This is a genomic window from Pseudomonas germanica (assembly GCF_019614655.1).
GTDB lineage: Bacteria > Pseudomonadota > Gammaproteobacteria > Pseudomonadales > Pseudomonadaceae > Aquipseudomonas > Aquipseudomonas neuropathica.
This window is the reverse complement of sequence record NZ_CP071586.1, coordinates 1,067,501-1,182,843: the sequence shown is the minus strand read 5'-3', so window position 1 is coordinate 1,182,843 and position 115,343 is coordinate 1,067,501. Positions and strand designations below refer to the sequence as shown.

Below are 115,343 nucleotides of genomic sequence, written 5' to 3'. Positions count from 1 at the left end.
TACATTACCTACAACTCTGGCAGGCGCCGTCTGTAACCCTTTGTGAAACACTTTCTACACAATATTCGCTTATGCACGCGGAGCGAAATACGAAAAACCTATCACCCCACCAAAAAACCTCGTTTTACTCGCTACGCCCGCGATAACCCCAAGCCAGCATGTATTGCTCGCGGGAGCTGCCACGAGAGGAGTCCGGCTTGATCATCTGGATCTTGTCGAACTTCTTGCGAGCATCCTTCAGGTAAACATCAAACCCTTCGCCCTGAAAAATCTTGATCACGAAATTACCGCCCGGCTTGAGGATCCGTTCGGCCAGATCAAGCGCCAGCTCGCAAAGAAACATGGCTTTGGGCATATCCACTTCAGGCGTACCACTCATATTGGGGGCCATATCGGAAATCACAAGGTCCACCTGCGAATTACCCACGGCTTCTAGAATCCGCCCGAGCACTTCGTCCTCGGTGAAATCGCCCTGAATGAAAGTCACGTCCGGAATGCTGTCCATTTCCAGGATGTCCGAGGCGATCAGACGTCCCTGACCACCGATCAGCCGGCTAGTCACCTGCGACCAGCCACCGGGCGCCGCACCCAGGTCGACAACGCTCATACCGGGACGGATCAGCTTGTATTTCTCCTGGATCTCCAGAAGTTTGTAACTCGCACGCGAGCGGTAGCCATCCTTCTGTGCTTGCTTCACATAGGGATCGTTGACATGTCGTTTCAGCCAACCAAGGCTTGTCTTGGAACGCGCCATTGGGCACCTCGATGATTAGGGTCGTGATTAATTGGGCGGATCCACGAGCCCTCGGGTAAAATGGCCGCCATTTTACAGAATCCAGACGAAAGGGTCAGATTATGCCGCTCACTCCAGAGCAGAAGAAACAGTACAAATCCATTGGCCACCACCTGAAACCGGTTTTGACGGTGGCTGACAACGGTTTGACTGAAGGTGTTTTAGCCGAACTTGAACGCGCTTTGGCGGACCACGAGCTGATCAAGATCAAGCTCAACATCCTCGATCGCGAGTCGCGCCTGGCGCATATCGCAGAACTGTGCAAGGTCGGCAAAGCGGACCTGGTACAGGTCATCGGCAAGATGGCACTGGTTTACCGCAAGAACTTCAGCGTCAACAAGCAGCTGTCGAACGTTCATCGCTTCAAGTGATGACAAGGGTCAAGGGTGTGCTTCGCGCACCCTGCCACTCCATCCCGGCACCGGCTGCATCACCAGCACCAGCCCGGAAAAGCCCAGAACCAGATAACTGAAGACCTGCCAGCGCTGCGCATCCGGCCAGCCGACACGCACTGCGACAAACATCGCACACGCATACAACGCCATCAGCAACACCTGCCCGCGAAAATCCCGCCATAGACTGGCAAGACCCTCAGCTTGAACCAGCACCAGCGCCTGAAAGATCACGCATGCGGCGGCGAATCCCACCACCAGCACTTCGAATGCACTGGCCACCTCATCGATCAGCAGCGGTGCCAGGCCAATCTTGCCCAACGCCGGCTGCAAACCGAGATGAATCAGCCATAGACCGCCAACCCAAAGCATCTGGGTCAGCTGCCAAAGCATGGCGCCCGCATGCAGCGGGCGCCCTTTTTCAGATGTGACGGACTTCGACAATCTCGTACTCGATCACGCCGCTTGGCGTTTTCACGGCGACCACATCGCCCTCTTCCTTGCCAATCAAGGCACGGGCCAAAGGCGAGCCGACCGAAATCTTGCCAAGTTTGAAGTCAGCCTCATCCTCACCCACGATGTGGTAAGTGACGCTTTCGTCAGTCTCGACGTTGGCGATTTCGACGGTGGTACCGAAAATCACTTTGCCAGTATGCGGAATGGTCGTGACATCGATGATGACCTGATTCTGAATCCGGCCTTCGATATCACGAATCCGCGCCTCGACCATGCCTTGCTGTTCGCGGGCAGCATGGTATTCAGCGTTTTCCTTCAAGTCACCCAACTCGCGAGCCGTACCAATGTCCTGGCTGAGCTTCGGACGGACGACCTTGGTCAGGTGAGCGTGTTCTTCTTCCAGGGCTTTGGCGCCCTGGACGGTCATTGGGTATTTGATCATGCCTTCAATCCTGCGTGTAGATCCTGCAAGCGGCGCACGGTTTTTTCAGGACCGAACTTCAGCGCTTCACAGATAGCTTCGCCAGCAGCAATAGTGGTTGTGCAGTAAATCTTGTGCTGCAAGGCATTACGACGAATGGAGTACGAATCAGCGATCGACTGACGACCTTCAGTGGTGTTGATGATCAGGGTGACTTCGTCATTCTTGATCATGTCGACCACGTGCGGACGACCCTCGGTCACTTTGTTCACACGGCGCACTTTCAGACCTGCGGCCTCGATCAGCTTGGCAGTGCCGGCAGTGGCTACCACTTCGAAGCCCAAGTTGATCAGATCGCGGGCCACGCCTGCAACCAGTGGCTTGTCGTCGTCACGCACGCTGATGAACGCAGTGCCGCCGGTCGGCAGCACTTCGCTGGCGCCCATCTGGGCTTTGGCGAATGCTTCACCGAAGGTGTCGCCGACGCCCATCACTTCACCGGTCGACTTCATCTCTGGGCCGAGAATCGGGTCAACGCCAGGGAACTTGGCGAACGGGAACACCGCCTCTTTCACGCTGTAGAAGTTCGGGATGATTTCTTTGGTGAAGCCGATTTCTTTCAGGGTCTTACCGGCCATCACGCGGGCAGCGATCATCGCCAGGGAGACACCGATACACTTCGACACGAACGGTACGGTACGGGAAGCGCGCGGGTTGACTTCGATGACGTAGATGTCTTCGCCTTGCAGCGCCAACTGCACGTTCATCAGGCCGACAACGCCGAGTTCCAGAGCCATTTTCTTGACCTGTTCGCGCATCTCGTCCTGGATGTGCGCCGGCAGCGAGTACGGCGGCAGCGAGCACGCGGAGTCACCGGAGTGAACGCCAGCCTGTTCGATGTGCTGCATGATCGCGCCGATCACCACATCTTTGCCGTCACAGACCGCATCCACGTCCATTTCGATGGCGCAGTTGAGGAAGTGGTCGAGCAGCACAGGGCTGTCGTTGGACACTTGCACCGCGTCACGCAGGTAACGCTTGAGCTCGTCTTCCTTGTAAACGATTTCCATCGCACGGCCGCCCAGTACATAAGACGGGCGCACCACCAGCGGATAACCGATCTTCGCGGCAGCACGAACAGCTTCGTCTTCGCTGCGCACGGTGGCGTTTGGCGGCTGACGCAGGTTCAGGCGCTCAACCATTTGCTGGAAACGCTCACGGTCTTCAGCGCGGTCGATGGCGTCCGGGCTGGTGCCGATGATCGGCACGCCAGCGGCTTCCAGGGCACGAGCCAGTTTCAGCGGAGTCTGACCGCCGTACTGGACGATCACGCCTTTTGGCTTCTCGACGCGGCAGATTTCCAGCACGTCTTCCAGAGTTACCGGTTCGAAGTACAGACGGTCGGAAGTGTCGTAGTCGGTGGAAACGGTTTCCGGGTTGCAGTTGACCATGATGGTTTCGTAGCCGTCTTCGCGCAGGGCGAGAGCAGCGTGAACGCAGCAGTAGTCGAACTCGATGCCCTGGCCGATACGGTTCGGACCACCGCCCAGAATCATGATCTTGTCGCGACCCGACGGCGCAGCTTCGCACTCTTCCTCGTAGGTGGAGTAGAGGTAAGCGGTGTCAGTGGCGAACTCGGCGGCGCAGGTGTCAACGCGCTTGTAGACCGGGAACACTTCCAGCTTCTGGCGATGAGTGCGCAGGTTCTTCTCGGTCACGCCCAACAGTTTGGCCAGACGCTGATCGGAGAAGCCTTTACGCTTGAGCTTGAACATCAGGTCGCGGTCGATAGCGGACAGACCGAGGGTCTTGACCTTCTCTTCTTCCTTGATCAGATCTTCGATCTGCACCAGGAACCACGGGTCGATCATGTTCATGCCGAAGATGTCTTCGACCGACAGGCCAGCGCGGAAAGCGTCTGCCACGTACCAGATACGCTCGGCGCCCGGCACGGTCAGTTCGCGCTTGAGCACGCTCATGCTTTCCGGGTTGCTCAGGTCGAGCTTCTCGTCCAGACCGCAAACGCCGACTTCCAGACCGCGCAGAGCTTTCTGCAGGGACTCCTGGAATGTACGGCCGATGGCCATGACTTCACCGACCGACTTCATTTGCGTGGTCAGGCGTGCGTCAGCCTTGGCGAACTTCTCGAAGGCGAAGCGTGGCAACTTGGTGACGACGTAGTCGATCGACGGCTCGAAGGACGCCGGGGTCTTGCCGCCGGTGATGTCGTTCGACAGTTCGTCGAGGGTATAACCCACAGCCAGTTTGGCCGCGACTTTGGCGATCGGGAAACCGGTGGCTTTCGAAGCCAGTGCCGAGGAACGCGATACGCGCGGGTTCATTTCGATCACGACCATACGGCCAGTGTTCGGGCAGATACCGAATTGAACGTTGGAACCGCCAGTCTCGACGCCGATCTCGCGCAGTACCGCCAGGGAGGCGTTACGCAGGATCTGGTATTCCTTGTCGGTCAGGGTTTGTGCTGGAGCCACGGTGATCGAGTCACCGGTGTGCACGCCCATCGGGTCGAAGTTTTCGATCGAGCAGACGATGATGCAGTTGTCCTTTTTGTCGCGGACAACTTCCATTTCATATTCTTTCCAGCCGATCAGCGATTCGTCGATCAGCAGCTCTTTGGTCGGCGACAGGTCCAGACCACGGGCGCAGATTTCTTCGAACTCTTCACGGTTGTACGCGATACCGCCACCGGTGCCGCCCATGGTGAAGGACGGACGGATGATGCACGGGAAGCCCAGGGTTTCGAGAACCGCGTTGGCTTCTTCCATGCTGTGGGCGATACCGGAACGCGGGCACGCCAGGCCGATGGACTTCATCGCCTTGTCGAAACGCGAACGGTCTTCAGCCTTGTCGATGGTGTCAGCGTTGGCGCCGATCATTTCCACGCCGAACTTCTCCAGAACGCCTTCGCGCTCCAGATCCAGGGCGCAGTTCAGAGCAGTCTGGCCGCCCATGGTTGGCAGCACCGCGTCCGGGCGTTCTTTTTCGATGATCTTGGCAACGGTCTGCCACTTGATCGGCTCGATGTAGGTAGCGTCCGCCATGTCCGGGTCGGTCATGATGGTGGCCGGGTTGGAGTTCACCAGGATGACGCGGTAACCCTCTTCGCGCAGGGCTTTACAGGCCTGGGCGCCGGAGTAGTCGAATTCGCAGGCCTGGCCGATAACGATCGGGCCAGCGCCGAGAATCAGGATGCTTTTAATGTCTGTACGTTTTGGCATGGGTTTGTCACTCAAATCCGCAGGTCAGTCGGCAAGCCGTCTTGATCGATTTCTGAAGTCCCGAGGGGGCCGCCGGTGTCGGGGCCGCCCTCGAGGGCTTCTCTCTACAGTCTCAAGGCGAACGCTTAGCGTCGCTTGGCCATCTCGTTGATGAAGCGGTCGAACAGTGGCGCGACATCGTTCGGGCCCGGGCTCGCTTCAGGGTGGCCCTGGAAGCTGAACGCGCTCTTGTCGGTGCGCTCGATGCCTTGCAGGGTGCCGTCGAACAGCGATTTGTGGATCGCACGCACGTTGGCTGGCAGGGTTTCTTCGTCTACCGCAAAACCGTGGTTCTGGCTGGTGATCATCACGACGCCAGTGTCCAGATCCTGCACCGGGTGGTTAGCACCGTGGTGGCCGTGGCCCATTTTCAGGGTCTTGGCGCCGGAGGCCAGAGCCAGCAGTTGGTGACCGAGGCAGATGCCGAATACCGGAATTTCGGTTTCCAGCACTTCCTTGATCGCCTTGATCGCGTAGTCGCATGGCTCTGGATCACCAGGGCCGTTGGACAGGAACACGCCGTCCGGCTTCAGTGCCAGCACATCAGCGGCAGGCGTCTGCGCAGGTACGACGGTGACGCGGCAGCCGCGCTCAACCAGCATGCGCAGGATGTTGACCTTGACGCCGTAGTCGTAGGCAACCACGTGGTAAGGCAGCTCGGAAGCGTCGATGGTCGCGTGGCTGTCGGTTTTCAGATCCCAGACAGTCGAGCGCCACTCGTATTGAGTCTTGGTGCTGACGACTTTCGCCAGATCCATGCCTTTCAGGCCCGGGAAGCCTTGCGCAGCGGCGATGGCCGCTTCTTCGGAGATGTTGTCGCCGGCCATGATGCAGCCGTTCTGTGCGCCTTTTTCACGCAGGATGCGGGTCAGGCGACGGGTGTCGATACCGGCGATTGCCACAACGTTGTTGGCTTTCAGGTAGTCGGACAGGGACATCGTGTTACGCCAGTTGCTCGCTACCAGCGGCAGGTCACGAATGACCAGGCCAGCGGACCAGACGCGGTCGGACTCGGCATCTTCCGGCGTGGTGCCGGTGTTGCCGATGTGCGGGTAAGTCAGGGTAACGATCTGTTGGGCGTAGGAAGGATCGGTAAGGATTTCCTGATAGCCGGTCATTGCGGTGTTGAACACCACCTCACCAACGGTTTGACCGTCGGCACCAATGGCTTCGCCGCGAAAAATGCTGCCATCAGCAAGGGCAAGTATGGCTGGCTTAGTCAAGAAGACCTCCCGTAAATAACGCATGAAAGGGCGATCGCAGGTTGTAAAAAAGCGGAGTGACGTATGGACACGTCACCCCGCTTCTTCACTGAATTATTCTGCGCGCTTTTAGTGGACACACTAAAGCTGTAGCTTACAGAAAAAGGCTTTTTTGGTCCACCGCTAAAGAGCCTAAAAGGCCGGAGAATGCGACAGGTCGTCGCCGAGCGGAGAAAAACCAGCGCAAACAGGGCGTTTGCGCCGGGTTCAGCAGTGTATCAACGCAGGTCAAGCACGTCTTGCATGTCGTACAGACCCGGCTCGCGACCATCCAGCCACAGCGCGGCACGCACCGCGCCCTTGGCGAACGTCATACGGCTAGACGCCTTGTGCGTGATCTCCAGGCGCTCACCTTCGCAGGCGAACAACACGGTGTGATCACCCACCACATCACCACCACGCACGGTGGCGAAGCCGATGGTTTCACGCTCACGAGCGCCGGTATGACCCTCACGACCGTACACCGCGACTTTCTGTAAATCACGATCAAGCGCACTGGCAATCACTTCACCCATGCGCAACGCCGTACCCGACGGCGCATCGATCTTGTGCCGGTGATGGGCTTCGATGATTTCGATATCCGCCTCATCACCCAGCACGCGCGCCGCCATGTCGAGCAGTTTCAGCGACAGATTGACACCGACACTGAAGTTGGCCGCGAACACGATCGGAATATCTTTGCCCGCGTCGGCCAGCAACTGCTTCTGCGCCGCGTCCAGCCCGGTGGTGCCAATGACCATGGCCTTGCCGGCCTTGCGGCAGAACGCGAGGTTTTTCAGCATCACTTCCGGCAGCGTGAAGTCGATCAACACATCGAACTCTTCAGCCACAGCTTCGATATGCCCGGACAGCGGCACACCGATACGCCCCAGCGAGGCCAGCTCCCCCGCATCGACGCCGATCAGCGTGCTGCCAGGACGAACCACGGCGGCGGTCAAACCGGTCAGCGGCGCGCGCTGCTGCACGGCCTCGACCAGAATCTTACCCATGCGCCCAGCAGCGCCCATCACAGCTATACGTCGCATGCCGACTCCTTACAGATCGCCGAAGAAGCGCTTCACACCGTCGAACCAACCGGTGGTTTTCGGCGAGTGGCTATTGTCGTCGGCCAGCGAGCTGCGGAATTCTTCCAGCAGTTCGCGCTGACGACGATTCAGATTGACCGGAGTTTCCACCGCAACGCGGCACATCAAATCGCCCGCACCGCCGCCACGTACCGGCGCCACGCCTTTACCGCGTACGCGGAACTGCTTGCCGGTCTGGGTGCCTTCAGGGATTTTCAGTTTGACGCGACCGTCGAGGGTCGGAATTTCCAGCTCGCCGCCCAGCGCCGCATCAACGAAGCTGATCGGCACTTCGCAGAACAGATGCTTGCCATCGCGCTGGAAGATGTCGTGCTCGCGGACATTGATAACCACATACAGGTCGCCCGTCGGGCCGCCCTGCGTACCCGCTTCGCCTTCGCCGGACAGGCGAATGCGGTCACCGGTATCGACGCCAGCCGGCACTTTGACCGACAGGGTTTTGTACTCTTCAACACGGCCGTCACCGTGGCAGGAGTCGCACGGATCAGAAATGATCTTGCCCTGGCCATGGCAACGCGGGCAGGTTTGCTGCACCGAGAAGAAGCCCTGCTGCATGCGCACCTGACCGATGCCGCCGCAGGTCGGGCAGGTCGATGGCGACGAGCCTTTCTTAGCGCCGGAACCATCGCACGGCTTGCAGTTGACCAGTGTCGGAACGCGGATATTCACCGACGTGCCGCGCACCGCTTCTTCCAGATTCAGCTCCAGGGTGTAGCGCAAGTCGCTGCCACGCTGAGCGCCGCCACGGGAACCACCGCGACCGCCACCGAAGAAATCACTGAAAACATCACCAAAGATGTCCGAGAAGTTCTGACCGCCGAAACCGGCGCCACCGCCACCCATGCTCGGGTCGACGCCGGCATGGCCGTACTGATCGTACGCCGCACGCTTGCTCGAGTCGGACAGCACTTCATAGGCCTCGTTGGCCTCTTTGAACATTTCTTCCGACGCTTTGTCATCGGGATTACGGTCCGGGTGGTGCTTCATCGCCAGACGACGGTAAGCCTTCTTGAGGTCCGCATCGCTTGAGCCGCGCTCAACACCCAACACTTCGTAATAGTCACGCTTTGCCATAAGTCTTCTGCACTCTTGAGGACGTTCGGCAAACCCCTCCTGAGGATGGCCAAACTCGTTGAGCCCCAATACAGGCCCGGACCCAACTCACGTCAATTCAACGATCCTGGTCTTTGTTTCTTGCGGTACTTGCGGCGCGAAAAGCAGGAGCATTCCCGGCCATACCGCCAACATCCGAACCTTGTCGCATGCTGTAAAAATTCGCGTATTCCAGATACGCCAACGCGGGAGCTAGCTCCCGCGCGGCGACATCCTACCAGTCACTGCCTAAAGGCAGTCAACCGGCCGACCAACAACTTACTTGTGGTCTTTGACTTCTTCGAACTCTGCATCGACAACGTCGTCAGCCTTCTCAGCCGATTCGCCTTGCGGGGCTGCGCCATCAGCTGGCTGCGCCTGTTCGGCGTACATCTTCTGAGCAACCGGAGCGGAGACTTTCGACAGCTCTTCCACCTTGGCTTCGATAGCGGCCTTGTCGTCGCCTTTGACAGCGGCTTCCAGAGCAACCACAGCAGCCTCGATCGCAGTCTTCTCTTCGGCGGTGACTTTGTCGCCCGCGTCAGCAATCATTTTGCGCGTCGAGTGAACCAGTGCGTCACCCTGGTTACGGGCAGCGGCCAGCTCTTCGAACTTGCGGTCTTCCTCAGCGTTGGCTTCGGCGTCACGCACCATGCGCTCGATTTCTTCGTCGGACAGACCGGAGTTGGCCTTGATCACGATCGACTGGGTCTTGCCGGTAGCCTTGTCTTTCGCACCAACGTGCAGGATGCCGTTAGCGTCGATGTCGAAGGTCACTTCGATCTGCGGCACGCCACGTGGAGCAGGTGGAATGTCGGCCAGGTCGAACTTGCCCAGGGACTTGTTCTGAGTGGCTTGCTTACGCTCGCCCTGCAGCACGTGAATGGTCACAGCGCCCTGGTTGTCGTCGGCAGTCGAGAACACTTGCGATTTCTTGGTAGGAATCGTGGTGTTTTTCTCGATCAGCGCGGTCATCACGCCACCCATGGTTTCGATACCCAGGGTCAGCGGGCTAACGTCGAGCAGCAGAACGTCTTTCACGTCACCAGCCAGAACGGCGCCCTGAATCGCAGCACCCATGGCAACGGCTTCGTCCGGGTTAACGTCTTTACGAGCTTCTTTACCGAAGAAATCGGTAACCAGCTTCTGTACCAGCGGCATACGGGTCTGACCACCGACCAGAATCACGTCGTTGATCGCGCCAACGTCCAGACCGGCGTCTTTCATGGCGATGCGGCAAGGTTCGATGGTGCGCTGAACCAGGTCTTCAACCAGTGCTTCGAGCTTGGCACGCGAGATCTTCACGTTCAGGTGCTTAGGACCGGTCGCGTCTGCAGTGATGTACGGCAGGTTGACGTCGGTCGACTGAGCGGACGACAGCTCGATCTTGGCTTTCTCAGCGGCTTCTTTCAGGCGCTGCATGGCCAGCGGGTCACCTTTGAGGTTCATGCCGCTTTCTTTCTTGAATTCGTCAACGAGGTAGTCGATCAGACGAATGTCGAAGTCTTCACCGCCGAGGAACGTGTCACCGTTGGTGGCCAGAACTTCGAACTGGTGCTCGCCATCAACTTCAGCGATCTCGATCACGGAAACGTCGAAAGTACCGCCACCCAGGTCATAAACGATCACGGTGTGATCGCCCTTAGCCTTGTCCATACCGTAAGCCAGAGCAGCTGCGGTCGGTTCGTTGATGATGCGCTTTACGTCCAGACCCGCGATGCGGCCGGCGTCTTTGGTCGCCTGACGCTGACTGTCGTTGAAGTAGGCCGGAACGGTGATCACCGCTTCGGTCACGGTCTCGCCGAGATAGTCTTCGGCGGTCTTCTTCATCTTTTTCAGGATTTCAGCCGAGATTTGTGGCGGCGCCATTTTCTGGCCGTTCACTTCAACCCAGGCGTCGTTGTTGTCAGCCTTGACGATCTTGTAAGGGACCATCTGGATGTCTTTCTGCACAACTTCTTCGTCGAAACGACGACCGATCAGACGCTTTACTGCGTACAGGGTGTTGTGCGGGTTGGTCACAGCCTGACGCTTGGCCGACTGACCTACCAGGATTTCGCCATCGTTGGCGTAAGCGATGATCGACGGCGTGGTACGCGCGCCTTCAGCGTTTTCAATAACTTTTGCTTTGCCGTTTTCCAGCACGGAGACGCAGGAGTTGGTGGTCCCCAGGTCGATACCGATAATTTTGCCCATGTTAACTCTCCCGAAACTTTGGATTTTTTTGCCGCAGCAGTGGTGGCTGACTGCGGTAATACTTAAACGCTTGACTTCTAAATGGGGGCCTTGCGGCTAATTTCAAGCCTTCTCGTCAATCGAAGGCGAAATTGGCGCAGGCGCCTTGCTGACCACAACCATGGCCGGACGCAGCAGGCGACCGTTGAGCTGGTAGCCCTTCTGGAACACCTTCAGAACGCTGTTCGGTTCTACGTCGGCGCTTTCTTGCATGGCCATCGCTTGATGCTGAACGGCGTTGAACGGTTCGCCGTGCGGATCGATCGCTTCCAGCTGATAACGCTTGAGGGTGTCGTGGAACATTTTCAGCGTCAGCTCGATGCCTTCGCGCATCGGACGAATGCTTTCGTCGTCCGGGTTCGACAGCTCGAGGCCGCGCTCCAGGCTGTCGACGATCGGCAACAGGTCGCCGGCAAATTTTTCCAGGGCAAACTTGTGCGCCTTCTCGACGTCCTGCTCGGCACGGCGACGGACGTTCTGCAGATCAGCAGCAACACGCAGAGATTGATCCTGCGCGGCGGCCAATTGCTCTTCGAGCACTTGTACACGGGTCGCCAGGTCATCACCCGAACCTTCGGGCGCCTGATTGGCTTCTGGGTTTTGCGTATCTACTGTCTGTTCGTCAGCCATAGAATTCTCCTTTCAATTTCGTCCGCGAGCCTGACTCGCGCTTCTGCCCCGATATATGGGGCCGCAAAATCAGGCTTCAAGGGCCTTCAAACATTAACCCTACAAAAAAGTGCCGAATCCTCATTCCTCGATGCACTAAGCAGATTTGTGGTTCAAGCAAATCGAGCTAAGGGAGGGCATTGTCAGCGCGAAACAAAACACTGTATAAATAACCAGACCTTTAGCTTGGGAGCGGCCTTTATGCTGGTGCACCTGTCCGTACATAACTACGCCATCGTTGAACATCTCGATCTCGAACTTGATCGCGGGATGAGCGTGATCACGGGTGAAACCGGCGCCGGCAAGTCGATCATGCTCGACGCACTGGGCCTGACCCTCGGCGATCGCGCCGACAGCGGCGTGGTGCGCCCCGGCGCCGACAAGGCCGACATCCTCGCGACCTTCGATCTGGCGGACATCCCTGAAGCCAGCGCATGGCTGGCAGAGCGTGACCTGGAGACCGACGGCCCGTGCATTCTGCGCCGGGTGATCACCTCCGAAGGTCGTTCACGCGGCTACATCAACGGCACTCCCTGCCCGCTCGGCGACCTCAAGTCATTGGGCGAGTTGTTGATCGATATCCACAGCCAGCATGAACACCAGTCCCTGCTGAAAACCGATACTCACCGCCGCTTGCTGGACGAGTACGCCGGCGCTACCGACCTGGCCCGCCAGGTTCAGCTCGCCGCCCAGCGCTGGCGCCAGACTCGCCAGGAGCTGGAGCGCCTCTCCAATTCTGGCGACGAACAACGCGCACGCCATCAATTGCTCAGCTATCAGCTTGAAGAGCTGGAAAACCTCGGCCTCGGTGATAACGAGCTGGAGCAACTGGAGCAGGAACACAAAAACCTGACCAACGCCGAAACCTTGCTGGGCATTTGTCGGCAAGTGGTCGAACAATGCAGCGAAAGCGATTCCGGCAATGTATTGAATGCACTGACCGCCAGCCTTAATCGCCTGTCGAGCGTGAACAATTCCGTTGGCGCATTGGGCGAAGCAAGCAGTTTGCTCACCAGCGCACAGATTCAGGTCGAAGAAGCCGTTGGCGAACTCAATCGCTTCCTCGATAACTTCGATGCCGATCCGGCGCGCCTGCAATATCTGGAAGAACGTCTCGACGCTATTTATACCCTGGCGCGCAAACACCGGATTCAACCCACCGAAGTCGGCGAAATGCAGCAGAAATTGCTGGATGAGATCGAAACCCTCAACGCCAATGACGAATCCATTGAGCGCCTGGGTGAAGAACTGGCCTCCTACGCCCGCCACTATCAGGAGAAAGCCCGAGAACTGAGCGATTTGCGTCATCAGGCTGCCGGCAGTCTCGCCAGTGCTGTTGAGCAGGAAATTCAGCGACTGGGCATGCCGGGGGGACGATTCACCATCGAATTGAAGGCCAACAGCAGCGACGAGTTATTGCCCAACGGGCTGGAGCAGGTCGAATTGCTGGTCAGCGCCAACCCGGGCCAGCCGCTGAAGGCGCTGGCGAAAGTCGCTTCCGGCGGTGAGCTGTCACGGATCAGCCTGGCGATTCAGGTCATCACCGCACAGACATCCCGTGTTCCGACGCTGGTATTCGACGAAGTGGACGTCGGCATCGGTGGCCCGACCGCAGAAATTGTCGGCCAACTGTTGCGCCGTCTCGGCGATCGCGGCCAGGTACTGACTGTCACGCACTTGCCGCAAGTGGCCGCGCAAGGCCATCAGCATCTGTTCGTGCACAAGGTGCGCGGTGAAGAGGCGACGCACACTGCCGTTTCCAAACTGAGCAAGAATGACCGTATAGAAGAAGTGGCACGGATGCTCGGCGGCATCGATCTGACCAAGGAATCCCTGGCCCACGCGAAAAAAATGGTGGTCACTGCCAAGGTTTAGCAATGACAGAAAGCACGAAGGCGACCCTTGGGTCGCCTTCGTTCGTTTCGCGAATGTGAAATTCGCGCGACATGCTTACTTTTTCTTGCGCACGTACAGCACCAGATTGTGATCTACCAGATCAACACCGTGCTCCTCGGCAATTGCCTTCTGGAGCTTTTCGATTTCCGGGCTGACGAATTCGACGACTTCACCGGTTTCCACGTTGACCATATGGTCGTGGTGACCACCGTCGGCCAATTCGAATACCGCATGGCCGCCGTCGAAGTTGTGACGGACCACGAGGCCAGCCGCTTCGAACTGGGTCAGAACACGGTAAACCGTGGCCAGACCGACGTCCTCGCCAGCTTCCATCAACGCCTTGTAGACGTCCTCGGCACTCATGTGACGCTGCTCGGTGGAGTCGAGCATTTGCAGGATCTTGACCCGTGGCAGGGTCACTTTGAGGCCGGCTTTGCGTAGTTCGCTATTTTCAACCATGGTCAGCTTTCTCGCGATGCTGCTTCGCAGCTTCTCTTAATGCGGGTATGATCGGCGTTTACGTTGTCCCAGCCAAGATAGTGGAAGTCGCCCACCGATGCAAAACACCAAGCTCTTGCTAACCAGTTTCACCTTTGTGGGACTGCTCGCACTCGCCGGTTGTTCATTCCCCGGGGTTTACAAAATCGACATCCAGCAGGGCAATGTCGTCACGCAGGACATGATAGACCAGTTACGCCCGGGAATGACCCGGCCGCAAGTACGGTTTATCATGGGTAACCCTCTGCTTGTCGACACGTTCCATGCCGATCGCTGGGATTATCTGTACAGCCTGCAACCGGGTGGCGGTGAACGCCAACAGGAACGCATCAGCGTTATTTTCAACTCAAACGACCAGCTTGTCAGCCTGTCCGGTGACTTTATGCCGGGCGTAAGCCGTGACGAAGCCATTCTCGGCAAGGACAGTGGCACGACCGTGTCTGCTCCTGCTGAAAACGCCGAGAAGCCAGAACCGGAAAAACCGGTCAAGCCAGGTTCCTTGCTGGATCAGATCCAGAAGGACGTCGATGGTGTGGAAACCGTTCCGGTTCCGACACCTGAGCCGCTGGACACCTCGCCGCAATAATTGGCGAGGCAATAAAAAACCCGGAAATTCCGGGTTTTTTATTGCCTGCAATTTGGCTTTTTACGCGTTTCGAGCCTTGGCTTCGGCAGCCTTGGCTGCTCGCAAGCGTCGAACCTCTTTCGGATCGGCAAGCAATGGGCGATAAATCTCGATGCGCTCCCCTGCCTGAATAACCCGCAAGTCCGGGTCAGCAACCACTTTGCCAAAGATGCCCAGCGGGCACTCCGCCAGATTCAACTCGGGAAACTCGCTAGCGATACCCGATGCAAGCACCGCAGCCCGCACCGTCGCGCCTTCATTGACGCTGAATGAGCGCAATACCTGACGATCCACGGCCGCGTATACCACCTCTATCTCGATCACCGGCTCAACCATGCATCTGCTTGGCGCGCTGGCAGAACGCGTCCACTAGCGTATTCGCAGCCTGATTGAACAGCGGCCCCAACGTCGCGCGCACTAGCGGCCCGGCGTAATCGAACGACAGATCCAGACTGATCTTGCAGGCCTTCTCGTTCAAAGCCTTGAACACCCAGACGCCGTGCAACTGATTGAACGGGCCTTCTTCCAGGTTCATTTCAATCGACTGCCCCGGCACCAGCGTATTACGCGTCACGAAATGCTGACTGAGCCCGCCCTTGGCTACGCCAACACTGGCGCGCATATGCTCCGGCGAGCTTTCCAGCACTTCCGCCGAGGAGCACCACGGCAGAAATTCCGGGTAGCGCGCCACGTCGTTGACCAAGTCATAGAGAAATTGCGCCGGGTACGGCAGCAACGCCGATCGTTGAATATGTGTCGTCATGTGAGCGTTACTTCCAGAGCTGAGCGGCAAACACTACAAGAATGCCGATGGGCGCCACGTAGCGCATCAAGAACAAAGACAGGGCGAACAGTAGCGGATTGCGGATCGACAACTCGTCGCGTACCGCTTCACGCCCCATCACCCATCCGGCAAACAGCACGAAACACAGGCCACCGAGCGGCAGCATGATCCGTGAGGTGAAGAAATCGATCACACCAAAGAAGTCCAGACCGCTCTGCGCACCCCATTGGTAGAGATGGAACATCCCGCCTTCGTTCACGAAAAATTTGGCTTCCTTCCAGATATTGAAGGAGAACACCGTGCCCAGACCGACGAACCAGCAAGTGAAGGCAAGCCAGAAAGTCACCCACGCGCGGCTGACTTTTGTGCGCTCAACCAAGTAGGCAACCATCGGTTCCAGAAGGGAGATCGCCGAGCTCCAGGCAGCAATCGCCACCAGCACAAAGAACACCACGCCCATCAACTGACCGAACGCCACGTTACCAAAGGCAAATGGCAGACTGACGAACATCAGCCCCGGCCCTTCGCTAGGGTTCAGGCCTCCGGCAAATACAATCGGGAACAAGGCCAGACCGGCGATCAGCGAAACAAAGGTATCGAGCAGTGCCACGCCGACAACGGTGCCCGACAACGATGAGCTCTTCGGCATATAAGCACCGTAGATCATGATCGAACCGACACCGACGCTCAGCGAGAAGAACGCGTGCCCCATGGCCGGCAACAAGCCGTCGAGGACTTTTTCCGGGTGGAAGTCGAACATGAAATGCACGCCTTCCATGAAATGCCCGGTGGTCATGCTGTAACCCAGCAACACCAGAATCATCACGAACAGCAGCGGCATCATGATGCGCAGGCTGCGCTCAAGCCCGGCGACCACGCCCTTGGCGATGACGAAGGCCGACAGCAGCATGAAAATCGTATGCCAAAGTGTCAGACGCCATGGATTGGAGATGACATTGCCGAAATAAGCGCCGACTTGATCGGCTGTGGCGCCCTGGAAGTCGCCGCGGCCCATATCGACAATGTAGTCGAGCGACCAGCCGCCGACCACACTATAGAAAGACAGGATCAACAATGCCGTGATCATCCCGGCAAATGCGCCCCACGACCATTTGCCCGAGTGCCCGGCTTCCAGTGCCAGCACCTTCAAGGCGTTCGCCGGACTTTGCCGGGCGCGCCGGCCGATCAGGGTTTCAGCGAGCATGACCGGGATGCCGATCAGCGCGATGCACGCCAGAAACATCAGCACAAAGGCGCCGCCGCCGTAGACCCCGACCATGTAGGGGAACTTCCAGATACTACCCAGTCCCACGGCCGAACCGGTCGCGGCGAGTATGAATACCCAGCGGCTAGCCCAACTGCCGTGGACAGAAACCTTGTCTGTCGACATCGTTTATCACGCCCAAGCGTTAGAAAAAGAGGCCGCATTGTCCGGGATTCACTCAACCTGCTCAAGCACGCAGCATCACCGTAGCCGACGGCGGTTTATCTCCATATAATGCCGCCCCTATGGCTAAACAGAAGAAACACCCAACAGGGACCATCGCGCAGAACAAAAAGGCGCGACACGATTACTTCATCGAGCACAAGTTCGAGGCTGGTCTGGTCCTGGCCGGCTGGGAAGTAAAAAGTCTGCGGGCAAGCAAGCTACAGCTGGTCGACAGCTACGTTCTGCTCAAGGATGGCGAAGCATGGTTGCTCGGCAGCCACATCACGCCTCTGATGACCGCAAGTACCCACGTCATCGCTGACCCGGTGCGCACACGCAAATTGCTGCTCAACCGCCGCGAGCTGGAAAAGCTCGCCGCCGCTGTGCAGCAAAAGGGTTACGCCTGCGTCTGCCTGTCCTGGTACTGGAGCAAGCACATGGTCAAGTGCGAAATTGCTCTGGGCAAGGGCAAGAAGGAATACGACAAGCGTGATACCGAGCGCGAGCGCGACGCCGGTCGCGAACTGCAGCGTGCCGTGCGCAACAAGGGCAAGGAAGACTAGTCTTCCCCCCCTTTAAAGCAAAGATCGCAGCCTGCGGCAACTCCTACAGGGAAATACATATTCCTGTGTAGGAGCTGCCGCAGGCTGCGATCTTTTGCTTTAAAGAATTACATCCCCTTGCGCCGCTCCGCTCGAGCCATGCGCTGAACCTCCTGCCGCACCTCTTCCAGCACTTCCTGCACATACAAAATATGTCGGCTGGAAACCTCACGTGCCTGCTCCGCACGACCTTCAATAATCGCCAGATACAATTCCCGATGCTGGGTGATCAGCATGTCGCGGGTTTCCGTGCGCTGCTTATACATGCCGCCGATGTTGGTAACGACGTTACGCTTGAGCAGATCAAACAAGCCACGAATGGTGTGCAGCAACACCGCGTTATGGCTGGCTTCGGCAATCGCCAGGTGGAATTTCGCATCCGCCGCGCCCTCCTCCGCCCGACTGACTTCATCGTGACGCGAATAGCAGTCCTGCAGCTCTTCAAACGCGGCGGTCAGCCGCTCACGATCGACATCGGTGGCGCGCAATGCGGCGTAATAGGCGCACGATGCCTCCAAAGTATGCCGAAACTCCAGTAGATCGCGCTGTGCTTCAGGATTGCTTTCGAGCAACTGCAGCAGCGGATCACTGAACGTCGAGCCGAGGCTTTCCACGACATAGTTGCCGCCGCCCTGACGACTGACCAGCAGACCTTTGGCCGCCAGTTTCTGGATCGCTTCACGCAGCGAAGGCCGTGATACGCCAAATTGTTCTGCCAGCGTGCGCTCCGCCGGCAACCGCTCACCGGACTTCAGCGTGCCCTCAAGGATCATCCCCTCAAGTCGCTCGACAATATCGTCAGACAAACGGCGCTGACGTATCTGATCAAACCCCATAACTCATTTCTCCACGATCCCGACCGCTCGCCGGGCTCTCTATTCTGGCCTATCGGCGCCTTGCCGACACCTACCAGACACCACTTGCCCAAACCAGATCAGATGCGATCTGCACCGCTTGTTCGACAAAAGTTTCAGGGCGACAAATTGACACACCGACACCAAGGCTTTTACCCTAGCCAACAGCGATTGTAAATTGGTCTTACCAATTATCCAAGAACGCTGACAGTGCCTGACCAACAACAATTAGGGGCCACCCCATATGCAAACCTGGCAACAGCTTTACAGCCCGCTCGGCAGTCTCGGCGTGTCCGCACTCGCGGCCGTCATCCCCATCGTGTTTTTTTTCCTCGCATTGGCGGTGTTCCGCCTCAAAGGCCATGTGGCCGGGAGCATCACCCTCGCCCTGTCGATTGCCGTGGCGATCTTCGCGTTCCAGATGCCGGTCGATATGGCCTTCGCCGCCGCCGGGTATGGTTTCGCCTACGGTCTGTGGCCGATTGCATGGATCATTGTCGCGGCGGTGTTCCTCTACAAACTGACGGTCAAAAGTGGTCAGTTCGAGGTCATTCGCAGCTCGGTGTTATCGATTACTGACGACCAGCGCCTGCAAGTGCTGCTGATCGGTTTCTGCTTCGGAGCGTTCCTGGAAGGTGCCGCCGGTTTCGGCGCACCCGTGGCGATTACTGCCGCGTTGCTGGTCGGACTGGGCTTCAACCCCCTGTACGCCGCTGGCCTGTGCCTGATCGCCAACACCGCACCGGTAGCGTTCGGTGCACTGGGGATCCCGATCATCGTCGCCGGCCAAGTCACCGGTATCGACGCGTTCAAGATCGGCGCCATGACCGGTCGCCAACTGCCGCTGCTGTCGCTGTTCGTGCCGTTCTGGCTGGTGTTCATGATGGACGGCCTGCGCGGCGTACGTGAAACCTGGCCAGCGGCGTTGGTTGCGGGCCTGAGCTTCGCCATCACCCAATACTTCACCTCGAACTTCATTGGGCCAGAACTGCCGGACATCACCTCGGCGCTGGCCAGCCTGATATCGCTGACCCTGTTCCTGAAAATCTGGCAGCCAAAACGCACCGCAGGCGCGCAAATCGCCGGCGCCACGTCGAGCGCAGCGATCACCGCCAGCGTCGGCGGTTTCGGCCAGAAGCGCACCACCGTGGCGTCGCCTTACAGCCTCGGGGAAATTTTCAAAGCCTGGTCACCGTTCCTGATCCTCACCGTGCTGGTAACGATCTGGACGCTGAAGCCTTTCAAGGCGATGTTCGCCGCTGGCGGTTCGATGTACAGCTGGGTGTTCAACTTCGCGATCCCACACCTTGATCAATTAGTGATCAAAACCGCACCGATCGTAGCCGTCCCGACTGCCATTCCAGCGGTGTTCAAACTCGATCCGATTTCCGCGACCGGCACGGCGATTTTCTTCTCCGCGCTGATCTCGATGCTGGTCTTGAAGATCAATTTCAAAACTGGTCTGACCACTTTGAAAGAGACCTTCTACGAACTGCGCTGGCCAATCCTGTCGATCGGCATGGTGCTGGCGTTCGCCTTCGTCACCAACTACTCCGGCATGTCTTCGACCATGGCGCTGGTGCTGGCCGGTACGGGCGCAGCGTTCCCGTTCTTCTCGCCATTCCTCGGCTGGCTGGGCGTATTCCTCACCGGTTCGGATACTTCGTCCAACGCCCTGTTCAGTTCGTTGCAAGCAACCACTGCGCACCAGATCGGCGTCAACGACACCTTGCTCGTGGCGGCGAACACCAGTGGCGGCGTGACCGGCAAGATGATCTCGCCACAATCGATCGCCGTGGCCTGCGCCGCGACCGGTCTGGTGGGCAAGGAGTCGGATCTGTTCCGCTTCACCCTCAAGCACAGCCTATTCTTTGCAACGATTGTCGGCTTGATCACCCTGGCCCAGGCCTACTGGTTCACTGGCATGCTGGTGCACTAAACCTACAAGAAACACAGAAAAAACCGACGCCGGCTCGTGATGCCGGCGTCAGCAATTCACAACCCGGTCTGTAAGGCTGCTGAAAGCAACGCTCTTTATATTCAGCAGCCGCCACAGACGGATAACCGGGCCCACCCGGAGACACGCCTGATGAGCGAGCTTTTTTACAACGCTGTGCCAAACGCGACGCGCGTGGCACCGCCACTGCCCGAACCTCGGCAATACCCCAGCGAGAAACCGTCGCGGGTCTACCTGTTCGGCACGTGTGTGGTCGACCTGTTCTACCCCGAAGCCGGGATGGACGCGATCCACTTGCTGGAGCGCGAAGGGATCCGGGTCGAGTATCCGCAAGGGCAGAGTTGCTGCGGCCAACCGGCCTACACCTCGGGTTACACCGAGCAGGCGCGGACGGTGGCGCGCTCGCAACTGGCGCTGTTTGCCGGGGATTATCCGGTAGTGGTGCCGTCGGGTTCCTGCGCCGGCATGCTGCGCGAGCATTACGCCGACTTGTTCAAGGACGAGCCGGAGACGTTGAAACAGGTTCAGGCCCTCGCGGCCCGCACCTATGAACTGGCCGAATTTCTGCTGTTCGTCTGCAAGGTGCAACTCAAGGACAGCGGTGAACCGGTCAAAGTCGCGCTGCACACTTCGTGTTCGGCACGCCGCGAAATGAACACCCACCTGCACGGCCGCGAGTTGTTGGCGCAGTTGAGCAACGTGGAACGGGTCAACCATGACCACGAAAGCGAATGCTGTGGCTTCGGTGGGACATTCAGCGTCCGTATGCCAGACATTTCCGGCGCGATGGTGGCTGACAAGACCCAAGCGTTGAAGGATTCAGGCGCGCACAAGGTGTTGAGCGCCGACTGTGGCTGTTTGATGAACATCAACGGCGCATTGGAGAAACAAAAAGAAGCGCTGCGCGGGCAACATCTCGCGAGCTTCTTGTGGCAGCGAACCGGAGGTGCGCAATGAGCACTTCCGCGATTATTCCTACGGTCGCCGTAGAAGAAGATTTCCGCGCCCGGGCACACAATGCCTTGGGCGATCAGCAGCTACGGAACAATTTCCGCACTGCCATGGACTCACTGATGGTCAAGCGGGCAGCCGCTTTCAGTGATGCCCACGAAAGAGAACATTTGCGCGCACTGGGCAATTCGATCAAGGCCCGCGCGCTGTCCAAGCTGCCCGACCTGCTCGAGCAACTGGAACAGAACCTGACCCGCAACGGTGTGACAGTGCACTGGGCGGAAACGGTGGACGAGGCCAATGGCATCGTCTTATCGATCATCCGCGCTCACGAGGCGCGGCAAGTGATCAAGGGCAAATCGATGGTCAGCGAAGAGATGGAGATGAACCATTTCCTCGAGGCTCGGGACATTGAATGTCTGGAGTCCGATATGGGGGAATACATCGTCCAGCTCGACCACGAGAAGCCTTCACACATCATTATGCCGGCGATCCACAAGAATGCCGGTCAGGTCGCGTCCTTGTTCCACGACAAACTTGGCGTGGAATACACCAAGGACGTTGACCAACTCATTCAGATCGGTCGCAGAGTCCTGCGGCAGAAATTCTTCGAAGCGGACATCGGCGTCTCCGGTGTCAACTTCGCCGTCGCCGAAACCGGCACCCTGCTGCTGGTGGAAAACGAAGGCAACGGCCGCATGACCACCACCGTGCCGCCGGTGCACATCGCCGTCACCGGCATCGAAAAAGTCGTGGAAAACCTGCGTGACGTGGTGCCGCTGCTGTCACTGCTGACGCGCTCGGCGCTGGGCATTCCGATCACCACCTACGTCAACATGATCTCCGGCCCGCGCAAGGAGCACGAACTCGACGGCCCGCAGGAAGTGCACCTGGTGCTGCTCGACAACGGTCGCAGTCAGGCCTTCGCCGACAGTGAATTGCGTCAGACCTTGAACTGCATCCGCTGCGGCGCCTGCATGAACCATTGCCCGGTCTACACCCGCGTCGGTGGCCACACCTATGGCGAGGTGTACCCGGGACCGATCGGCAAAATCATCACCCCGCACATGGTCGGTCTGGCCAAAGTCCCCGATCACCCGAGCGCTTCGTCGCTGTGCGGTGCCTGCGGTGAAGTGTGCCCAGTAAAAATTCCGATCCCGGCAATCCTGCGGCGCCTGCGCGAAGAGAACGTCAAAGCCCCGGACAGCCCGAATCAAGTGATGCGCGGCCAGGGCAGCAAGTATTCGCGCAAGGAACGTTTCATCTGGAACGCCTGGGCCAAGCTCAACAGCTCTCCGACCTTGTATCGATTGTTCGGCTTCTTCGCCACGCGCCTGCGTGCCCTGACCCCGAGCAATGTCGGCCCATGGACACAAAATCACAGCGCGCCGAAACCCGCTGCCCGCTCACTGCACGACATGGCCCGCGAGCATCTGGCCAAACAGGGAGACCGCTGATGAGCGCCAAGCAAAATATCCTCGGCAAACTGCGGAAAAGTCTGACTGGCGCCACACCGATTGCCGACAACTTCGATGTCGATCTGGTGACGCAGCCTTACACCTACAGCGCCGAACAACGCATCCCGCAACTGCGCAAATTGATGGAAGCGGTGCACACCGAAATCCACCTGACCTCGGGCGAAGAATGGCCGGCACTGCTTGCGCAATTGTTGCGCGACCGCCAGTTGCCGAGTCTGTTGATCGCACCGACGACAGCGCACGGGCAGAAAATCACACAGCATTGGGCGAACAATCCTGATCTGCCGACACTGAAATCCTACGACCGGCCAATGGAAGAGTGGAAAGCCGAACTGTTCAACGACACCCCGGCCAGCCTCACCGGCACCCTCGGTGCAATCGCCGCCACCGGCAGCCTGATCCTCTGGCCAACCCGCGAAGAACCGCGTTTGATGAGCCTGGTCCCGCCGGTGCATTTCGCCCTGCTCAAGGCCAGCGAAATCCGTGACAACTTCTATCAGGTGCAAGAGGAATTCGCGTGGGCCCAGGGCATGCCGACCAATGCTCTACTGGTCTCCGGTCCATCGAAAACTGCCGACATTGAGCAAGTACTGGCTTACGGCGCCCACGGCCCGAAAGACCTCGTAGTTCTCATCCTGGAGGACCAATGACGCTTCCGGTGAATTTCCTGCGTGATGCGCAACAACTGATTCCGGCCGAGCGCCGTTTTGATGACCCGTTATCGACCCTGGCCTTTGGTACGGATGCCAGTTTTTATCGACTGATCCCGCAACTGGTAATCCGCGTCGAGTCCGAAGATGAAGTGGTGGCGCTGCTAAAACTGGCTCAGCGCGACCATGTTCCAGTGACCTTCCGTGCGGCGGGCACCAGCCTTTCCGGTCAGGCGATCAGCGATTCCGTTTTGATCGTGCTTGGGGATAACTGGAACGCTCGCGAGATTCGCGGCCAAGGCACGCAAATACGCCTGCAACCCGGGGTGATCGGCGCACAGGCCAACGCATGGCTGGCACCGTTCGGGCGCAAGATCGGCCCGGATCCGGCGTCGATCAACGCCTGCAAAATCGGCGGCATCGTCGCTAACAATGCCAGCGGCATGTGCTGCGGCACCGCGCAAAACACCTACCACACGCTGGCCGGGATTCGCCTGGTGCTGGCCGATGGCACGCGCCTGGATACCGAAGACGCTACAAGTGTCGCGGCATTCCGCGTAAGCCACGGCGATCTGCTCGAACGCTTGGCGACATTGGGCCGCGAGACCCGCGCCAACGCCGAACTGGCTGCACGAATCCGCCACAAATACCGTCTGAAAAATACCACCGGCCTGTCACTCAACGCCTTGGTGGATTTCGATGAGCCTGTGGATATCTTGAGCCACTTGCTGGTCGGTTCCGAAGGCACCCTCGGCTTCATCAGCGCGGTGACTTACGACACCGTGATCGATCATCCGAACAAGGCGTCGGCACTGATCGTGTTCCCGGATGTGGAGACTTGCTGCAACGCGGTCACCGTGTTGAAAAGCCAACCGGTGTCCGCCGTAGAGCTGCTCGATCGGCGTAGCCTGCGCTCGGTGCAAGACAAACCGGGCATGCCTGCTTTCGTACAACAGCTGTCGAACAATGCCTGCGCACTGCTGATCGAATCCCGCGCCGCATCTTCCACTTTGCTGCAGGAGCAGCTGGGGCAGATCATGGCGTCGCTCAGCGACTTCCCAGTGGAGAAGCAGGTCGACTTTACCGAAGACCCTGCCGAGAACGCCAAGCTCTGGGCGATCCGCAAGGACACCTTCCCCGCCGTAGGCGCAGTGCGCAAAACCGGCACCACGGTGATCATCGAAGACGTGACCTTCCCGGTCGAACAACTGGCGATCGGCGTCAATCGCTTGATCGAGTTGTTCGACAAACATGCCTACGACGAAGCGATCCTTTTCGGACACGCACTGGAAGGCAATCTGCACTTTGTCTTCACCCAAGGCTTCAACAACCCAGAAGAAGTCGCACGCTATCAAGCGTTCATGGATGACGTCGCGCAACTGGTCGCAGTGGAATTCGGCGGCTCGCTGAAAGCCGAACACGGCACCGGTCGCAACATGGCGCCGTTCGTGGAACTGGAATGGGGCAGCGACGCCTATCAGTTGATGTGGCAGCTCAAACGTCTGCTCGACCCGAATAGCATTCTCAATCCCGACGTGGTGCTCAGCGAAGATCCGCAGATCCACCTCAAGCACCTGAAGCCGCTGCCGGCGGCGGATGAGATTGTCGATAAGTGCATAGAGTGCGGCTTCTGCGAACCTGTCTGCCCGTCAAAAGGCCTGACCCTCAGCCCGCGCCAGCGCATTGTCATCTGGCGCGATATTCAGGCGAAAAAACGTGCAGGTGTCGACACCACCGAACTGGAAAAAGCCTACGAGTACCAAGGCATCGAAACCTGCGCCGCCACTGGTCTGTGCGCGCAACGTTGCCCTGTAGGCATCAATACCGGTGAGCTGGTGAAAAAGCTGCGTGGCCGACACGCCACGCATCAGAAAACCGCTGACTGGATCGAAGGAAATTTCGCCAAGACCCTGCAAGGCGCACGCTTCACCCTACACGTGGCCAACGGCGCACGAATGATGCTCGGCGCACCGCGTCTGGCGAAACTTTCGGCAACCATTACGCGCCTGTCCAAAGGTCAGGTGCCGTTGTGGACGAATGCGATGCCGCAACCGGAGAAAGCCATTCGCTTCAGCCCCAGCGTGTCGGACGAGCGCCCGCGCGTTGTCTATCTGGCCGCGTGTGTGTCGCGAGTGATGGGCCCGGCGGCGGGTGACAAAGAGCAAATGTCGCTCTACGACAAAACCCGTGGCTTGCTGGAGAAGGCCGGCTACCAAGTGGTCTTCCCGGACAATCAGGACAATCTCTGCTGCGGCCAGCCCTTCGCCTCAAAAGGCTACGCCGAACAGGCCGAACACAAACGCCAAGAGTTGATCAGCGCACTGCTGCATGCGAGTCGCGGCGGACTCGATCCGATCTACTGCGACACCAGTCCGTGCACGTTGCGCCTGGTGCAGGATGTCGGTGATGTTCGTCTTGATCTGTACGATCCGGTGCGCTTCATCCGAACGCACCTTCTTGATCGACTCGACTTCACCCCGCAAGAGGCACCGATTGCCGTACACGTGACCTGCAGCACGCAGCATCTGGGCGAAAGCCAGGCGTTGATCGATCTGGCGCGCAAGTGCAGCAACAACGTGGTGATCCCGGAAGGCATTCATTGCTGTGGGTTTGCCGGGGACAAAGGCTTCACCACGCCGGAGCTGAACAGCCATTCGCTGCGCACGCTCAAGGACGCGGTGCAGCATTGCAGCGAGGGGATTTCCACCAGCCGCACCTGTGAGATCGGTCTGACGCAATATGGCGGAATTGACTACCACGGACTGGTCTATCTGGTGGATCGAGTGACCCGGGCGAAGGCTCGCTGAAGAAAAATAGAACCCTTGAGTTCGACTGTAGTCCACAGAATAACCCCGACTGATCGGGGTTTTTCTTCCATACGGTTGCCCGTCCTGACGGCCAGCGAAGTCTGGACCCACTCGGTTCAAGGAGATACACATGAAACGTTCTGTACTGTTAGGTCTGTTCGTTACTGCATCGATGATGGCGTCCACTTCGTTTGCTGACGGCAAGCCTGCTGACCTGTGTGATGCCAATATTCAGACCATCAACAATGCCAAGGGCCAGCTGTCAGCGAACCCGGAACTGAGTCAGCGTGCTAACGCCAGTGTGAGCAAGGCCGAGGCGCTCAAGGCTCAAGGCAAAATCGACGATTGCATTGCGGAAACGTCGCAAACCATCGTGGAATTGCGCAAGTCCACCGGTACCAACAACTGATCAGCGTCCCGGCCAACCTTCGGGTTGGCCTTGTGGGCCGATTGGCGTACACTGCACACGCTTGTTGCTCAAACAGATGTACTGAGCAATGAGTTCGGGGCCGTTTAGGATTCGACGCCGGTTGCGAAACTTTAGGTGCATGCCGACTTGGTAACAGAAGTCGTAAATCCACTGTTGCAACTACTTATAGTTGCCAATGACGACCAATACGGTGTTGCTCTCGCTGCTTAATTGCAGCTGACAATGCTCCTGGTACCTTCGGGTCCAGCAATCATCAGGGGATGTCTGTAAACCCAAAATGATTGTCATATAGAACAGAATCGCCGTGCAGTACGTTGTGGACGAAGCGGCTAAAACTTACACAACTCGCCCAAAGCACCCTGCCCTTCGGGTCGCTGAGGGTTAACTTAATAGAAACGGCTACGCATGTAGTACCGACAGCGGAGTACTGGCGGACGGGGGTTCAAATCCCCCCGGCTCCACCAAATAGCTGTTTAGACCTGTCTCGGACAGTCTACGAAACACCTCAAGAAGCCCGCCTAGTGCGGGCTTCCTTGTTTCTGGCTGTATCTCCTCATCTACCCCTATACGTACTGCCCGTGTATCCTGCCGTGTATCTTCTGTAGAAATTGAAACTAGGGGGTACAAGGAATGAAGCGCAGCGAAATCAAGCGCCGCCCGCTGGCCGACACAGTGCTCTCGACACTTGAGCCTGAAGAGAAGGAGTACCGTGAGCATGACGGCGACAGCTTGTATCTGCGCGTCCGCCCGGACGGAAACAAGTCATGGCAGCTGCGCTACAAAAAAGCTGACGGCAAATGGTCGTGGCTGGGTTTGGGCAGCTATCCCACGGTCAGCGGCGCCATGGCTCGCAAGAAAGCGGCAGAGTTGCGAGCAGACGCGGCGCAAGGCAGAAATCCACTTGCGACCAAGCGCTCCAGAAAAGCGGCTGAAGACGAGGCCGCCGGCCACACATTTGAGTCACTTGCTCGTGAGTGGTACGCGGCCAAGCGCAAGAGCTGGACTGACGGCACCGCGGTACGAACCATTGGAGCTCTGGAGCTTCATGTTTTCCCGGTCTTTGGCAAACGCATCTATCGCGAGATCCTGCCAATGGAATGGATGGAGTTTCTGCGGGCGATGGAGCAGAAAGGGATCATCGAGCAGACAAGCCGTGTCCGCGGTATGTGCCGTGAGATTTACGACTTGGCACGCGTCACTGGTCGCGCAACACACAACCCTTTGGAGGGACTGCACAAATTCCTCCAGACCAAAGCCGCCGAGAACTATGCCCATGTATCTCCAGAGGAGTTACCACCCCTCCTAAGGGCGATTCGAGCGTATCCAAGCGCAACCGATATCCGCATAGGTCTTCACCTACTCTCCATGCTCGCTTGCCGCCCTTCAGAGTTACGCGAAGCACGCTGGTCCGAATTCGACCTAGATAAAGCCCTGTGGTCGATCCCGGCCGAACGCATGAAGCGCCGACGGGAACACGTGGTGCCACTGCCAACTCAAGCTATCGAGTTGCTGCGTAATTTGCAGGCGCTCACCGGTGCCTACCCGATGCTGTTCCCAGGCCGGAGCGATACAACCAAAGCTCGCTCCAATACGGTATTCCTGATGGCGTTGCGTAGGCTCGGATATGAGGGCCGGCAAACTGGACACGGCTTCCGCCATATTGCTTCGACGATTCTGAACGAGCACGGGTTTGACGAAAATCACATCGAGGCCCAACTATCTCACGTCAAGGAAGGCATTGCCGGTGAGTACAACAAAGCGATCTATCTGCCTCAGCGTACGACCATGATGCAATGGTATGCCGACTACCTTGATAGCCTCGCGTGCGGCAGTGTCATCCTGGGCAACTTTGGCAAGCGTGCTTAATTGGAGTGACGAATGAAGCCCATTGATACACAAATGCTCACTCCTGCAATGCGACAGTTGCTCAGAGCCAACGAAAGTCGGAAGAAGGTCAATCGCGATCATAGCCACCCTGTGGACATGGCCGATCTGCAATGCTTGGCATCACATAACTTAGCGTGCGCTCAGAGAGAAAAGGACGCTCGCAAAACGGCGTCGCACTACGACACCACCTTGACCGAGATCGCAGTTTTGGTGAAAGAACATCCAGATGCGTCACAGAAGATTCTAGATATCGCATTCAACCTGCTCGGGCTTGATTCAGTCTTGCTCGGAGGGAATCTGTTGGCGAGACATGACCAGCAGCTTGCGTCAATGAGGCCACTGGCGGCACAGCACGCCGCGAAAGCCTCGACCATAGAGAGAGCCCGAACGATTGCTTCGAAGCTTTGGGGAGACGATACGGAAAGGAAAATTCGAATAGGAGATATGGCTGAAAGCGCCTATAGGACGCTGGCGGCCGAAGGCTATTCGGAGACACTTCCTGAAACAGTGGAAAGAGTTAAGGAGTGGATTAAGCCCATCGCTCCAGAGTACGCGCGCAAGGGTGGGCGCCGCAAAAAAAACCCTTAACCGTTCCATCTACTACCTTTTCAGCAACGGATACCTGGTTATCCGTTGCTGCCGGCAACTTTTTAAGCTGTCGACTTCTTAGCACTGTGTCTCCCGTCATCTACAGCTATTACGGGAAGCACAAAATGCACACCATTCACACACCGCACCAACCCTCTGCCGCGCATAATTTCGACCCAGCAATCACCCTGATTCGCATGCCAGATCTGGAGGCCATCACCGGCCTCGCCCGCCCCACTGTGTACAAACGCCTCAAAGACGATCCGACCTTTCCCCGCCCGGTGCCGCTGAGCAACAGCAGGTCGCGCGGCTCGCCGGTGGGCTTTGTGCTGGCCGAGGTACAAGCCTGGGTACGCCAACGCATCGCCCTGCGTGGAGAGGCTGCATAAATGACCGACCAAAAAAAAGGCCAACCCATTAAGGCCGGCCCGGAAAAATCTCTCGCCGATAGTATCACCGCCAACACCGGGAAAGCGCCTACAAAGATCAGTCGCGTCCTAGGCTATATGCTTCAGGATCGTAGCCTCAACCGCTTCGAGGCTGAGCGCCTGGGCGACCATTGCCTTCACAGCACAATCAGCAGCCTGACCCATAGCTACGGCTTGAAGTTTGCCCGCCAGTCGGAGCGCGTGCCAAATCACTGGGGGCTGCCTTGCCTTGTGACTCGGTACAGCTTGCCGCTCACCGAGTACAAGCGCGCCAAGAGCGTGCTGGCTTTGCTTAAAGGGGCAGGAGCATCTCGCCGTCAGGTGGCCGCATGAACGCCTTGCTCATGACCGGCGATGAACAGTCCATAAGTTTTCTTGCCAGCAGTCGTTCCCGTCGGTATGGTTCATCTGTCGCTGCAAATTCAGCGACCGGGCGTAGGAACCCGAGAAGCAAAAGGCGCAACAGCGCCCAGATCACTTCTGCAGGCGTTTTTTTTCGCTTGCAGTTCCGTGTTATGGCGGCTGTGTGCGGGCAGGCTTCGGCCTGGCCGGGCTCCTTTTGCCCCGGTATTCCTACCCCGCGCACAGCTGCCACCCAATCCCGTAGGAAGGATCGTGGCAGCTCCTCGTTAGCAGAAGGAGCTTTACAGATGCCGGCCCTCATTCCGTCCGCAATTCGCGCCTTTGCTCACCGCCGTATGGCCTTGAGCGCCCTCCGCGCAAACTCGTCCCTCTCCGTCCGTCTCGCCCGCTACAACGCTCACATGACCATCGTCCGCACTTTGGAAACATCGGGGAACGTGCAATGAGCCAGCCAACCGCTCGCATCGCCGACGATGCCCTTGAGCTGCTGCGCGCCACACACGAACGCATCAGCAATATGCGGGTGTTGTTCAACGCGATCACGAAGGACCTGAAGCACGGCAAGTCGCACGATATCGAAGAGCTGGCCAGCCTGGGCAGCTTCCTCGGGTACGACTGGGCAAACTATGTGGACAGCGAAGTCGAGCAGATGCAGAAGGTGCTGGACGGCGCGGAGGTGGCCAAATGAGTGCCTCAATCCGATCACGGGAGCACCTGAGTTTCACGAAGCGCGATCCCGAAGGACGACTGATCAACTGGCCTCGGAATAATCCCGGCGTAGCGGCCGACTGGCAGAAGGGTATCGAGTTCTTCGAACGCGAAGTATTCGAGCTTGCCGCCCACGATGAGACCGAAGCGTTCAACGCTATTCAGTTTGCCATTGCCGGAATGGGCGGGCGCACCACCAATCTTGAAATCGGATTTATAGATCGCGTGTCGCGTGCTGCGGTACTTGGTTTGCGCGTGATTCGCGGCGGCGCAGCGCGGTTCGAGCCGAAAGACTTCGAAGAGATTTAAAACATGAAAATTCAAAATGGCGCATCAGCGTCGACGGGATCGGCTTGCCTGAAGAAAGCCACCGAACTGTTTTACGTCACTCACCCGAAGGTGCCCAAGGCACTGCTGGGGCCATTTTTGAACGAGGCCGACGCAGAGTGCGGGCGCGTAGTTATGCGTAATGCTGATGCTCAGGTGACGGCCTGTCTGGTTGACTTAATAGACGACATCACCCGCTGGCACGGTGTGAACAACGGCCAAGTTTGCCGGGCCTTTGCTGGCGCTGATCGCCGGGAGGTCAGCCATGGGTGATGTGACCCCAATCAAGCGCAAAGGGAGTGGCGGCCCACCCGCTGCTGGCGCTCATATCGACAGCGCCAGCTATGTGCTGCTGGTGGAAACGCTGGTCGGCTTTCTGGAACTGCGAATCTCGGAAGGCGACCAGGGCCGCCACTGCGATGAGCTGGAGCGCCTGACGCAGAAACTGGAGAACTTGGCCAAGCGGTTTACCCCGCCGAAGGGGGCCGCATGACTGACGCAGCGATTCTTTTCCGTGATGCGCTTCAGGCTTTCTATGGCCAGCTCGACTGGCTTCCCGTGGCCGACGGCACTATCCACCGGTTCCGTGTACCGGAGGACAAGCCCGGCTCACTCAACGGCTGGTACGTGCTGTATCTGGATGGCATCGCGTCCGGAGCGTTCGGCAGTTGGAAGGCCGGAGGCGCCAGTACCTGGTGTAGTCGCGAACCGGTGGACGCTCGCGAAGCGGCCCAGATCCGCGAACGTGTTGAGCTGGCCAGGCGCCAGCGAGAGGCCGACCAGCGCCAGCGCCATGAGCGAGCGGCGGCAAAGGCCAATCACTGGTGGCGCAACGCGCGCCGCGCATCACCAGACCATTCGTATCTGGTGGCGAAGGGCGTTCGCTCCTACGGCTTGCGCCAGCGTGGGGCTGAACTACTCGTTCCGCTGTACCTGGACGGTCAGTTGGTCAACCTGCAACGAATTGCTCCGGACGGCGAAAAGCGCTTCCTGTTCGGCGGCCGGATCAAGGGCACCTATTCGCCGCTGGGCATCATCGAGCCAGATTCTGTGCTTTGCATCTGCGAAGGGTGGGCGACGGCCGCCAGCCTCCACCAGCACGGCGGCTATGTCGTTGCTGCGGCTATGAACGCGGGTAACTTGCTCCCGGCGGCGACTGCCCTTCGTGCTCGCTACCCGGACCAGCCAATCGTAATCGCCGGCGACGACGACCGGCTCACCGATGGCAACCCGGGGCGCGCAGTGGCAAACGCAGCGGCCGCAGCCGTGGGTGGTCAAGTGGCTTTTCCTGAGTGGCCGGAAGGCGCCCCCGATGACCTCACCGACTTCAACGACCTCGCCAACTGGAAGCTCGCCCATGTCCAAGCCTGACACCAACGTGATCAACCTTCGGCCGGACGCCGCGACCATTGCGCCAGATCGCCCCTGCTGGGCGGTGTATGAGCATTGGGTGATCAACGAGAAGGGCCGCAAGCTTCGCCCAGGCGTTTACTGGCATAGCTTCAAGCGCGCTGCCGCTGACCAGGACGACGCCGAGAGCGATACCGGCGACCGGCCTATCACCGATGAGTGGATATCCAGCCCCGTCACAGTCATCGCTCGCACCACAAACAGCGACGATGGCAGCGAAGGTCGATTGCTGCGTCTGGTCACCGAGGGCGGCATCAAGGAGTGGATCATCGCCATGGAGGTGTTCGGCGGCAGCGGCGAGGACGCCCGGCGCGCCTTGTTCGGGATGGGCGTCATTATTGCCCTCAAGAAACGCGGCACGTTTATGGAGTACCTGCTCGACCAGCATCCTGCAGAAGTGTTCGCCACCACAAGCCGGCCGGGTTGGCATGAATCGGGGGCGTTCGTGCTGCCCGGGAGGACAATCGGCAGCGACAAAGTGCGATACCAAGCCAGCAACAAGGCGCAGGTTCTTTTCAGTCGCCGCGGTGAGCTGGCTCTATGGCAAACAGAGGTGGCCGCGAAGTGTGCCGGCAACCCGGTGCTGACACTAGCGATTGGTTGCTCACTGGCTGGCCCACTGCTGAGTTTGGTGGGCGTGCTGGGCGGTGGTGTTCACCTGGTGGGCGATAGCTCGAGCGGTAAGTCGCTGGCGCAACTGATCGGATCGTCGGTATGGGGCGACCCGGGCGTGTTCGCCGCCAGTTGGGACATGACCAAAGGCGGCCTGGAGATCGAAGCGTCGAGCCGCAATGACACCATCCTGCCCTTGGATGAGATCAAGCGCGCCGACCCCAAGCGCGTACAGGAAATGGCCTACTCCCTCGCCAACGGACAGGGCAAAGGCACCATGACGCGTGAGCGTGAGGGACGGGCCAAACTGAGCTGGCGCCTGCTGACCCTTTCCAGCGGTGAGCGCTCACTCTCTGAGCACGCGGCCATATCCGGCAATGCCGCTCACGCCGGCGCTGAGTTGCGCATGGTCGACGTTAACGCCGGCACCCGCACGCATCGTGCCTTTGACGAATTGCACGGGCTTGAGGGTGCGGACTTTCACCGCCAGCTCACCGTGGCCGTCGGCGCCCACCATGGCCACCTCGGGCCAGCGTTCGTCGAGAAGCTGCTCGCCAGTGACGACCGTACCGGACTGCTCGAAGACTTCGCCGGAGTACGAGCCAGCTTTGTGGAGGACAACGCCCAAGCGGGACGCGTGGCCGATCGGTTCGCCGTTATTGCCTTGGCGGGTGAGATGGCCATCGCCTACGGGCTGCTCCCATGGAAGCCGGGGATTGCTCTTGCCGACTGCCGTTTGCTCTATGGCGAATGGCTTAGTCGGGTGGGTAGCGGTAATGCAGAAGACCGCCAGATCCTCGCCGGAATTCTCGACTTCATCGATCGCCATGGCAGTAGCCGCTTTTCCGATGTCGACGACGTGACGCCTGACACCAAGGTCTTCAACCGGGCCGGCTATTGGGAGCTGACGGGCAATAACCGCCTGTACCTGTTCAACAAGCCGGCACTGATCGAGGCCGCTCACGGCTACGGCCTGTCTCGCATCATCAAAGCGCTGGAGGGCGCGAACGTCCTCACCCGCCGCGACAACGAACGTAAAACCAAAAACTACCGGCTCCCCGGCGGTGGCCAGGCGCGCCTGTACGTGGTCGATCCCGAGGCAATGGACCGCGAAGGGGGTGGTGTATGACTCCTCCACTCGGACAATTTAGCATTGCCCAAATCCACAGGAACCTAGAATCACTGGCAACAGTGGCAACACCGGCAACGGCCTTGTGGGACGTGGCTTGCAGCTGTTGCCACCCAATAAAAAAAGTGGCAACAACTGGCAACGCACACCTAATTTTCGACATAAGGGACCGGCTTGCTCCCTCTGTTTGGTTATCACTGTTGCCGGTAAAAATCCGGTGGCAACAATTTGGAAGCATCGGCAACGCTTGGAGGCCACGGTTTACGCGACTGTTGCCATTGTTGCCGCTGTTGCCGGCGTTTTTGAATTCACAGGAACATTGGATTACGAGTAATCAGGGCGAGGGGGCGTTATGAGTCTCCTTTCCGCCCTGCTCGATCACACGCCGCCGGCCATTGCTGGGACCGACTCACCAAAAGTGGCAAGTCATCCTCAACCTCGCACCCGCCAAGTGCTGGCCAACCGCGAGCGCCCTGCCCAGTTCGTTTCCGGCCCACACTCCAGTGCCACCACAGCCACAAACGAGTGGCGACAGGCCCGCGACCACTACTTCAACCACATCATGGTTTGCCGTTCCTGCTACGCGCCCACCGGCCGCCATTGCACGGCTGGCACTCACCTGCGCGCCAGCTACGACAACACCCCCATGGAAGCGCACCGATGACGCCCAGCCTTGTCACCCGCCTATGCAACATCGCTTTGAAGCCTGGCATCAGCGCCGCCACACAGCTCACCACCACCCGACGGATCTGCCGCGCCATTGCTGACCAGCTCGACGTTATCCGCTCTGACCGGCGAGCAATTCGCCGCGAAGCCCGCAAGTTGAAAGCGTTCCAGCCCTTCACCCGGCGAGCGATCGAGGAGCTGGAGGAAAGGGCGCGGGAACACCAAGAGGCTATCCACGCCGGAGCACAGGATGCGCTCGCCGGGTTCGGCCAATCGCTAATGTTCGACCGGGAAGGGCTGGCGCAGGCGTTGGGATTCGACCGGATGTGCGATTTGCTGGGCGTCAACCCAATACATCGCCAGCAGGCTAGCGCAGACGGTGACACCAGCCTTCGTGGAGTGGCCTACCTGTCCCAGCTCGAGGACAGCGCCGCCCGCAAGAGTGATAACTGGGGCACCGGTGGCCCGCTGTATCGCGCCTGCCACGCCGCCATGATCCGGTTCATCAGGGAATGCCCAGAAAACCAGTTGCCCGACCCATTCGCCCCTGGTGCTCCGTTCGGCCCGAAGCTCCCGCCCACGCTGAGCATCGTCGGCAAGTAGGCAACCCATTACGCGACACGTTTTGCGAATCACCAAAACGTGTCGCGACACCGAGCAGCACAAGCGGGCAGCGGCCCATCAATGGCGCTAAGGCGCCGAAGGAGGAAACACATGTCACACCACATCCGCTTCGCCGAAGCGTGTAAGGACACAGATTTCAACGCTGACCCCAGCACGATCGGCGGGTACATCGTCTGGACCGTACAGCATGTGCGCGATGGGGAGCGGGTAGAGATCGAGGGGCCTTTCTTCACTGAGGAAGAGGCCAGGATCTCCGCCGAACTGATGCGCATCGAATACCGGGGAGCTCGGGCGTACAAATCGACTCACTGTTCGGCCTGGAATCCCGACGAGAAACGTGAGATCGCAATTCGAGACGACGCAATGGCCACCCGCATGATCCTTGCCGGCCAGCTCGGCATGCAAATCCACGAACACAGCGCTCAGAGCGCCCAGGAGTAAGAAATGGCAATGGCAACCAACCTTGGCAACAAAACCTTGATCCTGCTGGGCGGCAGTGCTGGCAAGCTCTTTGGTCGAGAACACCTCTACGAACTCTCAACGGGGGACGTTCGCGAAGCGGTGAAGGCCGTCGACGTAAATCACCCTGGCTTTGTGAAGTACCTGGCTAACGCCAAGAGCAAAGGCTTGGAGTTCGTCGTTTTCCGTAATCGGAGAAACGTTGGCGAGCGCGACTTAAAGCTGGGTGGGGCACAGGAAATTCGAATTGTTCCTGTAATAGCAGGCAGTAAGCGCGCCGGCGCTCTGCAGACAGTGATCGGAGTTGCGCTTATCGTCATAGCATCGTTCATGACCGCTGGCGCCGCGGCGACGGCGGTCATGGGGGCGGGGATTGGCACAGCCGCCGGCGGCGTTATCCAGATGCTCAGCCCGCAAGTATCAGGCTTGAAGCAAAGCGCTTCCCCCGAAAACTCACCGAGCTACAGCTTCGGATCTGCGCGTAACACCACCGCTTCCGGCAACCCGGTACCGATCTGCATCGGCGAACGCCGGTGGGGTGGGATGATCATCTCGGCCTCAATCTACGCCGAAGACAAGGCGTAACGCGGTTATTGGGCTTTCAGCGAGCGCATGGTAGCGTCACGGATTTATCAGTTACGGATGACGCCACCATGCGCTTTCTTGAAGCAGCCGTTCTCGCCACTTCGACCCTTACTTTGGCTGGGTGCTACTCGCCGAGCGCACTCATTGAAAAAGGGCCTGCGCTTTCAGAATCCTCCACCAAAACACCTAAGAACTTCGCTCTATGTGTTTTCCCTCAATGGCAGGAGTATCGACCAGACGCCACTATGTCCGAAACAGAAACGGGTTATCGAATAATCAGCGGCAACGACATGAACACCAATGAGATCTTGAGCATCAGCAAAACCGCCTCGGGCAGCTCGGTGAAATTTTACCAACGCGCCTACCTCGACTTCGGTTCAGGCAAAGAGAGCGCATTGCGATCGACTAAAGCGTGTCTTTGAATAGATGCCTGGGCGCGGACATAGACCAGACTGCCGCACTGGGACCATATAGTCTGTCTCGCCCGGTGGTAACCAAGCGTGGTAACAACTTTCGGTAACCATCCCCAGCGTCGCCTCACAGACCTGCCGGTTTCGGTGACACGTCCGCGCGATGTCAGGTTTTGGCTTTGGTCGAATACACGCAACTCGACGCCTGTATTAGGAGAGTTTCATGGAACGAACGAAATTCGAATTCGCGCTCTGCGGCATTTGGGCGAGATTCAAACAATCCGACCAAAACCAAGTGAAGCTAGAAGACATTGAAAGCTGGGCGGTAGCGAAAGGGTTAGCAGTATCCAAAGTCGAGCGCAAAGACGTTGGCAGGTTCGGAAAAACGGATTGCGTGGTAATTCACACTGAGCAAGGCAGCGCGTGTCTGCCGGTGGATTCCGAGGAAAACCGATTAACTTGGAACAAGAGGAACGAGGCATATTTAAAGATCGCAGAAACTTGGGCAAAGCTAGAGTGGTTCTCGCCATTTTGGGTTTGCGGAAAAGATGTCACAACGATCCTCGCGGACTGCCAGCATCGACCTGCTGAAGATGCGATTAAGTTATTTAACTACCATACGTCCACCATTTATACGCTTTCCTATGAGGCCGTATGCATAGAACAGATAATGGGCGGCTCTCCGTGTCTTGCTGACATACAGCCACTGGCTCGAGAAGCGTATTTGGCATTTTACGCCGGTTACAAGTCGGCGAGTATTGCTGCGTTAATCCCTGCCATTGAGGGCGGAATATCTGCGATGCTTCCTAAGGACACGCAATCTTTAGCCACCATGGAGCGAGTGAACAGAGCCATCGCTGGAGCTATCAAGACAGCCGCAGAGCTTCACTTTGAGGGCATGTGGACTCCTAGCACGTACAAAACAACTGCATATCTTTTCGGCTTGGACGAGATGGTTTTCGCATTTGAAACGTTCCGCCGATGGTTACAGGACTCGTTCTTCCAAAATTCCGACGCCTACAAGGGGGCTGCTCGTCTGAACAGACACCACTTTGCACATGGGTTGTCCCCCGAATGGCAGCAAGCCAATCTATCGAGGTTGATAGTCGCTATCGCCACCATCGGTCTTGTCGAATCGTGGTATCACCAAAATAGCTCCACGTCAGTTTTTTTCCCGACTGTGAACAAAGAAAGCACGCTTTTATGGGAGCAGGCGCTTCTTCATGGATCGGCACAGATGGTGATCAAGCTGCTGGAAGAAAAGCAGTATCAACAAAACGGATTATTGGTCCCCAAACTGCCAACCGATGACGGATCTACACTACGAAAAGCCTTACTGATGAATGATTGTATAGCGGACTTGGTGCGTCCTCTGGGAAACGCCGGATGGGCCGTTGAGTTTATTGATGATTCAAGTGATCTATTTCTGAAAGTTAAAGCGACAAGCGGAACCCGCTCATTCAACGTGGCGCTCCTATACAGCTGTGGGAGCGATAACAGTTTGTACAGGGAGCTGGAAAAGGATTGCGCAGCCATCCTGTATAGAGGCGGCCCATACCTCCAAGAGTATTTCGCCAGAGATATGAAGGTCCACGTTGGCCCAGTCACAGGCTGGCAACCGCCGTCCACGGTCGATCATGGAGAGGAAGATTTGGGCACCGAATCTCAATAACTCAAACCGTCACGGCCGATCCGTTGGGCAACGGTGCCAGCCTCGTGGAGGCGCCCTTTTCGTTCAAGTGGACATATGCGCGCGGTCTACGCTCAGGACCTCTCATCCTCGCTGAGAATATGAGCCTCGAGGTTGTGAAGCGTATACGAGAGATCCCCAACGGGGTCGTACAGCTCGCGCCCCCACTTATCACTCTTTGGATTCGCATTAACGGCGAGCCTGAAATTGGCCGACGCGGAACGGAGCCCTGGACCAAAGTACATTTCCTCCAAACGGGTTTGTTCTTGTTTTCGCCGGGACATGGTTCCGTGCTTAGCGGCGTTTTTTATTTCTTCCTTGATCGACTTCAGCCGAGACTGAAGGGAGGCAATCTCAGTTGAGGAGAATAACTTTCCAGCATCTCCCTCCCGCATGAGAGCCTCCAACTGATCGTGCAAACGGCGAATCTCATCAGCCATTTTCCGAGCTTCAACAAGATCGATAGTTTCTGTAGACATGCGCCGCTTCCTGCTTGGGTTGAAGGTAACCAATAGCGGCATCCCTCACAGATTTCAACCATCGAGCAGCAGATCGGCCGGTATCCAATTTGGTATCCACCATCTGTTAGCAAAGTCTTGTACGCGGAGCATCGCTGGCAGGGCACCATCGAGCCACGTATCCAGCCAGTGACCAGTCGCGGTGACCACTAGTAGTGACCACACCCCACGCCCACCGACGCATTCAAAGCTGATTGTGAAAAACCACCCCATGAATGACCTTTCGCGCACGTCTTCACGCACGATCTTCACGCACTCAGGAGCCCGCGAAGTCCCTGTGGGAGCGAACTGTTTGACGTCGGTACGCAGCCAGGTACGCACGATGGGCACGCACTCGCAGATGCATGCCGGCCGCAAGTTCGCACTACTGGTTCGCACCCTCCTACGCGAAGCTGGTGCGAACCTGGCTGGCGGTTACCAGCGCGGTTACCAGCAGCCAACAGATCGAACATTTTCAAAACGCTATGTTTCCACTGCGATATCTAATAAAAACAGGTCTTTTATACCGAAAACATTGAGCGAGGAAGGCATATCATCTGGCTATGCGGCGCCCCATGAAAAATGCACGTGACCTATTCAGCTACATTGATTGACATCATCAAAGGGAGTCGACTATGCCTTCCATGGAAGTAGCGCTTGTGAACGGAGAGCGCGCAGCGCCAGCGCCAGCCCTGAAAGGCGAATGTCCGTTATGCGGAAAGCCCACACAGGCGAAATGCGGACCAATTATCCGCTGGCACTGGGCGCACGCAGGCCGGCGGCACTGCGACCCGTGGATGGAGAACGAAGGCCCATGGCACCGCGCCTGGAAGGCACTGTTTCCATTTGAATGGCAGGAGGTCGTTGCCCACGACGCCAAGGGTGAGAAACATATCGCCGACGTGAAGCGGCCTGACGGGACGGTGGTAGAATTTCAAAACTCTCCGATGGGCATCGAGGAAATGAATAGTCGCGAGACGTTCTATGGAGAGCGGATGATCTGGATCGTGAACGGGGAGAAGTTCAAGGAGAACATCCGAATCGGTGACGCTCTACCTGATCGTGATCATCCGAAAGTCAGAGAATTCAAACTGGCCATGCCGGTATACGCTCCATGGACAAACGTATGGCGGAAACCCTGCCTAGATGGGGGCGCCTTCGCATACTTTCGTAGAAGCGATATCGCTGCCGCTACTACATCACGGCCGATGCTGGAGCTCCTCCACGGCAAAGACTTTGAGGGAGCAGTCCAGGAGTCGTATCGCGGGCAACACACATGGTCCTGGCGGAAACCACGCGAAGGCTGGTTGTTATCCCAACGAAACGTAATATTTGATCTCGGCGAGAGTGGGATGTGGGCGATCGGGGAATATGACCAAGTTCCATGCCTTCAGCGAATCTCTCGCCGCGCCCTCATGAAGTCGCTGCTGTCTGGCGCAGCGCCCGACCTCACCTGGTCACTCGCCCCTTATACCGACTGGATGATGCCCGAACATCTTTGACCACGCTTTGACGGAATCTGAGACAGGCATGAGACGGAATCCGCGCAGCGCAACTGTCTGAGGCTTATTCCGCGCGCGTGGCGTCAAAGGTCTCATACCCATGACAGACCCCAGACAGATTCTGGACAGGCTCTGGACGGATTGATCGTGCACATTTCGGTATATGCCGGCTGGACGCAGCAATCATCAACGGCGGGGCAATACGGAAGGCTTACGGTTAGCGGAGCTGTCCAGAAGGGGTGGGCGGATATCAGTGAAGGAGCGACCATCAACCTTGACCACCCTTGACAGGGCCTTGACGAAACATCGAGCAGATATTGACGGTTTTCGCCAGCGCCGCCAACCACCGATACTGTCAAACCCACGCACAATAACGCTTCCAGCCATTCCCGTTGCTCTATATGCGCGAGTCTCGTCAATAATTAATGGCCATGGCCGTCAAGGGCGAAGGCAAGGTGGATGACTAGGTGATAGCGCCCGATCGCTACTGAAATAGGTAGCTACGCTGGTGACCGAAAAATTTCCGAAAACGTCATTTGACATTTACAGCCCTAGGTGTAAATTTAGTACTCTTACTAAGTTTACAGCTGGAGCTAATCATGGCCGCACTTCAAAACCCTTTCAAGCCAGGAGCGGGGCACATGCCTCCCTACCTCGCAGGTCGGGAGGATGAAAAAAAGGAATTTGCGCGCCTTCTACATCAAAAGACGATTCTCGAGAACTTGGTTCTCACAGGTCTGCGAGGTACAGGGAAGACGGTATTACTAGAAACATTTAAACCCATGGCCCAGCAAAGTAAATGGCTGTGGGTAGGCACCGATTTATCAGAAAGCGCAAGCTTGAACGAAAGTAGCATTGCTACTCGCCTTCTCACGGATTTATCTGTTGTTACTTCCGGCGTGAAGGTTGGAGAGTTTCAAATTTCCGAAGGAATAGGGTTCTCCCGTAGAGAGTCAACAGTTGACCAAACGTTAAACTATCAGACTTTGCAAAGTATCTATGAGACAACACCAGGCCTCGTAGAAGATAAGGTAAAGCGAGTCTTAGAAATCGTATGGAACTCTATTAAAGACTTAGGCGTATCAGGGATAATTTTTGCATACGACGAGGCTCAAAACTTATCTGACCACGCACAGAAAGACCAGTTTCCACTGTCGATGCTACTGGATGTTTTCCAGTCTATCCAGCGTAAGGGCGTTCCTTTCATGCTAGCGTTGACAGGCTTGCCGACCCTATTCCCTAAGCTCGTTGAGGCTAGGACTTATGCTGAGCGTATGTTCCGAGTAGTGATGCTAGATAAGCTGAGTGAAAAGGCAGTACATGACGCGATTAGCATCCCACTAAAAGACTACCCTATTCAATTATCCAAACCCTCTATGCAGCAAATTGCCTCCCTATCTGGCGGATACCCTTACTTTGTTCAATTTATATGTAGAGAAGTATACGATGTCTTCATACAACAAATTGGCAACGGTAAAACTCCTGGGGTACCCTCAGATGAGATTCTTCGAAAGCTGGATAGTGATTTTTTTGTAGGTCGATGGGCAAGAGCAACAGATCGGCAGCGAGAACTTCTTGGAGTTATCGCGGAACTTGACCACTGTGATGGGGAGTTCTCTGTTCAGGACGTGACAGTAAAATCGAAAGAAGTACTAGAGAAACCTTTCGGAAGCAGTCACGTCAATCAAATGCTATCTAGCTTGGCTGAATCAGGTTTGATATATAAAAACAGACATGGCAAATACTCATTTGCGGTTCCTTTGCTGGGTCAATTCATTAGACGCCAAAAAGAGTACCTTTAAATTATCTGGCTGCGAGCTGACGACTAGCCAAAAGCCAGAAGCGACCTCCCCTCCCCCCTCGGAAGGAGGGGGGGCCTCAAATACCAGGTGGCAGTTGTGGAGGAGCCCATGGAAAAGCACCACCCTGATACGGGGTAGTGCTGGCTGAGGAGATTTATGAAGCTTGATACAAAAAAAAGCCCCTAAAAAGGGACCTTTTTTTTGCACAGGACCGCATCAGCCGAATACGCGAGCCATTGCGTCCTTTAGACGGTGCTCATCCTCAGGTGTTGGGCGATTGAACATCGCGTCACATGGTGCGTTGAGGGTGATCTGCCCGCTGGCGATCTTGTCGCATAGATCCTTGACGCGTGCGTCGTTGGCCGCGGCTTCTTTAACGGGCACAGGAGTCTGACTATTAGGCTTAAACATAACCATTCCCTTCTCTATGAATGCCTTGCTCATGTCCGAGAGGTCAATCTGTGCATTCAGATTGTGTTCTCCAGACAAAAGTTCGAAATATTTGATCTCGCCGCCGCTAAAAGTATCCAAGCTCTTCGCGGAATCCACGGCCTTGCGGGCGCATTGATTGCTTTCCCAGCACAGAGCAGCGTGTATTGAGCCAGACCCTGCAAAACTTATAGTCGGCTGAATCGAATCTGGCAATCGAATATCCTGACCGTATTCAAAAACAATCTCACCAGTGCTCACAACGACGACCAAAAGCGCGATCCCGTCACAAGAAGGGCTCGCCGTGCCAGGCGCTGGATTGGAACGGATGAACGTTTTCCATTGCTGGATCACTCCAGAATTACCAGCGAACAAAAAAACGTAGCCTATGCCATGCATCCCCGGCGCCGCCTCGATTTTGTCAAATCCGATGTCGTCGACGTACAAGACACCGAAGTCACGGTCATAAGACCATCGAGAATCACTGGTCAGGAGCTTGTTGGTTTTATCGTACACCGTCGTGGTCATAGACTTTTCTCATTCCCTTGCCATCATCACCCTAGGCTAACGGCCATCATTTGGCCTCCATTAACCGGGTCGCGCATTATAGAGATATGCATCGAAATAACATCTTGTTTATTTGTCCAGTCATCTCTGCGCCACCACAGGTGCTTTTTGAGGCTAATTCGCCATATACGCGGCGCCTAGCACTCCTTTGCAACGGAATGCACAAATAGATCCGGTTACCGTTCGTCGGGGATGGAGCGCCTACCCCTGATCGCTTTTGAGGAGATGCAAAAGGGCCAAAAATTGCTCTAGCAAGGAGCACCGTGTATCCCCTCCTGTATCCCTACAACAGCAGAAACATACAACACCCAACGTTTACAGGGGTTAAAACTTCAAGTTCAAACGACCCCGGCCCACCAACTCTCAACGACAAAGCCCGCCAAGTGCGGGCTTTGTCGCATCAGGGCATAAGCCAAACCGGGCACGCAAGACCGTAGTCTGCAATTGATCAGGCTCGACTACCTCGAAAACGCTACGAAAAAGGACGACCTAATGTCGTCCTTTTCCATACCCGCATTCCTTAACAATCAACGAGCAACACTAACCAAATCCGGACGACTGGACTTAAGCATCGCCTCATTAACCTTGCCCTGAATCGAGCAAGTAAACATCCCCTTACTCCCAGCACTCAGCTCTTCCGGAGCCGGTTCAATCAAGAACACCCGCTCGGCACTGTCGACCACCAGCTTACCGGCAGTGGCGGCAGGATCTTCCGGCTGCCAGCTGGATTTGCCATGAGACCAGATTTCCGCGCGAGCGTAGAGTCCCTGCGACATGTCCAAGCGTGGGCCGCCCGCTTTTTCCAGTTGAGTGTGGAGTTCGTTCGGCGTCTGTTTGGCGTAGAAGCCCCAACTGATGATGCGCGTGCCCATCAGGTCCATGTCTTCGGCGTAAAAACCGGTCAACGACATGCCATCGATCTCGACCGGCTTGGCAAACATCCAGCGCTGGCCCATGTCGCTCTTGGTGCCGCCGGACAATTTGATCTGGCCATTTTCGACGGAGCTTGGCACCAGATCCTTGATCAGAGGTGATTGCACAACGGCCAGTGAGTGATCGTCACAAGCGGCAAACGACGCCACCGGTGAGGGTGCAGCGGCAACGCTGAAAGCAGAAAACAGGGTGACAAGGGGCAGCAGGAAAAAGGGTTTCATGGAATGACTCGAATGAAAGACTGAAGACAAAAAATGATATCACAATGATATCAATCACCAGACTTCAGACATTCAATCAATGCTCATGCCGATGATGCACATCCGGAAAATGCGCATGGCTATGCCGCATCGGCGTATGCACATGCGGATGACTGTGCGGCTCCGTCCCATCCCATTCAAACCCGTGCGTATGCTGGTGATGCTCGTCGTGGGTATGGCGATGATCATGCTCGAGCCGTTCGTGCTGATGCTCATGACTATGGTTCTCCATAAGATGAATCCACACCCCCACGGCCATTAACGCTGCTGCGAGCAGGAACATCAGCGATACCGACTCGCCCAGCAGCAGAATCGAGATAGCTGCGCCCAGAAACGGTGCGGTGGAAAAGTATGCGCCGGTGCGCGCACTGCCCAGCCCGCGCAGGGCGAGGACGAACATCACCAGGCTGACGCCGTAGCCGAGAAATCCGACCAGCAGGATGGGCACCAGCGTGGTGGCCGCAGGCATTTGCGTGCCGATGAGCAAGGCCAGGCCGCAGTTGACCAGACCGGCGACCAGGCCTTTGCTGCCGGCGATGAACAGTGCGTCCGAGGCAGAGACTTTCCGCGTGAGGTTATTGTCGATGGCCCAGCAAAAGCAGGCGAAGGCGACGGCCAGCGGGCCTGTCCAGTCCTGCGCCGACACGGTCTCTTGCGGCCAGGACAACACGACACCGCCGGCCACGATGGCGAGCATGCCGATCACGATTCGTCGATCAGCGTTTTCCTTGAACACGACCCACGCCAGCAGTGCCGTGAGCACTGATTCCAGGTTGAGCATCAGTGACGCGCTCGCACCGGACGTTCTGGTCAAACCGAACATCAATGCCACTGGCGCCAGCACGCCGCCGAAGCCAATCGCTCCGACCAGCCACGGCCATTCGCCGGTGCCCAGTCCGGAACGCTGCCAGCCCCGATCTCGGGCGAAACGCAGGACGGTCAAGCCCAGACCGCTACCCAGATAGAGCAATCCGGCCAATAGAATCGGTGAAATCTGTACCCCCAGCAGCTTGGCGAGTGGCGTGCTGGCGCCAAACAACGCTGCCGCAACCAAAGCATAGAGAACGCTCACATTCATGACGGGATCACTCGCTCGGGCCGATGGAATACCGGTAATGATCATGGCAAAACTGAGGTGAGAATTATGTGAACAGCTGATTCGTGTCAGAAACATCACCTCAAGCACGTGCTCAAATCCAGCAACATTTAATCCGCGTAATCACTGGGTGCCTGCTCGACGCAGCCTCTATGCTGCGTACATCGAGATGCAATGGAGTTGAAGATGAAAACCTGGATTGCCGCCGCGTTGGCCGCACTGATTTCTCTGCCGGTCCTCGCAGCAGATACTGGCGCTGTGCGCGTCGAACCGATCGATTTCACAACCAGCGCCGACAGTGTTCAGCGCAAACAGTCGATCAAGGGCGACCAGACGGCGGAGTACAGATTCAACGCCAAGGCCGGCCAGTTGATCACCGTCGATTTCAAACCGTCCAACACCTCCGCTTACTTCAACATCACCGCCAAGGGCGCGGATTACGCGCTGTTCAACGGTTCGATCATGGGCAATCATTTCCTCGGAACACTGCCGGCCGATGGCGAGTACACGGTTCAGGTCTATCTCATGCGCAATGCCGCACGGCGCAACGAAGTGGCCAACTACGAGCTGTCTCTGAGACGGGTCAATGGCGACGCCACCAGCGGGAGACAGCCATTCGAGCAGACGCTGGAATTGCAGGGCATTGCCTTTCACGCCAGCACCGAACAGGTCGATGGCAAACCGACGCTGCGCATCACCCCCAAAGGTCTGGAGATCGATAACGCGGTCATCAGCCGGGCGCTCACCGGTGAGGTCGTGCGTGCCGAGGTTGCTGACCTCAATAACGACGGCTCCCCCGAACTCTACGTGTTTACCCGCTCGCCCGGACGCGGCATGCCGGGCGAGCTGATCGCCTATTCCGCCAACAACAAGAAATCCCTGAGCGAAATCTACCTGCCGCCGGTCAGCGACAATCCGAAAATCGCTGAGGGTTATCAGGGCGAGGATTCGTTTGCAGTGGTGGAAAACGCGCTGGTGCAGCGCTTCCCGGTGTATGACAGCACTGACGCAGGCGCAGGCCGCACGGGGAAGATGCGCCAGGTTCAATACACGTTGATGGCGGGCGAGGCCGGGTGGGTTTTGCGCGAAGATAAGGTGGCGGAGTATTGAGTTGACGTCACCGGGCTCACGCCAACGGATAAACCCCAAAAGCGCTTCTACACTCACAGCGCCCCTTCCGCCGGACCGAGCCCAATGACCTCACTCAAAGACCGTATGCAACAAGGCAAGGACGCCCGCAAGCAGTGCTCGCGCAGCGCTCAGGCGGCCACCGGCAAGATGAACCGTGACCCGATTCCGTTGATCAAGGCCTCCAGCCAGGGCCGCGTCGCGTCGCTGGTCGAACTGCGTTACGGGCGCATGCTGGTGTCGCCGTTCACGTTCTTTCGCGCCAATGCCTTGTTGCAGGCGCACGATCTGGCGGGCACGGCGAACATGGGCCTGAATTTGCCCATCTGTGGTGACAGCCATCTGATGAATTTCGGCGGTTTCGCCACGCCTGAGCGCAATCTGCTGTTCAGCGTCAACGATTTCGACGAAGCACATCCCGGGCCGTGGGAGTGGGATCTGAAGCGTCTGGCGGCAAGTTGCGTGGTGGCCGCCCGCGACCTGCGCCACGGTGAGTCGGTCGAGGAACAGGTGTGTCGTGAAATGGTCGGCGCCTATCAGACCACGCTTCTGGAGTGCGCCGAGCAGAGCACGCTGGAAAACTGGTACGAGTCGATCAGCTACAACGACCTGCTGGCGCAGGCACGCAAAAGTACCCTTGAACATGTGGAGCGCGCCATCGAGAAGGCCGAACGGCGCACACACGCCGAGCTGCTGCCGAAAATCAGCGAGCGCGATACCCACGGGCGTCTGATCATTCGCGATGACCTGCCGGAAATTTTTCACCTGCACAAAAACACCACGCTGCTGGATGCCGAGGATGACTGGCTGCGGCTCGCGGACTGGCGGCCGCTCTTCGGCACCTTCATGCGCGAGTATCGCAGCACGTTGCAACCCGACCGCCGCGAGTTGTTGTCGCGGTTTCACGTGCAGGATCTGGCGTTCAAAGTGGTGGGCGTCGGCAGTGTCGGCACGCGTTGTCTGGTGGCGCTGCTGACGGACGATCAGGAGTTCCCGCTGTTCCTGCAATTCAAGGAAGCCCGGCGTTCGGTGCTCGCCGACTACGTCAAAAGCAAAGCGCGGGTGCGCCATGAAGGGCAGCGCGTGGTCGAGGGGCAGCGCCTGATGCAGGCGGCCAGCGACCTGTTTCTGGGCTGGACGACCGGCCCCAGTGGTCGGCAATTCTACGTGCGGCAATTACGCGACATGAAGATCTCCGCCGAACTGGAAAACTTCGACGGTGAAACCTTTGCTGCCTACGGTCGCGTTTGCGGCCGCGCCCTCGCCCGGGCACATGCCAAGGCCTCCGGTCTCGCTGCGCAGATCAGCGGTTACATCGGCAAAGGCGATGCGCTGGCGGATGCGCTGTTGAAGTACGCGCAACATTACACCGCGCAGAACGAGCGTGACTTCGAACGCTTCCAGACGGCGTGTCGCAAGGGGCAGTTGCGTGCCCGGTCAGAGGCTGACTTTGCTGCTGACCACCTGCCTTGAAATGACGTCCGTGATCACCGCGACTGCCATTGGTTTTGTCGCCACGCCCTCCTTCCCACATCGAACGTCCTAGGAAAATTCCCGCAACACGCGTCGACTTTGATGAACTGGTGCACAGTTCCTCAGGGCGTTACGCTCCACGACCACTGCCATCCAGCGGACGGTTTGGCAGCCGCAATTGCAGTGAATGTTCACTCCACGGAGCTACGTCATGAAGAAAATCCCCCGCCTTTCGCTGGTTGGCCCGGCACCGTCCGATGCGCCAACGTCCAGCACCCAACCGCCATCGAATACCAGCGAAGCGCACAAGCGGCGCCGTAGCATCCCGCTCAATCAGCTCATCAGGGTGCGCGACGATGTCGACACCCTGACCCTGCTCACCCACGCCAGTGAGATCCTCGATTCCCTCGCGGCCATCAGCGCAACCTTTGCCGATGAGTTCGACGGCTCGAAACGCCATGTGGCGGTGGCCATGAAGCAATTGAGCGCACTGGCCGAGATCCTGATTTGTCGGGCACGGGACAATCTTGATCCGCAGAAACCGCTGAACACTACCGGGCCTGAAACCCGCCATTGACGGGCGAAACCCCGGCGCTCGGTTGCGCATCGGACTGCATTGGAGCCGCCCATCGAGATGAATTTTTCTTCACTGCAGCTGCGCGGCCAAGCCTTGTACAGTCCGCTCGCTCATTCAAGAAACTACGGTTCGCCCGCGCTCCTGCGGGCTTTTTTTTGCCTGAAACAAAACCCCTTCTTCGTCACAACTTGCCGTAACCCCAGTGATTGCGCGACTCTGCGAGCAGATCCCACAAGCCGGAGCGCCCGATGCCGCTGTTGACCCTGCCCTGCCAACGCCTGACGCTCGCGATACTTGCACCGGAGCAGGCCGAGCTTGAAAGCGAGTTCTACCGACGCAACCTGCGCCACCTGGCGCCATGGTCGCCGATCCGCACCACTGAATATTTTTCCACCGAGCAAATTCGCCGGCGCCTTGACGTGCAGGCCAGCGCATTCGAGGCCGGGCTGGCCATGCATTTCGCGCTGCTGACCCCGGACGGCCAGCAGATGATCGGCGCCTGCAACTTCAGCGGCATTATTCGCGGGGCCTTTCAGGCGTGTTATCTGGGTTATCACATCGACGAGGCCCAACAGGGTCAAGGTTTGATGCAGGAAGCGCTGGAGGCTGGCATCGCTTACATGTTCGATACCCAGAACCTGCACCGGATCATGGCTAACTACATTCCCGGCAACGAACGCAGTGCGCGCTTGCTGGAGCGCCTGGGCTTCGAACGTGAGGGTTACGCCAAGGCGTATCTGAACATTGCCGGGCGCTGGCAGGATCACGTGCTGACGGCGCTGGTCAATTCAAGGTTCGAGACACCGGAAAAGCGCTGGTCGAAACCTTTGGCGTGAGTTTCACAATTTGTTAAGGATTGCCGACGTATGCTCAGGCCTCCCGCCCCTTTCGGTTGCCTGAACCCTATGTCGCGTGCCGTCACTTCGCTGTTTCTGCTTGCCGCCCTGCTGTTTTTCTTCGCACTGGGCAACCATCAATTGCAAGGTTCCACCGAGGCCCGCGTCGCCGGCATCGCTATGGAGATGCACCTGGACGACGACTGGGTGACACCTCGTTTGTTCGGCGAACCGTTTCTGGAAAAACCACCGCTGAGCCTGTGGCTGGATGCGGGCGCCATGCGTGTGTTTGGCGTTTCACCGTGGGCCGTGCGGCTGGCGTCGGCGGTGGCTGGTTTGCTCAGCGTGATGCTGCTGTACGGCATGTTGCGGCGTTTCGAGCGGCCGAAAATGATTGCCTGGATCGCAGGCATTCTGCTCGCGACCATGGCCAGTTATTGGAGCAATGTGCGCGGCGTCGGCGAGGATGCATTACTCGCCCTCGGCGTGACCACCGCACTGCTGGCTTTTTATAAGGCGCAGCGGGCCTCGACTCTGGGCAACTCGCTGCTGTTTGTCGTCGGGATCGCCATCGCCACGTTGAGCAAAGGTGTGCTGGGGCTGGCGATGCCGGGAGTGGTGATTTTTGCTTATCTGCTGGCTGACAACCTGATGGACAAGCGCCTGAAACTCGCGGACTGGCTGCGACCGGGTTTCCTGACCCTGCTCGGTTTGATTCCGCTGCTGATCTGGCTCGTCATCCTCTTCCAGCACGGCGGCGCACAGGCCGTCAAAGAGGTGCTGCTGACCAACAGCGTCGGGCGCTTCAGCGGATCATTCGTCGAGGCCGGGCACTACGAACCGTTCTACTACTACCTCGCCAAACTGCCGGAAGCCTTTCTGCCGTGGAACATTCTGGTGTACCTGGGGCTCTGGCATTTCCGCAAACAACTGAAGACCAACCGTTACCTGCTGTTTTTCAGCCTATGGATCGTGGCGCAGTTCATCATGCTGACGTTGGCGTCGAGCAAACGCACGGTGTACCTGATGTCGATGACACCGGCCGCCGCGGTGATCGCAGCGGAGTATGCAGGCGTGCTGTTCGAGCGCTTGAAGCAGTATGAATCCGGTAATGGATTCGTAGGCCGAATTGCCCGGCAGCGTCAGACACTGGTAGTCGGTGTGCTCACGCTGGTGATCGGCAGTTACCTCGCCGCCGCGCAGTGGGCGTTGCCTCATGCCGACAAAAAGCTTTCGTTCCTGCCGTTGAGTGCAGAGATTCAATCGCTGCAAACCGCCGGGCACCAAGTCGCGCTGTTTCAGGCCAATGAGCGGGTCGGTGGCGCCACGGTCTTCTATACCCAGCAAGTACTCAAAGGCCTGGATACCGAAGCGCAGTTACGAGATTTTCTCGCGGCATCACCCTCGCATGTCGCGGTGATGGCCGGCGACAGCGAACCCGCAGCCCCATTGAAAGTGCTCAAGACCATGATAGTCGGACGACAACCGTATTACTTCGTCGGCTATTGAGGGCCTGCGCAGCCCCATAAAAAAACCCGCCGATGATTGGCGGGTTTTTCATTTGATCCGAACGGGTTCAGAGAGAGACCTCAGCACTGAAAGCTTTCTGCTCACGCTTGCCCAGCACTGGCAAATCCAGCCGAGCCCGCCCATAGAACGCCAACGCTGTCAGCAAACACGCCAGCCAGACAAAGATTCCGGCCCAAAACGTGTGGGACATGTAATGCCAGCCCTGCAGGACGCGGGTGGTGCCGTAAACCAATCCCAGCAGCAGCGAACCCCACAAGATGGCACTGGAAAAACGCCATTGATAACGTCGCGCCACGAAATACAGCGCCAGCATGGTGAAGCCGCCCGACGCATGACCACCCGGCCAGCACCGGCCACTACCCGCTTCATGGAACAGTTGAAAATTGCTGTACCACTCAACGTGAGCCATTTTGCCGCCGTACAGCGTGGTCTCGATCGGGCAGTAAACGCTGGTGTGCGATTTGAGGAAGTGAATCACCCCGGTGCAAACGGCAAATGCGACCACCACAAACAGAAAATCCCTACGGTGATCAGCGGCAAATCGCAGCACTGGCGCGACTTTGCTGCGCTCCAGCATTGCGCCGAGTCGCGGACGTTTGTACGGATTGACCAACGGCCAGAGCACCGATAGCAGCGCGCCGATCAGGGCGATTTCCGCCGTCCAGTTGGGAATGATCCGCGCCCATTTATGGGTGAGTTTTTCAAAGAAGTGGATTTTGTCGAGCGGGAAGGTCTGGGTCAGCGGATCGAACAGCAGGTTACTGAAGGCGATGTCGATTTTGGTCATGTCGAACATCAGGAACACCAGCGCCGCACAAGCGAGCGGAATACCAAAGTTGTAAGCGTAGAAGCGGGATTTCATCGGGTATTCACCGTGCGCCAGTCGGAGGCTTCAATAAAGCCGAGCATCTTGGGAGCCGCCGGGCTGGCAGCGGAGACAAACAACGATGAGCCATAACCCGCGCTCGAAGTCGGTACGTTGAGGTCTTTCTCGATTTGCGCCATGCACTCGCTGTGGGTCACCAGAATCAGGTTGCGCCCCGGGATCTTGTGGGCGAGCGCATCCTGCAACATGCGCCCCCGGCAGTTGATCAACCAGTCGTCACCGCTGGCGGCATGATTGAACATGTAGCCGGCCGTCTGCACCGTGCGCATAGACGGGCTGTTGTAGATGTCGGCGTTGTTCAGGCCCAGTTGTTCGAACCGGGCACCAACCGCCACCGCGACACTGCGCGAGCGATCGGTGATGCCGTCATTGCCACTCAGGCAGGCAGCTTTGGAGTGATCGCAGCGCTCGACATGACGCACCAGCACGATCATCTCGCCCTTAGCCCAACCTGTCGCCAACGCTTGCGCACCGGCGACATTGCCGTGGGCCAGGTCCGGCACCGCCGCCGGCGCCAGCAACCACAGAGTCAGCGGGATCACCAACACTGATGCCGCCAACACCACCCAAGTGTTGCGAAAACGCGCTAAAAAGCTCAGATCGATCGAGCGTTTGACGCCGAACAGACTCAGTCTCAATTCCACAAAAACCGCCTCGCCACTGTGCATCTCGGGTTCATTCGATGCGGCGAAGGTACAGAGGCGCGCGTGGGCAGCCAGTGAAACCCATGTGAAAAAAGTCTTGGGATCCGGTGTTACAAATTCCGTAGGACAAAATCCTTTCAGCTCTGGGAAATGCGGCCGATACAGTCCTGCTAACACCCTTGCTGGCTCAAAAAAACAACAATCTTCCAGCCTAACCGACGACAAGAAACCCAACGTTTCTGGAGGATTTTTGATGAATAGCTGGTTCGGCAACATCAGCGTGAACATGAAACTGGGCCTGGGCTTCGGCCTCGTGCTGGCCCTGACCTGCGTGCTGGCCCTGACGGGCTGGACCAGCCTCGGCGGCCTGATCGACCGCAGCAACTGGATGAGTGACATCACCCAGCTCAATGCCGGTTTGACCAAACTGCGCGTGGTGCGCCTGCAATACATGCTGACCAATGGCGATGAAACCGCCGCACAGAATGTGCAAACCACCCTCGAAAGCTTCGCCGCGCAGCAACAGAAGCTGATCAACAGCTTCAAGAGCCCGGAAAACGTCAAACTGCTCAAGGAGCAGGCAGCGACCATCGCTGAATACCAGACCTCGCTGAACAAAATGCGTAACGCCTATCGCACCGGCAACAGCGCGCGCGACAGCATGAGCGTGAGTGCCGAGACCGCGTACAACCAGATCGAATCGATCAGCAAACGCGTGCAGCAGATGGACATGAGCGAGCAGCGTTTCGAACAGTTCCAGGCGATCACCGCCGCCAAGGAAGCGTTCATCCTCGCGCGCTACGAAGTGCGCGGCTACACCGCCACCAGCAACGCCGAAACCGAGCAGAAAGCCGTCCGCCAGATTGACGCCGCCATTGCCAGCCTCAAGCAACTGAACGTGCATTTTGCTGACTCGCAGCAAGACGCCCTGCGTCAACTGGAAACCGCACTGGTCAACTATCGCAGCGCATTGATGGCGTACAAAAACGCCAACACCGACGCGGTGCAGGCGCGCAAAGAAATGACTGATCAGGGCGCCGCCATCGTCACTACGAGCGAGCAGCTGTATCAGATCCAGCTTGATCGTCGTGATGTAGAAAGCGCTCAGGCACGTACTTTCCAGTTGATCAGCACCCTGCTGGCACTGTTGGTTGGCGTAATTGCTGCGGTGATCATCACCCGTCAGATCACCCGTCCGCTGCAAGAAACCCTCGCCGTGGTCGAGCGCATCGCCAGCGGCGACCTGACCCAGAACGTCACCGTCACCCGCCGCGACGAACTCGGCGTACTGCAACAAGGTATCGCGCGCATGGGCGTGACCCTGCGCGACTTGATCAGCGGCATCCGCGACGGCGTCACCCAGATTGCCAGCGCCGCTGAAGAACTGTCGGCCGTGACCGAGCAGACCAGCGCCGGCGTGAACAGCCAGAAAGTCGAAACCGATCAGGTTGCCACCGCGATGCACGAGATGACTGCCACCGTGCAGGAAGTCGCGCGCAACGCCGAAGAAGCCTCGCAAGCCGCTGCCGCCGCTGACGGCGAAGCCCGTGAAGGCGACAAAGTGGTCAACGAAGCCATCGCCCAGATCGAACGTCTGGCCAGCGAAGTGGTGCGTTCCACCGAAGCCATGAGCGTGCTGCAACAGGAAAGCGACAAGATTGGTAGCGTCATGGACGTGATCAAGGCAGTGGCCGAACAGACCAACCTGCTGGCCCTCAACGCCGCGATCGAAGCCGCGCGTGCCGGTGAAGCCGGTCGTGGTTTTGCCGTGGTCGCTGATGAAGTTCGTGGTCTGGCTCAGCGTACGCAGAAATCCACCGAAGAAATCGAAGGCCTGGTCGCCGGTCTGCAGAACGGCACCCAGCAAGTCTCGGCCGTGATGAGCAACAGCCGTGCGCTGACCGACAGCAGCGTGGCGCTGACGCGCAAGGCTGGCGCATCGCTGGAAAACATCACCCGTACGGTGTCGAACATCCAGTCGATGAACCAGCAGATCGCTGCTGCTGCCGAACAGCAGAGCGCCGTGGCTGAAGAGATCAGCCGCAGCATCATCAACGTGCGCGACGTGTCGGAACAGACCGCTGCGGCGAGTGATGAGACGGCGGCGTCGAGTGTTGAACTGGCGCGTCTGGGTGGTCAGTTGCAGCAGATGGTCAGCCACTTCCGCGTTTGATCCTGATTTCGCGCTGAAGCTACAACCGAATCGCGAGCAGGCGAAGGCCTACAGGTAACGCGTCGATCACAGATTATGTGGGCGACGCCAATTCCCATGTAGGAGTGAGCCTGCTCGCGATTGCGTCCGCCCCATCACCCCGATGTCCCGGAAAAAACTCCGCCTAATGTAGGAGCTGCCGCAGGCTGCGATCTTTTGATCTTCGCTTTTGAACAAATCAGAAGCCAGATCAAAAGATCGCAGCCTTCGGCAGCTCCTACATGAAGGTATTCTTCAGCGCGTGCGCATTTCGAGCATCAGCAATCTGGAAAATCCATAACCCTGGCTTTTTCCTGCCGTGAAGGCAAACCAAGGTCGATCCCTCCGACCGAGGAAAAGCGCTGGCGAATCCGGCTACCCAAGCCTCCAGCGCTATCCCTTCTAATCAATGCTCGCCCCAGAATCATGCGAGCTTCTTCCTCGATGGAATTTCCGTTCCGGGCCGCGTTAATCCGTAACTGATCCATGAGCGGACCATCAATATTTCGAATTGTGATGCTGGCCATGATGACTCCTGCTATCAACTAAAAATCATTGATCGAGACTAACATCCATCCGCCCAAGAACAGCCAGCGCAATCACTTACCGCGTACCCCGCTGCCGCAACGCCGACGGCATGAAGTAAGCATCCTCCGGCACCGGCTGCGCGAAATCCACCGTCTCCGCTTCTTCGTTATCAAGGTTCTGCACGTAGTAACGACGCGCCTGCAAATCGTGGAAAACATCCAGCGCACTCCACGTGGTCGGCAGGTCGTAGAAGTTTTTCAGGTAGGCCATCGATACGCGCCACAACTCCCCTCGCCCATCGTACTGATCGACCAGTGCCGCGCCCCAGCTATCCTCATCGAGAAACAGCACACGTTTGGAATAGATATGCCGCGAGCCCGGTTTCAGGTTGCCTTCCACCACCCACACGCGGTGCAGTTCATAGCGGGTGTATTGCGGGTTGAGGTGGCCCGGGGTGAGCAGTTGCGCGTATTTCACCTCGGGGCTGGCGACTTTGTAGTTGTTGTAGGGGATGTAGATTTCCTGTTTGCCCTTGAGCTTCCACTCGTAGCGGTCCGGCGAGCCGTTGAACAGGTCGGTGTCGTCGGCGGTGCGCAGTCCATCGGAGGACGCGATCGGCGTGTCGTAGGCGAGGTTCGGTGCGCGGCGCACGCGACGTTGGCCGGCGTCGTAGATCCAGGCTTGGCGTGCGTCTTTGAGTTGGTCGAGGGTTTCGTGCACCAGTGCGGCACCGCCGGCCAATCGTGCGGGGCTTTTCACGAAGGCGAGGTAGTAGAACAGGATGTTCTTCAGGTCGGCGAACTGGCCGTTCGGGCGGTAGTAATTGAACAGCGCTTCCTGCTGCGAGGTCACCAGCGCGAAACTGCCGTTGCGCTGGACCGGCGCTTCGGAGGCGCGGCGCACGACGTAGATACCGCGATAGCGAGTGATGTGGTTCCACAGCACTTCAACGCCGTCCTTGGGCACCGGGAACGGCACGCCGCCGTAAGCATCGGAGAAGCCGCTGCCGCCTTCGAGCAATTTGGCCGAGGTCGCATTCTTGAGGGTGTTGTCGTACAGCCATTGCGGCGCTGAACCGGAGCGGCGGGATGGGTAGATCGGCATCTGGAAGGTGTCGGGGTAGCTGTTGAACAGGGCGATCTGGCCGGGGCTGAGGAGGGCTTTGTACTGGTCAAGATTGGCTTTGGTGATGGTGAACAGCGGTTTGTCGGCGGCGTAGGGATCGGGGTGGTGCTGGCCGGGTTTGTAGCCGGCCGGGGCTTGGGTGATGCCGCCGGTCCACGCGGGGATGGTGCCGGCGGCGTTGCCGGCACGCTCGGCGCCCATGGGGGTCAGGGTGGTTTTCAGTTGTTCGGCTTGTTGTGGGGTGATGGCGGCCAGAGCGGTGCTGGCGGCAAGGCCCAACACAAGCCCTAGCGAAGCTTTGGTCAATCTTGAAGTGTGAAACATAATCGATCTCCGAAACGGGAGTGAGGTCTGCAAATCACCGTAGATCCCCTGTAGGAGTGAGCCTGCTCGCGATAGCGGTGTGTCAGACAACATCTACAGCGACTGAAAATCCGCTATCGCGAGCAGGCTCACTCCTACAGGGGGGGCGCCTGTGGTCTGGGTATCAAAGGAAATACTTGAGGTTGAACCCGACGTTGTCGCGGTCGCGAATGCCGTTGTTTTGCCCGCCGCCATAGAACTCGGTGTATTGCAGTTCGGCTTCGAGCTTGTTCTGGTAGTTGGCCTTGATCCCCAGCGTGTAAGCCTTGCGACCTTCGATGGTGTTGCCGGCCTGATAGCTGTTGCCCTCGAAGTCGTCCTTGTAAACGATGTACGGCGAGACGTTGACCCCGGCGTACACATCGTTCCAGGTGCCGTTGAGCATCGCCGTGTAGCTGTAGGAATTGCGGTTGACCTGATCGTCGCGATCACCGCCAGACACATAGGAATAGTTACCGGTGCCGGCGTAGAAGCGACGGCTGCCGTCATACGCGGTGTACTGCAGACTGCTGCCGCGCAGGTGTTCGGAGGCCAGTTCGAAGATGCCGAACAGCGAGTCGAACGAAGCCGTGGGGCCGAAGTTGTAGATGGTCCCCAGCGAGGTGTTGAACGCTTCGACGCGCTCGGCGTTATTGATCTGGCTGTCGAGGGTGACCATCTGCCCGCCGACGTTGATCGACTTGCCCGTCACTGCCGCCGCCGCGCCGTTGGCCAGGTCGCCAATCAAATCGTTGGTCGCCGCAACGCCGATCGGCAGATTCGGCCGATAAGCAATTTCACCAAACACCGACGCCTCGCCCAATGTGGTGTTGAAGCTGAAACCGTACATGCGGATGTCTTCGGCATAACGCCGATGCGCCTGGATATTGCCCATCACGTCGGCAGTCGCCAACCCATTGGCCAGCGCCCCGGCCTGACTGCCCGCAACGCCGGACAACAGGTTGGTCAGCGCATCCATGTCGATGCCTTTATACCCGCCCAGATCCGCCGCGATGGTCGGTTCTTTGGCGTGGTAATTGACCATGTACAACCCGAACTCGGTGCTGTTGAGCTGCTCGGCGATGTAGCGAAAGGCAAAACCGAACTGGCCATCGTTGCGGGCGTTGTAGTCCTTGCCGATGCTCGCCACTTTCAGTGTGTTGCCGTAGGCTGGTGTCACGCCGTTGGCGTACAGGCCTGTGGTTTGCAGGGCGGAGTTGAGCAACGGGTTATTGCCCAGCGCGCTGTACAAACCGATGACGTTGCCGAACCCCGGAACCGGCGTGTCGAGCGCCGTGCCGCTGAAGTTGTTGTAACCGGTGTTGCCACCGTCGGCGAACAGGTCAGTCTGCGAGTAGAAGGTGCCGACCGGGTCGATGCGGGTTTCCTTCCAGTTGGTCTGGTAGAAACTCTCCATGGTCAGCGAGTCGGTCAGGCCGATGTTGAAGCTCAGCGCCTCGACCGGCACCAGCACTTCCTTGACTTCGGCGCCGGGCAAGCGGTACTTGGCGGCATCCACCGGGTTGGTGGTGTTGATCCCGCCGCGATAGAAAATCCCCTCGCCCCAGTTGAATACCTGCCGACCGACGCGCGCTGTCACCGGCATCTGCGCGACGTCCCAGCTGCCGTGCACGTAGGCGTCGAGCATCTCGATGCGGCTGCCGGCGATGTCGCGAGTCTGGCTGGTGAAATGGTTGTCCTGCGGGTAGCTCTGGCTCGGTTGCGAGGGGCTGTTGTTGTCGTAGTAGTCGTTGCGCTTGTCCATCAGTTGCGTGTCGTAGAACGCGGTGCCGCGCACGAACACGCCGTAGTTCTGATAGTTGGCCTCAAGCTCGGAGGTGATCTTGTACACCTCGGAAACCAGCCCGGTATCGAAGTTGCGATTGCCGTCGTTGGTGTTGACGTCATCGTTAGTCTTGTCGCGGCCCTGCACCCGCCACAAACGACCGTAAGACAAGGTCGTGTCGAGGGAGCCGGTGACCTGTTTGTCCATCAGGCTGAACTCCACCGCGTGCGCCGCATCGACTGCGCACAACTGCAGCAGCCCTGCCAGGCCGACACCGGGGAGCGCGGCGCCCGTCAGGCGCAATCGAGTGTTGATCATCTGTTCCTCCTTGCCTGTTTTTTATTGTTGTGGTGTGCGTTGCGGCGCACTACGGCGCCAAACCCGCGCTGACGTAAATCCGGCTGTGAGCGCCGAAATGTCCGAGCAACCTGAACAACTGCTGGTTGAGTGCCGGGTGGTCGAAGTCTTCGCGTTGCAGCTGATTGCCGCTGCTGAAATCACTGCTGACGGGCACCGTTTCCAGCCACTGGCCGATGGCTTCGTCGAAGGCGGCGGAGTCGTTGACGGCTTCGGCGCTGACCACTTCGCGCAGGTAGTCGACCGAGTACGGCGGGTAGCTTTTGTCCTGAGCCACATCGGCGTAAGCCGCGAGCATCGGATGCGGCTGACCGGCACGCAGCACGCGGCGCAGCCAGGTCGACTGATATTTCTCCACTTCCATGTGCCGGGTCGCGACGCGCTCGATGGAGGCTTGTTTGTCCTCAGCGAAACCGGCGATTGCCTTGCCTTCCAGCAGAAGAAGATTGGCGAGGTCGACGCCCGGCAACGGCTTGGCGTGATACGGCTGGGTCAGGTCCTGAATGTGGTGCAGGCCCCAGCCGAGAAAGCGATAGCCCCAATACGGATGACCGCTAGCAAATGCCAGTCGCGCCAGGCCCATGTATTGATACGCGCGCCAGTCCGGCCAGCTGCGTTCGAGGAAACCGGCAGCGGCGTAGACCACCGCGCTTTCGTGGAAGAAGCCCATATGAAACGGCGCCTGCGAGCTGTACTGGAAACGCGCATCGCCGAACGGTTGCGGGCCGAAGCCGTAGAGCGCGCCGACGTCGCCAGGGTTGTCGCTGAACAGATTGATGTCGTGGCCGTAATCCGGCTCATCAGCAGCGCTGGCGAGCACGGCCAGGGCTGCGACTTTTTCATGATCGGTGACCACGATGAAACGCTGGCGATTCCACGGTGACAGGGTTTGTTCGACCATGACTTGATTGGCCTGCAAATGTTCACGTTCGGGGAGGTCTTTACCGGGTAATGGCTGGATGACCATCGCCAGATTAATCTCGGGGTTGATGCGCAGTGCCGTGAGAAAGTCGTGGCGCAGATTGTCACTTGGCACCGCTGGCAATTTCAGATTATCGGGGCGTGGTGGGTATTGTGCGAAGTGCGCACGGGCGAAGCTTTCCTGTTGTTCCAACAATGCCAGCACGGCCGGATATTGCTCGGTGAGAAACTGCTCCAGTGGCTCGACTTCGACCGCTGGCGCATCGCGCAACGCCGGCAGATCCTGCAACGCCAGATAGCTGCCGACCGTATGGTTCGACCAGCCCCAGGCGCTCGGGGCGGTTGCACAAAGCAGCAACAGGAGGAAGGTCAGCTTCATTGCTTTTCGTTCTTATTGGCGGTGCCGTGGGGGATGAGCCTAACAACCGCCCCCGCCGCTGACACTGTCCGATCTCACCAGAAAAAGTCTCCGATGGCGCCAATTACCCGATATCAAAAACACCACCGCCCCTGTAGGAGTGAGCCTGCTCGCGATAGCGGTGTGTCAGTCAAATAGATGTTGGCTGACACACCGCTATCGCGAGCAGGCTCACTCCTACAGGGGATTTGTGGTGTTCTTTCAGGCGGGATAGCCGGTGATTTTGCGGATGCTCTGATACAGCGGTTTGAGTTGGCGATACATGCGCAGGTAGACCTCTTTGTACAGTTGCTCGTAGATTTTTTGCGCATCGGGTTGTGGGGTGAAGACAGCCCCTACTCTGGTCATTGAAGCGATCGCCGTGGGGAAATCCGCATGCAACCCCAACCCCACCGCACAACAAATCGCCGCGCCCAGACCGGACGCCTCATACACATGCGGACGCTCCGCCGGCAGGCCGAAAATGTTCGCCGTCAGCTGCATCGCCGCATCACTCTGCGAGCCGCCACCGGCCACGCGCAACCGCTTGATCGAGATCTTCGAACGCCGCTCGATATTCTCCATGCCCTGACGCAACGCATACGCCAGCCCTTCCAGAATCGCCCGATAAATATGCGCACGGGTGTGCACATCGCCGAAGCCGATCATCGCGCCTTTCGCCTCGACACCCGGCTCACGAATCCCCGGCGACCAATACGGTTGCAGCATCAGGCCCATCGAGCCCGGCGGCACCGCATCAACCAGTGCATCGAACAACTGCTCAGGCTCGATACCCTGCTTTTTGGCCTGCTGCATCTCGCGCAAACCGAACTCGTTCTTGAACCAACTGACCATCCAGTAACCGCGATAAATCATCACCTCGCAGTTGAACTGATCGGGCACCGCTGACGGGTACGGCGGAATCAACGGGACGATTTCCAGATAGCGCGAGCGGGTGCTGGTGATCGTCGCCGTGGTGCCGTAAGACAGGCACACCGTACCCGCATCGACCACGCCGGCACCGACCACTTCACACGCCTTGTCAGCGCCCGCCGCAATCAGCGGCAAGCCTTCGGGAATGCCCGTGTGGCGAGCGGCTTCAGCGGTGATGTAGCCGAGGGTTTCACCGGGTTTGTGCAGGGTTGGTAGTTGCTCGGGACGTACCGCCAACGCCTGCCATTTCCAGTCACTCGGTGCGGCCCATTTCAGCCGTTTGAAATCGAACGGCAGGTAGCCAACGCAACAGCCGATCGAGTCGACAAAACGTCCGCACAATCGATGGGTGAGAAACCCGGACAACAGCAAAAACTTGTCTGTTGCCGCCCAGACTTCCGGCTGATGCTGAGCGATCCAGTTCGCCTCGGCCTGGGCGCGAAAATAATCCACAGTCGCTTGCGCGCCGACCAGTTTGAACAGCCAGCCCCACGGCCCTTTGATCCCGCCCTCGACCTCGCTCTGCCGTTGATCGAGCCACAGAATCGCCGGACGCAATGGCTTGCCCTCGGCATTGACGTTGATCACCGTGCCGCGCTGAGTGGTCAGGGAAACGCCGGCAATCTGCGCGCGATCAATCCCCGTCTGCGCCCATACCTGCTGACACGCCTCGCCGAGTTTCGACCAGTAATACTCCGGATCCTGCTCGGCCCAGCCCGGTTGCGTCGAGTAGTACGCCTGCAACTCGACCTTGCCTTTGCCGAGCAGATTGCCCTGCAAATCGAAGAGCAGCGCACGCACGCTCTGGGTGCCGTTGTCGATGGCCAGCAGGTAACGCTTGTTCGGGTGGTTATCCATGGAGCTCTCTTCTGGGGGCATCAAGGCGTGGCATCCGGCAAACCGTGATGGCGTTGCCACAACGCCCGATAACGCTGCTCTTCCTGCTGCCAGTGTTCGTCGCTCCAGCCCAGTCGTGGCTGACAGAGTTGGCGAATGGCGGCGAAATACTCTTCGCCACCGCGCGGCAACAGCAGGCCCAGACGCGTGCGGCGCAGCAGCAGATCGTCGAGGTGCAAGACCATTTCCGCTTCGCAGGCGAAGGCCAGTTCTGCCCACAACGTGTCCGTAGCATCGACCGTTTCGTGGCTGACTTCTTTGATCAGTTGCGCCAGCCTCGGCAGGTCGCGGCCATGCCGTCCGGCCAGGCGTCGCCACTGATGGTTGCTCAATTCAGGGATCGCCAGCGCAGGCACAGCGGCAAACACTGGCGCGGCGTCGTCAACGAAAGGACGCTCGAGCATCGCCGCGCAGGCCTTAAGCACTTCGATGGCTTGCGGGCGAAACGTGGTCAGTTTGCCGCCAGCCAGGGTCACGCAACCGGGCTCCTGCCACAGCACATGCTCGCGGGTTTCGTTCGACGGTTTGTCTTGATGATTGCCCGCCGCACTGCCGACTACCGGACGTACGCCCGACCATGTCGACAGCACGTCCGAAGCGTTCACTTGCGCTCCGGGAAACTGTTGCGTGCAAGCCGCCAGCAGATAGTCGAGTTCTTCGCCGCTGATGCTCGCGCTCTGATCGAGATCCTCACGATGATCGAGGTCCGTGGTGCCGACCACCGTCGCGCCTTCCCACGGGAAAACGAACACCGGACGCCGGTCGCGCTCATGCATGAAAGTGAACGCCTGCGCCACCGGCAAACGCCAACCTGGCAGTAACAGATGACTACCCCGCAACGGCCGCAATTGCCGTGGCGCCGCTGCCGGGCGCAAGCGTTCAGCCCAGGCGCCGGTAGCCACCGCGAGCACGCCGCAGCGCAATTGCAGTGACGAACCGGCCTCGCAATCCTCGACCTGAACGCCACACACTCGGCCGTTTTCACGTAGCAGTTGTTCGACGCGCACGCCATTGACCACGACAGCGCCATCGGCCCGCGCTTCGCTCAACACACGCATCACCAACCGCGCATCATCGGTCAGCGCATCGACAAAACAGGTGCCACCGAGCAAGTCGTTTTCCCTCACGCCCGGCGCCAGATAACGCAGTTGTTGCGCATCATGAAAGCGATGGCTGCGCCGTCCCGCCAAGGCGTCGTACACGCTCAGCAAACCGCCCAGTACACGAGGCCCGGGAAAGCCGCCGCGATAGTGCGGCATCAGGAAACTCATCGGCTCGACCAGCCCCGGCGCTTCGTCGAGCAAGCGCTGACGTTCGCGCACCGAATCGCGGGTCAGGCGCCACTGGCCCTTGGCGATGTAACGCAAACCGCCGTGGACCATTTTCGACGATCGACTTGAGGTGCCCCAGGCGAAATCGCGTTGTTCCAGCAGCAGACAGCGCCAGCCTCGACGCGCCGCTTCACGCAGGATGCCGGCGCCGCTGATACCGCCGCCGATGACGATCAGATCCCAGGTTTCCTCGGCCAGCGTCGGCAGAGTCTGCTGGCGCCACGCAGCGTTCCAGTCCTGACTCATGGCCGTCACTCCGGCAGCAGCGTGCCGGGGTTGAGGCGCCCGGCCGGATCGAAGTGCTTGCTCAGCGCCTGTAAGGTGTCCATCGCCAATGCGCCCTTCTCGCGCAGCAGGTACGGCGCGTGATCCTTGCCGACACCGTGCTGGTGACTGATGGTGCCGTGGTTGTCGACGATGGTCTGGCTGGCCACGTGTTTCAGCGCTTTCCAGCGTGCCAGCGTCGCGGGGTAATCCGCTGCTGGGCGAAACACGTAAGTGGTGTAGATGCTCGAACCTTCGCCGTAGACGTGGGACAGGTGGGTGAACACGTGCACTCGCTCGCCTTCGGCGGCCAAGGCCTCGCGCAGGCTGTTTTCAACGAGGTTGAGCAGGTGGTCGACATTGCTCCAGTCAGTGGCGGTTTCGAGGGTGTCGACCACGTAACCGGCGTTCCACAGGTTCTCGCGCAGGTAGGGGAAACGGAAGCGGTTCTGCGCCCACTTCTTGCCGAGCAAGGTGCCGGTGAACACGCCGCCGAAGGCCTTGAGGTGTTGTCGCGCCTGTTTCAGCGACAGCGCGTTTTGCCGACGATTGCCGGTCACGCCGAAGGTCAGCAAGCACTTGCCCGCACCGGCGCCGCGCAGTTTCAGATACTTTTCCAGCCAGGCGATTTGTTGCGGATGACCGGCCAGCGCCAGTTGCGTTTCGGTTTCCACGGCGTTGGACAGGCGCAGCATCGACAGCGGAACGCGCGCCTGAGCCAATTGGCGGATGGCTTGCAGTGCCTTGGTCCAAGAGGGCAGAAATACACCGTAGAAACGCTCATCGGCAGGCAGCGCACTGACCCGCACCTGGACCTCGGAAATGATCCCGAAACGGCCCTCGCAACCCAGCACCACTTCGCGCAGATCAGGCCCGGCGGCAGAGGCCGGAAAGGTTGAAATATGCATCGGCCCGGCGAAGGTTTCCAGCGTTCCGCCAGCGAATAACTGCTCGATCCGGCCATAGCGCAACGACTGCTGACCGCTTGAGCGGCTGGCGACCCAACCGCCCAGCGTCGACAGCTCCCACGACTGCGGAAAATGCCCCAGCGTGTAGCCTTTCGCACGCAACTGACTTTCGACCTGCGGCCCACTCGCGCCGGGGCCGAACGTCGCCAGCAGGCTCTGTTCATCGAGGTCGATCAGGCGGTTCATCCGCGCCAGCGACACCGTCACCACTGGCCGCTCCGAATCCGGTGGATTGATGTGGCCGGCCACCGATGTGCCGCCGCCATACGGGATCAGGCACAAGTCTTGTTCATGGGCGAGCGCCAGCAACTGGCGAATGTGCTCGGCGGTCTCGGGAAAGGCCACCGCATCGGGATAATTGCCCAGCGCACCTTCGCGCAACGCCAGCCAGTCCGGCAGGCTTTGTCCCCGCGCATGCAGTAAACGGTCATGGGCATCGACGCTGTACAAAGTGTGCGCCTGCAACCGCGAATTCGGCACACGCGCCAGCGCCGCCTCTAGCGTCGCATCGGGCAGCGCGTGCCCCTCGCCCAGGCGCTCATGAAGAAACTCCGCGCCCTGGGCCGGCAGTTCGACCACCGTGGTTGCATCTCCCCAGCCGTTCCAGCGTCGCATGCGTGTGTCCTTCTTGCCGTCAGATCAGTGATATTTCAGGCCTCCATACTAGCCAGCGGCCGCCAAGTGTCACGGTCGCATCCGGCCAGTTCGTGTAGCCAATTGAGTCAAACGTCGCGCAAGCGTCAGCCATTTACTTTAGTCGGGGTTTCAAATTACCTTTCAGGCTATTTCGTCCGCCTCCGCTGCCGTTGATCAAAGGAATGGGATCATGCAATCGCTCGGCTACACCTCGGTTCCGCCACTGCTCAAGTACCTGCGCCATGCCGAACAACTGGGCATGGCCATCGAGCCGGCGTTGGCGGCAGCGGGTTTGCAGGCGCAGCAGTTGAGCGACAACACCCTGCGTTTGCCCGGTGAAGCGCATGAACGCTTGCTGGATTATTTCTGCGAACACTCGGGCGATCCGCTGTTCGGGCTCAACGCGGCGAATTTCGTCCTGCCCAATTCGTGGAGCGTGCTCGGTTACATCACCATGAACTGCGCGACGTTGGGCGATGCGATGAGCCGGATCATGCCGTTCGAGAAACTGGTCGGCGACATGGGCGTCAGCCGCGCCGAGGTACAGGACGGCCATGTGCATCTGATCTGGACTTGCCGTTATCAGCGCCCGCGAATCCGCCGGCATCTGGTGGAAAACGTGCTCGGTTCGTGGCTGCACTATGCGCGCTGGATCGCCGACACGCAGATGTCGCCGGCCGGGGTCTGGCTCGAACATTCGTGCCCGGCCGAAGCGACACCAGCGCAATATGAAGCGTTTTTCGATTGCCCGGTGTTGTTCGATCAGCCGTATTCGGCGCTGGTCGTGCCGCTGGCTTATTTGCAGTTGCCGTTGCGCCAGGCCGATGCGCAGTTGCTGCGAACGCTGGAAGAACATGCGCTGGGCTTGATGGCGACGCTGGAGGATGCGTCGCTTGAGCAGCAGGTGAAAAACATCCTGCGGCAGTTGCTCAAGGAGGGGTTGCCGCGCAAAGAACAGGTCGCCGAACAGCTCGCTGTTTCCGTGCGCACGTTGCAGCGGCAATTGCATCAGGCGGGGACGTCGTATCAGCAGATTCTCGATGATTTGCGCCAGGAGCTGGCTGAGCATTATTTACTCAATAGCACCTTGCCGATTCAGGACATTGCGCAGTATCTGGGGTTTACCGAACCGAGGTCGTTTCATCGCACGTTCAAGAGCCGGCGGGGGATGCCGCCGGGGGAGTTTCGGCAGATGCATCGGGGGTGAATATTCCGGCCCCATCGCTGGCAAGCCAGCTCCCACAGTGTCCGAGTCGTCCACAAAATCTATTACTTGCACATAAACCTATGGGAGCTGGCAAGCCAGCGATGGCGTCAGTGGCAGCCCAGAATTCCTACAGGTAAATCTTCGATACTTGAACGCAATAAACATCCCGCACCACAGGTGTTTAAAGACACTCAGCGTTACGCGAAACAGCCCACAAATCCTTGCGCCGTAACCTACGCCTAAGCCAGAATCCGCCGGCTTGTGCGCCCTGAGCATGCTGCGTAACTTGATTGCGTCACTGATTCCCAGTGATCGGGTTTAGTAGCCCGGCGGTAATTCTGCTGGTCGTACATTCATCACAGGTACTCGCGTACCTGAGCTTGATGGTGGCTGTACGCAGGGCGCTTCGGCGCGCCGGCTTTTAGCTGAGTTCCCCGGTCTACTAACCTGCGTACAGCTGCCACCCTTTCGTTTAGTAGCCAAAGGGTTGCCGCTCAACAAAGGGAACACAGCTATGTTCAAGATAACGCCAAACCCGCCGGTCACCGACCCGGCCTCCCCCTACGAATCCGCCGATTCAAAGAAACTCCACGAAGCCGCCGAGCGCGCGCTCGACCACTACCTCGGTCCGACGAACGCCGACCTCATGGCAACGCCCTACTCCCCCAACACGCTGTACATGGCCAACCCCGAGGCAGGCACCGAATCCCTGCTGGCCGACGCCAGCGAAACTCTTGGCTCGGCGACCGTCATGCTCAACAACCATGCCGCGCAGGTTTAAGGCACACACCGCAAGACACTGCAGGGTATTGCGCAAGTGGTGATGGTGGCGGAAATGGCCGTCAATCGCGTGTTGGACAGGTTAGTGCCGACCGAGTAACGAAAAAGCCCGCTACCCCAACTGGAAGGGTTGGATGGCTGATCTGGTCAAACGATACTGGACACGGTTATAGGGTTTAGGTCATTTCTCATGCTGCCAAGGCTTCCATTGCTACCGGAGTCCGATATCCGTTGTAACTGTGCAGCCTGATCCGATTGTAATAGTGGGTCAGGTAGCGCAACACATCGGTGCTGGCTTCGTCTTCGTTTCGGTAACCAGCCTTGGGTATCCATTCAGATTTCAAACTGCCAAAGAAACGTTCCATCGGAGCGTTATCCCAGCAGTTTCCCCGTCGACTCATGCTTTGTTTTATGCGCATGTCCGCCAGCGTTTCACGAAACACTTTACTGCTGTAATGACAGCCCTGATCCGAATGGAACATTAGGTTTTCAGGGCGTCCTCGCGACTCGAAAGCCATCTTTAACGCTCGACAGGTCAGAGCTGAATCCGGACTTCTGGACATCGCCCAGCCGACGATGCGGCGGGCATGCAGATCAAGTACAGCAGCCAGATAAACCCAGTAAGTACCGGCCCAAATGTAAGTCACGTCGCCACACCACACTCGATTGGGGGCCTCGACATTGAATTTACGCTCCAAATGATTGGGGGCGTATTGCGCCTCCGCACCGCTGGGTTTGTACCGATGCCTGCGCCGTTGCTGGCTCTTCAAACCGAGCTCGCGCATCAGGCTACGAGCCATGTAACGACCTACCGACTCTTTTTCGTTACACAGCGCTTTTGACAGGCTGCGCGCGCCCATTGAGCCGCGACTTTGCTCATGTAATTCGGCAGCCTTGATCTTTAGGCGATCGCGCCCGACATGCACTTTCGCCCGCTGTTTCAGACGCTCGTAATAACTGCTGCGGTTGATGCCAAACACGCCACACAACTCGGATCTTGGATATTGCTCGCTTAACTCCTCGACCAGCCTTACCGATCGAGGGAATCCGACATCAAGAGAGCTGTAGCCTTTTTTAAAATTTCCTTCTCGCGCTCAATCCGTCGAATTGTTGCTTCCAGTTCTTGGATGCGTTGTTGGTCAACGGTCATGGCCTTGGACTTCTCAGGCGTCTTGCCGCTGCGCTCCGCACGCAGTTGTTCAACCCAGCGGCGCAGAGCTGTAGGGCCCACGCCCATTGCTTCACAGGCTTCACTCACCGAATAGTCTTTATCCAAAACCAGGCAAGCCGCATCCCGTTTGAAATCTGTTGAAAAATATCGTCTGGTCAAATCACACCTCATCGTTGGGCGTAGATTAACGCCCTTTAGGGGTGTCCAGAATCATTAAGCCAGATCAAGCGGGCTTCTTTTTGTGGTGTGTCATTTCCCCCTCACCCCAGCCCTCTCCCGGAGGGAGAGGGGGCCGAACGGGGGATCTTGATTAGATACGCCGACCTGAAAGTGCTGCCGTGAATCCATAATCGCTGCAGATCTTTCAGGTCGGTGTATAGCGCCAGACAACTCGGTCGGTCCCCTCTCCCTGTGGGAGAGGGCTAGGGTGAGGGGCCAACAGTGAGATGTTCACCAAATACACTGACCTGAAAGTGCTGCCGTGAATCCATAATCGCTGCAGATCTTTCAGGTCGGTGCATAGCGTCAGACAACTCGGTCAGTCCCCTCTCCCTCTGGGAGAGGGCTAGGGTGAGGGGCCAACAGTGGGATGTTCGCTAAATACACCGACCTGAAAGTGCTGCCGTGAATCCATAATCGCTGCAGATCTTTCAGGTCGATGTATAGCGCCAGACAACTCGGTCGGTCCCCTCTCCCTCTGGGAGAGGGCTAGGGTGAGGGGCCAACAGTGGGATGTTCGCTAAATACACCGACCTGAAAGTGCTGCTGTGAATCCATAATCGCTGCAGATCTTTCAGGTCGGTGCATAGCGCCAGACAACTCGGTCAGTCCCCTCTCCCCCCGGGAGAGGGTTAGGGTGAGGGGCTGTTCAGCTCAGAGACAAATCGCATTGGTAAACACCAGCCGATTACCAAACGGATCAACGATCGTCATGTCCTGGCTCCCCCACGGCATCGCCTGAATACCCGGGTGGGAGAACTTGTAATCCTTGGCCACCAACTGCTGCTGAAACGCCTCCAGCTCATCCGTCTCGATACGCAGCGCCGAACCCGGCGTCGCATCGCCATGGTGCTCGGACAGGTGCAGCACACACTCGCCACGGGACACCTGCAGATACAACGGGAAGTTCGCCTCGAAACGGTGCTGCCAGTCGATCTTGAAGCCGAGGAAGTCGACGTAGAATTCTACGGCTTTGGCTTCATCGAAGATCCGCAGGATCGGGGTGGTTTTGCCGAAGCTCATGGGGTGCTCCCTGACTGATTAGCCCGACAGTGTAGACGGGGTGGATGTCAGCAATTCGGCCTGTTGATGACTTTCTTTAATCTCAGAGTGCCACTATGAGACGTGAGTCAAAAGATCGCAGCCTTCGGCAGCTCCTACAGGTATATGCGTTCCACTATAGGAGCTGCCGAAGGCTGCGATCTTTTGGCGCCATCAGAATCAATGAAACCCTTGGCGCAAATCACCTTCGCGTGCCAGAAAACGCCCTTCTCTCCTGCCATTCGCCTGTCCATCGCGGTAACTCAACACGCCATTGATCCAAACCCCATCAATCCCCTGCGCAGCCCGTTGCGGATCACTGAAGTCCGCGACATCACGCACGGTCGCCGGATCGAACAACACCAGATCCGCCCAATAGCCTTCACGAATCTCGCCGCGCTCCTTCAAACCAAACCGCGCCGCCGACAGCCCAGTCATCTTGTGTACGGCCGTGTGCAGCGGAAACAGCCCGACATCACGACTGAAATGGCCCAACACCCGTGGGAAAGCCCCCCACAGACGCGGATGGGGGAACGGATCTTCGGGCAGTCCGTCAGACCCGATCATCGATAACGGGTGGGCGAGGATTCTTCGTACATCCGCCTCGTCCATGCCGTAGTACACCGCGCCGGCCGGTTGCAGGCGTTTGGCGGCATCGAGCAGCGGCAGATTCCATTCGGCAGCGATGTCGATCAGGTCGCGACCGCTGACTTCCGGGTGCGGCGTCGACCAAGTTATGGTGATGCGATGCGCATCGGTGACTTGCTTCAAATCCAGTGTCGATGAACTCGCCGCATACGGGTAGCAATCGCAGCCGACCGGGTGAGTTTTGGCGACCTCTTCCAACGACGCGAGCAGTTGCGGACTGCGCCCCCAGTTACCGACGCCGGCACATTTGAGGTGGGAAATGATCACCGGCGAACGCGAATGACGGCCGATGCTGAACGCTTCTTCCATCGCTTCCAAAACCGGGGCGAATTCGCTGCGCAGGTGCGTGGTGTACACCGCGCCGAATGCCGTCAGTTCTTCGGTCAGTTGCATCACTTCATCGGTGGAGGCGTTGTAGGCGCTGGCGTACGCCAGACCTGTGGATAAACCCAACGCACCAGCCTCAAGGCTTTCGCGTAACTGTTCGCGCATCGCCGCGATTTCTTCTGGCGTCGCGGTACGGAACAAATCATCCAGATGATTGCTGCGCAGCGCCGTGTGGCCGATCAGTGCCGCCACGTTCAGCGTGGTATTGGCCGCTTCCACCGCCGCGCGGTAATCGCTGAAGCGTGGATAAACGAATGCCGCCGCTGTACCGAGCAGGTTCATCGGGTCGGGCGGATTGCCCTTCAATGTCACGGGCGAGGCGCTGATCCCGCAGTTGCCGACAATCACCGTGGTCACGCCCTGGCTGAGCTTGGGCAGCATCTCTGGCTGACGAATCACCATAGTGTCGTCGTGGGTGTGCACGTCGATGAAGCCCGGCGCCAGCACGCGACCGGCGGCGTCGATTTCTTCGGTTGCCGTGGCGTCGTGCAAGTCACCGATACGCTCGATGCGGCCCTCACGAATCGCCACGTCGGCGCGGTAACCGGGCAAGTTGCTGCCATCGATGATCAGGGCGTTGCGAATCAGCGTGTCGTACAGCATGTCAGTCTCCCAGCGGCAGGTGATCGTCGCCGCCACGGTATTCGTCGAGGGCGAGTTTGATCCGCCGCAGACGCTCTTGATTGTCTTCAGGATTGGCCAGTGCCAGCTCGGTCGCCAGCACATCGATGGCGAGCAGCATGCCGTAGCGGGCCGCCGTCGGTTTGTAGATGAACGAGGTTTCTGCGCCTTGCAGCGGCAGGACGATGTCGGCCAGTTCTGCCAGTGGCGAGTCGGCGCGGGTGATCGCCAGAATGCGCGCGCCGTAGTTGCGCGCCAGCTCGACAGTCTCGAGCAATTCCGGGGTGATGCCGGTCAGCGAGCAGACGATGAGCACTTGCTCGGCGTTCAGGCTGGCGGCGGTGACGCGCATCATCACCGCGTCATGGCACACGGCAATCGGGTAGCCGAGGCGCACCAGGCGTACCTGCAATTCGTCGCTGCACAGGGTCGAGCAACCGCCCATGCCGAAGGCGTGAATCATCCGCGCCTGACCGAGCATTTTCACCGCATCGGCAAAGCGCGATTCGTCGAATCCGGCCAGATGCTGGCGCAGCGTGGTTTCGATATCGCCGACGATCTGCCCGTAAAACGCCGACTGCTCAGGCGTGCCCGCCGGGTCGAGAAATCGGCTGCCGACGCCGCTCGCCTGGGCCAGTTGCAGGCGCAGATCACGCAGGTCGCGGCAGCCGACAGTGCGGGCGAACCGCGACAGCGTGGCGGTGCTGACTTCGGCGCGTTGCGCGAGGTCTTCGAGGCTGGCGCTGGCGGCAAAACCGACGTCGTCGAGCATCAGCCGGGCGATGCGACCTTCGCCGGCGCTGAAGGAATCCTGGCGGGCGCGGATCTGGTAGAGGATGTCCATGGGCGGCGGGCTCCGGTTACAGCAGGTAAGAAAGGCCGACGGTCAGACCAAAAGCGACCAGCGAGATCAACGTCTCGAGCACGGTCCAGGTCTTGAACGTCTGCGCGACCGTCATGTTGAAGTATTCCTTGATCAACCAGAAGCCGCCGTCGTTGACGTGGGAAAAGATAACCGAGCCAGCGCCGGTCGCCAGCACCAACAGTTCAGGGTGTGGATAACCCAGACCAATGGCCACTGGTGCGACCACGCCGGACGCGGTGGTCATGGCCACGGTCGCGGAACCGGTGGCGACGCGCATCAACGCCGCGAACAACCAGCCCATGATCAGCGGCGACAGGTGGAATTCGTGGGCGAGACCGACAATCTGATCGGTGACGCCCGCGTCGACCAGAATGCGGTTCAAGCCACCGCCAGCGCCCACCAGCAGGGTGATACTGGCGGTCGGCGCCAGACATTCGTTGGTGAATTTGAGGATCGATTCACGGTTGAAGCCCTGGGCGATGCCCAGCGTCCAGAAGCTCAGCAAGGTCGCCAGCAGCAAGGCAATCACCGAGTTGCCGATGAACAACAGGAACTGATTGAAACCGCTGCCCGGGGTGGAAATCAGGTTGGCCCAGCCGCCGATCAGCATCAGCACCACCGGCAATAGAATGGTCGCCATGGTGATGCCGAAACCCGGCAGTTTGTCGCGCGGTTCGCGGTCGAGAAATTGTTTTTCCAGCGGGTTATCTGCCGGCAGTTGAATGCGCGGCACGATGAATTTGGCGTACAGCGGCCCGGCAATGATCGCGGTGGGAATGCCGATGGCGATCGCATACAGCAAAGTCTGCCCGACCGACGCCTGATAGGCCTGCACCGCGAGCATCGCCGCCGGGTGCGGCGGCACCAGCGCATGCACCACCGACAGGCCGGCGACCATCGGCAAACCGACCATCAGAATCGACACGCCGACGCGCCGTGCCACGGTAAACGCAATCGGCACCAGCAAGACGAAACCGACTTCGAAGAACAGCGGCAGACCGACCAGAAAAGCGATGCAGACCATCGCCCAATGCGCGTTCTTCTCGCCAAACTTGTCGATCAGCGTACGCGCCATCTGCTCGGCGCCACCGGACTCGGCCATCATCTTGCCAAGCATCGTCCCCAGCGCGACCACCAGCGCAATATGCCCCAGCGTCTTGCCCACCCCGGCCTCATACGCCCCTACCACACCCGACGGCGGCATCCCCGCCACCAGTGCCAGGCCGATGGAAATCAGGGTGATGACAATGAACGGGTTGAGCCGGTAACGGGCAATCAACACGATCAGCGCAATGATGGCGACGGCGGCATAGACCAGCAGCCAATAGCCGAAGGAAGGCGTCATGCGGTACTCCTCGAAAGGGTCACGTCCGAATGGGTTGTGAAACTCATAAATCATTTCGAGATCGAGATTTCAAACCACATGAAAGTAATTTTCGTGGAGAGGCAAGGCGTGTCGCTAACGGATATGTCTTGTCGTGATTAATGAAAATTTCGGGGCGGGATTTACATACTTTTTCGGTGAACGAGAAACCAATGTGGGAGCGAGCCTGCTCGCGAAGGCGGCTTCACATTCAACATCTTTGCCGACTGATCCACCGCTTTCGCGAGCAGGCTCACTCCCACAGTTTTGATCGCATTCCTCCAGACAGGATGCACAAACCTGTGGGACGTAGCGTACGGATCACACCATTTCGTTACGAATCCATTCAACCACCGACGTGCGCTTTGGTGCCCACCCCAGCAGTTCGCGAGCGTGTTTGCCGCGTACGCGGCTGTTGGAGCCGAGGCCGTAATTGGCCATTTCGTAGCCCCATTCGGCTTCGGCGTCTTTAAGTGGCCAGTCTTGTGGTTGACCCAGGTTCAGGGCTTCGGCCATGGCGGTGGTCATGTCGATGAACGATGCTTCGCCGCTTTCGACGAAGTAGAAAGTACCCGGTACGTTCTTGGTCAGCGCCAGCAGGTACAGGGCGACGACGTCTTCGATGTGCACGTTGGACCAGATGTTCTGGCCGGTGCCGACGTGGCGCACCACGCCGCTTTTACGCGCCTGTTTGAGCAGACGCGGCAATTGCACGCTGTCGCGGATAACGCCCAGGCTGTGGCCGTAGATCAGCGTGTTGCAGATCACCGCCGAGTTCACGCCGTCCTGCGCCGCTGCGAGGATCAGGTTATCGATTGCCACGCGCGCAGCTTTGTCGACAGTCGGCTCTGGCAAGTTGTCTTCGTAGTAGATGACATCGCTGGACTTGCCGCCCGATGCATCGCCGACGATGCTCGAACCGCTGGTGTGCAGGAACACTTTGTTGGAACCGCGCAAAGCATCGAGCAATGCTTCGACGGCGCCGCGATGGTCGCTGCTGGCGGCGTTGATTACTGCGTTGGCAGCACGGGCCTGTTCGGCGAGCAATGCTTTGTCGTCGAGGGTGCCGATGACCGGGGTCATGCCCAGTGCCTCGAGCTCAGCCGCTTGTTCAGGGTTGCGCACCAGACCGGTGACTTGATGCCCGGCCTTGACCAGACCGCTAGCGATGGAGCCGCCGATAAAACCGGCAGCGCCGGTGACGAATACGTTCATGGAGAAACTCCCTGCGTGAATAAGTGATGGGACGAGTATCGGCCTGTGGATCCGAGGGAAAAACCCGCCCTCGACCAATTCACTCTTGCGCAGAGGTCACGAATCAGCCCTTGAAATCGGCGCTGGCGTAAGCGGCGAGTTTGCTCTGGATAAAGTCGAGGAAGCACTGAATGCGCAGCGCCAGTTGCGAGTTTCGGTAGTACACGGCGTTGATCGGCTGGCGATAACCGCTGTTGAATTCAGCGAGCAAGACTTTCAGGCGCCCGGCACGAATGTCGTCGATGGTCATGAAGTGCGACAAGCAAGCGATGCCCTGCCCTTCCAGCGCCAGATGCCGCACGGTCTCGCCGCTGGAGGCGCTGATGGCCGGGGTGATTGGCCAGCGATCGCCGTGCACATAGCGCAGCGGCCATTGGTTGAGGCCTTCGTTCTGAGTGAAGCCGAGTAAAGTGTGCTCGCTCAGATCGGCGACTTGCTGTGGCGCGCCGTGTTTTTCCAGGTAGGCGGGGCTGGCGACGATCAGCAGCGGACTGCAACCGAGCGAGCGCGCATGCAGCGTCGAGTCAGCGAGGGTGCCGATACGGATGGCGATGTCGGTGCTTTGTTCCAGCAGGTCAATGATCAGGTCATTGCTGTTGAGTTCGAGCTGGATGTCCGGATAGAGACGACGAAACTCGTCGATGTAGGGGACGACTGCGTGGAGCATGAACGGTGACGCGGCGTTGATCCGCAGGCGCCCGGACGGCGTTTGCTGGCGCGAGGACAGGCGTTCTTCGAGTTGATCCATCTGATCGAGAATCAGCTTGGCCTGTTCGAAGAAATACTTGCCCTCTTCGGTCAGATCCATGCGCCGCGTGGTGCGGTTGATCAGCGTGGTGTCGAGCTTGGCTTCCAGCTTCGACAATGTGCGACTGACCGCAGAAGGCGTTTGCCCGACCTGTTCGGCGGCGGCGGAAATCGAACCGCATTCGATCACGCAGACGAAAATCTGCAACTCATCGGATCTGGCTTTCACGGGTGTCCTCTTTGAAATCGCCAAGATCGCAGCCTTCGGCAGCTCCTACATGGAAATGGGTTCCTGTAGGAGCTGCCGAAGGCTGCGATCTTTTGCTGTTACCACCGATAGTAGCTTGAAACACTCAAGCCTTGAGGCCAAACACCTCGGTCAGATGCTGCTCATAACGCGCCACATCAGCCTCGATATTCGGCCGCTTCATCACATCCACACAAAGGAACGTCGGCAACCCGGTCATACCGAGAAACTCGTTGGCCTTGTGGAATGGGAAGTACACCGCGTCGACACCTTTGGCCTCAAAGAAATCAGTCGGGTCATCGAAGGCCTGCTGCGGTGCATTCCAGGTCAGCGACAGCATGTATTGCTTGCCCTGAATCAGACCGCCGCTGCCGTACTTCTGCGACGCATCGGAACGGGTGCGGCCATCGCTGGCGTAGAGGCTGCCGTGGCCTTCGGTGAAGACTTCGTCGAGGTACTTTTTCACCGTCCATGGCGCGCCCATCCACCAGCCCGGCATCTGATAAATGATCACGTCGGCCCAGAGAAATTTCGCCACTTCTTCGGCAACGTCGTAGCCCTCGTCGATAAAGGTGGTTTTCACATCGAAACCGCCGCGATCCAGCACGCTCAACGCGGCTTCATGCAGGGTGGCGTTGTAGCGACCGTCAGAGTGGGCGAATTTTTTACCGCCATTGAGCAACAGCACTTTTTTCATGAGAAAGCCTCGGCGCAGCCATTGGGCTTGATGGAGAAGGGAAACTGGAATGGCGGCAGATTAACGATCCGCCTCGCGCGGAATAAGGCCTGATTGCGCAAAATACATTTGATCAAAAAGCACGAATCCATCGCCGATTGTTGCAATAACATCCGCGGCATTCTGAATGTGAGGAGTCGTTGTGATGAGTGAACGCTTGGGTTTTATCCTGCACGCCAAGACCCGCCCGGAACAAGCCGAGGCTTTCGAAGCGCTGTTTCGCGCCTACGTCGAACCGAGCCGCGCCGAGCCAGGTTGCATCGAGTACCACATGCTGCGTGATAAGGAAGATCCGACGCTGTTTATCTTCTACGAGATCTGGGCCTCCCAGGCGCACCTGGACGTGCATTCGAATTTGCCGCACATGAAGGCTTTCTTTGAACAGCGCATGGACTATCTGGAGCGCGATTTCGATATCCGCCAGATCGAAATGCTCAGCGAAGCCTCGGCTAACCGCTGATCAACAAGTGGGCGCCGAGCGCGCCCATACCGACAAAGAACACCCGTTTGAACAACACGGCGCTGATCCGTTCGCGCAGCCATTGGCCCAGCAACATACCGAGAATGGCCGGGATCAGCGCCAGCAGCGAAGCACTCAGTTCGCCGCCACCGAGGGCGCCACGCCAGAGCAATCCAGCGGCCAATGCCAGCGTCGAAACGGTGAATGACAGGCCCAGTGCCTGCACCAGTTGATCGCGATTCAAGCCCAGCGCTTGCAGGTACGGCACCGCCGGAATCACGAAGACGCCGGTGGCCGAGGTGATGACACCGGTGATCAAACCACACGCCGGCCCCAGCCAACCTTCATGGCGTGGATTGACGCTCAGCGTTGGCAGAAACAAACCGCTCAACGCATAGAGGAACAGGGCCGCGCCGAGCCCGCGCACCACCCAATGCCCGCCCGCCATGCCGATCCATAACGTGCCGACGCCGGTGCCGAGGAAGATCATCAGCAGCATTGGCCAGAGGCGTTTGATCAGTCCTTTCAAATGCCCGCCGAATGCCAGTTGCCAGACATTGGTCAAGGTTGCCGGGATGATCAACAACGCGGCTGCCTGCGACGGCGCCATAGCCAGACCGAGCAAGCCCATGGCGACGGTGGGCAGGCCGAGGCCGATCACGCCTTTGATCAGGCCGGCGAGCATGAACGTCACGATGACCAGCAGGGACAGGGCTAGGCCGAGGTGTTGGTAGAAATCTGTGAGTGTGTGCATGGCGCTACTGTGCGCCAGTCGGGGTTGGCTGAAAATCTGCCATATACTGAGGGTGCCTCTCACTGGACAAGAGGCTGATATTTTTTTGAAGCTGTTGGCCTCATCGCTGGCAAGCCAGCTCCCACAGTATTTTTGTTGTTCACACATTTAGAGATCAACCCTGAAACCTGTGGGAGCTGGCTTGCCAGCGATGGGGCCAGCCCAGACACCACAAAAACCAGAGGCTGCCAATCATGCACTTCGATCTCACCGACCTGCGCCTCTACCTGCACATCCTCGACACCGGCAACATCACCGCTGGCGCCGTCCGCAGCCATTTATCCCTCGCCGCCGCCAGCGCCAGAATCCGCGCAATGGAAGCCTCGCTCGGCATCGATTTCCTCGAACGCGGCCGTCGTGGCGTCACCCCGACGCCGGCCGGTAAAGCGTTGGCCCAGCACGCGCGCATCCTCCTGCAACAGGCCGAACGCCTGCAGCAGGATCTGGCCGACTATGCCCAAGGCGTCAAAGGTCAGGTGCGTTTGCTGTGCAACACCACGGCGATCACCGAATACCTGCCGGAAGTACTCGCGGACTTCCTGCGCGATCATCCCAATCTCGACATCGACTTGCAGGAGTTGCCCAGCGCGCGCATCACCCATGCCTTGCGCCAAGGCGCGGCGGACCTCGGGATCGTCTCCGATGCGGTCGACACCCACGGTCTGCAGACCCGGCCCTTTCGCGACGATCCATTGGTGCTGATCCTGCCCCCTGAGCATGTTTTGGCGAGTCAGGCGTCGTTGACGTTTGGTGAAACCCTGGCGCACGACTATGTTGCGCTTGGCAGCCACAGCGCGCTGGCGATTCACCTGGAGGAACAAGCGCTGCACATCGGCCAGCGCATGTCGATCCGGATCCGTGCCGATGGCTTCGAGGGCGTCATGCGCATGGTGGCGCGAGGTGCGGGGCTGGCCATCGTGCCCAAGGTGGCCATCGAGCGCTGGGCGGCGGTGCACTCGGTAACGTGCCGGCCGCTGGACGAAGTCTGGGCGCATCGCACCTTGCAACTGTGTGCGCGGGACTTCGACCACCTGCCCGGTTACGCCCGGGCCTTGTTTGATGCGCTGGTGCCTTGACTCTACCGCTAGGGGCAGACTCTATCCTGTGAGCTTCATTTCAGGAGTACACACAATGAGCAAACGAATGCTCGTGATACTGGGTCACCCCTCCACCGACAGCTTTTGCGGGGCATTGAGTGAGACTTACGTTCAGGCCGCCAAGGACGCCGGGCATGACGTGCGGCTGCTGCGTCTGGATGCGCTGGAGTTCGACCCGGTCCTGCACGAAGGCTACAACAAGGTGCAGCCACTGGAGCCGGACCTGCTGCAAGCCCAGGCCGATATCACCTGGGCCGAGCACCTGACATTCGTCTATCCGATCTGGTGGGGCGGGATTCCGGCACTGTTGAAAGGCTTCGTCGACCGGATTTTCCTGCCGGGTTTCGCCTTCAAATATCGCGAAGGCAAAGCCTTCCCCGACAAGCTGCTCAAGGGCCGTACCGCGCATTTGCTGGTGACCATGGACACGCCGTACTGGTACTACAAATGGATCTATGGGATGCCGGGGCTGAATCAGATGCGCAAGACCACGCTGGAATTCTGCGGCATCAAGCCACTGAAGACGCTGACCTTCGGGCCGATCCTTGGCTCCAAGCCAAACCAGCGCGATGCCTGGCTGGAACAGGCGCGCGTGACCGCCGCCGTCTAAGGCTTTCCTGCCGCCTCAACTGACGGCGCACAAGCCGCCGTCAGTGCCTCTTCGGGCTCCCTTCTCGAGCCCGTCCGTCGCCTGTGCACGTCATTTACGCGCAGTTGCCATTTTCTGATGGTATTGGACATATAATCGCCGCCGATCCGGCATGACGCCTGATCGCGCTACGCTATGTTTGATCATCGAGACGGACCTTATGTATATCGGCAAAGCCGCCCAACTGTCGGGCACCACAGTCAAAAGCATTCGCCATTACGAAGAAATCGGCCTGTTGCCCGAGCCCAAGCGTGAAGGCAAATACCGCATCTACAGCCAGCAAAGTGTCGAGGTGTTGACGTTCATCAAGTGCGCCCAGCAATTGGGCTTCAAGCTCAAAGAGCTGCAGGTGATCCTCAACAACTACCGCGGCGACGAATTCCCGTGGGACATGGCGCAACGAGCCATTGCCGAAAAAAAAGCCGAACTGGTGACCCAGATCGGCGATTTGCAGCAATTGCATGATGGCCTTGAGGCGTTTGAACACAACCTCAACGACGCCCGCCAGGAATGTCAGTTCGAGCGCATCGCCCGCTATGGCGAAAAAAACCCGGTCAATACACTGAACTGAAAACCCTGCTGCGCCGCATGACCGGGTTCGCCTGTCGTCTCAGGGCAGGCGCGCCCGGTCGTTGGCGAATCAGCCCGGTACCGCCTCCCCTTCTGTGCGCAGCGCTTGAACCGGCGCATGCACCGGTGCTATCGCCGCAAAGAACCACGGTGACACCAGCGTCACCAGGACAATGGTCATGACTCCGCTGGAAAACAGCGCCATCGCCACCAGTGCACCCAGATCGACAATCGGCTTGAAGTCGGAAAACAGCAGCGCCATGAAGCCCACGGAGAAGATCACCACGTTGATCACCGTCGAACGGCCGACGCTGTGCATCGCCTGCAAAATAGCCGCGTCGATCTCATTGCCCTGCTGCACCAGCAACTTGATCCGCGACAGCAGGTGCACCGCGTAATCCACCACGCCGACCACGAGGAACGTCACCAGCGTCGTGCCGATGTTCAGCTCAATGCCGAACAGGAACATGAAGCCATAGACCGTCACCGACGTGGTCAGCAAGGTCAGCATGCCGAGCACACCGAGGCGCACCGATTTGAGCCAGTACATCATCATCAGCGTGACGACCAGCAAGGCCAGGGAAAAACTCAGCACCTGGCCCTGAGTGATTTCCTGCAGGACGCCCGTCCAGATCAACGGCGTGCCGGCGTGGGTCACCTCCAGGTTGGCCGGTTTGTTGACCAGCAACCAGGCATCGAGGCGGTCGAGCATGCCCTGATAGTCGCTGGCGACCGACGAGGTCATGGTGTACAGGGTCAAGGCCTTGGAGAAATCGGCGTTGAGCACGTTGTTCAGGTCCGAACCGCCACCGTTTTCGAACAGCATCACGTGTTGCTCGATCAGCGAATTGCCCGGCACTTCAAACTGCTCGACCTGCCCGTCGTCATTGACCGACGAGACCTTCTCAACGGCATTCGGCACCCGCAGATACTCCGGGTTCATGTCGTTGAGCACCAGGTTCATGCGCTTGACGTAAGTGGCCAGCGAGTAGCCGTAACTGACGTTCGGTTGCTGTTTGATGAAGTGGTCGAGCTTGTCGATGAACTGCACCACTTCGGTGGTCAGCACGCCGCGTGGTTCTTTGCTGTCGATCGCGATCCAGCCCGGCGCCGTGCCCGCTACTTTGGCGTGGTTGATGAACTGATCGGACACGCGAATGTGGCTTTCCGGCTTGAAGTAAGCGATGCCGGAGTCTTCGATATCGACGCGGAAGGTGAACACGGTGGCCAGCGCCAACAGCGGCAGCATGACCATCAGGATCGGTTTGCGAAAGCGGATCATCCAGGCACAGAACGCCACCAGATACCGCGAGATGATCGATTCCTTGTGTACCTCAGCCTTGGCCTGCTGCGGCTGATCCTTGCCCCAGATGGAAATCCACGCCGGAATCAGCAACAGCGAAATGATCAGCGCCGCGGTCAGACCGATCGACATGAACACGCCGAAATTGCGGATGCTGACAATGTTGTTGGTGGTGGAAATCATGAACGTGGCGATGGTCGTCACGGTCGTCAACACCACCGGCACCACCATCAAGCGCTGGGTTTCACGGTTGGCCTCACGATTGCTCTTGCCCGCGTTTTTCTGCTCGTAATATTCAGCCATCACGTGGATCGCATCCGAGCAGCAAATGGTGAACAGGAACACCGGTAGCACACTGGTCAGCAGGTCGAACGGCACCCGCAACAGCGCCATCAGGCCCAAGGTCCAGATGGTGCAGAACAGAATGTTGAACAGCGGCAACAGCACGCCCAGTGGTTTGCGGAAGAAGAAAATCAGCAGCAAGGTAATCAGCAAAAACACGATCGGGAACAGCACGGCCAGGTCGTGATCGATGATTTCCTGTTGCGCGGCGATGAAGATCGGCATGCCGGCAATGAAGATTTCGTCCTTGTACTCCGGGTGTTCGGCCTGATATTGCGCGACGATGCCGCGCACGATCTGATAAGCCCGCAGTTGCGCCTGAGCGTCGTCCTGCTTGGTGCCGAGTTCGGCCACCAGCATCGCGACTTTCTTGTCCTTGGACACCACCCCGTCGACCATCAGTTCGTTGCCCATGATCTGCGACTCGACCAGCGCCGGGTCCATGTCATAAGCATTCAGGGTTTTGTGGATCAACAGCTCGCCGTCGTCGGTCAGGACGATGTTTTCCAGGTCGCCCATCGAGGCCATTTCGCGGATCGGGTTGATCCGCTCGGCGAGAAAGGTCAGGAACAACTGATCATGGGCGTCCCAGTTCTGGCTTTGGGCATGATCACGCAATGCCTTGGCGTTGGCGTAATCGTTCTGCGAAAAGCCATCCTCGAGAATATCCCGGGTCAACAACTGCGCACGGCTGTCGCCTGCATGCCGGGCGACGATTTGCGCCAACTGCTCCTTGTCGGCATCGTTGGCCAGAATCATCTTGCGCACCGATTGCGACATCGAAAACAGCGCGTTGAGCGTCGATTTGTTGAACACCGTTTGCGGGTTGTTCAGCGCCACCATGACCGAGTCGAACGTGCCGGTGAACTCACCCTGCAAATCGATGATGGTCTTGCGCGCCGGGTGGCTTTCCTTGAGCAGATAAGGGTTGGTGTCGGACACCAGCGCGCCCAGCGTATAAGTGAAATACGCCGTAATCGCCACCAGCAGGAAAACAATCGCCCGCGCATAGCGCTCGACGAAATTCAGATATCTTTCCATGATCATGCGGTTCCAGGTCGTCGGGGTCGGCGCTTAGCGGGCAGACACGGCAAAGTCCGGCAGGTCACCGGTTTTCAGCCCGCGTTTGATGGCGGTCTGGGTGAAGAGGCGGTCTTCCAGAGAAACGTTGTACTGCAACTGGTTGAAGCGCATTTCCGAACGCGTACCGTCGATGAAGTGCTCGGTTTCACTGAGCACGATGCTGTCGATCGAATCGATGGTCGCGACTTTCTGCGTGCGCATCTGCTTGATCAACACGCCTTTGACGTCGAAGAAATCCTGACGCATGACCAGGAAATTCTGCTTGTCGATCCACACCTTCAGCTTGTTGTAACCGGTCTTGGCCAGCACCTCGGGAGACGCCGGTTCGCGCTCGATCACGTAGCAGTCGCGGCCCTTGATCTGTTCTTCGCCGACGAGTTTCTGCGAGTAGTCTTTAACGCGGATCTTGTCCAGATCGGCGTACGAGTACTCGCTGCCCATGAACGAGCCGCGCTTGTCGGTGGTGGAGATGCGGCGGGTCTGGCGGCTGACCGGCAAGTACATCCACTGGCTGTCTTCCAGGCCAAGGGTTTCGTGCGGGTTTTCGATGTGGAAGGCCACGTCACGCACGTCAGTCGGCGCAGAAAAGTACATGCTGAACTTGTCGCTGTCCGGGTAATCCTTTTGCAGATAGGTGAACTCGCGAACGCGGGTATTGCCTTTCTTGTCATGCAGGATCAGCGAGACCTGGGACATGAAGCTGTTCCCGTCATTGCGATCGCGTACCTGACGGATGATCTCATCGGCATTGCCAGCCTCGGCGGCACTGGCGCAGGCGCTACCGAGGATCAGTGCGGCGGTGGTCAGACTTTTCAAAAACGGCAACATAACAACTTCCTTTTCGTTGGATGAGTGCACCTGCGCGAGAGCGGCAGGCGTGATGGGTCAGAACAGATAACCGGCCGACAGCCGTACTTGATCGCGCTTGCTGTACTCGCCGAAAGTCTTCTCGGGCTTGCCGAAGAACACATCCACTTCCAGCCCGAGCTTGATGTAGTCGACCGGTTTGTAGGTGAAGATGCCTTGCAGCAAGGCGTCATCCTGAAACGGCGGTGAGCCAGCGACCACCAGACGACTCTTGAGGCGGTCTTGCCAATGAGTGCCTTCGGCCGACAGGGTGAACAGCGGTTCGTGTTTGTCCTGCAACATGCCGTCCTGCCAGTCGAGCAGCACTTGTTCCTGCCATTGCGCGGAGATCAGCCAGTCGCGCAACAGGTAGTCGACACCCAGCAGCGACTTGACCATCGGCGTACTGTCGGCACCGTAGGCGCGGGTCGGATTGGTCACGCGCCAGTTGTCGAAATACGCCACCTCGCTGCGCACCACGATGCTGTGCCCGGCGTCGATCGCCAGCCCGGCACCGCCCATGGTGTAACGGGGAAACTGCCGTTCCAGCCGCGTGCGGCCGTCGTCGGCGAGGCCTTCGACCGCGTACACCGGGTCTTGCTGACGGGCGCTCAAGGCGACAAAACTGGTGTCCACCGCACCGATCCGGCCGTTGGCGCTCAGGCCATAGGAATAGCCTTTGTCGCCGTCATAGCCGGGCTTGGAATCGAGCAGGAAATACTGCGGGTCCGGCGTAGCAAACAGTGGCGCGGCAAATTCACTGCCCTCAACCGGCGCTTGGTTTTTCACGAAGTCAGTGATCCACAGCGCCTCCAGTTCCCACTCGCCCACCGGTTGCGCAAAGCGCACCATGGGCACGGCGATGCGGCTGTCTTCGAGCAGCGGCGTCAGACCGTCGCGATAGTCCAGCGGGTTGATCTGATCGAGCACACGCAATTCATCCGCGCGGCCCCAGACCACTTGCTGCCAGCCCACTGTCACCTCTCCGTCACCCAGCGAATGGCCGACGTAGAGGTGCCGCCAATCGGCGTCGAAACGGTATTTGTCGCGTGCCCGTTCGCTGTACGGATTGTTGCCGTCGTAGCGCGCGTCGTAACGCACGCGGCCCTTGGCCTTGTAGTAACCGCCCTCCCAGTTGTCTTCCAGGTTGGCTTTGAAATACACGGCTTTTTGCGTGATCTGGTCGTCGCCGTGCAGACGCATGGCCGTGGCCACGCCGACTTCACCGTCGGCGTAATCGGGCTTCAGATCAGCGACGGTAAATTCGGCCATCGCGGTGGGCGCAGCCATGCACGCCCATACCGCACACACGATGTGACTGTTGTGAAATCGAGGCATCGCTACATTCCCAACCCGACACCGCCATCGATCACCAGACTCTGCGCGGTCACCCCGCCAGCCTCGGGGCTGGCCAGGTAACGCACCATCGCCGCCACCTCCTCGCTCTGGATGAAACGGCGCATCGGCAGTTTCTTCTTCGCGTTGCGTACGATCTGTTCCTGGGTCAGCCCGGCAATCGCCGCTTGCGTCGCCAGTTCACCCTGCAACATCGGCGTGTCGATCCACGCTGGCAGAATCGCGTTGACGGTGATCTGCCGCGAAGCGAGATCCAGCGCCAGCGCCTTGGTCATGCCGACGATGCCGTGCTTGGAGGCGCAGTACGCGGTGTTGCGCACCTTGCCGGCACGGCCGAGGATCGACGACATGTTGATAATCCGCCCACGGTCAGGCATCAGCGCCAGACACAACGAGGTCACGTAGAACGTGCCATTGAGGTTGACCGAAATCACCTTGTGCCAGTTGTGCAGATCTTCCGGTTCGTTCTCGTTGCAGATGCCGGCGCTGTTGACCAGCACATCAACGTATTCGACTTGCGAACCGAGGGTCTTGAACAACGCCTCCATGGCCGGCAGGTCAGCAATGTTCGCCGCATGGGTTTCGACCCGCGCCTTGATCTGCTCCTGCTGCTCGTCGACCCAGCGCTGCAGTTCGGCCAGATCGAGATCCAGCAGGATTAGGCGATTGCCGGCGTCGGCGGCAAAATTTTCGGCGACCGCGCGACCGATGCCTTTCGCCGCTCCGGTAATCAGAATCGTCCGGCTCATGGCATTTTCAACCCGCCGTTAACCGACAGGACCTCCCCGGTCAGGTACAAACCGCGATCGGCGAGGTACAGCACCGCTTCGGCGATTTCTTCCGGTTCGGCGTAGCGTTTGATCAACAGACGCGACTGGATTTCTTCCTCCTGACTGCCAATCAGCGCCGTACTCATCTCGGTCTTGACGATGCCCGGGGCGACCGCGTTGACGCGAATGTTGCGCGGCGCCAGCTCCACCGCCAAGGCACGGGTCAACGATTCGACTCCGCCCTTGGCGGCGGCATAGTTGCTTTGGCCTTTACCGGGTTTCTGCGCCGCCACCGAACTGATGTTGACGATGCAACCGCTGCGCTGGCGCAACATGCCCGGCACCACCTGCTGACAGCACAGCATCGTGCCGATCAGGTTGGTCTGGATCACCTCGACCAGGTCGCGCGCCGACATCGTCGCCAGCAAGCCATCACGGGTGATGCCGGCGTTATTGACCAACAGATCGATACGCTGGAAATGCTCCTCGACCCGTTCGAAAAACGCCTTGATGCTGTCGCCGCTGCTGACATCGCACTGCAACGCCAGGCAATCGATGCCCGACGCCTGAACCTCATCGCGCAAAGCCATCGCCGCGACTTCATCGCGCACGTAACTGAACGCGATCTGATAACCCGCCCCGGCCAGGGTCTGGACAATCGCCCGACCGATGCCGCGACTGCCACCGGTCACTACTGCTACTTTATTCGGCATGACCGTTCCTTAAAGCGAGTTGTCGGTTTTGAACTGCGCGAGGCTGAAGCCGTGAGTCGCCGCCAGTGCACGAATCTGCTGCACTTGCTCGCGGCTGATGTCGCCGTAGGAGTAGTGCTGTTTCATACCGGACAGGCCCATCAGCACCGACTCGGCCATGCACGCGTACAACTGACCTTGCTTGAGATAGGCGCGAACGTTTTTCACCAGGCCATCGCCCAGCGGCGTCTGCACGATGCCGCCGTGCATGTAGAGCACGTCGGAGCGTTGGCTAGCGAGGTTCTGGTCAACGTTCAGCGGCACGGCGATGTCGCAGATCACGCTGTTTTCGGCGAAGTGTTCGGCAAAGAGAAACGGCTGCGGTGCGTTCGCCGCGCAGAGCACGATGCGTGCCTGTTTCAGCACATCAAGATCGTTGCTGACGGTGATGAAGGCGTTCGCGCCCAAGCGTTCTTCGACCAGTTTCGCTACGCGCAGCCCCAGATCGGCACTGCTGCCGTGGGCCTGCAAGAGTCCATCGATTCCATCAATTTGCTGCAGGCGACGGGCGAGGCGATCGTGTTCGGCGACACCCTTGAGAATCGCGCGGGCGGCTTCGGCGTAAATCTGTTGCGCGGTTTTTTCCAGACGGCGCAGCGAACCGTCGCGACCGCTGCCGATGAGGATCAGGTGCTCGACACTGGTCGACAACAACGAGGCATAGGTCGAGGCGATGTTGCCGGCGGCACCGACCACCGCAGCGGTCTGCTCGCCCAGCTCAAGGCCTTGCTGTTTGCAGCCCTGTTCGATGGCTTCCAGGCCCATGCCGATGGTCAGTGCATTACCGGAAGTCAGCGCCATGTCAGGAATCTGCAGGGCCTGGCAGTTGTTGGTGACGATCGAGGTGTACATGCCCAGCCCGGCGACGGTGTACCCATCGGCGCGGGCATCCTTGATGCGGTTGCCGACTTCTTCGCGGATGGTTTGCAGATCACCGCTGGCGATGTACGCCGCCATCGCATCGGAATCCATGCACAGCGGGTACAGGGTGAATTCCACGGCGGTGCCGAGTTTCGAGCGAATCTGCACCGGTCCGATTGGCGCGGCACGGCGCTCGGGGGCCATGCGTTTGATGAACTCGCGTTTCTGTTCAGCGCTCAGGGTCGACAGTGAAGGATCGACGTCGCTGAGCATGTCCGAATCAATCAGATGGTTGATGAACGCCACGCGCGCCACCACGCGCACGTTCTCATCAGACTTTGGGAGGCTTTCATCCTCCTTGAAGCTGACCTCGCGGGCCGGCACTTGCGCGATGCTGTCGGCACACACACCAGCCGCCAGCGGGAAGGCATCGCGGCGGCGCAACATGTCGCAGACTTTCTGCAAAGAACCGATCAAGCCGTCGATTTCTTCGAAGGTGATGCACACCGGCGGTTCCAGACGAATCACATTGGCGTTGCTGCCCGACGGCGCCACGCGCAGGGATTCGAATTGCAGCAGGTAGCCGGCGATGATGTAGCCCAGCGCATCGTTGTACTGCGCCGATGCCTGAACCAGTGAGCTGGTGCCGGTCAGGTCGTGCAGTTCGAAGCCCAGCAGCAAGCCACGCCCACGCACATCGGCGATGACGTCCGGATAGGCCGCCTTGAGTTCCAGCAGCGAAGCCTTGAGGTACTCGCCCTTCTTGTTCACGTCCTTGAGCATCGCGCTGTCGTTCTCGAACAGACGGCGCAGGGCCGACAGGGCGATATGGCAAGAGGCATCATCTTCGGCAAAGGTCGAACTGTGGATGTAGCTGAAATCGTTTTCGTAGTGGCTGGCGCGAATCACCGTCGCGGCGATTTTCATCAGTCCACCGCCCAGCGCTTTCGAAAGGCAGTAGTAATCACCCTGCAAGTTGAAATGGCTGGCGCCAAGCAAGGTGCCGGTGCGGCCGAAACCGGATTGCACTTCATCGATGATCAGCGGGCATTGCTGCTCGTTGCACAGGCGCCGCAGGCCCAGATAGAACTCATTGGCGAACTCGTTGATGCCACCCTCGCCCTGGATCGGCTCCAGCAATACAGCGGTGATCGCACTGAACGCCTCACGGCGAACCTGCAGGGTTTCGCCGCTCCATTCCAGGCTCAACCAATGACGGATATGACGGGCCGGCAGCTCTTGCAATTGCTGGGGTTGCTGCGGGTCGATGAACTCGACGTTGAGGCCGAAACGGGCGAACGGCTTGCGGTACTGCTTGCCATAGGTCAACTGAACGGTGTTCACCAGTTTGCCGTGGAAGCTGCCGCGCACAGCGAGGAACACCGGCTCGACATGCAACTGCGCCAGGTTGTGCTGACGCACCGCTTCGGCCACTTGGCGCACGGTGACGCAGGACAGATTCTGCGGCAGCAGACCGGCGGGCAAATCGAGATCGTCGATGTCCAGTTCGACGTAAGCCTTGTCGCTGGCAACCAGATTGGCGAGGGCGAAATCACGCTCGTCGAATTGCTTCTGCAGGTTTTTCTGACGACGGTATTCGGCGTGCTTGACGGCGATTTCCACCGACTCGGCGCCACTGTTGGAAAAGGTCGAAATGTAGCGTTCGCTGTTGTTCAGCTCACGGTTGAACGCTTCACTGAGTTCACGCCCCAACTGCCCCGCTGCACCGCGCACCGACATCTGCGCATTGAACGGCACATCGGCACGCAGCAGGTCGACGAGTTGATCGACAAATTGCGGATCGTTGTGGCCATACAGCGCGGCGCCGTAACCGCCGAGGAAGTCAGTAACCGTCACCTCTTCGCCCTGGCGGTCGCGGTAAAACAATTTACTGCCCAGCGCTCTGTGGAATTGGCATTCCAGGCCCAGGGCCTGCATCAATTCAACGAATTTCGGCCGTACGTAATCGCGGTAATCCATGACAGTTCTATCCCTTGAGTAAAAAATCAGCTGCGTTTCGTTGCGTGCCGACGGTCAGTCAGCCGCGTGAAATTCGAGTTGGTAACCGGCGCTAAAACCGTTGTCGTCGCGGTTGATGACCAGGCAATCGTGGAGCACGGCATCGCGCGGCCCGCCGATAACGAACGGCAGATGCGCATCCAGCGGTTGCTCCAGGCCACTGACCGGCGGGATGCTCTGCGCCTGCAAAGCCTGCCGGGCAAAGATCAGGTCAACCAGGCTCGGTGCACCACTGAGCATGCCGGTCAGCGGCGTGCTGCTGGTGATGTGCGCGGCGCCGGTTCGCGCCAGCGTGCGGGCCAGATCGGCATCCTTGTGCGGATCGCCAGTGGCGCTGCTGATCAGCAGATCCACCTGTTTGTCGGGCAAGCTCAGCGAGTCCAGACGCGGATGGGCGAACAGTGCTGTCAGGCAAGTTTGCGGCCCTGCCGGCAGGTCATCGGCGCGGCGCAGTACCAGCGCCGCCGCACCTTCGCCAGCAATGCCGCCACGGCCCTGGCGATCAAAGGCACGCAGGCTTGGCGAACCGTCGGTGCTGATCACCCCCGCCTCGGCCAGTGCGGCGAGGGCCAGCGGATCCAGTTCACTGCCCGCGCCCACCACAATGGCCGCATCGATCCGCCCGCTCTGCAACGCCGCGCAGGCTTCGCGCAGCGCCGCCAGATTGCCGGCCACGCCTTGCATGTAGGCGTTGCATTCGCACTCAAGCTTCAAGGCCAGACTGACGACGCCGAGCAAACCGTTGCTCAGGCTCTTGAGCACCAGGAACGGATCGAGTGCACGTTCCTGCAACACGCGTTTGGCCAGACGCTGCATGTCGGCACCGCTCTCGGTCTGACACTCGTGCAACAGTTCGCCGTAAGACGCGAGCGACGGATGGGTGTAACCGCCCTGGCAGCAATAGAGACCAAAACGCACGTTGTCGCGGCCCGGTTCAAGCTCGGCCTCGGCCAACGCCTGGCGCACCGCACTGACGCCCCAGATCACCGCCGGCGGGCAGTAACGTTGGAGGTTTTGCGCAACGTCCTGACGGCTACGTTGATGATCTCGATCAGCGATGTGCCCGAACGCAATGACCCGCTCGCTGTGGAACAACGACGAGTTCAGGGGCGAGATCGCGCTACGCCCTCCGCGGGCCGACGACCAGAAACCCTCAACGCCCCAGCCGGTGGGCAAGACACAGCCGCTGCCGGCGATCGCGACACGTACAGTGGTGTCAGTCATTGTCCCTGCTCCCGATATTTGCCAAGGGCCAGCGAAGTATTGAGGCCACCGAAACCGAAGGAATTGCTCAGCGCGTAATCCACTCGGCGACTGACGGCTTGCCCGGCGCAGTAATCCAGATCGCACTGTTCGTCGGCGTCATGCAGGTTCACTGTTGGCGTGACCAGATCGTTGAGGCAGGCCAACGCGGTGACGATGCATTCCGGTGCGCCAGCGGCCGCGATCAGGTGACCGAACTGTGATTTGTTGGCGCTGACGGCCAGGGTTCGATAATGCTTGTGCTCGGCGAACACGCTTTTGATCGCCAGGGTCTCGGCCACGTCATTGAGCGGTGTCGAGGTGCCGTGGGCGTTGATCAGATCAATCTGCTGTGCACGCAAACCGGCGTCGTCCAGCGCGGCCTGCATAGCCAGTGCCGCGCCGCGTCCTTCCGGCTGCGGTGCGGTGACTTTGTAGGCGTCCAGACTGCTGCCGAAACCCAACACCTCGGCATACGGCGTGGCGCCACGGGCCAAGGCATGTTCGAGGCTTTCCAGCACGACAAAACCACCGCCCTCGCCGGCAATCAGACCGCTGCGGTCACGATCGAACGGACGGCACAGATCCGCGCCCCAGCGCTGCTCGCCCGACGCGGCACCGAGTAGATACAACGCGGCCATGGTGTCGAGGTTGAGCACCGAGTCGGCGCCACCCGCCAGCGCAACGCTGACTTCTCCGCGACGAATCATCTGGAAGGCATTGCCAATGGCTTGTGAAGCACCGGCACAGGCACTGCTGATATTGATCACCGGTCCTTCACAGCCCAGGTCGTCGGCGATTACCCGCGCCAGACGATCGTTGCTCTGGCGCAGTGAGCCATCGGCATTCACTTGCCCGGCCCGTGGCATCAGGTACGACCAGCTCGGGGTGCCACCATTCGGGGCTTCGGTCAGCAGCATGTCGGCGAGCATGTGCTGCGGTGCTCCCGAGGCACACAGCACCGCCGCGCCACGCAACTGTTCTGGCTGCAAGCCGCTGTCACCGACTGCCTGGGTGGCAGCCACCCAGCCAAACCGACTGCGCTTTTCCAGCGGCATCGTCCAGGCCGGATGGCTGTGCAGTTTTTCCGGCAACAGGCGCATGTCGACAGGCGCGGCATAACGCACCGCGAACGACGCCTCTTGCAAGTCGTCCGGCTGCCATGGCCGCACGCAATGTTCGGCGCCGAGCATTTTTTCCCAGAGGGTCTGCCATTCGAAACCGAAACCGGTGACGGCGCCCATGCCGGTGATCACAATCCGTGTCGCACTCATGCGTGCTTCTCCATGGTTTCACTGGCCAACAGCAATGCGCCCCAGTGACCGGCGCGAGTGTGGCTGACGAGCAGCGTGTAACCCGGTGCCGCCGCCGTATCACCGCTGAGATGCAAAGTCAGTGCGGCCTCTGTCAGCAAGCCGCTGGCGCCCAGTTCGCCGGTCATGGCGCGGGTACTGCAAATCTCGCGCGGGAAAGCTTCGAGCAACTTCATCACTTGCCCGTCAGCGCAATTGCCGACGATATGCTCGACGTCGCCGACCCGCAGTTTTTCGACGCTCAGGACCTGATCGATGACGCGCCGACCCACCGCCACAGAGCGTTGCGGATCGTTGCTGTAACCGCGGGCAAATCCGGCAATGCGCACGGCGTGTGCCGCACCCGGCGGCGGTGTCGACGCCAGCAACAGCGCGGCGGCGCCCTCACCGAAAATCGCTTCGTTCGCCTGATCGGGCTCGCGCAGATACAGGGCCGGGGTCAGGTTCGGGCTGCTGCTGACCACCAACGCGGCGTCGGCATGTCGCTCGCCAATCTGCTGGCAAGCTTCGATCAGCGCATCCAGCCCGGCGTTGTCCTGAGAACAAAATCCACCCATTGGCCCATGGCAATTCAATGCTTCAGCCACATAGGCCATGACGCTGCTGTTGAGCAGGGTCAGCGCATGCAGGGGCGGTGTGTTGGCCAATAACTGCGCCAGTTGTTTTTGCGGCTGTTCGATGATCGCCTGCACCGCATCCCAGCAAGGACTCGGCGCGTCGACTTCAGGAATGGCCGCTGTCAGGGCAATGCGTGACGCGGGCAATTGCAGCGCCGCCAGCGCTGGCGCAAGCCGTGCAGCACAATGCAACAGCCGTAAGCCCTGCGGTTCGACGCTGCGCTGGATCTTGCGATCAAACAGGTCACTGGCCAGTCGCGGTGTCGGCAAGGCAAACGCCTGACGCTGTGCGTCAAATGCCAGCGGTTGCGCCGCGCAGGGTGTGCCGAGCAAGTCAGCGCATTCACTGCCCGCCACATTCAGCACCGCAGCGGCATTCAGGTAGATGGCTCGGTTCATGTCATGCCCTCCCCAGAACCAGCGAGCTGTTGATGCCGCCAAAGCCGAACGAGTTGGACATCACCACGCTGATCGGCTGTCGCACCGGCTCGCTCAAGAACTTCAGCGAAGGGTATTCGGCACGCTCGGAGTCGTAATTCAGGGTCGGCAGCAGCACACCGTCACGCAGGCTCATCAGCGACAGCACCGCTTCGATCGCACCACTGCCTGCCAGGGAGTGCCCGATGGCGGACTTGTTGGCGGTGAAGGTCATGAAGTCCTGGCAGCCGCCGAACAGACGCTGCAGCGCCAACGCTTCACAACTGTCATTGGCCTGCGTGGAGGTGCCGTGGGTGTTGACGTGTTGCACGGCGCTGCGCAGCAGCCCGGCGTCTTCGATTGCGGCTTCCATGCATTCCTCGTATTTACTGCCGTCGCGACTGCTGGAGGTCATTTTCTGCGCCTCGCAGACATTCGCGTAACCCAACACCCGGCCCAGTGGCGCAGCCTTGCGCCGTTGGGCGTGTTCAGCGGATTCGAGAATGACCATCGCCGAGCCTTCGCTGAGGACAAAACCGCTACGGTCAGGCATAAACGGGCGGCTTTGTTCGCTCGCCGGCAAGTCGGCCTGACAGAGCGCGCCGAGGCTGTTGAACATGTAATAAGGCAGTTCGTTGGCCATCAGTTCGACGGCGCCGCAGATAGCCAGATCGATCTCTCCGCGCTCGATCGCCCGGTAAGCACTGCCGATGGCCATGGTGCCGGCGGCACAGGCATCGGAATGGGTCGAGATGTGATCGCGGATGCCGAGCCGATCGGCCAGGTGCTGCGTCTGTTGATCGACCCGCCGGGTGAAAGTCGCGCTGGACGCTGCCGGATTGTCCAGCAGACGGTCGAGGTCGACGCGTCCGGCCTCATCCATGCACCGGCTGAGCCGCTGCAGGTCGTGGCTGTCGGCACAGTACTTGTTGGCGCCCAGAAACAGACCGCTGCGACTGTGGGCAAAGTCTGCCGGTGTCAGACCGGCATGCTCCAGCGCCTGCCGGGCAACGTATTCGGCCAGCACACTTTGCCGTGGGCGCAGCGCCGCGTTGCCACCGAAACCGGCCCCGATCCGCTGCCACTGCGTATCGTCGATAAAACCGGCGGCGCTGTTGTTGAATCCCAGCGCCTTGAACCGAGGATGTTCGCGGACACAGGATTGCTTCCGGCAAATCCGCTCGAACAACGTGGCAGCGTCCAGCGCCATCGGCGCCACCAGACCGAACCCGCCCACATAGACTTCTCGTGCCCGCATGAGAACTCCTACACCGCTTCTTTGGCGTGAGTGGTGACAAACTGCTCAACCAATTGACGCGACACTTCATCGCCATCCGCCGGCACCAGACGTGCACTGCACGCACCGCAGACCACTTGTTGACGTTCGTTCAGAACCGCTTGGTGAGCGTTGCAATCCGGGCAGGTGGCCGGCAGGTAGTTGAAAAGATTGCGGCACTGGTTGGCCCAGTTACGCACGGTGGTCGCGGCGAACACCTGAGCCGGTTGCATGCCCGCCTTCAGTTGATCCGGGGTGTAGGCGCTGAGGCTTTGCTCAAGCAGGTGCTTGCCACTTTCGGTAATGCGACCGTTGGCGAGAAACTCGCTGGCATCCCCGCAAACCGCCACCGCATGGTCAAGCACGCTGGTTTTCGGCAGTGTGCAGCCATATTGGCGGCCCAGTTGGAAGCTCAGGTCGACGATGTCCAGCGAGTCGGCACCGAGGTCTTCGACGATGCTGCTGTTTTCTTCGATGTCATTCGCATCCATCACCAACAGCTGTGCGAGGATTTCGCGAGTGCTGGCAACGACATGTTCCAAGTCCAATGGATTGTTCATTTCTATCTCCCTATATGTCGTGACTACTTCATGAATTCGACTTATGAAAAGTAACTTTTCCCACAGCAACTTCTCACGCGGCGGGAATCTAAACTCTGCCCTTAAGGGGAGAGTCAACGAACTATTCAAGGTTTTTTTACAACTCGAAAAAAGTCTGCAAAACCCCACAGACACCGCACCTCCTTGGTGCGGCGAACGACTTATTTACTTAACAAAGACGGGGTATGGTGGGGCGCCCGCGCTATCGGGCAGGCTGACTATCGAAAGCAACTAAGGACGCAACGGAACAGACGTACTAAAAGTAAAAACCAGACAAGTAAAATAGTTATAACTTCATAGCCTTTGTTTTAGATCAATACTGCCGTTAATTGATTTTGCTGGAAGGTTTACGTCTCCATCCGTAAACCTGGCAGCGTTTATGGATATCTGCATGTCGAGCACAGACATCTGGGCAGAAGCACGGCGCTATAGGGTGCAGCTTCCGCTTGATCGCCTTGTCTGGAGCCGACACATGACCGCCCCTATTACCGTTCTACGCGACACTCATCCGCTGCCGGTACTCGATGCCTGCAAATGGGAAAAACTCGAAGGCGACCCGCACACCGTTAACCTCAACGCCTACACCAGCGAAGACGGCAGCAAGATCATGGGTACGTGGATCTGCACCCCGGGCAAATGGCGCGTCGATTATGTGAAGTGGGAGTACTGCCATTTCCAGGAAGGCTACTGCGTGATTACTCCGGACGGCATGGCGCCGATCCACCTGCGTGCTGGCGATATTTTCGTGGTTGAGCCGGGGATGAAAGGCACGTGGGAAGTGGTCGAGACCGTGCGTAAATATTTCGTGTTTGCCTGATGCAAAAAAGCCGGGAGATCACCCGACGTGATTTCCCGGCAAACAATTTCTGATATACGCAATTCCCCTGCTCGCGAAAGCGGACCGTCAGTCACTTCCTTGTTGAAGCAACCGCCGTCATCGCGAGCAGGCTCGCTCCCACAGTTTGTTCAGCGCTGCCCTTCAATTGCAGGCTTGCGATAGCTGTTGATGATCGCCGAGAAGTCTTTCCCGCCGTCACCGCGCTGGCTCATCGCCTGATACAACTGCTGCGCCACCGCGCCGAGCACCACCGGTTGGTGCGCCTGACGCGCCGCTTCGGTCGCCAGCCCCAGATCCTTGAGCATCAGTTCCGCACCGAACCCACCGGTATAACCACGCGAGGCCGGCGCCGTTTCGACGATGCCCGGCCACGGGTTGTACATCTCCGAACTCCAGCAACGCCCGGTCGAGCTGTTGATGATCCCGGCCAGCACCGAGGTGTCGATGCCCAATGCATCGCCCAGCGCCATCGCCTCGCTGACACCGACCATCGAAATCGCCAGTAGCAGGTTGTTGCAGATCTTGGCGATCTGCCCGGTGCCGACTTCGCCGCAATGCACAATGTTGCGGCCCATTTGCGCCAGCACCGGTTGCAGGGTGGCGAACAGTTGCGGGGTGGCACCGACCATGAAGGTCAACGTGCCGGCAGTGGCACCGCCCGTGCCACCGGACACCGGCGCGTCGGCCATGGCCACGCCTTGTTTCGCGGCAGCGGCCGCTACATCGCGAGCGGTCTGCGGATCGATGGTGCTGCAATCCACCGCTGGCACACCTTGGCGAATGCCAGCCAGCACACCGTCCTCACCGAGCCAGACACTGCGCACATGCACCGCCGCCGGCAGCATGGTGATCACCAGTTCGGCATCTTCAGCAGCTTCACGGGCCGAAGCACGAATGCTGCCGCCCAGTTGCTCCAGTTCCGCCAGCACGGTTTTGTTCAGGTCGACCAAACTCAGCGAGTGGCCGGCCTTGATCAGGTTGCGCGCCATTGGCGCGCCCATGTTGCCCAGACCGATAAATGCGATTTTCATGATCGATTCCTCAGCGCAGGTTGATGGTGGTATTCACGCCGTCGTTGACGCTGTCGTCATCGAACCAGCGCGCCGTGACTGTTTTGGTCTGCGTGTAAAACTGCACCACTTGCTTGCCGTACGGACCAAGGTCGCCGAGTTTCGAACCGCGCGAACCGGTAAAGCTGAAGAATGGCACCGGCACTGGAATCGGAATGTTGATGCCGACCTGGCCGACGTCGATTTCCGTCTGGAATTTACGCGCCGCCGCACCGCTCTGGGTGAACAGGCCAGTGCCATTGCCGAACGGGTTGGCGTTGACCAGCGCAATCGCCTGATCAAGGGTGTCGACTTCCAGCACCACCAGTACCGGGCCGAAGATTTCCTGGGTGTAGATCTGCATGTCGGTGGTCACGCCCGAGAACAGGGTCGGGCCGACAAAGTTGCCTTGCTCGTAGCCCGGCACCTTGATGTCGCGGCCGTCCAGTTCAAGCTTGGCGCCTTCCTTGATGCCGCTTTCGATCAGGTCGAGAATTCGCGCCTTGGCTTTCTTCGAGATCACCGGGCCGACATCGGTGCCCGGCTCATTACCGGCGTTGACGGTGAGTTTCTGCGCCAGCGCTTTCAAATCTGGCAGCCATTGTTTCGCCGCGCCGACCAGCACCACCACCGAGGTGGCCATGCAACGTTGCCCGGCGGCACCGAAACCGGCGCCGACCAGCGCATTCAGCGCCTGCTCGCGATTGGCATCGGCCAGCACCACGGCGTGGTTCTTCGCGCCCATCATCGATTGCACGCGTTTGCCGTGCTTGCCAGCCAGGTCATAAACGTGGGTGCCGACGGCCGTCGAACCGACGAAGGACACGGCTTTAATGTCCTTGTGCGTGCACAGGCCATCGACCACATCTTTACCGCCGTGAACCACGTTCAACACGCCCGCCGGTACACCGGCCTCGATTGCCAGCTCGACCAACAGCATGGTCGACAGCGGATCCTGCTCCGAAGGCTTCAAGACAAAGGTGTTGCCGCAGGCGATGGCCATCGGGAACATCCACAGCGGAATCATCGCCGGGAAGTTGAACGGCGTGATGCCGGCGCACACGCCGATCGGCTGGCGCAGGGTGTAAGTATCAACGCCACCCGCGACGTTTTCGGCAAACTCGCCCATTTGCAGGGTGCCGATAGAGCACGCGTGCTCGACCACTTCCAGGCCACGGAAAATATCGCCCTCGGCGTCGGCAATGGTTTTGCCCTGCTCGGCACTCAGGACGACGGCAATACGTTTGGAGTGCTCGCGGATCAGCGCTTGCAGCTTGAGCATGATGCGCATGCGCGCACCGATCGGAGTCAGTTTCCAAGTCTGGAAAGCGCGCTGGGCGGCGCTGACGGCGGCATCGACTTCAGCGGCGGTGGCAAACGGCACTTTGGCCAGCACCTGTTGGGTGGCCGGGTTGACGATGTCGTGCCATTCGGTGGTCTGCGACTCGACCCACTCGCCGTCGATCAGCAGTTTGACTTTCTGCAGCGTGGTGTCGTTGGGCGTAAGCGATGCGTTCATGCTGGTCTCCGAAACTTGTTTTTATCGTAGGAGCCAAGGCGAAAGGTTCGCCTTGAAATGAGGCGTGTGTCACGAATTGGTTGTCGGACTGTTTTTGGAGTATAGATGTGCAAACTTCTAATAAGAACGCACATATAAGCCCGTCCATCATGCAAAAAAACATCACCTCCCTCGGTTCGCTGAACTGGGACGACCTCAAGTTTTTCCTCGAAGTCGCCCGCACCCGCAAGGCCAGCACCGCGGCCAAACGGCTGGCTGTCGACTACACCACGGTGTCGCGGCGGATCAGTTCGCTGGAAGCGGCACTCGGCACGCTGTTGTTTGAAAAGTCGCGCACCAGTGGCTTCGTCCTGACCAGCGAAGGTCAGCGCTTGCTCGGTTATGCCGAGTCGATTGAAAGCACATTGCACATGGCCTGCGAGCAGGTATCCGGCTCTGGTGTGGCACTCTCCGGGCACGTGCGCATGGGTTGCACCGAAGGCTTCGGCAGTTTTTTCATCACCCCGCAGCTGAGCCATTTCGTCGACGCCTACCCGGCGATCTCGGTGGACATCCTGCCGCTGCCGCACTTCATCAGCCTGTCCAAGCGCGAGGCCGATATCGTCATTGCCCTGGAACGCCCGGAGCATGGACCGTACGTCTGCTGCAAATTATGCGACTACCGTTTGCAGCTCTACGCAACCCAGGACTATCTGGACCAACACCCACCGATCCGCCGCCCGGCAGACTTGGGCAAGCATCAATTCATCAGTTATGTGGATGACCTGGCGTTCAGCTCGGAGCTGCTGTACCTGGCGAACGTGCTGCCAGGCGCCAGTGCGCATTTGCGCAGCACCAGCGTGATTGCGCAGTTCGTCGCCGCACAGCAGGGGCGTTCTCTGGCGATTCTGCCGTGCTTCCTCGCCGCGCAGGACCCGCGCCTGCTGCCGGTGTTGCCGGAGGACATCGACATCACCCGGCAGTTCTGGATGTACTGCCGGGAGGACCTGCGCAAGCTCAAGCGGATCACCCTGTTGTGGGATTACATCCGCGAGGTGACCGAGCGTAATCAGGGCCTGCTGATGGGGCAAACCCGCAACATGCAGTTCGCCGATTAGTCGGCGCTGACCACAATCGAGACCCGGCGGTTTTCCGTGCGACCGGCTGCCGTATCGTTGGACGCCACCGGCTCTTTGCTGCCCAGGCCCTGCAGCTGGATGTTCTCGTCCTTCATGCCGACTGTGCGCAGGACGTTGGCGACACTTTTCGCACGGCGCAGGGACAATTGCTGGTTGTAGGTTTCCTTGCCCGATGCATCGGTGTGACCATCGACGCGCACGCGCTCGATACCGACGCCCAGCAATGCCTTGCCGATGCGTTCAACGATCTCGGTGCTTTGCGTGTTCAGGCTTTCGACGTCGCTGCCAAACAGCACTTTGCCGGACAGGCCAAACTCCCAGCCCTCGTCAGTCAATTCAAAGCCCTGTTGTTTGAGGACCGCAACTTGCGCCGGGGTCAGGCCTTTTTGCGGCGCTGTCTGGCAACCGGTCAGGGCCAGTACGGCCATCAACAGCACAGCGTAAAAAGATCGAATGGTCAGTGTGGACACGAGAGTCAGCTCCTGGTTTGCACGGAATCGACCGGGTGCTCCGCCCCGGCCGTGAATTGGGCGCCGCGCGACAGGCGCTTGGCTTGATACATCGCAGCATCGGCGGCATCGAGCAAGGCCCCCGGCGTGGCACCATGATCGGGAAAAACCGCAATGCCGATACTGAGCGAGGTCACCACACTGGTGTCGCCCGGCAACGCGATGGGCATGTCCATGCTGGCGAGGATCTTGTCGGCAATTCGCTCGGCATCTTCGACCTTGTGCAGCGGCGTGAGCAGAACCGCGAACTCGTCACCGCCCAGTCGCGCCACCAGATCCTCTTCACGCAATTGCGCACGGACGCGGTTGGCCACGGCCACCAACACCGCATCACCGGCGGCGTGGCCGAAGTTGTCGTTGATGCCTTTGAAACGGTCACTGTCGAGAAACAACACGGCCACGCGCTCATCGTGTTTGCCGGCATTGCGCAACGCGCGGATCAACCGCCCTTCGAAAAAGGCGCGGTTTGGCAAACCGGTCAGGCTGTCGTGACTGGCTTGGTGAGCGAGGGTTTCATTTTCGTTTTGCAGATGGGTTTGCCACGATTCCAGTTCGTCGAGCAAGGCGTTGAAGTCATTGCCGAGGTTGTCGAGTTCGGCGATCTTCGCCGGCGGCACACGGCGGTCCAGCGCGCGTTCACTGCGTGCGGCGTGGGCGACGGCGGCCAGGCTGCGCAGGGGGCCGGTGATGCCACGTAACTGGCGCCGCGCCAGGTAGAGCGCGACCCAGGCGCTAATCGCGGTACAGAGGATGATCCCCGCCAGACCACTGAGCAGAAAGCGCATCAGGCTACCGCCATGACCCGTGAGCAATACGCGACCGATTTCACGGTCCTGATGCTCGATCGGCAGGCTGATGGGTTTCTCCAGGACGGCGCGGGTGATCTGCATTTCCAGCTCAGAGAACAAGCCGTTTTCCGGTCGCTGCCAATGCGCGAGCAGTTGTCCCTGGCTGTCCAGCACCTGGGCATCAGCGACCTCTTCGGCGGAAGCAATCAGCGCCAGCGATTCGTTGGCGGCCGTCTTGTCGTTGAACACCACCGCAGCTTCCACGGTGTAGCTGATCGAACGGGCGATCAAGTGCAGGTTGTGATCGGCGTACACCCGTAAAGCCAGTACGCCGAGCAACGTCAGCGAAACACTGGCCATCGCCACGCCCACCAGCGCAACAATCAAATGCCCTCGGCCGATGACCGACCCCAACGTCGGGCGTTTTTCCGCTCGGAACAGTTTCATGGCGCCGCCGGTTTGCGACGCGACAATTGCAGCACGCTTGGGTGAATACGCACGCCGCTGCGGGCAACGGAGTCGAGGTTGACCTCGAAAGACACCTGTTCATCGCCAATGCGTAGACAGAACAGACTGCCGACCGTGCATTGATCGCCGCCTTCGCTGATGCTCAGCACCGGATGACCGATCAGCGAAGAGAACAAGCGAGCGCGTTCATCCGTCGTGAGTTTGCCGATGTACACCGCATCGCATTCGCTGATGATGGCCGGGTTGTCGGCCAGCAGGCGACGTACGGTCACCGGCCGGCCGGTGGCTTGCGTGGTGCCTTTGACCAAGTCGTCGGTGTATTCGGTCGGGCCAACGATGCACAGGCGCAATTGCGCCGGCTCCACCGGCCAGCGCGCGTAGCTGAGAATGCCAAGAACGACCTGAGTGACAGATTTGGCCCGTTGTTCGGCCATGCCCGTCGGCGCTTGCGACTGTGCGACAGCCGCCCCCGTCAACAACCAGAGCAGACCGACAAGCAACGCGTGCTTGCAGACAACTACGCGCTCTGTCGCCCAGACAGACACCTTCATGCAGGGATTCTCTTGGATCGTAGCGAAATGATGCCGCAACGATAGCACAGCACTGGAACGCCAGCGAGACAGCGACCTCTGACCGGTCGGTCAGTAATCGCCGTCAATCGTCTGGATTTTCACCCCCGAGGCACGGCACCCTCTTCCAGTTCCAGCATCAGCCCGCTCAGGCGTTTGACCTTGCGCTGCACTGCCTCCTCGAACACCCCCGGGCGGGATTCGATCAGGGTGAACCAGTGCTTTGCGCGGGTGATGCCGGTGTAGATCAATTCTTTGGTAAGCACCGGGTTCAAGGCATCGGGAAGGATCAGCGCGGTGTGGGCAAACTCCGAGCCCTGAGACTTGTGCACCGTCATGGCGTAGACGGTTTCGACGTCGTTGAGGCGGCTTGGCAATACAAAACGCACGCCACCCTGCCCGTCGTTGCGCGGGAAGGCCACGCGCAATACCGATTTTCCCGCGTCCGGCCCTTCGCGCTCGGGCAGCTTGAGGGCGATCCCGATGTCGCCGTTCATCAAGCCCAGACCGTAATCGTTGCGAGTCATCAGAACCGGACGGCCTTCGTACCATTGCTGATCGTTTTCAATCAGACGTGCTTTGAGCAATGCGGCGGTGATTCGTTGATTCAGACCTTCGACACCCCATGGCCCTTTGCGCACGGCGCACAGCAACTGGAAAGTGTCGAAAGCTTGCAAGACCTCGCGGGCCCAAACGACCCAGTCCGGATGTTCGAGGGGCCGAGCCGAGGGTGGGCGCTGATCACGCAGCACACTCAGATAATGGCGGTAACCCTGCGGGCCGTCGCCGTGCCCTTCCAGCAGCAGGCGCTCCAGCTTGTGATCGTGTTCACCCTTGAGTGGCAACGAATACACATCGTCATGGTGTCCGGCGGTGAGCAACTGACGCGCTTCATCCGGCAACTGTTGATTGACCCGACGCGCGAGCTGACCGATCCCGCTGCCCTCGCCGAAGCGCCGGGAGTGGCGCAGCATGACCACCTGCTGGGCCAGCGGGTGGGCGCCATCGACGTCTTCATGCAAGCCGCTGCCCTGCAACGACTCACCGCTGACCGACTCCAGCCACTGTCGGGTCTGCGGGCTGTACCAGCCACCCTCGGCGTCACGGCACAAATCCCCCAGTACAGCGCCGGCCTCCACAGAGGCCAGTTGGTCCTTGTCGCCCAACAGAACCAGGCGTGCATGGGGTGGCAAGGCATCGAGCAGATTGGCCATCATTTCCAGGTCGATCATCGAGGCTTCGTCGACCACCAGCACATCCAGTGGCAAGCGATTGCCGGCGTGGTGGCGGAAATGGCGGGTGCCGGGACGGCTGCCCAGCAAGCGATGCACGGTGGTGACGTCACAAGGAATCTTCGCCCGCACCTCTTCGGTAACTTTCAGCGACTGCACCTGCTGGCTGATGGACTCGGTCAACCGCGCCGCGGCCTTGCCTGTCGGTGCCGCCAGACGAATCCGCAGCGGATGACCGGTAGCGACTGCGGGCGCTTGAAGCAGGGCCAGCAAACGCACCACCGTGGTGGTTTTGCCGGTACCCGGACCGCCGGTGACGATGCTGAAGGCACCGCGAGTGGCAAGGGCGCAGGCGAGTTTCTGCCAGTCGATTACCTCGCCGGTTCTGGCTGATCCGAACAGTTCGTTCAAGCGCTGCGGCAGATCGTCCGGTGTTGGTTCGACTTGCTCCAGGCGCTGGCGCAACGCCGTATCAATGCGCCGCTCGTAGGTCCAGTAGCGTCGCAGATACAGACGTTTGCCCGACAATACCAGCGGGCGTTGCTGTGCGAAATCGCTGGAATCCGCCGCCAGCGCGACCAAGGAGCTGCCCGCCAGCACCCTGCACCAATGAGCACCGTCGAGCGCCTCAAGCAATTGCGACGGCAGCAACAGCACACCGCCTTGCACGTCGCCTTCGGGGGGCAGTGACAGCGCGAAGTCAGGAGCTTTCAGGGTTTCGTACAGATCAAGACAGACATGACCGTGGCCCAGTTGATGGCTGGTCAGGGCGGCAGCCAACAGCACCAGCGGATCCGTGTCGCGCTCAAGTTCGTGCAGGAACGCGACGAACGCTTTGTCCAGCGCACGCAGCCAGCCACGCTCGACCCAACGAGTCAGCAATATCAACAGGTCATCGGCGCTGGTCAGCGGCGAAAGCCTCGACAGGCTGTCGGCTGCGAGCGGTATGGGTAGCAGATCGGCAAAGGTGCGGCTCATAGCAGGACTCCCTGTTCCCAGGCGGGTTCGGACTTGGGTTCGGGTTTTCCTTGAAACATACGGTCGAGACGCTCGATCAGTTCACGAGGGGGACGGGCGAAATACACACCACGACTGTCAGCACGCGTGCCACGCAGGAACAGATACAACGCGCCGCCGACATGTCGGTCGTAATCGTAATCAGGCAGCCGCGCCTTGAGCTGGCGATGCAACGCCAGCAGGTACAACACGTATTGCAAGTCATAGCGGTTGTCGAGGATCGACTGTTCCATGGCCTGCTCCGTGTAGGCCTGATCATCCACACCGAGCCAGTTGGATTTGTAGTCCGCCACGTAATAACGGCCATCGTGTTCAAAGGTCAGGTCGATGAAGCCTTTGAACATGCCATTGAGTTGCACCGGTTCGGCTGCCACGCGGGCCACGCCCCGATGCGTATGCTGACGCACCAGTTCGTCGAGTTTGAGTACATCGACTTTATGGCTGGCGAACCAGAATTCCATTTCGACCCGATATTGCTTCAGCTGTTCGAGTACAACCGGTGGCTGCCCGCCGGCAATCGGTAGTGGCGATTTGAGCAAATGCTGCAACCAGTCACTCAAGGTGGTGATCCAACCCTCCCAACCGCGAAGGTTGCAGCGTCGGGCAATCGCATCCTCCAGCGCCTCGCGGGAAACGGCAAAGCCGTCATCTCCCGCCCATTCCAGCAAACCGTGGAGAAATGTTCCCGGATTGGGACCGCGCGGAAAGCGGTGGATATCGGCGCCGCCGGCAATGATTTCCCGCGGCGCATCGGGGTCGAGGCGTTCGTCATCAAACAGCTTTTGCGCTTGTGGGCTGTCCGGTGCTTCATCGCTGCCGCCACTCAACACGTCGCTGATGCGCAGAGCGCTGTAGGAGGCGATCCACCAGTTCTCGCTGGCCTTGCGCTTGGGCAACAGTGTGGCACTCAGCACGGCGTCATTGCGTGGCGGCTGGTAATGCTCGTCGGTAGGTTGGGGCATTTCATTGATATGGATAGCCGGGCAGTCTAGTTGCAGGTCTTGCAGCCAGCGTTTCAGTTCGCTGGACTCGCCAAGCGATGCGCCGCCACCAAGCAGATAACCCAGCGCCGAGAGGTGCAGCACCGAACTGTTGTTATTGCCCCGTTTGAGATCCGTCACGCCCAACCAGCAGGCATGTTGTGCGCGAGTCAACGCAACGTAGAGCAAGCGCAAGTCTTCGGCCAGACGCTCATCGTCCGCTTGCGCTACCAACTCGGCAGTTGGTTTCAAACTCACTTGAGCCTTGCCCTCTGCATCGTGGTAATGCAGTGGCAGGCGACTGCCATCCACGGGTTTTGCCGAACAAATGAACGGCAAGAACACCAATGGATATTCCAGGCCTTTGGACTTGTGGATGGTCACGACCTTGACCAATTGCTCATCACTTTCCAGACGCAGAATCTGCTCTTCGCCGGCCTGGCCAGACACTGCCAGCAGTTCAGCCAGATGGCGAATCAGCGCTTGTTCACCGTCCAGCTCCGCTGCTGCTTGCTGCATCAATTCCGACAGGTGCAAAAGGTTGGTCAGGACACGCTCGCCATCGGTGCGCGTCATCAAGGTTTGCGGCAGATGGAAGTCGTGCAGCAGGCGGCGCAACATCGGCAGCACGCCTTGCTTGCGCCATAGCTCGCGATAGCCACGGAACTGCATGACCCGGGTTTCCCAGACCAGTTCGTCCTGGTTCAGACGTTCCAGTTCAGCCAATGGCAGGTTCAGGGTGATGCAGGCCAATGCGGCTTTCAGGGAGCGTTCGACATCCGGCTCGGCACAGGCCTTGAGCCAGGACAACAGGTCGTGGGCTTCTTGTGCCGCGAATACCGAATCCTTGTCCGACAGGTAAACGCTGCGCACACCACGGGCGGCGAGTTCTCCGCGCGCGGCCTGGGCTTCTTTGCCGTCGCGCACGAGAATCGCGATGTCGGACGGCCTCAGGCCTCTGAAATCTTTGCCGTCCTGAATGAACCCTGCGCTAGCGTTTTGCCCACCATTGAGCAGCGAGGTGATTTCGCTGGCGCACGCTGCCGCCAACTGCTGACGATAGACCGCACCCGACAGTGGCTGGTCGGTGGACAAGTGCCAGACATTCAACGCCGCGACAGCTTGCCCGGCAACTTGCAGCTGTTCCTTGCGACCTTGAGATTCGACGGGGAGGAACGGCACCGGGTTGTCGCCGTTTTTCTCGCGGAACAAAAACGCCCCGCGGCCCTGCTCTCGGGACTCGGCGCGTGCGAAAACATGATTGACCGCGTTGACCATGCCGTGGCTGGAACGGAAGTTGGTGCCCAGCGTATGCAGCCGGCCAGTGGTGGCCTGACGCGCACGCAGGTAGGTATAGATGTCTGCACCGCGGAAAGCGTAGATCGCCTGCTTCGGATCACCAATCAGGAACAGGCCGGTTTCAGGACTATTGTCTTCGATGCGATAGATGCTTTCGAAGATTCGATACTGCACCGGGTCGGTGTCCTGAAACTCATCGATCAGCGCGACCGGGAACTGCTCGCGAATCAACGTCGCAAGACGTTCGCCTCCGTCGGATTGCAGAGCGGCATCCAGGCGCAACAACATGTCGTCGAAGCCCATCTCGGCGCGACGCCGCTTCTCTTCTTCAAAGCGCGCGCCTACCCATTTGGCGGCATGTTGCAACACTGCGGCATCAGGGGTTGGCAATGCATCGAGGCTCGACTTGAGCTTTGGCATCGCGTCCAGGCCGGGGTGACTGGGAGCTTGGCCTTTCCACGCTTCGGCCATCCCGTCGGGAGTCAGTCGGGTGAAACCGGTGCCGATATCCAGTTGCTCCAGGGACTCATCTTCGGCCCATGCCTTGAGCTTTTCGAACCACGGTTCGAAGTAACGCGCCTGCATCTTGCGACCGTCGACAGTTTTGCTCGCAACACCTTGATGACAGATGGCGAGCAATTCGTCTGCCCACTGACGCCATGGCATTTTCAGCTCGATCAGCGCGGCACGGCGTTCTTGCAGACATTCATCGATCAGCTCCGCAGGCGCCTTGCCCTCGTCGCTGTCACGCTCGCTGGCGAACAGGCCGCGCACGCGAGGCAACAACGCCGCCGGCCCACCCCAATTGCTGCGAACCCAATTCAAGGCATCGCCCTGCATCGGGTAACAGAACAGCCGCCAGTAATCGCGCAGCACTTCGCCGAGCAACTCGCTGTGATCGGTTTCCAGGGATTGGGTGAACAAGCTGCCGCTGTCGAACGCATGCTCACGCAGCATGCGCTGACACCAACTGTGGATCGTCGAGACAGCTGCCTCGTCCATCCATTGCGCGGCGACATCTAGGCGGTTGGCGCAACCGGGCCATTGTGGGGAGTCGAATTGATCACGCAATTCGACGATCAGCGCGTCGGGCGCAGGCGTTTCGTCACGAAAGAATCGAGCGGCCTCAGCCAGACGCGTGCGTATGCGCTCCCGCAGTTCCTTGGTCGCGGCATCGGTGAAGGTCACCACCAGAATCTGTGGTGGCAACAATTCTCGGCCGAATCCACACGCCTCGTCACCATGCCCGAGGATAAGCCGCAGATACAAAGCCGAAATGGTAAAGGTTTTACCGGTACCGGCACTGGCTTCGATCAACTGGCTGCCCTGTAGCGGGAATGCCAGTGCGAGGGGTGTCTTGGTACTCATGCGCGAGCCCCTTCGGTGGACAGCGAACGCCAGGGCGCTTCAAACAACGGGCGATACAAGGCGTCACACCAACCGGAGAACGTCTCATCGGCAAGCAATGCCTCAAAATCGGCAAATTGCCGTGACAACGCCGGGCTCTCGCGGCGCTCGCCTTCGCTGGTCTGCCCGTCACCTTCATAGGCTTTACGCGCGGCCGCTTCGGCCTTCAGCGGGTCGCTCTGAGCGAGCCACGCGAAGGCAGTTTTTACCGCGATCGGCAGTGGCTGACGCATCCCGGCCTGCCAGGCGAGGAGCAAATCACCGAGGAAACGTACCGCTCGATCCGGCTCCATCGGTTCAAGCAGCAGCGTGTCATCGCTGGCCACCAATGCGGTGCTCAGGGAAAGTCCACTGGCGCAGGCCACCAGATGATTGACCCAGGGTTTGGTCAGGCGATGCCATTTTCGGCTTTTGATCGAGCCAATGCTGTTGGGAATGGTCGTGACCGACAACAGGCCACTATCGGCGCGCTGATGCAAACCGGCGAGCCAGCCTTCGAGTCGCAAGCCCTGCAGTTCAAGGTTGACCGGCGTGGCACTGCTCAACGGGGTCGGCCACAATGTCAGCAGTTGCTGATAACGCTGCAGTAGATCCGGCAGAGGTTCGATCAGCTCTCGCTGCAGGCACTCGCCAAACCCGGCCATTGGCAACAGACCGCTGTTTTGCAGACGTCGTGCCTGGGCAGTCAGCGCCTGTTCGACATTGTCCGGTTGCCTGAGAGCAGCTTCGAGCAGGCTGTCGCTGAGCGTGTAACGCTGCAATGCGTCCAGCACGAAGGGTTCTTCATCGGCCAGGGGGGCTTCGGCCGCTTCGAAATACACCTTGAGGCGTTGCGTGAAAAAATGCCGGACCGGGTTGCGCAAAAAGTCCTGCAACAACGCTAGGCTCAACGGGTCTTCTTGCACATAAGGAGTGAGTAACTGCGCTTCGTTTTGAGGCTCATGCTGTTGATGCAGAACCTGCCATTCGCTGGCATAGCTGAAGAGTTGGTCGCCCTCATGAAAATAGCGCGCACTGAACGGTTGCAGCGGGTGCTCTTGCGTCATGGCACTCAACAGATCGCGATTTTCGTCGAGCAATCGCCAACCGCTGGCGAGGTGATCGCGCAGTTGGCCAATCAACACGGAGGCCGGTCGTTCACTGTTGTCGCGGATGCTGCGCCCCACCCAGCTGATGTACAGCTGATTGCGCGCCGACAAAAGCGCCTCAAGCAAAAGATAACGGTCATCTTCACGTCGTGAGCGATCTCCCGGACGGTAGCCGCTGCCCATGAGGTCGAAGTCCAGCGGCGGCTGCGCGCGGGGATAGTCGCCGTCGTTCATCCCCAGCAGGCAGACCAGTTTGAATGGAATGGCGCGCATGGGCATCAGCGTACAAAAATTCACGGCACCGGCCAGAAACCGCTGAGACAAACGCCCTTGGTCCAGGCCGGCGAGCCAGGCTTCACGAACCACGGTCAGTGGTAGCTCATCCGCCAGACCTACAGCCTCACAGGTTTCCAGCCAGGTTTCGCGCAGCTCTTCGAGTTGGGTCAACAAGTAGTCGTCATGCTCGTTACTGGCCTTGAAGAACAGTTGCATCAGCGCTTGCAAACGGTATCCCCACTCCTTGGGTTGAGCGGGTTGGGTGAGCTGCTGGTGGGCCAGTTCCAGCGCATCGAGCAGAGCCACCAACGGCCCCATCAGTGCGGCGTCGAGTCCGCCGATCTCATCGTAGGGTTCAATCCCTTCGCATGCATTGGCACTGCCGACGGCGTAGCCCAGAAGCATGCGACGCAGACCGAAATGCCAGCTGTTTTGCTCAAGCTCGTCGGGTAAACCCAGACCCGCTCGCTGCTCGGCATTCATGCCCCAACGCACGCCCGCGCCTTCGATCCAGCGATGCAGTGTCGGCAGGTCGCGCTCTTCTACACCAAAGCGAGCGCGGAGTGCAGGAACGTCGAGCAGGTCGAGAATTTCACTGACCGGGAAACGACTGTCGGGAAGCTTGAGCAGGTGTTCGACCGCGATCAGCAGTGGATCACGGCCACGTTGCCCCTGATCCGCCAACGTGAAGGGAATAAACCGCGAATCATGCCGGTCAAGCTGACCAAATACTGCGCGGATATGCGGGGCATAGCTATCGACGTCAGGCACCATGACGATCACATCGCGCGGACGCAGATCCGGGTTGGCACTGAAGCGTGCCAGGAGCTGGTCATGCAGTATTTCGACTTCACGTTGTGCGCTGTGGGCAATATGAAAGCGGATCGACTCGTCCTGTGCCAGATCGACAGCAGGCCAGTGCTCACGGGTTTCGTTGAGTGGGCGCAACTCCAGGATATCGTCCTGGAGTTGATTGAGCAGATTGTGCGGCTGAGTTTCGCTGAACAGGTCTATGCGGCCGTCGCGAAAAGCCGCCCGATAGCTATTGGGATCGTCATAACTGTCGAGCAGGTTGATGTAGTCCCGGCCCTGTTTGCCCCACGCAGCCAATAGTGGATGGGCGTGTTGATGCAGTGTTTCAGGATCCAGCACTGCTGGCATTCCGGTCTTGCGCGATTGCCGTTTGTATTGATGGCGCAGCAGATCCTTGTCGGCGACAATGTCGGCCCAATGGTGCCGGCACGGGTTGTGTACACACAGCAGAACCTGACTGAAACGCGCGAGCCCGGCCAGCGCTTCAAGTACTTGGGCTGGCAGCGAAGAAATCCCGAAAACGATCACTCGCGAAGGCAATCCCGCAGGTGCTTCGTTGAGGTTGTTGATGCGCTCAATAAACCGTTGATGAACGCCGGCACGACTCTGCGCCATACCTTGCTCACCCACGTCATCCAGCAGCGCACGCCACAGTTCTGCCTGCCAGCAACTGGTCGGGGGCAGTGGTTTTACTTCACCTCTGACAGTGCGCAATTGATGCCGGCCTTCGGCCCAGTCTTCCAGCCAGTCGGCCCGGTACACCTGATATTGGTCGAACAGATCCGCCAAGCGTTCGGACAATTGATAGCGCTTGCGCAGGTCGGTGTCATGGGTAAGGAAGCGTTGCAACGGCTCGAAATGCGGGCGATCAATGACCTGTGGCAGCAGACGCATAAGGCGCCAGGTCAGCGGGGCCTTATCGAGCAGGGATTTGGGAGGAATTTCATCTCGACCCAATACCATGCGGTAAAGCTGCCACATGAAACTGCCCGGCAGTTGCACATCTATCGCGGCAGCAATACCGCAACCTCCGAGGTCGTCGTCCTCTGGATCTTCAGCCAAGGCCAGTTTGAGCCACTGCGCAATACCGTTGCTCTGCACCAGAGCGATTTCGTTTTCCAGCGGGGCCAGTGGATAGCGCCGCATTATGCTGATCACAAGGCTGCGCAGTTCGTCCAGACTATTGCTCTGGACCACCATGAATGCAGCGTTGAGGGACTGGGCGTCCGGCATAAGGGTTTCCTTGGAGAAGTACAAAAGCCAGGGCAGAACCTTAGCATTGTCGACAGGGTATGACAGCCGGACGACATCCTTGAATGCTGTACGAACTTTCCCGCGGCCAAAACAAAACCCCAACTGCTTTCGCAATTGGGGTTTCGGAATTTAATCTTGACGATGACCTACTCTCACATGGGGAAACCCCACACTACCATCGGCGATGCATCGTTTCACTGCTGAGTTCGGGATGGGATCAGGTGGTTCCAACGCTCTATGGTCGTCAAGAAATTCGGGTACTGAGTCGTGGCCAAATGGCCTCGCTTCAGCAAATTGGGTATGTGATAGCTTTCGGTGTTTGTGAACATCGAACTTTCGGTTCGTTTCGTCTTCACACACCGCAATCTGGTCTTTCGACGCAAATTGCTTGGGTGTTATATGGTCAAGCCTCACGGGCAATTAGTATTGGTTAGCTCAACGCCTCACAGCGCTTACACACCCAACCTATCAACGTCGTAGTCTTCGACGGCCCTTCAGGGAACTCAAGGTTCCAGTGAGATCTCATCTTGAGGCAAGTTTCCCGCTTAGATGCTTTCAGCGGTTATCTTTCCCGAACATAGCTACCCGGCAATGCCACTGGCGTGACAACCGGAACACCAGAGGTTCGTCCACTCCGGTCCTCTCGTACTAGGAGCAGCCCCTCTCAAATCTCAAACGTCCACGGCAGATAGGGACCGAACTGTCTCACGACGTTCTAAACCCAGCTCGCGTACCACTTTAAATGGCGAACAGCCATACCCTTGGGACCGGCTTCAGCCCCAGGATGTGATGAGCCGACATCGAGGTGCCAAACACCGCCGTCGATATGAACTCTTGGGCGGTATCAGCCTGTTATCCCCGGAGTACCTTTTATCCGTTGAGCGATGGCCCTTCCATACAGAACCACCGGATCACTAAGACCTACTTTCGTACCTGCTCGACGTGTCTGTCTCGCAGTCAAGCGCGCTTTTGCCTTTATACTCTACGACCGATTTCCGACCGGTCTGAGCGCACCTTCGTACTCCTCCGTTACTCTTTAGGAGGAGACCGCCCCAGTCAAACTACCCACCATACACTGTCCTCGATCCGGATAACGGACCTGAGTTAGAACCTCAAAGTTGCCAGGGTGGTATTTCAAGGATGGCTCCACGCGAACTGGCGTCCACGCTTCAAAGCCTCCCACCTATCCTACACAAGCAAATTCAAAGTCCAGTGCAAAGCTATAGTAAAGGTTCACGGGGTCTTTCCGTCTAGCCGCGGATACACTGCATCTTCACAGCGATTTCAATTTCACTGAGTCTCGGGTGGAGACAGCGCCGCCATCGTTACGCCATTCGTGCAGGTCGGAACTTACCCGACAAGGAATTTCGCTACCTTAGGACCGTTATAGTTACGGCCGCCGTTTACCGGGGCTTCGATCAAGAGCTTCGCGTTAGCTAACCCCATCAATTAACCTTCCGGCACCGGGCAGGCGTCACACCCTATACGTCCACTTTCGTGTTTGCAGAGTGCTGTGTTTTTAATAAACAGTCGCAGCGGCCTGGTATCTTCGACCGGCATGAGCTTACGGAGCAAGTCCTTCACCCTCACCGGCGCACCTTCTCCCGAAGTTACGGTGCCATTTTGCCTAGTTCCTTCACCCGAGTTCTCTCAAGCGCCTTGGTATTCTCTACCCAACCACCTGTGTCGGTTTGGGGTACGGTTCCTGGTTACCTGAAGCTTAGAAGCTTTTCTTGGAAGCATGGCATCAACCACTTCGTGTTCTAAAAGAACACTCGTCATCAGCTCTCGGCCTTAAGATCCCGGATTTACCTAAGATCTCAGCCTACCACCTTAAACTTGGACAACCAACGCCAAGCTGGCCTAGCCTTCTCCGTCCCTCCATCGCAATAACCAGAAGTACAGGAATATTAACCTGTTTTCCATCGACTACGCTTTTCAGCCTCGCCTTAGGGACCGACTAACCCTGCGTCGATTAACGTTGCGCAGGAAACCTTGGTCTTTCGGCGTGGGTGTTTTTCACACCCATTGTCGTTACTCATGTCAGCATTCGCACTTCTGATACCTCCAGCAAGCTTCTCAACTCACCTTCACAGGCTTACAGAACGCTCCTCTACCGCATCATCCGAAGATGATACCCGTAGCTTCGGTGTATGGTTTGAGCCCCGTTACATCTTCCGCGCAGGCCGACTCGACTAGTGAGCTATTACGCTTTCTTTAAAGGGTGGCTGCTTCTAAGCCAACCTCCTAGCTGTCTAAGCCTTCCCACATCGTTTCCCACTTAACCATAACTTTGGGACCTTAGCTGACGGTCTGGGTTGTTTCCCTTTTCACGACGGACGTTAGCACCCGCCGTGTGTCTCCCATGCTCGGCACTTGTAGGTATTCGGAGTTTGCATCGGTTTGGTAAGTCGGGATGACCCCCTAGCCGAAACAGTGCTCTACCCCCTACAGTGATACATGAGGCGCTACCTAAATAGCTTTCGAGGAGAACCAGCTATCTCCGAGCTTGATTAGCCTTTCACTCCGATCCACAGGTCATCCGCTAACTTTTCAACGGTAGTCGGTTCGGTCCTCCAGTTAGTGTTACCCAACCTTCAACCTGCCCATGGATAGATCGCCCGGTTTCGGGTCTATTCCCAGCGACTAGACGCCCTATTAAGACTCGCTTTCGCTACGCCTCCCCTATTCGGTTAAGCTCGCCACTGAAAATAAGTCGCTGACCCATTATACAAAAGGTACGCAGTCACAGAACAAAGTCTGCTCCCACTGCTTGTACGCATACGGTTTCAGGATCTATTTCACTCCCCTCTCCGGGGTTCTTTTCGCCTTTCCCTCACGGTACTAGTTCACTATCGGTCAGTCAGTAGTATTTAGCCTTGGAGGATGGTCCCCCCATATTCAGACAAAGTTTCTCGTGCTCCGTCCTACTCGATTTCATGACTAAGAGATTTTCGCGTACAGGGCTATCACCCACTATGGCCGCACTTTCCAGAGCGTTCCGCTAATCTCAAAGCCACTTAAGGGCTAGTCCCCGTTCGCTCGCCACTACTAAGGGAATCTCGGTTGATTTCTTTTCCTCAGGGTACTTAGATGTTTCAGTTCCCCTGGTTCGCCTCTTGCACCTATGTATTCAGTACAAGATAACCATCTTATGATGGCTGGGTTCCCCCATTCAGACATCTCCGGATCAAAGTCTGTTTGCCGACTCCCCGAAGCTTTTCGCAGGCTACCACGTCTTTCATCGCCTCTGACTGCCAAGGCATCCACCGTATGCGCTTCTTCACTTGACCATATAACCCCAAGCAATCTGGTTATACTGTGAAGACGACATTCGCCGAAAATTCGAATTTCTCAATTAAGAGAACTCACAAATTTTACCTTAGCCTGATCCGTTACCAGTGAAAGTAACGTTCAGTCTATCTTTCTATCACATACCCAAATTTTTAAAGAACGAACTAGTCAAAGACTAGAAATCAACATTCACCATCATCATGATGGAATGCTCATTTCTAAGCTTTATACAAGAGAAGCAGTAGTGGTGGAGCCAAACGGGATCGAACCGTTGACCTCCTGCGTGCAAGGCAGGCGCTCTCCCAGCTGAGCTATGGCCCCGTATTTCTACAGGCGTTTCCCACACAAAATTGGTGGGTCTGGGCAGATTCGAACTGCCGACCTCACCCTTATCAGGGGTGCGCTCTAACCAACTGAGCTACAGACCCAATTTCGAGCTACTAAGGCCGACCTCACCCTGCTCTTAACCACAAAGCATGGGGTACGCTCTAACCAACTCAGCTACAAACCGATACAGGCTGCTTCTTTCGTCTTCTTCAATGAATCAAGCAATTCGTGTGGGAACTTATGGGGCAGCTGATGTCGTCGATTAAGGAGGTGATCCAGCCGCAGGTTCCCCTACGGCTACCTTGTTACGACTTCACCCCAGTCATGAATCACACCGTGGTAACCGTCCTCCCGAAGGTTAGACTAGCTACTTCTGGTGCAACCCACTCCCATGGTGTGACGGGCGGTGTGTACAAGGCCCGGGAACGTATTCACCGTGACATTCTGATTCACGATTACTAGCGATTCCGACTTCACGCAG

97 protein-coding genes, 2 tRNA genes, 3 rRNA genes, 1 other RNA gene and 2 pseudogenes (1 of these 105 cut by a window edge) are annotated in these 115,343 nt (G+C 58.7%); 45 read left to right on the top strand and 60 right to left on the bottom strand.

What is annotated here, in order from left to right; translation table 11 throughout:
- Positions 1-124 precede the first annotated feature (124 nt).
- On the bottom strand, positions 125-754 hold the full coding sequence (gene rlmE, locus J0G10_RS05080; RefSeq protein ID WP_007915237.1) for a 23S rRNA (uridine(2552)-2'-O)-methyltransferase RlmE: 630 nt from the start codon (positions 752-754) through the stop codon (positions 125-127).
- Positions 755-855: 101 nt separating this feature from the next.
- Between rlmE and J0G10_RS05075 the strand changes: the two genes are divergently transcribed.
- The gene (locus J0G10_RS05075) at positions 856-1,164 is read left to right on the top strand and encodes a YhbY family RNA-binding protein (protein WP_003221534.1); all 309 of its coding nucleotides are present in this window, start codon (positions 856-858) and stop codon (positions 1,162-1,164) included.
- 9 nt (positions 1,165-1,173) lie between these two features.
- On the opposite strand, the gene J0G10_RS05070 is transcribed toward J0G10_RS05075, so the two are convergent.
- From J0G10_RS05070 to grpE, 8 genes are all read right to left on the bottom strand, one after another.
- The gene (locus tag J0G10_RS05070; protein ID WP_095049710.1) at positions 1,174-1,578 is read right to left on the bottom strand and encodes an MFS transporter; all 405 of its coding nucleotides are present in this window, start codon (positions 1,576-1,578) and stop codon (positions 1,174-1,176) included.
- 28 nt (positions 1,579-1,606) lie between these two features.
- Positions 1,607-2,083, bottom strand: coding sequence for a transcription elongation factor GreA (gene greA / locus J0G10_RS05065; protein WP_003221530.1), 477 nt, complete (start codon positions 2,081-2,083; stop codon positions 1,607-1,609).
- On the bottom strand, positions 2,080-5,301 hold the full coding sequence (gene carB / locus J0G10_RS05060) for a carbamoyl-phosphate synthase large subunit (protein WP_007915231.1): 3,222 nt from the start codon (positions 5,299-5,301) through the stop codon (positions 2,080-2,082). The genes greA and carB overlap by 4 nt, the downstream gene beginning before the upstream one ends.
- A 125-nt stretch (positions 5,302-5,426) precedes the next feature.
- A complete protein-coding gene (gene carA / locus J0G10_RS05055; protein WP_007915228.1) occupies positions 5,427-6,563 on the bottom strand; it encodes a glutamine-hydrolyzing carbamoyl-phosphate synthase small subunit in 1,137 nt (378 codons plus the stop codon).
- A 257-nt stretch (positions 6,564-6,820) separates the two neighbouring features.
- Positions 6,821-7,627, bottom strand: a complete 807-nt coding sequence (gene dapB / locus J0G10_RS05050) for a 4-hydroxy-tetrahydrodipicolinate reductase (protein ID WP_095049709.1) — start codon at positions 7,625-7,627, stop codon at positions 6,821-6,823.
- A gap of 9 nt (positions 7,628-7,636) precedes the next feature.
- Entirely contained in the window at positions 7,637-8,761 is a 1,125-nt protein-coding gene (dnaJ, locus tag J0G10_RS05045) for a molecular chaperone DnaJ (protein ID WP_016986506.1), read from the bottom strand.
- Between the two features lie 297 nt (positions 8,762-9,058).
- Positions 9,059-10,975: a molecular chaperone DnaK gene (dnaK, locus tag J0G10_RS05040; RefSeq protein ID WP_007915221.1), complete on the bottom strand. Its 1,917-nt coding sequence runs from the start codon at positions 10,973-10,975 to the stop codon at positions 9,059-9,061.
- 102 nt (positions 10,976-11,077) lie between these two features.
- Entirely contained in the window at positions 11,078-11,644 is a 567-nt protein-coding gene (gene grpE / locus J0G10_RS05035; RefSeq protein WP_007915219.1) for a nucleotide exchange factor GrpE, read from the bottom strand.
- 240 nt (positions 11,645-11,884) lie between these two features.
- On the opposite strand from grpE, the gene recN reads away from it, so the two are divergent.
- Positions 11,885-13,558 (top strand): DNA repair protein RecN, encoded by a 1,674-nt coding sequence (gene recN, locus J0G10_RS05030; protein WP_007915217.1) that lies wholly within the window; start codon positions 11,885-11,887, stop codon positions 13,556-13,558.
- A 75-nt stretch (positions 13,559-13,633) separates the two neighbouring features.
- On the opposite strand, the gene fur is transcribed toward recN, so the two are convergent.
- Positions 13,634-14,038 carry a ferric iron uptake transcriptional regulator gene (gene fur, locus J0G10_RS05025; protein WP_003221515.1) on the bottom strand — a complete coding sequence of 135 codons (405 nt, stop codon included), beginning with the start codon at positions 14,036-14,038 and terminating at the stop codon, positions 13,634-13,636.
- Between the two features lie 97 nt (positions 14,039-14,135).
- Between fur and J0G10_RS05020 the strand changes: the two genes are divergently transcribed.
- The gene (locus J0G10_RS05020; protein WP_095049705.1) at positions 14,136-14,663 is read left to right on the top strand and encodes an outer membrane protein assembly factor BamE; all 528 of its coding nucleotides are present in this window, start codon (positions 14,136-14,138) and stop codon (positions 14,661-14,663) included.
- A gap of 60 nt (positions 14,664-14,723) precedes the next feature.
- Here the strand turns inward: J0G10_RS05020 and J0G10_RS05015 are convergent, their stop codons facing one another.
- Genes J0G10_RS05015 through J0G10_RS05005 form a run of 3 tightly spaced genes read right to left on the bottom strand, consistent with a single transcriptional unit; the run spans position 14,724 to position 16,876 of the window.
- Positions 14,724-15,038, bottom strand: a complete 315-nt coding sequence (locus tag J0G10_RS05015; protein WP_220557713.1) for an RnfH family protein — start codon at positions 15,036-15,038, stop codon at positions 14,724-14,726.
- A complete protein-coding gene (locus J0G10_RS05010; RefSeq protein ID WP_003221509.1) occupies positions 15,031-15,465 on the bottom strand; it encodes a type II toxin-antitoxin system RatA family toxin in 435 nt (144 codons plus the stop codon). Before J0G10_RS05010 ends, J0G10_RS05015 begins: the two co-directional genes overlap by 8 nt.
- Before the next feature lie 7 nt (positions 15,466-15,472).
- On the bottom strand, positions 15,473-16,876 hold the full coding sequence (locus J0G10_RS05005; RefSeq protein ID WP_093435729.1) for a sodium-dependent transporter: 1,404 nt from the start codon (positions 16,874-16,876) through the stop codon (positions 15,473-15,475).
- Between the two features lie 119 nt (positions 16,877-16,995).
- Between J0G10_RS05005 and smpB the strand changes: the two genes are divergently transcribed.
- Positions 16,996-17,478 carry an SsrA-binding protein SmpB gene (smpB, locus tag J0G10_RS05000; protein ID WP_007915208.1) on the top strand — a complete coding sequence of 161 codons (483 nt, stop codon included), beginning with the start codon at positions 16,996-16,998 and terminating at the stop codon, positions 17,476-17,478.
- 107 nt (positions 17,479-17,585) lie between these two features.
- On the opposite strand, the gene J0G10_RS04995 is transcribed toward smpB, so the two are convergent.
- Entirely contained in the window at positions 17,586-18,353 is a 768-nt protein-coding gene (locus J0G10_RS04995) for an FCD domain-containing protein (RefSeq protein WP_007915207.1), read from the bottom strand.
- 262 nt (positions 18,354-18,615) lie between these two features.
- Here J0G10_RS04995 and J0G10_RS04990 point away from each other — a divergent pair, with 262 nt between their 5' ends.
- From J0G10_RS04990 to J0G10_RS04875, 24 genes are all read left to right on the top strand, one after another.
- The gene (locus J0G10_RS04990; RefSeq protein ID WP_095049703.1) at positions 18,616-20,310 is read left to right on the top strand and encodes a lactate permease LctP family transporter; all 1,695 of its coding nucleotides are present in this window, start codon (positions 18,616-18,618) and stop codon (positions 20,308-20,310) included.
- Positions 20,311-20,460: 150 nt separating this feature from the next.
- Entirely contained in the window at positions 20,461-21,285 is an 825-nt protein-coding gene (locus J0G10_RS04985) for a (Fe-S)-binding protein (RefSeq protein ID WP_099757966.1), read from the top strand.
- Positions 21,282-22,736: a LutB/LldF family L-lactate oxidation iron-sulfur protein gene (locus tag J0G10_RS04980; RefSeq protein WP_095125367.1), complete on the top strand. Its 1,455-nt coding sequence runs from the start codon at positions 21,282-21,284 to the stop codon at positions 22,734-22,736. Before J0G10_RS04985 ends, J0G10_RS04980 begins: the two co-directional genes overlap by 4 nt.
- A complete protein-coding gene (locus J0G10_RS04975) occupies positions 22,736-23,407 on the top strand; it encodes a LutC/YkgG family protein (RefSeq protein WP_095049701.1) in 672 nt (223 codons plus the stop codon). Before J0G10_RS04980 ends, J0G10_RS04975 begins: the two co-directional genes overlap by 1 nt.
- Entirely contained in the window at positions 23,404-26,214 is a 2,811-nt protein-coding gene (locus tag J0G10_RS04970) for an FAD-binding and (Fe-S)-binding domain-containing protein (protein WP_220557711.1), read from the top strand. Before J0G10_RS04975 ends, J0G10_RS04970 begins: the two co-directional genes overlap by 4 nt.
- Positions 26,215-26,344: 130 nt before the next feature.
- Positions 26,345-26,623: a hypothetical protein gene (locus J0G10_RS04965; protein ID WP_095049699.1), complete on the top strand. Its 279-nt coding sequence runs from the start codon at positions 26,345-26,347 to the stop codon at positions 26,621-26,623.
- A 96-nt stretch (positions 26,624-26,719) separates the two neighbouring features.
- Positions 26,720-27,108, top strand: a transfer-messenger RNA (tmRNA) gene (gene ssrA / locus J0G10_RS04960).
- A 166-nt stretch (positions 27,109-27,274) separates the two neighbouring features.
- A complete protein-coding gene (locus J0G10_RS04955; protein WP_220557709.1) occupies positions 27,275-28,510 on the top strand; it encodes a tyrosine-type recombinase/integrase in 1,236 nt (411 codons plus the stop codon).
- A gap of 12 nt (positions 28,511-28,522) precedes the next feature.
- Complete coding sequence (locus J0G10_RS04950) at positions 28,523-29,119, top strand: hypothetical protein (RefSeq protein ID WP_220557707.1); 597 nt, start codon at positions 28,523-28,525, stop codon at positions 29,117-29,119.
- A 125-nt stretch (positions 29,120-29,244) separates the two neighbouring features.
- On the top strand, positions 29,245-29,508 hold the full coding sequence (locus J0G10_RS04945; RefSeq protein WP_220557705.1) for a helix-turn-helix transcriptional regulator: 264 nt from the start codon (positions 29,245-29,247) through the stop codon (positions 29,506-29,508).
- Positions 29,509-29,880, top strand: a complete 372-nt coding sequence (locus J0G10_RS04940) for a hypothetical protein (RefSeq protein WP_220557703.1) — start codon at positions 29,509-29,511, stop codon at positions 29,878-29,880.
- 472 nt (positions 29,881-30,352) lie between these two features.
- Positions 30,353-30,598, top strand: a complete 246-nt coding sequence (locus J0G10_RS04935) for a hypothetical protein (RefSeq protein ID WP_220557702.1) — start codon at positions 30,353-30,355, stop codon at positions 30,596-30,598.
- Positions 30,595-30,927: a hypothetical protein gene (locus J0G10_RS04930; RefSeq protein ID WP_220557700.1), complete on the top strand. Its 333-nt coding sequence runs from the start codon at positions 30,595-30,597 to the stop codon at positions 30,925-30,927. The genes J0G10_RS04935 and J0G10_RS04930 overlap by 4 nt, the downstream gene beginning before the upstream one ends.
- Before the next feature lie 3 nt (positions 30,928-30,930).
- Positions 30,931-31,218, top strand: a complete 288-nt coding sequence (locus tag J0G10_RS04925) for a hypothetical protein (RefSeq protein ID WP_220557698.1) — start codon at positions 30,931-30,933, stop codon at positions 31,216-31,218.
- Complete coding sequence (locus J0G10_RS04920; RefSeq protein ID WP_115988427.1) at positions 31,211-31,438, top strand: hypothetical protein; 228 nt, start codon at positions 31,211-31,213, stop codon at positions 31,436-31,438. Before J0G10_RS04925 ends, J0G10_RS04920 begins: the two co-directional genes overlap by 8 nt.
- On the top strand, positions 31,435-32,316 hold the full coding sequence (locus J0G10_RS04915) for a toprim domain-containing protein (RefSeq protein WP_220557696.1): 882 nt from the start codon (positions 31,435-31,437) through the stop codon (positions 32,314-32,316). Before J0G10_RS04920 ends, J0G10_RS04915 begins: the two co-directional genes overlap by 4 nt.
- The gene (locus J0G10_RS04910) at positions 32,303-34,096 is read left to right on the top strand and encodes a DUF927 domain-containing protein (protein WP_220557694.1); all 1,794 of its coding nucleotides are present in this window, start codon (positions 32,303-32,305) and stop codon (positions 34,094-34,096) included. Before J0G10_RS04915 ends, J0G10_RS04910 begins: the two co-directional genes overlap by 14 nt.
- Positions 34,097-34,193: 97 nt before the next feature.
- Positions 34,194-34,430 (top strand): hypothetical protein, encoded by a 237-nt coding sequence (locus J0G10_RS04905; RefSeq protein WP_220557692.1) that lies wholly within the window; start codon positions 34,194-34,196, stop codon positions 34,428-34,430.
- Positions 34,431-34,448: 18 nt separating this feature from the next.
- Positions 34,449-34,760 carry a hypothetical protein gene (locus tag J0G10_RS04900; protein WP_220557690.1) on the top strand — a complete coding sequence of 104 codons (312 nt, stop codon included), beginning with the start codon at positions 34,449-34,451 and terminating at the stop codon, positions 34,758-34,760.
- On the top strand, positions 34,757-35,365 hold the full coding sequence (locus J0G10_RS04895; protein WP_220557688.1) for a hypothetical protein: 609 nt from the start codon (positions 34,757-34,759) through the stop codon (positions 35,363-35,365). The genes J0G10_RS04900 and J0G10_RS04895 overlap by 4 nt, the downstream gene beginning before the upstream one ends.
- 111 nt (positions 35,366-35,476) lie before the next feature.
- Positions 35,477-35,827: a hypothetical protein gene (locus J0G10_RS04890; RefSeq protein WP_220557687.1), complete on the top strand. Its 351-nt coding sequence runs from the start codon at positions 35,477-35,479 to the stop codon at positions 35,825-35,827.
- A 3-nt stretch (positions 35,828-35,830) separates the two neighbouring features.
- Complete coding sequence (locus J0G10_RS04885; protein WP_220557685.1) at positions 35,831-36,430, top strand: tail assembly protein; 600 nt, start codon at positions 35,831-35,833, stop codon at positions 36,428-36,430.
- Positions 36,431-36,498: 68 nt separating this feature from the next.
- A complete protein-coding gene (locus tag J0G10_RS04880) occupies positions 36,499-36,852 on the top strand; it encodes a hypothetical protein (protein ID WP_220557683.1) in 354 nt (117 codons plus the stop codon).
- Positions 36,853-37,063: 211 nt separating this feature from the next.
- Positions 37,064-38,512, top strand: a complete 1,449-nt coding sequence (locus J0G10_RS04875) for a hypothetical protein (protein ID WP_220557681.1) — start codon at positions 37,064-37,066, stop codon at positions 38,510-38,512.
- Positions 38,513-38,604: 92 nt separating this feature from the next.
- On the opposite strand, the gene J0G10_RS04870 is transcribed toward J0G10_RS04875, so the two are convergent.
- Positions 38,605-39,009 carry a hypothetical protein gene (locus J0G10_RS04870; RefSeq protein WP_220557679.1) on the bottom strand — a complete coding sequence of 135 codons (405 nt, stop codon included), beginning with the start codon at positions 39,007-39,009 and terminating at the stop codon, positions 38,605-38,607.
- 653 nt (positions 39,010-39,662) lie between these two features.
- Between J0G10_RS04870 and J0G10_RS04865 the strand changes: the two genes are divergently transcribed.
- Both J0G10_RS04865 and J0G10_RS04860 read left to right on the top strand, forming a co-directional pair.
- Positions 39,663-40,529: a competence protein CoiA gene (locus J0G10_RS04865; protein ID WP_245398021.1), complete on the top strand. Its 867-nt coding sequence runs from the start codon at positions 39,663-39,665 to the stop codon at positions 40,527-40,529.
- 599 nt (positions 40,530-41,128) lie between these two features.
- Positions 41,129-42,331, top strand: coding sequence for an ATP-binding protein (locus J0G10_RS04860; RefSeq protein ID WP_245398020.1), 1,203 nt, complete (start codon positions 41,129-41,131; stop codon positions 42,329-42,331).
- Positions 42,332-42,547: 216 nt separating this feature from the next.
- Here J0G10_RS04860 and J0G10_RS04855 read toward each other — a convergent pair whose 3' ends face one another.
- From J0G10_RS04855 to J0G10_RS04845, 3 genes are all read right to left on the bottom strand, one after another.
- Entirely contained in the window at positions 42,548-43,288 is a 741-nt protein-coding gene (locus J0G10_RS04855; RefSeq protein ID WP_027614116.1) for a hypothetical protein, read from the bottom strand.
- 566 nt (positions 43,289-43,854) lie between these two features.
- Positions 43,855-44,481: a hypothetical protein gene (locus J0G10_RS04850; RefSeq protein WP_220557677.1), complete on the bottom strand. Its 627-nt coding sequence runs from the start codon at positions 44,479-44,481 to the stop codon at positions 43,855-43,857.
- A gap of 76 nt (positions 44,482-44,557) precedes the next feature.
- On the bottom strand, positions 44,558-45,598 hold the full coding sequence (locus tag J0G10_RS04845) for an EamA family transporter (RefSeq protein WP_220557676.1): 1,041 nt from the start codon (positions 45,596-45,598) through the stop codon (positions 44,558-44,560).
- 204 nt (positions 45,599-45,802) lie between these two features.
- Here J0G10_RS04845 and J0G10_RS04840 point away from each other — a divergent pair, with 204 nt between their 5' ends.
- The 5 genes from J0G10_RS04840 (at position 45,803) to J0G10_RS04820 (ending at position 51,139) form a co-directional block, all read left to right on the top strand.
- Positions 45,803-46,726, top strand: a complete 924-nt coding sequence (locus J0G10_RS04840; RefSeq protein WP_220557674.1) for a PliI family lysozyme inhibitor of I-type lysozyme — start codon at positions 45,803-45,805, stop codon at positions 46,724-46,726.
- Positions 46,727-46,810: 84 nt separating this feature from the next.
- Entirely contained in the window at positions 46,811-48,217 is a 1,407-nt protein-coding gene (locus tag J0G10_RS04835) for a DUF2252 domain-containing protein (RefSeq protein WP_220557672.1), read from the top strand.
- A 211-nt stretch (positions 48,218-48,428) separates the two neighbouring features.
- Positions 48,429-48,794: a DUF6124 family protein gene (locus J0G10_RS04830; protein ID WP_220557669.1), complete on the top strand. Its 366-nt coding sequence runs from the start codon at positions 48,429-48,431 to the stop codon at positions 48,792-48,794.
- Between the two features lie 248 nt (positions 48,795-49,042).
- Positions 49,043-49,630: a ribosomal protein S5-alanine N-acetyltransferase gene (gene rimJ / locus J0G10_RS04825; protein WP_220557667.1), complete on the top strand. Its 588-nt coding sequence runs from the start codon at positions 49,043-49,045 to the stop codon at positions 49,628-49,630.
- 30 nt (positions 49,631-49,660) lie between these two features.
- Complete coding sequence (locus tag J0G10_RS04820) at positions 49,661-51,139, top strand: ArnT family glycosyltransferase (protein ID WP_425355395.1); 1,479 nt, start codon at positions 49,661-49,663, stop codon at positions 51,137-51,139.
- Between the two features lie 67 nt (positions 51,140-51,206).
- Here J0G10_RS04820 and J0G10_RS04815 read toward each other — a convergent pair whose 3' ends face one another.
- Entirely contained in the window at positions 51,207-52,022 is an 816-nt protein-coding gene (locus tag J0G10_RS04815; protein ID WP_095126586.1) for a phosphatase PAP2 family protein, read from the bottom strand.
- Positions 52,019-52,690, bottom strand: coding sequence for a lipopolysaccharide core heptose(II)-phosphate phosphatase PmrG (gene pmrG, locus J0G10_RS04810; RefSeq protein WP_220557665.1), 672 nt, complete (start codon positions 52,688-52,690; stop codon positions 52,019-52,021). The genes J0G10_RS04815 and pmrG overlap by 4 nt, the downstream gene beginning before the upstream one ends.
- 253 nt (positions 52,691-52,943) lie before the next feature.
- Between pmrG and J0G10_RS30280 the strand changes: the two are divergent.
- A pseudogene (locus tag J0G10_RS30280) lies at positions 52,944-54,005 on the top strand (methyl-accepting chemotaxis protein); the annotation flags it as partial.
- Positions 54,000-54,863, top strand: a complete 864-nt coding sequence (locus tag J0G10_RS30275; protein WP_371748303.1) for a methyl-accepting chemotaxis protein — start codon at positions 54,000-54,002, stop codon at positions 54,861-54,863. The pseudogene J0G10_RS30280 and the gene J0G10_RS30275, both read left to right, overlap by 6 nt.
- A 296-nt stretch (positions 54,864-55,159) precedes the next feature.
- On the opposite strand, the gene J0G10_RS04800 is transcribed toward J0G10_RS30275, so the two are convergent.
- The 7 genes from J0G10_RS04800 to J0G10_RS04770 form a co-directional block, all read right to left on the bottom strand.
- Positions 55,160-55,408: a FitA-like ribbon-helix-helix domain-containing protein gene (locus J0G10_RS04800; protein WP_095049689.1), complete on the bottom strand. Its 249-nt coding sequence runs from the start codon at positions 55,406-55,408 to the stop codon at positions 55,160-55,162.
- A 76-nt stretch (positions 55,409-55,484) separates the two neighbouring features.
- Complete coding sequence (locus tag J0G10_RS04795) at positions 55,485-56,858, bottom strand: DUF1329 domain-containing protein (protein ID WP_220557654.1); 1,374 nt, start codon at positions 56,856-56,858, stop codon at positions 55,485-55,487.
- Positions 56,859-57,021: 163 nt separating this feature from the next.
- A complete protein-coding gene (locus J0G10_RS04790) occupies positions 57,022-58,980 on the bottom strand; it encodes a DUF1302 domain-containing protein (protein ID WP_095049687.1) in 1,959 nt (652 codons plus the stop codon).
- Positions 58,981-59,029: 49 nt separating this feature from the next.
- Positions 59,030-60,319 carry a phospholipase C/P1 nuclease family protein gene (locus J0G10_RS04785; protein ID WP_220557652.1) on the bottom strand — a complete coding sequence of 430 codons (1,290 nt, stop codon included), beginning with the start codon at positions 60,317-60,319 and terminating at the stop codon, positions 59,030-59,032.
- Between the two features lie 240 nt (positions 60,320-60,559).
- Entirely contained in the window at positions 60,560-62,128 is a 1,569-nt protein-coding gene (locus J0G10_RS04780) for an FGGY-family carbohydrate kinase (RefSeq protein WP_220557650.1), read from the bottom strand.
- A gap of 20 nt (positions 62,129-62,148) precedes the next feature.
- A complete protein-coding gene (locus J0G10_RS04775; protein WP_220557638.1) occupies positions 62,149-63,744 on the bottom strand; it encodes a glycerol-3-phosphate dehydrogenase/oxidase in 1,596 nt (531 codons plus the stop codon).
- Positions 63,745-63,749: 5 nt separating this feature from the next.
- Complete coding sequence (locus J0G10_RS04770; protein WP_220557631.1) at positions 63,750-65,345, bottom strand: FAD-binding oxidoreductase; 1,596 nt, start codon at positions 65,343-65,345, stop codon at positions 63,750-63,752.
- A gap of 211 nt (positions 65,346-65,556) precedes the next feature.
- Here J0G10_RS04770 and gliR point away from each other — a divergent pair, with 211 nt between their 5' ends.
- Together gliR and J0G10_RS04760 are read left to right on the top strand one after the other, a co-directional pair.
- On the top strand, positions 65,557-66,573 hold the full coding sequence (gene gliR, locus J0G10_RS04765) for an AraC family transcriptional regulator GliR (RefSeq protein WP_095049682.1): 1,017 nt from the start codon (positions 65,557-65,559) through the stop codon (positions 66,571-66,573).
- 514 nt (positions 66,574-67,087) lie between these two features.
- Positions 67,088-67,453, top strand: a pseudogene (locus J0G10_RS04760) (DUF6124 family protein).
- A gap of 88 nt (positions 67,454-67,541) precedes the next feature.
- On the opposite strand, the gene J0G10_RS04755 reads toward J0G10_RS04760, so the two are convergent.
- The 8 genes from J0G10_RS04755 to J0G10_RS04720 form a co-directional block, all read right to left on the bottom strand.
- Positions 67,542-68,695 (bottom strand): IS3 family transposase gene (locus J0G10_RS04755; protein WP_320413737.1). Its coding sequence is split into 2 segments (ribosomal slippage): positions 67,542-68,422 and positions 68,422-68,695, totalling 1,155 coding nucleotides; the frame shifts between segments, so codons are not numbered across the junction.
- A gap of 702 nt (positions 68,696-69,397) precedes the next feature.
- Positions 69,398-69,766, bottom strand: a complete 369-nt coding sequence (locus tag J0G10_RS04750) for a glyoxalase superfamily protein (protein WP_095051026.1) — start codon at positions 69,764-69,766, stop codon at positions 69,398-69,400.
- A 198-nt stretch (positions 69,767-69,964) separates the two neighbouring features.
- On the bottom strand, positions 69,965-71,422 hold the full coding sequence (locus tag J0G10_RS04745) for an N-acyl-D-amino-acid deacylase family protein (RefSeq protein WP_220557629.1): 1,458 nt from the start codon (positions 71,420-71,422) through the stop codon (positions 69,965-69,967).
- 1 nt (position 71,423) lies between these two features.
- The gene (locus J0G10_RS04740; protein ID WP_093442302.1) at positions 71,424-72,284 is read right to left on the bottom strand and encodes a MurR/RpiR family transcriptional regulator; all 861 of its coding nucleotides are present in this window, start codon (positions 72,282-72,284) and stop codon (positions 71,424-71,426) included.
- 16 nt (positions 72,285-72,300) lie between these two features.
- Positions 72,301-73,650, bottom strand: coding sequence for a GntP family permease (locus J0G10_RS04735; RefSeq protein ID WP_095051052.1), 1,350 nt, complete (start codon positions 73,648-73,650; stop codon positions 72,301-72,303).
- 339 nt (positions 73,651-73,989) lie between these two features.
- The gene (locus tag J0G10_RS04730; protein WP_095126594.1) at positions 73,990-74,883 is read right to left on the bottom strand and encodes an NAD-dependent epimerase/dehydratase family protein; all 894 of its coding nucleotides are present in this window, start codon (positions 74,881-74,883) and stop codon (positions 73,990-73,992) included.
- 103 nt (positions 74,884-74,986) lie between these two features.
- The gene (locus tag J0G10_RS04725; protein WP_095126595.1) at positions 74,987-75,898 is read right to left on the bottom strand and encodes a LysR family transcriptional regulator; all 912 of its coding nucleotides are present in this window, start codon (positions 75,896-75,898) and stop codon (positions 74,987-74,989) included.
- Between the two features lie 124 nt (positions 75,899-76,022).
- Positions 76,023-76,613, bottom strand: a complete 591-nt coding sequence (locus J0G10_RS04720; RefSeq protein ID WP_095051031.1) for an NAD(P)H-dependent oxidoreductase — start codon at positions 76,611-76,613, stop codon at positions 76,023-76,025.
- Positions 76,614-76,797: 184 nt separating this feature from the next.
- Here J0G10_RS04720 and J0G10_RS04715 point away from each other — a divergent pair, with 184 nt between their 5' ends.
- Positions 76,798-77,112, top strand: coding sequence for a putative quinol monooxygenase (locus J0G10_RS04715; RefSeq protein ID WP_095051032.1), 315 nt, complete (start codon positions 76,798-76,800; stop codon positions 77,110-77,112).
- On the opposite strand, the gene J0G10_RS04710 is transcribed toward J0G10_RS04715, so the two are convergent.
- The gene (locus tag J0G10_RS04710; RefSeq protein ID WP_220557627.1) at positions 77,102-77,866 is read right to left on the bottom strand and encodes a sulfite exporter TauE/SafE family protein; all 765 of its coding nucleotides are present in this window, start codon (positions 77,864-77,866) and stop codon (positions 77,102-77,104) included. The genes J0G10_RS04715 and J0G10_RS04710 overlap by 11 nt on opposite strands.
- 233 nt (positions 77,867-78,099) lie before the next feature.
- Here J0G10_RS04710 and J0G10_RS04705 point away from each other — a divergent pair, with 233 nt between their 5' ends.
- From J0G10_RS04705 to J0G10_RS04695, 3 genes are all read left to right on the top strand, one after another.
- Positions 78,100-78,981, top strand: coding sequence for a LysR substrate-binding domain-containing protein (locus tag J0G10_RS04705; RefSeq protein WP_093442329.1), 882 nt, complete (start codon positions 78,100-78,102; stop codon positions 78,979-78,981).
- A gap of 55 nt (positions 78,982-79,036) precedes the next feature.
- The gene (locus J0G10_RS04700; RefSeq protein WP_095051034.1) at positions 79,037-79,612 is read left to right on the top strand and encodes an NAD(P)H-dependent oxidoreductase; all 576 of its coding nucleotides are present in this window, start codon (positions 79,037-79,039) and stop codon (positions 79,610-79,612) included.
- A 199-nt stretch (positions 79,613-79,811) separates the two neighbouring features.
- On the top strand, positions 79,812-80,222 hold the full coding sequence (locus J0G10_RS04695) for a MerR family transcriptional regulator (RefSeq protein ID WP_034154373.1): 411 nt from the start codon (positions 79,812-79,814) through the stop codon (positions 80,220-80,222).
- Positions 80,223-80,291: 69 nt separating this feature from the next.
- On the opposite strand, the gene J0G10_RS04690 is transcribed toward J0G10_RS04695, so the two are convergent.
- The 11 genes from J0G10_RS04690 to J0G10_RS04640 all read right to left on the bottom strand — a co-directional run bounded on the left by J0G10_RS04690 (position 80,292) and on the right by J0G10_RS04640 (position 94,978).
- The gene (locus J0G10_RS04690; protein WP_220557625.1) at positions 80,292-82,907 is read right to left on the bottom strand and encodes an efflux RND transporter permease subunit; all 2,616 of its coding nucleotides are present in this window, start codon (positions 82,905-82,907) and stop codon (positions 80,292-80,294) included.
- A 33-nt stretch (positions 82,908-82,940) separates the two neighbouring features.
- Positions 82,941-83,777: an outer membrane lipoprotein-sorting protein gene (locus J0G10_RS04685; protein ID WP_093442334.1), complete on the bottom strand. Its 837-nt coding sequence runs from the start codon at positions 83,775-83,777 to the stop codon at positions 82,941-82,943.
- Positions 83,778-83,834: 57 nt separating this feature from the next.
- Complete coding sequence (locus tag J0G10_RS04680) at positions 83,835-85,067, bottom strand: DUF1302 family protein (protein ID WP_371857766.1); 1,233 nt, start codon at positions 85,065-85,067, stop codon at positions 83,835-83,837.
- 68 nt (positions 85,068-85,135) lie between these two features.
- Positions 85,136-85,900 (bottom strand): SDR family NAD(P)-dependent oxidoreductase, encoded by a 765-nt coding sequence (locus J0G10_RS04675; protein WP_095126599.1) that lies wholly within the window; start codon positions 85,898-85,900, stop codon positions 85,136-85,138.
- Complete coding sequence (locus J0G10_RS04670) at positions 85,897-86,634, bottom strand: 3-oxoacyl-ACP reductase family protein (protein ID WP_099757931.1); 738 nt, start codon at positions 86,632-86,634, stop codon at positions 85,897-85,899. Before J0G10_RS04670 ends, J0G10_RS04675 begins: the two co-directional genes overlap by 4 nt.
- Positions 86,635-86,643: 9 nt before the next feature.
- Complete coding sequence (locus J0G10_RS04665) at positions 86,644-89,514, bottom strand: aminotransferase class III-fold pyridoxal phosphate-dependent enzyme (protein ID WP_099757930.1); 2,871 nt, start codon at positions 89,512-89,514, stop codon at positions 86,644-86,646.
- Between the two features lie 54 nt (positions 89,515-89,568).
- On the bottom strand, positions 89,569-90,777 hold the full coding sequence (locus J0G10_RS04660; protein WP_095051039.1) for a beta-ketoacyl synthase N-terminal-like domain-containing protein: 1,209 nt from the start codon (positions 90,775-90,777) through the stop codon (positions 89,569-89,571).
- A complete protein-coding gene (locus J0G10_RS04655) occupies positions 90,774-92,069 on the bottom strand; it encodes a beta-ketoacyl-[acyl-carrier-protein] synthase family protein (RefSeq protein WP_220557623.1) in 1,296 nt (431 codons plus the stop codon). Before J0G10_RS04655 ends, J0G10_RS04660 begins: the two co-directional genes overlap by 4 nt.
- On the bottom strand, positions 92,066-93,124 hold the full coding sequence (locus tag J0G10_RS04650) for a beta-ketoacyl-[acyl-carrier-protein] synthase family protein (RefSeq protein ID WP_220557621.1): 1,059 nt from the start codon (positions 93,122-93,124) through the stop codon (positions 92,066-92,068). The genes J0G10_RS04655 and J0G10_RS04650 overlap by 4 nt, the downstream gene beginning before the upstream one ends.
- Position 93,125: 1 nt before the next feature.
- Positions 93,126-94,400 (bottom strand): beta-ketoacyl-[acyl-carrier-protein] synthase family protein, encoded by a 1,275-nt coding sequence (locus J0G10_RS04645; protein ID WP_220557611.1) that lies wholly within the window; start codon positions 94,398-94,400, stop codon positions 93,126-93,128.
- A gap of 8 nt (positions 94,401-94,408) precedes the next feature.
- The gene (locus J0G10_RS04640) at positions 94,409-94,978 is read right to left on the bottom strand and encodes an acyl carrier protein (protein ID WP_095126602.1); all 570 of its coding nucleotides are present in this window, start codon (positions 94,976-94,978) and stop codon (positions 94,409-94,411) included.
- Between the two features lie 511 nt (positions 94,979-95,489).
- Here J0G10_RS04640 and J0G10_RS04635 point away from each other — a divergent pair.
- Positions 95,490-95,834 (top strand): cupin domain-containing protein, encoded by a 345-nt coding sequence (locus tag J0G10_RS04635; protein WP_003177747.1) that lies wholly within the window; start codon positions 95,490-95,492, stop codon positions 95,832-95,834.
- Between the two features lie 149 nt (positions 95,835-95,983).
- Here the strand turns inward: J0G10_RS04635 and mmsB are convergent, their stop codons facing one another.
- Both mmsB and J0G10_RS04625 read right to left on the bottom strand, forming a co-directional pair.
- A complete protein-coding gene (gene mmsB, locus J0G10_RS04630; protein WP_093442369.1) occupies positions 95,984-96,886 on the bottom strand; it encodes a 3-hydroxyisobutyrate dehydrogenase in 903 nt (300 codons plus the stop codon).
- A gap of 10 nt (positions 96,887-96,896) precedes the next feature.
- Positions 96,897-98,423, bottom strand: coding sequence for a CoA-acylating methylmalonate-semialdehyde dehydrogenase (locus tag J0G10_RS04625; protein ID WP_095051045.1), 1,527 nt, complete (start codon positions 98,421-98,423; stop codon positions 96,897-96,899).
- 149 nt (positions 98,424-98,572) lie between these two features.
- On the opposite strand from J0G10_RS04625, the gene J0G10_RS04620 reads away from it, so the two are divergent.
- Positions 98,573-99,520 carry a LysR family transcriptional regulator gene (locus tag J0G10_RS04620; protein WP_220558829.1) on the top strand — a complete coding sequence of 316 codons (948 nt, stop codon included), beginning with the start codon at positions 98,573-98,575 and terminating at the stop codon, positions 99,518-99,520.
- Here J0G10_RS04620 and J0G10_RS04615 read toward each other — a convergent pair.
- The 11 genes from J0G10_RS04615 to J0G10_RS04565 all read right to left on the bottom strand — a co-directional run.
- Positions 99,517-99,969 carry an OmpA family protein gene (locus tag J0G10_RS04615; protein ID WP_095051054.1) on the bottom strand — a complete coding sequence of 151 codons (453 nt, stop codon included), beginning with the start codon at positions 99,967-99,969 and terminating at the stop codon, positions 99,517-99,519. The two genes, J0G10_RS04620 and J0G10_RS04615, sit on opposite strands and share 4 nt — an antisense overlap.
- Positions 99,970-100,016: 47 nt before the next feature.
- Positions 100,017-101,285: a diguanylate cyclase domain-containing protein gene (locus J0G10_RS04610; RefSeq protein WP_095051047.1), complete on the bottom strand. Its 1,269-nt coding sequence runs from the start codon at positions 101,283-101,285 to the stop codon at positions 100,017-100,019.
- Positions 101,282-101,857: a YfiR family protein gene (locus J0G10_RS04605; protein WP_095126605.1), complete on the bottom strand. Its 576-nt coding sequence runs from the start codon at positions 101,855-101,857 to the stop codon at positions 101,282-101,284. Before J0G10_RS04605 ends, J0G10_RS04610 begins: the two co-directional genes overlap by 4 nt.
- Before the next feature lie 119 nt (positions 101,858-101,976).
- Entirely contained in the window at positions 101,977-104,085 is a 2,109-nt protein-coding gene (gene recD / locus J0G10_RS04600) for an exodeoxyribonuclease V subunit alpha (RefSeq protein WP_220557609.1), read from the bottom strand.
- Positions 104,082-107,771: an exodeoxyribonuclease V subunit beta gene (recB, locus tag J0G10_RS04595; RefSeq protein WP_220557599.1), complete on the bottom strand. Its 3,690-nt coding sequence runs from the start codon at positions 107,769-107,771 to the stop codon at positions 104,082-104,084. The genes recD and recB overlap by 4 nt, the downstream gene beginning before the upstream one ends.
- A complete protein-coding gene (gene recC, locus J0G10_RS04590) occupies positions 107,768-111,220 on the bottom strand; it encodes an exodeoxyribonuclease V subunit gamma (protein ID WP_220557597.1) in 3,453 nt (1,150 codons plus the stop codon). The genes recB and recC overlap by 4 nt, the downstream gene beginning before the upstream one ends.
- Positions 111,221-111,374: 154 nt before the next feature.
- Positions 111,375-111,490, bottom strand: a 5S ribosomal RNA gene (gene rrf / locus J0G10_RS04585).
- A gap of 150 nt (positions 111,491-111,640) precedes the next feature.
- A 23S ribosomal RNA gene (locus J0G10_RS04580) occupies positions 111,641-114,534 on the bottom strand.
- A 246-nt stretch (positions 114,535-114,780) separates the two neighbouring features.
- Positions 114,781-114,856 (bottom strand) — tRNA-Ala (locus J0G10_RS04575).
- 30 nt (positions 114,857-114,886) lie between these two features.
- Positions 114,887-114,963, bottom strand: a tRNA-Ile gene (locus tag J0G10_RS04570).
- A gap of 162 nt (positions 114,964-115,125) precedes the next feature.
- A 16S ribosomal RNA gene (locus J0G10_RS04565) occupies positions 115,126-115,343 on the bottom strand (it continues 1,319 nt past the right edge of the window).
- Together the 16S, 23S and 5S rRNA genes with 2 tRNA genes alongside form the textbook arrangement of a ribosomal RNA operon.

What these genes read in the sequence shown, in the direction of transcription:
- J0G10_RS04880 (WP_220557683.1), top strand. Translation starts at nt 36,499, where the DNA reads ATGCGCTTTCTTGAAGCAGCCGTTCTCGCCACTTCGACCCTTACTTTG.
- greA (WP_003221530.1), bottom strand. Translation starts at nt 2,083, where the DNA reads ATGATCAAATACCCAATGACCGTCCAGGGCGCCAAAGCCCTGGAAGAA.
- J0G10_RS04970 (WP_220557711.1), top strand. Translation starts at nt 23,404, where the DNA reads ATGACGCTTCCGGTGAATTTCCTGCGTGATGCGCAACAACTGATTCCG.
- J0G10_RS04670 (WP_099757931.1), bottom strand. Translation starts at nt 86,634, where the DNA reads ATGCCGAATAAAGTAGCAGTAGTGACCGGTGGCAGTCGCGGCATCGGT.
- J0G10_RS04915 (WP_220557696.1), top strand. Translation starts at nt 31,435, where the DNA reads ATGACTGACGCAGCGATTCTTTTCCGTGATGCGCTTCAGGCTTTCTAT.
- J0G10_RS04715 (WP_095051032.1), top strand. Translation starts at nt 76,798, where the DNA reads ATGAGTGAACGCTTGGGTTTTATCCTGCACGCCAAGACCCGCCCGGAA.
- J0G10_RS04625 (WP_095051045.1), bottom strand. Translation starts at nt 98,423, where the DNA reads ATGAACGCATCGCTTACGCCCAACGACACCACGCTGCAGAAAGTCAAA.
- J0G10_RS04990 (WP_095049703.1), top strand. Translation starts at nt 18,616, where the DNA reads ATGCAAACCTGGCAACAGCTTTACAGCCCGCTCGGCAGTCTCGGCGTG.
- J0G10_RS04635 (WP_003177747.1), top strand. Translation starts at nt 95,490, where the DNA reads ATGACCGCCCCTATTACCGTTCTACGCGACACTCATCCGCTGCCGGTA.
- rlmE (WP_007915237.1), bottom strand. Translation starts at nt 754, where the DNA reads ATGGCGCGTTCCAAGACAAGCCTTGGTTGGCTGAAACGACATGTCAAC.
- J0G10_RS04780 (WP_220557650.1), bottom strand. Translation starts at nt 62,128, where the DNA reads ATGGATAACCACCCGAACAAGCGTTACCTGCTGGCCATCGACAACGGC.
- J0G10_RS04665 (WP_099757930.1), bottom strand. Translation starts at nt 89,514, where the DNA reads ATGGATTACCGCGATTACGTACGGCCGAAATTCGTTGAATTGATGCAG.
- J0G10_RS04605 (WP_095126605.1), bottom strand. Translation starts at nt 101,857, where the DNA reads ATGAAGGTGTCTGTCTGGGCGACAGAGCGCGTAGTTGTCTGCAAGCAC.
- J0G10_RS04995 (WP_007915207.1), bottom strand. Translation starts at nt 18,353, where the DNA reads ATGGGGTTTGATCAGATACGTCAGCGCCGTTTGTCTGACGATATTGTC.
- J0G10_RS05075 (WP_003221534.1), top strand. Translation starts at nt 856, where the DNA reads ATGCCGCTCACTCCAGAGCAGAAGAAACAGTACAAATCCATTGGCCAC.
- J0G10_RS04870 (WP_220557679.1), bottom strand. Translation starts at nt 39,009, where the DNA reads ATGTCTACAGAAACTATCGATCTTGTTGAAGCTCGGAAAATGGCTGAT.
- J0G10_RS04785 (WP_220557652.1), bottom strand. Translation starts at nt 60,319, where the DNA reads ATGAAGCTGACCTTCCTCCTGTTGCTGCTTTGTGCAACCGCCCCGAGC.
- J0G10_RS04700 (WP_095051034.1), top strand. Translation starts at nt 79,037, where the DNA reads ATGAGCAAACGAATGCTCGTGATACTGGGTCACCCCTCCACCGACAGC.
- dapB (WP_095049709.1), bottom strand. Translation starts at nt 7,627, where the DNA reads ATGCGACGTATAGCTGTGATGGGCGCTGCTGGGCGCATGGGTAAGATT.
- J0G10_RS04965 (WP_095049699.1), top strand. Translation starts at nt 26,345, where the DNA reads ATGAAACGTTCTGTACTGTTAGGTCTGTTCGTTACTGCATCGATGATG.
- rimJ (WP_220557667.1), top strand. Translation starts at nt 49,043, where the DNA reads ATGCCGCTGTTGACCCTGCCCTGCCAACGCCTGACGCTCGCGATACTT.
- J0G10_RS04655 (WP_220557623.1), bottom strand. Translation starts at nt 92,069, where the DNA reads ATGAGTGCGACACGGATTGTGATCACCGGCATGGGCGCCGTCACCGGT.
- J0G10_RS04910 (WP_220557694.1), top strand. Translation starts at nt 32,303, where the DNA reads ATGTCCAAGCCTGACACCAACGTGATCAACCTTCGGCCGGACGCCGCG.
- J0G10_RS04720 (WP_095051031.1), bottom strand. Translation starts at nt 76,613, where the DNA reads ATGAAAAAAGTGCTGTTGCTCAATGGCGGTAAAAAATTCGCCCACTCT.
- J0G10_RS05020 (WP_095049705.1), top strand. Translation starts at nt 14,136, where the DNA reads ATGCAAAACACCAAGCTCTTGCTAACCAGTTTCACCTTTGTGGGACTG.
- J0G10_RS04885 (WP_220557685.1), top strand. Translation starts at nt 35,831, where the DNA reads ATGGCAATGGCAACCAACCTTGGCAACAAAACCTTGATCCTGCTGGGC.
- J0G10_RS04695 (WP_034154373.1), top strand. Translation starts at nt 79,812, where the DNA reads ATGTATATCGGCAAAGCCGCCCAACTGTCGGGCACCACAGTCAAAAGC.
- J0G10_RS04895 (WP_220557688.1), top strand. Translation starts at nt 34,757, where the DNA reads ATGACGCCCAGCCTTGTCACCCGCCTATGCAACATCGCTTTGAAGCCT.
- recN (WP_007915217.1), top strand. Translation starts at nt 11,885, where the DNA reads ATGCTGGTGCACCTGTCCGTACATAACTACGCCATCGTTGAACATCTC.
- J0G10_RS04800 (WP_095049689.1), bottom strand. Translation starts at nt 55,408, where the DNA reads ATGGCCAGCATCACAATTCGAAATATTGATGGTCCGCTCATGGATCAG.
- dnaJ (WP_016986506.1), bottom strand. Translation starts at nt 8,761, where the DNA reads ATGGCAAAGCGTGACTATTACGAAGTGTTGGGTGTTGAGCGCGGCTCA.
- fur (WP_003221515.1), bottom strand. Translation starts at nt 14,038, where the DNA reads ATGGTTGAAAATAGCGAACTACGCAAAGCCGGCCTCAAAGTGACCCTG.
- J0G10_RS04835 (WP_220557672.1), top strand. Translation starts at nt 46,811, where the DNA reads ATGACCTCACTCAAAGACCGTATGCAACAAGGCAAGGACGCCCGCAAG.
- J0G10_RS04690 (WP_220557625.1), bottom strand. Translation starts at nt 82,907, where the DNA reads ATGGAAAGATATCTGAATTTCGTCGAGCGCTATGCGCGGGCGATTGTT.
- smpB (WP_007915208.1), top strand. Translation starts at nt 16,996, where the DNA reads ATGGCTAAACAGAAGAAACACCCAACAGGGACCATCGCGCAGAACAAA.
- J0G10_RS04900 (WP_220557690.1), top strand. Translation starts at nt 34,449, where the DNA reads ATGAGTCTCCTTTCCGCCCTGCTCGATCACACGCCGCCGGCCATTGCT.
- J0G10_RS04790 (WP_095049687.1), bottom strand. Translation starts at nt 58,980, where the DNA reads ATGATCAACACTCGATTGCGCCTGACGGGCGCCGCGCTCCCCGGTGTC.
- mmsB (WP_093442369.1), bottom strand. Translation starts at nt 96,886, where the DNA reads ATGAAAATCGCATTTATCGGTCTGGGCAACATGGGCGCGCCAATGGCG.
- dnaK (WP_007915221.1), bottom strand. Translation starts at nt 10,975, where the DNA reads ATGGGCAAAATTATCGGTATCGACCTGGGGACCACCAACTCCTGCGTC.
- J0G10_RS04830 (WP_220557669.1), top strand. Translation starts at nt 48,429, where the DNA reads ATGAAGAAAATCCCCCGCCTTTCGCTGGTTGGCCCGGCACCGTCCGAT.
- J0G10_RS04815 (WP_095126586.1), bottom strand. Translation starts at nt 52,022, where the DNA reads ATGAAATCCCGCTTCTACGCTTACAACTTTGGTATTCCGCTCGCTTGT.
- J0G10_RS04610 (WP_095051047.1), bottom strand. Translation starts at nt 101,285, where the DNA reads ATGAAACTGTTCCGAGCGGAAAAACGCCCGACGTTGGGGTCGGTCATC.
- J0G10_RS04860 (WP_245398020.1), top strand. Translation starts at nt 41,129, where the DNA reads ATGGCCGCACTTCAAAACCCTTTCAAGCCAGGAGCGGGGCACATGCCT.
- J0G10_RS04955 (WP_220557709.1), top strand. Translation starts at nt 27,275, where the DNA reads ATGAAGCGCAGCGAAATCAAGCGCCGCCCGCTGGCCGACACAGTGCTC.
- recD (WP_220557609.1), bottom strand. Translation starts at nt 104,085, where the DNA reads ATGAGCCGCACCTTTGCCGATCTGCTACCCATACCGCTCGCAGCCGAC.
- recB (WP_220557599.1), bottom strand. Translation starts at nt 107,771, where the DNA reads ATGAGTACCAAGACACCCCTCGCACTGGCATTCCCGCTACAGGGCAGC.
- J0G10_RS30275 (WP_371748303.1), top strand. Translation starts at nt 54,000, where the DNA reads ATGGGCGTGACCCTGCGCGACTTGATCAGCGGCATCCGCGACGGCGTC.
- J0G10_RS04640 (WP_095126602.1), bottom strand. Translation starts at nt 94,978, where the DNA reads ATGAACAATCCATTGGACTTGGAACATGTCGTTGCCAGCACTCGCGAA.
- J0G10_RS04645 (WP_220557611.1), bottom strand. Translation starts at nt 94,400, where the DNA reads ATGCGGGCACGAGAAGTCTATGTGGGCGGGTTCGGTCTGGTGGCGCCG.
- J0G10_RS04925 (WP_220557698.1), top strand. Translation starts at nt 30,931, where the DNA reads ATGAAAATTCAAAATGGCGCATCAGCGTCGACGGGATCGGCTTGCCTG.
- J0G10_RS04930 (WP_220557700.1), top strand. Translation starts at nt 30,595, where the DNA reads ATGAGTGCCTCAATCCGATCACGGGAGCACCTGAGTTTCACGAAGCGC.
- J0G10_RS04620 (WP_220558829.1), top strand. Translation starts at nt 98,573, where the DNA reads ATGCAAAAAAACATCACCTCCCTCGGTTCGCTGAACTGGGACGACCTC.
- J0G10_RS04650 (WP_220557621.1), bottom strand. Translation starts at nt 93,124, where the DNA reads ATGAACCGAGCCATCTACCTGAATGCCGCTGCGGTGCTGAATGTGGCG.
- J0G10_RS04850 (WP_220557677.1), bottom strand. Translation starts at nt 44,481, where the DNA reads ATGAAACCCTTTTTCCTGCTGCCCCTTGTCACCCTGTTTTCTGCTTTC.
- J0G10_RS04935 (WP_220557702.1), top strand. Translation starts at nt 30,353, where the DNA reads ATGAGCCAGCCAACCGCTCGCATCGCCGACGATGCCCTTGAGCTGCTG.
- J0G10_RS04975 (WP_095049701.1), top strand. Translation starts at nt 22,736, where the DNA reads ATGAGCGCCAAGCAAAATATCCTCGGCAAACTGCGGAAAAGTCTGACT.
- J0G10_RS04855 (WP_027614116.1), bottom strand. Translation starts at nt 43,288, where the DNA reads ATGACCACGACGGTGTACGATAAAACCAACAAGCTCCTGACCAGTGAT.
- J0G10_RS04980 (WP_095125367.1), top strand. Translation starts at nt 21,282, where the DNA reads ATGAGCACTTCCGCGATTATTCCTACGGTCGCCGTAGAAGAAGATTTC.
- J0G10_RS04750 (WP_095051026.1), bottom strand. Translation starts at nt 69,766, where the DNA reads ATGAGCTTCGGCAAAACCACCCCGATCCTGCGGATCTTCGATGAAGCC.
- J0G10_RS04705 (WP_093442329.1), top strand. Translation starts at nt 78,100, where the DNA reads ATGCACTTCGATCTCACCGACCTGCGCCTCTACCTGCACATCCTCGAC.
- J0G10_RS04615 (WP_095051054.1), bottom strand. Translation starts at nt 99,969, where the DNA reads ATGGCCGTACTGGCCCTGACCGGTTGCCAGACAGCGCCGCAAAAAGGC.
- grpE (WP_007915219.1), bottom strand. Translation starts at nt 11,644, where the DNA reads ATGGCTGACGAACAGACAGTAGATACGCAAAACCCAGAAGCCAATCAG.
- J0G10_RS04680 (WP_371857766.1), bottom strand. Translation starts at nt 85,067, where the DNA reads ATGGCCGAATTTACCGTCGCTGATCTGAAGCCCGATTACGCCGACGGT.
- J0G10_RS04710 (WP_220557627.1), bottom strand. Translation starts at nt 77,866, where the DNA reads ATGCACACACTCACAGATTTCTACCAACACCTCGGCCTAGCCCTGTCC.
- J0G10_RS04745 (WP_220557629.1), bottom strand. Translation starts at nt 71,422, where the DNA reads ATGCTGTACGACACGCTGATTCGCAACGCCCTGATCATCGATGGCAGC.
- J0G10_RS04795 (WP_220557654.1), bottom strand. Translation starts at nt 56,858, where the DNA reads ATGTTTCACACTTCAAGATTGACCAAAGCTTCGCTAGGGCTTGTGTTG.
- J0G10_RS04940 (WP_220557703.1), top strand. Translation starts at nt 29,509, where the DNA reads ATGACCGACCAAAAAAAAGGCCAACCCATTAAGGCCGGCCCGGAAAAA.
- J0G10_RS05015 (WP_220557713.1), bottom strand. Translation starts at nt 15,038, where the DNA reads ATGGTTGAGCCGGTGATCGAGATAGAGGTGGTATACGCGGCCGTGGAT.
- J0G10_RS04950 (WP_220557707.1), top strand. Translation starts at nt 28,523, where the DNA reads ATGAAGCCCATTGATACACAAATGCTCACTCCTGCAATGCGACAGTTG.
- J0G10_RS04660 (WP_095051039.1), bottom strand. Translation starts at nt 90,777, where the DNA reads ATGACTGACACCACTGTACGTGTCGCGATCGCCGGCAGCGGCTGTGTC.
- J0G10_RS04735 (WP_095051052.1), bottom strand. Translation starts at nt 73,650, where the DNA reads ATGACGCCTTCCTTCGGCTATTGGCTGCTGGTCTATGCCGCCGTCGCC.
- J0G10_RS04685 (WP_093442334.1), bottom strand. Translation starts at nt 83,777, where the DNA reads ATGTTGCCGTTTTTGAAAAGTCTGACCACCGCCGCACTGATCCTCGGT.
- J0G10_RS04820 (WP_425355395.1), top strand. Translation starts at nt 49,661, where the DNA reads ATGCTCAGGCCTCCCGCCCCTTTCGGTTGCCTGAACCCTATGTCGCGT.
- carB (WP_007915231.1), bottom strand. Translation starts at nt 5,301, where the DNA reads ATGCCAAAACGTACAGACATTAAAAGCATCCTGATTCTCGGCGCTGGC.
- J0G10_RS04845 (WP_220557676.1), bottom strand. Translation starts at nt 45,598, where the DNA reads ATGAATGTGAGCGTTCTCTATGCTTTGGTTGCGGCAGCGTTGTTTGGC.
- gliR (WP_095049682.1), top strand. Translation starts at nt 65,557, where the DNA reads ATGCAATCGCTCGGCTACACCTCGGTTCCGCCACTGCTCAAGTACCTG.
- J0G10_RS05010 (WP_003221509.1), bottom strand. Translation starts at nt 15,465, where the DNA reads ATGACGACACATATTCAACGATCGGCGTTGCTGCCGTACCCGGCGCAA.
- J0G10_RS04840 (WP_220557674.1), top strand. Translation starts at nt 45,803, where the DNA reads ATGAAAACCTGGATTGCCGCCGCGTTGGCCGCACTGATTTCTCTGCCG.
- J0G10_RS04890 (WP_220557687.1), top strand. Translation starts at nt 35,477, where the DNA reads ATGTCACACCACATCCGCTTCGCCGAAGCGTGTAAGGACACAGATTTC.
- J0G10_RS04770 (WP_220557631.1), bottom strand. Translation starts at nt 65,345, where the DNA reads ATGCGACGCTGGAACGGCTGGGGAGATGCAACCACGGTGGTCGAACTG.
- recC (WP_220557597.1), bottom strand. Translation starts at nt 111,220, where the DNA reads ATGCCGGACGCCCAGTCCCTCAACGCTGCATTCATGGTGGTCCAGAGC.
- J0G10_RS04945 (WP_220557705.1), top strand. Translation starts at nt 29,245, where the DNA reads ATGCACACCATTCACACACCGCACCAACCCTCTGCCGCGCATAATTTC.
- J0G10_RS04675 (WP_095126599.1), bottom strand. Translation starts at nt 85,900, where the DNA reads ATGAGCCGGACGATTCTGATTACCGGAGCGGCGAAAGGCATCGGTCGC.
- J0G10_RS04985 (WP_099757966.1), top strand. Translation starts at nt 20,461, where the DNA reads ATGAGCGAGCTTTTTTACAACGCTGTGCCAAACGCGACGCGCGTGGCA.
- J0G10_RS04920 (WP_115988427.1), top strand. Translation starts at nt 31,211, where the DNA reads ATGGGTGATGTGACCCCAATCAAGCGCAAAGGGAGTGGCGGCCCACCC.
- J0G10_RS04775 (WP_220557638.1), bottom strand. Translation starts at nt 63,744, where the DNA reads ATGAGTCAGGACTGGAACGCTGCGTGGCGCCAGCAGACTCTGCCGACG.
- J0G10_RS04875 (WP_220557681.1), top strand. Translation starts at nt 37,064, where the DNA reads ATGGAACGAACGAAATTCGAATTCGCGCTCTGCGGCATTTGGGCGAGA.
- J0G10_RS04865 (WP_245398021.1), top strand. Translation starts at nt 39,663, where the DNA reads ATGCCTTCCATGGAAGTAGCGCTTGTGAACGGAGAGCGCGCAGCGCCA.
- J0G10_RS05005 (WP_093435729.1), bottom strand. Translation starts at nt 16,876, where the DNA reads ATGTCGACAGACAAGGTTTCTGTCCACGGCAGTTGGGCTAGCCGCTGG.
- J0G10_RS05070 (WP_095049710.1), bottom strand. Translation starts at nt 1,578, where the DNA reads ATGCTTTGGCAGCTGACCCAGATGCTTTGGGTTGGCGGTCTATGGCTG.
- J0G10_RS04730 (WP_095126594.1), bottom strand. Translation starts at nt 74,883, where the DNA reads ATGAACGTATTCGTCACCGGCGCTGCCGGTTTTATCGGCGGCTCCATC.
- J0G10_RS04740 (WP_093442302.1), bottom strand. Translation starts at nt 72,284, where the DNA reads ATGGACATCCTCTACCAGATCCGCGCCCGCCAGGATTCCTTCAGCGCC.